Source organism: Cohnella sp. OV330, from assembly GCF_900112065.1.
In the GTDB taxonomy this organism is placed as follows: Bacteria; Bacillota; Bacilli; order Paenibacillales; family Paenibacillaceae; genus Cohnella.
On sequence record NZ_FOKE01000001.1, the window covers coordinates 1 to 112692 of the forward strand.

Below are 112692 nucleotides of genomic sequence, written 5' to 3' on the forward strand. Positions count from 1 at the left end.
TAACGCTCGATGTTCAGTTTTCAAGGAGCAATCTCGTCTTCGCTCTCGGCCTCTTGCTCGGCGGCCTCTCAGCGGCGACTTGAATAATATATCACAGCAGCCCAGATCAATGCAAGCATTTTTTTCAACCGCTCGGCATTTTCTTTTACGCTGCCGTTCGCCAAATCCTTCTGTCGAAGGCGGCGAGAACTAATTTATCACAGATGTACAGGCTCCGTCAACACCAAATGTCGATTTATTTCGAGCTTTGTTTTACGTCCACGGTATGGTCTGAATGCCTTCGTTAAGCGTCGCCATATGCAGTTGTCCTTTCCCCAGATCCACGTCCGTTACCGGACACCCTAACGATACGGACACGAGCGAAAATTGACTGCGGATCTTCGCCGCTCTGTATAGGCCCCGGTCCGTACAAAAGAACAGGCTATGTCCGAGCCTTACCGCGTTAAACGCGAAATTGCCGGGCATGCGGAACCGATTGAAGCCGCCTTTCAAGTCCCCAAGCGCGATCTCCCCGCTCTCGGCGATTCCAAGAAGCGCGCCATCCATTGCAGCCAGTCGGACAATCGCCGTCCTAAGCGGGAACTGTTCCCAGGCGCAGGTCAAACGATCGTACAGGGCGATTCCCCAGGGCAAGGCCAAAAAAATAAAGTGAGGCGTGGCGAACAAATCGTACACCGGATTTTCGGCAGAGGCGATATTTTTCCATCCCTTATCCGTACGGCACCACAGTCCTCGCTCCGTCGCCGCAAACCCGATGCCGCCGATTTCTTTGTACGCATAACAGACGAAGGGCAGACGCAAATCCGTCCAACGGCCGTTGCCTAGACTGTACAGCCCATGGTTCGTACAAGCGACAATTGAACTCCGCGAAGCCGCTTCGAGGCGGTTTACGTGCACTTTCGGCGGGATTCCTTCCATAAATGCTTCCCAACCTCCATCTCCGGACGATCTCCATAGACCGCGCCCGGCTGGTGAAATAAGAAGCTTGCGATCGTCAAGCGTTCGAACCGCGGACTGGTGAAACAGCAGATGCTCCATTCGGGATGGATTTTGGGACATCAATAATCGCTCCTCAGAATCGATAATGATAATCGTTATCAATAAAAACGATTATAGCTTTCCCTTCTTCATCACGCAAGCTGCGCGGTACACATTTCGTGAGCATTGAATGACGATCCAGTCGCCGCTATCGCTCCGCATTTTTCAATTTGAAAGGCTTGTTCGTTAAAAAGAGCCCTCCGAGGAGGACTCCGTTTCGTTTTCATGCGATTATTCGAAACCTGATGCGGTATAACGAAGGTCGAGTAAATGAAGGCCGTGTTCCTTGACGCCTCTCGTGATTTCCGCCACATACCCTCGATGCGCGAGCTTGCGGAGAAGTGGGGTCAGTTCAAGATGCAGATCCGAGAGCGCCGGGTGATCTTGTAGTTCAGACAGACTCCAAGGTTCCGGTCTGCTTTGCAAAATGCGCAGAAGCAGCGACGACGAGGTCTTCATTTTCGTCAATACGGCGAACTCGACGGCAAGGATCACGAGATTCACCCGTTGCTCCATCGTTTCCCAGCTTGAGGTCAATTCGTCGTACAACTTGAAAATGCCCGGATTTACGCGCCTTACTTGTTCCCACAAGCTCGGCTCGGGATGAAGCGTTTCTTCTATAATAGCGATATGGGCCCAATGATTCAGCGCCGCCAATATATTCGTATAGGCGTCCATCGCGTGTTGATCCTTTAAATTCTGCTTAGCCTGCAGGTATGCGCCCAAAAATCGCGAGTACTCGCTGATGAGACGCCGCTCGCGCAGTTGCTCGGGCCACCGGTCAAGCCTATCCCTCGTGGCGGCGAGATAGCCGTCCCTGTCCAGCAACACTTCGCCGTCGGTCAGCCATTGAAAAAACGGCTGCCAATGCTCGCCGGCCGCGATCCACGCATTCAACCGCTCGGGGGTCGACCTGCGCACCATGATCGTCATGTCGCTCCACTTCCAGTGCTCCTCCGAGGCCTTGCCTGCGATATGTCCGTTTTCGTACAGCGCAAGGATCAAACGATCCATCCCGCCGATCAAGGAAGGAGAGCCCTCGAAGTTCTTCACGAGCAAAAGCCCGCAGAGACGCTCGTCGGAGCCGAACAGTGCCGTATAAAATAGATTGGTGTCTTCGAGACGCTTCATGAAATTTCACCGCCGTAGTCAGGCTTTGAAGTGGCTTGCCTGCTATTTGTAGGCTATAATGAGATATCTCTATTCGTGGAATAGCTCGACAGTTTATTTTAATTCTACGCCGGGCGCAAGTTTCCTGCCGACAGGCGAATTAAGATCATGGGGGCAATTAGGCAATGAAAATGAAGGCCAGCAAAATTTCGACGATGCGCACTTGGGGGCTGCTGCTGGTGCTCGGCGGAATGGGACTCATGGTGCTCGGGACAAGCGGCATCATCCTGTTCGGGCAAGTCGGGAAGATCATCGCCGCGATCTTTATGGTCATCGGCATTCTCACTTGCGGGGCGAGCATGTTCATCTATTTCTGGGTCGGCATGTTATCGACCAGCGCGCCGGTCATCGAATGTCCCGAGTGCGGCAAGCGTACGAAAATGCTCGGTAAAACCGACCGGTGCATGTACTGCCACACGATCCTGACTTGGGATCCTTCCCAGGCGACGAACGTTTCGACCGCGAAGGAACACGAATCCTCCCCGTCGACGACGGTATAACAAAGGGCGCTTCGCCGCATCTCGCGGCAAGCGCCCTTTCTGTTGCAATTCATCGCGGGGGTTTACGGATAACTTTGCAACGCCTTATCCAGCACGCTCCAAATGCCATCCGACGCAAACGCGCGGTTCCAGGAAGCAACGCCGGCCAGCTTGTATTTTTTGACGAGCTGCACCCTCGCTTGAACCGAGGCTTCGTCTTCGAGCCAAATGCGCTGCAGTGCGCCGTTTTCTTTGAATTCGACGTAGTGCTGTCCCGTCTCTTCGGAAAGCGCGGGCGTCAGCTTGTTGTCTTCGATCAGCTGCTGCGCCGCGTCCATTCCGATGGCCTTGGACGACACCTCGACTTTCCCTTTATCGTCTGTCTTTTCGGTCCATAATCTCGTATAGAACGGAACGCCCAAGATCAACTGGCTTGGCGCCACGCCGTCTTCCTTCAAAATTTTCGTAATGGCGTTTTCCGTCCAAGGCAGCGAGGCGACGGAGCCGGACACCGGACTGGCAGCCCAATGCTCGTCGTAAGCCATCAGAATCAGATAGTCGACGGCACCGGCTAGGCGCCCCCGGTCGAGGTAAGCCGACCACATCTCGCTATTCGACTTCGGCGTCACGTCGATCGAAACGGATAGGCCCTGCTCGTGCATGAGCGGCGTTAGTTCGCGAACGAATTGAATCAGGTTGTCTTTATCTTTGGTATACACGTTTTCGAAATCAAGGTTAATGCCTTGCACCCTAAAGGTACGCGCGTAAGCGATCAATTGCTGAACCATCATGTTGCGGGAAGCGTACGAGGAGAGCGCTTCGTGCGTAAGATCGGGTTCGAACGAGTTGCCGAACATCGCCCATACCTGCATGCCTTTATTCCGCGCCCAAGCGGAATAGGCCGCATCGGCTTTGCTATGAATATTGCCCTTGCCGTCCGTTAGCGAAAACCAGCTCGGACTGACGACGTTGACGCCGTTCCAGTCTCCGATCTTCGCGGGATCCGGCTGAACGTTATAAATGGCGTCCCAAGTCAAATTGATCCGCTTGCCGGTCACCTTCCAAGGCACGTACGGCTCATCCTGCTCGGTAACGGCGCCCGAGGTCGTCTCTTCAACGCCGACCAGCGCGATGTCGCGCTTGCTCGCATAACCGATGAAGCCATCGGAAGATTGAACGCGGTACCAGCCCTCTTCTTCTCCCCACACGACGACGGTGGATCCGGCCTGCAGATCCTGCACGATCGGGTTCGACTTGCCCGCGCCGCTGCGCAATTTGGCGCCTTTGCCGCTCGCCGGTACTTCACCCTTCTGAATCGCGAGGCCTGGCTGGGTCAAGGTGACGATGCCCGTAGTCGCATCCGTCACTGCGGTCAAACCGAACAGCTGCTGAAGCGGCGCGGATGGCAGATACAGCGTTCCGTCCCCCGCCTTTTTGGCGCCAAAACTCATATTAAAAGGCTTAGCGTTGAGCGTCGCGCTCAGCTTGCCTGTCTTAAAATGAAGCACGCTCGTATCCGAGGTTAAAATAACGGACTCCGTCTCCGCCTCGTAACGCACGCCGTCTTCGATCAATTCTTTGGCGAGCGGAAGCGGGATCCATAATCCTTCTCCTTCGCCCAGCGCATAATCGCCGGTCCATTCTCCCTTGTTCATAATCGGATGCGCCTTAGCCATATAATCGGGCTTCTCGTGGTCCCGATTCGGCTGGGAGGACCACCATGCGAACGCAACCGCCGCGGCGGAAAGGCAAAACAATAGCAAGAGGCCTAAGATCGGCGCCATTTTTCTGCGCCGCTTGCCGCGTCCGCCTATCATCGTCGTCTGCAATCTCTCACTCTCCTATTTCTATTCTATAAAAGGACGAACGAAAAGCGTTAGAGGTTTCGACCAATATTTGCCCGCGATATAACAAACGCGCCGGATGCCCGGCGCGATCTATGCACGTATTCGTCAAGTAGATAAAGAAAATCAGGACATAAGTCCGCGGCAAGTGGGGCAAAGACCGTAAATCTCCATACGATGTCCTTGCACGAGGAATCCCGTACGCTCAGCCGCCGCGCGTTCGACCTCCACGACCGGATCGTGATCGAAATCGACCATCGCGCCGCATCCGGTGCAAATGGCATGATAATGATCGGACAGGTCCGCATCGAACCGGCTGGAATCGTCGCCATAGGTCAACTCCCGGATTAATCCGGCATCGACGAAAAGCTTCAGGTTGTTATAAACGGTAGCCACGCTCAAACTAGGATAAGCCGGGGACAACGACTTGAAAATATCGTCGGCCGTCGGATGCGAAGTAGACTCCATCAAGTACTTCAAAATCGCGTATCGCTGCGGCGTCATCCGGACGCCTCCGGATTTGAGCTGGTCCACGGCATGATAGATCCGGGTTTCCATGCTCCTCACAGCCTTTCCTTCGGGTTAAACTATATTTTAAGCGGTTTAAAAAGGCGCTGTCAATGGCAAAGGCCGCCACGAGGGTGACGGCCCTGCATCATCTTTAAGATTTACGACCTTGCTGGCCCCGATTTTCCCATAGCCAGAGCGCGGCGCCGGCCCCGATCAATACGATCGCGCCGATCATCGCCCCCGCCGAATGGAATAGCCAGCGAATGTTGGAGGACCCGAGCAGAATGGCCGCGCCTGCCGCCAGCAGCACGAGGCTGAGCGCGGGGAAGGCCCGCGAATCGCCTTCGGCGTGGGAAGCGGGACGCCCGTCCCAGCCGTACGGCGGCTGACGATAGAGGTAACCTCCCGAGGCGATCCGTTCGTTGACGGCCTCGGCGCTCTGCAGCGTATCGAAAATATTGTACAAGTAAATGATCGGCAAAAGCAGGCTGACGAGCACGACGGTCAGCACGTTCCCTTCCATCTCCTGGACGACGAAGACGACGCCGCAAATGTTGAGCGCGAGAAGCAGCATCATCATGACGCCTTTGCCCATGAGTCCTAAGTACATGTAGCCGGTCCCCGGGAAAATAAAAGCAAACAATCCCGCCAGGAACTTGCTCTTCTTTTGGCGCGTCGATGCCGCTGCGCTTTGCTCGTAGCCCGGCGGATACGGCAGGGTGCCCGGATCGGTCCAGACAGTCTCTCCGGAGGAACCCTGCGAGGCATTGGAGGGCTGTTCCTGCGGCTGCTGCCATTCATTGTTCTCGTTATTCATCATTCATCCCCCGACATCAATTTTGGCGCTACTCCGCGGACACGGTCCGAATGCCTTCAAGCCTGCGCAGTTGCTCCGCGAGCGAAACCGCCTGCAGCGGATCGCCGAGCCGGATCGTCAACCGGATCCGGATGCTGCCTTCTCCCCTGATCTCGATCGAGCCCTCGTCGAATTGAACCTTGATCAACTTGGCTTCCTTCGCTTCCAGCAGCAGACGAATCGGCTCCGTGAGCTCACGATCGGCTTGCGCCGCCACGGTGAAAACGAACTCTCGCGGATGGGCGACGTATCGCTTTTCGACGACGTTCAGCCCCCACAGCACCGCGAGCGCCAAAAAAACCGTAAACGATGCGCCCACGTAGAAGCCGGCTCCCACCGCAAGCCCGATCGCCATGACGACCCACAGGGACGCTGCCGTCGTTAAGCCTTTGATCGATTTTCCCGTGAATAAAATCGTGCCAGCGCCTAGAAAGCCGATGCCCGTGATCGCCTGGGCGGCCAGCCTGGCCGGATCCCGGTTCACGCCGTACTCCCCTGCGAATTCGGAGAAGCCGTAAATCGAGAGCAACATGATCAAACAGGAGCCCAAGCTGACGAGCGTATGCGTCCGTAAGCCTGCGGCATGGTTTTTGCGCTCGCGCTCGTAGCCGATCAAGGCGCCGAGCAGCGCGGACAGCAGAAGACGAAGCATCAGGTGCCAATCGTCGATTACCCATGGATTGTCCAAATTAGTATCACGCCTTATAAGTCACATTTTACTTGCTGATCGCGGGCACCGGCAACGGCTTCCCGTCGGGGAGAGATGCCCGACTTAGGTCTTGGGCGGCCGCTTCATGGTGATCATCGTAATATCCTCCCGAGGATGGAAGGTGTCGACTGCACCGAAGCCATGGCGCTCGTACAGCGCGATTGCGGGGATGTTGCGCGCCTCGGCCGTAACCTCCCATGCCGCGACCTCTTTCCATGCTTGCATCATATGCGAGATCAGCGCCCCTGCGATTCCTTGGCGCAAATGATCCGGGTGCACCATCATCCTGCTGATGACGCCGGAACCGTCCTTGGCAAACTCCGCGGCGATCGCGCCGATCAGCTCTCCGTCTTCGTCTCTGCAACCCCAGAACGTCTCCTCCGACGCTTGAAGGGAAGCGGTCGTATCGTGCAGGGGAGGAAGGTCCGGAACGCCGATCAGCTCGGCTTCGATCCGGTAAGCGGCGTGCTGAAGTCGCCAGAGATCGCCGGCATTGTCCGGGCTGGTCAGGTCCAGCCGCTCAATCGTTGGCATCGCGCCAGCTCCTCCTGAGGATTTTAAAAAAGGCGGCTTCCCACCAGTCGGGTATGCCGCCATTAGCCATTCTTATGAATTCTTCAAACGGTCCATGAGCAGTTTGTTGACGAGGCCCGGATTGGCCTTGCCCTTCGTCTCCTTCATGATCTGGCCGACGAGGAAGCCGATCGCCTTGTCCTTGCCACCGCGGAAATCTTCGACCGACTGCGGATTGGCCTCGACGATCCGGTCGACGATCGCCAAGATGGCGCCTTCGTCGCTGATCTGAACGAGCCCCTGCTCTTCAACGATTTGCTGCGGCAACTTGCCGGACTCCAGCATGGCCTTGAATACGGTCTTGGCGATCTTGGAGCTGATCGTGCCCTTGGCGATGAGCTGAATCATCTCGCCTAGCCCTTGGCCCGTGATGGGCACCTGCTGGATCTCCAGATTGTTCGCGTTCAAGTAACCGAGCAGATCGCCCATGATCCAGTTCGCCGACGCTTTGGCGTCGTCGGTATACTTCAGCGATTCCTCAAAGAAGTCGGCCAGCTTCATCGAGGACGTGATGACGCCGGCGTCGTAGGAAGGCAAGCCGTACCCCTGCGTATAGCGAGCCTGGCGCGCGTCCGGCAGCTCGGGAATTGAAGCGCGAACGCGATCCTTCCATTCCGCGTCGATCTGCACCCTTACGAGATCCGGATCAGGGAAATAACGGTAGTCGTGCGCTTCTTCCTTGGAGCGCATGCTGAACGTCTTGCCTTGCGATTCGTCCCAGCGGCGCGTCTCCTGTACGACCTTCCCGCCGCTGTCCAGCACGTCGGACTGGCGCATGACTTCGTACTCGAGGCCGCGCTGCACGCCGCGGAACGAATTCATGTTCTTCAGCTCGGTACGCGTGCCGAACTTCTCCTGGCCCCAAGGCCGGATGCTGACGTTGGCGTCGCAGCGCAGGCTGCCTTCTTCCATCTTGACGTCGGACACGTCGCAATATTGCATGATCGCCTTCAGCTTTTCCAAATAGGCCTTGGCCTCTTCGGGGGAGCGGATGTCCGGCTCGGACACGATCTCGACGAGTGGCGTGCCGACGCGGTTGAGGTCGACGAGCGAGCCGAGGCCGCCGTCCATATGCGTCAGCTTGCCCGCATCCTCCTCCAAGTGAAGTCGGGTGATGCCGATTCGCTTTGTCTGGCCGTTAACCTCGATGTCGATCCAGCCGTTAGAACCGATCGGCTCGTCGTACTGCGAGATCTGATAAGCCTTCGGCGAATCGGGATAAAAGTAGTTTTTTCGGTCGAACTTGCACCAGTCGGCGATCTCGCAGTTGATGGCCATGGCGGCCTTCATCGCGTATTCGACCGCCTGGCGGTTCAGAACGGGCAGCACGCCCGGATGGCCAAGGCACACGGGGCACGTATGGCTGTTGGGCGACGCCCCGAACGAGGTCTCGCAGCCGCAGAAGATCTTCGTCTTCGTGTGCAGCTCCACGTGCACTTCGAGGCCGACGACCGTCTCGTATGGGGATACGGTGGACATGAGTGGTAGTTCCTCCTATTAGAGCGCCGGGCGCAGCTTGTGGAATTCGGTCATGCCTTCGAAGGCATGGGCCGCGCGCAGCACGGTCGATTCGTCGAACGGCTTGCCGATAATCTGAAGTCCGACTGGCAGGCCGTCCGCCAGACCGCAGGGCACGCTGATCGCCGGCACGCCTGCAAGGCTCACCGGGATGGTGCAAATATCGTTCAGGTACATCGTGAGCGGATCGCCGACCTGCTCGCCGATGCGGAACGCCGTCGTAGGCGCCGTCGGTCCTACGATAAGGTCGAAGCGCTCGAACGCCTGGTCGAAATCGCGCTTGATGAGCGTACGGACCTGCTGCGCCTTTTTATAGTAAGCATCGTAATAGCCGGAGCTGAGCGCGTAAGTGCCCAGCATGATCCGCCGCTTGACTTCGGGGCCGAAGCCCTCGCTTCGGGACTTCTTGTAAAGGTCCAGAAGGTTGGCGGGATCTTCCGCTCGGACGCCGTATCGGACGCCGTCGAACCGCGCGAGGTTCGAGGATGCTTCGGACGAAGCCAGCAAATAATAAGTAGCGATCGCATAATCGGTATGCGGCAGGGACACTTCTTCCCATTCGGCGCCGAGGGATTCGAAAGTCTTGAGCGCCTCCATCACGCGCGCCTTGACCTGCGGATCGATGCCTTCGCCGAGGTATTCCTTGGCGACGCCGATACGCAGACCCTTGATGTCGCCGGTCAGCGCCGCCGTGTAATCGGGAATCTCGACGTTCGCCGACGTCGTGTCGCGCTTGTCGTGACCCGCGATCGTCTGCAGGACGTAAGCCGAATCCTCGACGTTCTTGGTTAGCGGGCCGATCTGGTCGAGGGACGACGCGAAGGCGACGAGGCCGTAACGCGAGACAAGACCGTAAGTCGGCTTCAAGCCCACGATGCCGCAATAAGCCGCGGGTAGGCGAATCGAGCCGCCGGTATCGGAGCCCAGGGAAAAATAAACTTGGCCGGCTGCGACGGACGCCGCCGAGCCGCCGCTTGAACCGCCGGGGACGCGCTCGGTGTCCCAAGGGTTGCGCGTCAACTGGAACGAAGAGTTCTCGTTAGAACCGCCCATGGCGAATTCGTCCATGTTCAGCTTGCCGATCGTGACGGACTGGGCAGCCTTCAGCTTCTCCACGACGGTCGCGTCGTAAATCGGGTCGTAGTTGGACAGAAATTGGCTCGCGCAAGTCGTGCGAAGACCTTCGGTGACGATGTTGTCTTTGATCCCTGCGGGCAAACCGTAAAGCAGCCCCCGCTCGGCCGCGCCCGATGCGTCCATGGCTTTGGCCTGGGCGAGCGCGCCTTCTTCGTTCAGCGTCAGAAAGGCGCCGATCTTCGCGTCCGTCTCGGAAATTCGGGCGACGGAAGCCTGAACGAGCTCCTGAACGGACAAGTCTCTATGATGAAGCCTGTCGTGCACTTCGGACAATCTCAGGTTAAACAGCGACAATGCAGCTTCCTCCTCGGAGTTGTTCTATTCCAGTACGGCCGGAACCTTGAATTGATCGTCTTCGGCTTCCGGCGCGTTGCGGAGCACCTTTTCGATCGGCAAGGAAGCCTTCGGCGCGTCTTCGCGCATGACGTTCGACATCGGCAGCACGTGGCTCGTCGGTTCGACGCCGGCCGTGTCGAGTCCGTTCAGCTTTTCGGCATATTTAAGGATGGCGTTCAATTGTCCCGTAAATTGCTCTTTTTCATCTTCGGTAAGCGTCAAGCGCGCCAAATTGGCGACGTGTTCGACGTCCTTCGCGGTGATGCTCATGGGCCGTTTCTCTCCTTTGCTTTCAGTACCCTTTCAATTCTCATTATTATATCGGACATGCCGGGGGAACTCAATGCGCGCAGGGCATTCCGAATTGTTTCATAAGGGCGATATTTGGGGAAATACTTAGATCGAATTGTCAGGGGTAGTCGGGTGTAAACGCCATTTATAAAAAATCAGGGAGGTTGTCTTGATGTTGACTCGTCAAGCCTTAGAACGGCAAGCGCCGCTGCGCGACAGCGGCTACGTCGAATTCAGAGCGGACAGGGACGCCGGCGCTGCCCGGACGTTGACGGAATTGCTCGGTCCTCCGGGGGAGGCCGGCTATTGGAGCATCCGGTACGATCACTACCAGCAGCTCCTGCAGATGCTTAACGCCGCCGACCGCAAGCTGACGGAAGCGGAGAAGCAATCGGTGGAATGCAGATTTTTCTTCGAAGAGCCGGCAGCGGCGGCGGAGCGGGATGAGAGCGACGGCTGGGTGCAAGCGGCGCGTCTGCTGACCGGATTCGGATCCCACCGCGTCGTCGATTATATCGCGAACCGTCGTTTTTCCAGTTATATGCAACCGATCGTGCAATTAAGCGGCACGCCCATCGGTTACGAAATGCTGCTGCGTCCGCTGCCCGAGCAGCCGCCGTTCCGGCCGTCAGAGCTGTTCGAGGCCGCTCGCGAGGCAGGCCTTCACTCCTTTCTGGACCGCGAGGCGAGGAACAGCGCCATCCGGGTCGCTTCGCGCCAACTGCCTGCCGGCGTCAAGAAGTTCATCAATTTTCTGCCGTCTTCGATCTACCGCCCGGACCAATGCCTTCAGCAGACCTTTGAACGTATTATCATGAGCGGCATGGATCCGGCCGACTTCGTGTTCGAGGTCGTGGAAACGGAACGCCTGGACGACGTGAAGCACCTGAATAAGGTGTTCGCGGCATATCGCAACATGGGCATCCGTCTTGCCATGGACGATCTGGGGGACGAATTCGCCACGGTCGAAGCGATGGAGCAGCTGCAGCCGGATTATATCAAGCTCGACCGCAAGTGGGTGACGGGCTGCGATGCCGACGCGGACAAGCAGCGCCGGATCGAAGACGTGCTCGAGCGGGCGTCCCGATTCCATGGCGTCGTGCTGGCCGAAGGCGTCGAGCGCGAGGAAGAATGGCGCTATCTGCGGGAAGCGGGCGTACCGCTCATGCAGGGATATCTGTTCGGCCGGCCCTCGCCCGTGCCGATGCCCGTCAGGTTCGAACGTACCGCTTCAACTGTCTCTGTCTGAATCGATCATCAAAGGAGCGATGTGAAAATGAACAAGATTTACACGGCGCAAGTGACCTCGAGAGGCGGCCGCGAAGGCTTCGTTAAATCGTCCGACGGCAAGCTGAACTTAAAGCTGTCCCAGCCGTCGGCTTCGGCCGACAGCGCGACGAACCCCGAGCAGCTGTTCGCAGCGGGTTATGCCGCCTGCTTTCACAGCGCGTTGAAGATGATCGCCAAAAACAAGGGCATCGAAACGGAAGGCTCGGAGGTAGCGGCCGAGGTGTCCTTATTCAAAGGGGATGCGGCGGATTTTAGATTGTCCGTCACGCTTAACGTGTCCGTCCCCGGACTCGATGCCGGCCAAACGCAGCAGCTGGCCGAAGAGGCGCATCAAGTATGTCCTTATTCCAGGGCGACTCGCGGCGATATCGACGTCGAGGTCAAAACGGCCGCTCCGCAACGCTAATCCCCGCCGGCAGACAATAATAAAAAAGCTTCCGAATCCGCTTCAAAGCGGTCCGGAAGCTTTTTTATAGAGGAACGTTTATATCCACGCCTTCAAGTTGACCAGCCGGATGAACTCCTCGCGGCTCTGCACCTCGCGCGGCGTCTCCTCCTCGGTCTCTTCCAGCTCGCCGTTCATGATGCGCTTGAACAGCTCCGCATTGTGCGTCGCCAGCGCGTAATCGATGAGCGCCTCGCGGCCGATCCGCTCCGCTTCGAGCTCGAGCAGCACTTCCTCCAGCTCGACGTCGGACGCGGGCACATAATATTGACGGTTCGCATTCGGAACCCGGATGATATAGTCGAAGGCGCTGTCGTTATTGCGGTCATAGGCGATGATATAGCCGTATTCGCCGACGGGCATATTCTGCTCGAAACGGTCGTTTACGATGATGATCTTCTCCCCCAGCTTCAGCATGCCGTTTCTCCCTCCCCTGATCAAGCGGACATAAATCGTAGCTGCTATCCTACTATCCTACTAGATAACGCGCCGATTGTCCAAGAGCAATAGACTTGTCAGGAGTGGAGAGGAAGACGGAATAGCCGCTCCGGCGACGCTGTCAGCGTTCGAAAGCCGTCGGCGGTAATGGCGTACGTGTTCTCGATACCCACGACGCCGCGTCCGGGGAACGTGAACTTGGGCTCGATCGCGAGCACGACGCCCGGCTCGAGCGGATCGGCAAAGCCGCGGGCGAGAACGGGCCATTCGTCGATCTCTAGACCGATGCCGTGGCCGAGGAATCGGACCTGATCCTCGCCGAAGCCCATGAAATGCGCGGCCAATCCTTCTTCGTCCGCCAACCGAAGCGCCTCCGCATACAGCGCTTCGGGGGACGCGCCGGGTCGCAGCAGGGACTCGACGTGCCTGAGGATTCGTACCGAGACGTCATATGCGCGCGATAGCTCCTCGTCCAGCTCGCCGATGACCGCCGTTCGGGTCTGGTCGATCGTATAGCCGTCGAGGCAGCAACCGATATCGAGCAGAATCGGCTCGCCGGCGCCGATGGGCCGCCGGCTCGCGCTCTGCGGCGCCGCCGGCGTCAACCCTCTGCCGCCGGCGGGTCCGTCGAAGTAAGAGGGCTCGGCAGCCGCATCTCCCGCAGCGACCATCCCCGTCATGATCTCTTGGTTGTAGCCGCGCATCCGCATAAGACCGATATGTCCGTGCCTGCGCATCTCGCTCTCGAGGATCGTCATGACCTCTAGCTCCGTCATGCCTTCGCGAATCCGGCCGAGCGCTACGTCGAGCGCGGCCGCGGCCGCTTGGGCCGCCGTCTCGATCAGCGCGATCTCGCCGGCCGACTTCACGGAGCGGACCCGCCTCATCATCGCTGAACCATCGCGCAGCTCCACATTCGGCGCCGCCTCCCGCAGCCGCAGAAAAGTTTGCGCCGGCAGCACGTCCAGGTCTGCGCCGACCGTCGGACGACGGCCGTCCGCGAACAGCTCCGGATAATCGCGGGCCAACGTGTCGCCGAACGAGCGAAACGAACCGAGCGGTACGGTCCTCGCCGCCGACTCCCGGATCGCCCGACTCAAGCTGCGGCGGACATAATAGGTCGGTTCGCCCTGCGCGGGAATAAACAAATAGCCGGTCTGCATCGAGCCCGACCAATAATACAATCCTACGTTCTGCGTAATCAAACAAGCTTGCAGGCCGCTTGCCGTCATCAGCCGTTGAAGACGGTGCCGTCTCTCCGCAAGCTCTTCCGCCGACCCAATCGCGTTCAAATCGAATGTCCCCTATCGTATGCGCTTTTCCTTAGTTTATCACATACGGGCACGCTAACGATCGGTTTGAAGGACTTGGCGGTATCGGATCGTTTCGCGATCCTGCAGCTCGGCATGATAAGATCGCGTTTCAAACGAATACCAGCTCGGCGGCGCCCTTCAAATCCCATTCGATCGGGTCGATGATCCCGAATACGCGCGGGCAAGCGATGTGAACGATCATAACGACGCCGGGCCGGCGTAGCGTAACCTCATAATTGTAAGCCGCATTGCGATACGTATAAGGAAAGGCGTAATGCTCGTTGATCACGGCGAATTCGACGATCTCGGGCGCCGTCTCCATCCACTCCCCCTCGAGGGGCGACAAATCGGCTGCGAGCCGCAAATTGGCTGCAAGATAGGCACGCGCAGTCGCTTCGGCTCGCGCGGAATCGATGGACACCGTGCCCGTTTCCAGCTTCAACTCGTCCAATTGCTGCGCTGCCGCATGCGCCGCTCGGTCGACGGCCCGCTTGCCTTCGTGCAAAGTACCCAGCGCCGTCTCCTCTTCGAGCTGCATCGCATGCAGCAGCCACCAGACGACGATCATCAGGAAGCTGAAAAGTAGCTTGTGCATGGGCGATAGCCTCCCTTCGCCTAGGGTACGTGTTCGCTCATCTTCATGCCCGCGGCCGCCATCCGGGCCGTGCTTGAAGGCGGATCTACGCCGATCAGCCTGTCGATGTCCATCAGACCGTCGTACGGATATCGGATCACGAGCCGCAGACCGTCGCCTCGTTGAAGCGGCGCCGTCGAGTCCGTACCCGGCATGCCGCTAGTCGTCGTCACCTCGTATTCGAGAATCTCTGGCCTGAATCCGTATTCGGACAATCGCGTCCTGGAATCGACGATCATCGCCGCATCGATGTATCCGTACCGTCCGCTCGCTCCGACCTCCAGCATATAATCGACCTCTTGCTGCAGCAGCGACTGACGAAGCACGACCACATGTTTGTAGACCGGAGAGAACATCAGCCAGCAGAACAATGTCGCGAACAGAACGAAGACAAGCAACTGCTTCATGGACTGATCCGGGCGATCGCGCCGGCCATTCCCGCGCCTGAATCGCGTATCTTAGCCTTGGTGCCCGTTTCCCCTCCAGCCACGTTATTATAGATGAGCGCGACGGTCAGGATGAGCATCACGGTCATCAGCAGCTGTCTCATGGCGAACTCCTCCTTGCCTCCGGACATGACTCCTTAAGGCTCCATCGATCCAAGCGTCGTATTAGCCGTCGTGCCGTGCGTCTCGATACGCGCTCTCGTCCCCGTCGTATCGTTCGCGACGATCCCGTTGAACATCAAGGCGACTACGATGAGCATCATGACGGTGATCAAAATATTCCGCATTATGAAGCACCTCCTTTCCATTCGGCCGGATTGCCGCGCAACGCTTTGTTTGCGCTAGGGCTTCAACACTTCGAACAGCTTCTGAGACTCCCGGACCCACGGGTACAGGAAGATTTGAAAGGTATAAAGAATCGGAAGCCCCGCCAGCACGAACAAAGCGTACGATGCCGTCTCCTTTCTCCCCGCCTTGGCGAGTTCGATGCTCGCCTTGTACTCGGCCAGCACGTCCCGGAGCATTCGGTATACTTCGTCGCTCTCGTGAAGGCGCATCGATCGCATCGTCTCGGCGAAGCTGTAACCCTCTGAGGTGCCCAGTCTCTCTTTGAAGCGAAGGAGCGCCTTGTCCGCGTCGTAGTACCATTCGTTCAGCAGCAGTTGAAAATCTCCGCGTATGATTCGGGTGTAAGGCATGCAGCGCATAAGCTTGCCGTGAAGGTGCATACGGGAGCCCATGTAATAAATCAACTGGTTCATGACGGCGATCAATTCTCTGCGAATCCGATCGCATCGATAACGCTTGAACGAATCCAGCAAAGCCTTGTCGATGGCGAGGATGAATGCCGGCACCGCGATCACGGGCAATACCTTCCAGAGCATGACATCGGAAAACATGCCGAGCGTCCCGAAAGTCACCGCTGCACCGCCTGTTATGACGCAAACGAATATCAGGCTTCTCCTCGATGCTAAATAGACAGCCGGCTCGAGTCTGATGCCGCATCCGGCGAGCAGCAGTCGCCTTTCCTGCAAGGCTGTGCTGTCAGTACCGCAGCCCGCCGCCCGTAGCCACCACTGCGGCGGTCCGCGCTTGCGCCAGTTGCCGAACGTGATCCGCCATCGCGGCTTTCGGTAAGTGACCGCGTGCAAAACGAATGCGACGCCGACGGCACCCGCTATAAATTGGACCAGCCATAATACGGTCGAGTACAGGGTCTGACTCATTCCCGCCAACCGGGTTCACCTCCCATGCCAGACCGGAAAGCAGCGCTTTTGACGCACTGCTGCGCCGCGCCTTCACATCTTTCGCCTGGACAAATACAATCCCATCAAAAACGATCCGAAAATGAGCACCAAAGCATTCAGCAGCATGCTCCGGCCCCCCGGATCCGATAAATAATACAAGGCGCTGGCTTCGGCGTTCAGCCTGAAATTGATGACCAAGAACAATCCGAGGAAGAAAAGAGGCGTAAAGTTAGCCAAACGGATCTCGAGCAGCCTGTGGCGCTCCGCGTGGTCGTCCATTCGCGCTTTGCGCATATCGTCGATGAGCTCCCGCAAATTGTCGGCGATGTTGTTGCCCTCGCTCAATGCAACCGCGAGCAAGCTGGAGAAATAATCCGCCCAAATATGACCGATAGACATCGAAAATCGCCGCAGGGTGCGTTCGTCATCGTGGTGGATATTCAGTTGGCGATAAAGCTCCTCGAATATCGCCTGCGTATCGCCAGGCAGCTGCCGCTCTTCGACCATCCGCTGCAGCGCGGTGCGAACGTGCCTGGAGCCGTTCACGAGGTAGCATTGATAAAAGAGCTCGGCCGCCGGCAGGAAATTAAGCCTGGCGGAAATCTGACGGTTGATCAGCGACATCCGCAGAAGACTGTACGGCAGCACGGCGAGCATCGCGCCCAGCAGCGCTGCCGAACGCAACGATTGGAAAACGATCGCGCCTCCCGCGATTCCCGCAAGCGCCAACCCGAAAGCCAGCTTCCAAAACGCGCTCGGCTTGATTCGCCATCCTGACGCAGAAAGAACGTCCGCCAAGTGCGTGAACATCGGCCGTAACCAGACGATGCTCGCTTGTTGGGCCGTCTCCTCCGTCTCGCTCCTGCCAAGCCGCCTTGAGCGGCTATGGCGATCCTCTGCCAAGGCCAACAACGCCTTGAGCGAAGCGAATAACAGCAAGAACAACAAGCAGCCAGCCGCTGCGAGACCCGCCGTCAGCATGAACGCGCCATTCGCTCGCCGCGAAGCCATACGCAGCTCTCGGGATCGAGCCTGCCGATCCGTTCCCAGGCGCGGTCGGATAACTCCGCCTTGAGCATCCAAGCATCCCGGCCTTCGTCGTATCGCGCCCAATCCCGAACCTCGACCGTATCGCCGCTGCAGACGTATTCCCCGATCCTGACCAGCTTCCGGCTGCCGCCGACCATCCGCATCTCGAACCCGATCTGCGTGACATGCTCCGCGATCCGGCGGGTTAATCGGACTGCATTCATGGCTCTTCCGTCAAGCATGCACATGTCCGTGATGGCGTCAGGCACGTCCTCCAGACTGTTCGCATGGACCGACGTGATGCTGCCTTCGTGTCCTCGCGTGCAAGCTCGCACATAGATGTTGGCATCCGCATCGCGAATCTCGGCGTGACAGATTCGCTGCGGCGACTGGCGCAGCGCCAGCTTGAACGCCTGCTGCGGGCCATGCTGCGGATCGTCCTCGTCCGCCTCGTATTCGATAACGTTTTTTTCGGGAAAATCCCGCTGCAGCCGCAGTTCGAACCTGCCCTCGATCGTCACGATCCGCTCCTCGTCGGGCATCGCCGCGATCAATGCCTTGATCAGATGGGTCTTGCCCGTATTCGTAGGACCGATCACGACCATGTTGAAACGGGACTTCACGATGCAGCGCAGCAGTTTGTACACGGACTCGTCGATCGAGCGATACTCAGGTCTGAGCAGCGTCTGCAGATCGAATCGCCTCACGGTGTAGAAACGAATCGTGAGCGAGGGCTGCGCCGTAAAACCGAAGCCGGTCATCGTCACCCGCGAGCCGTCCTGGAGCAGCACCTCCGCCCACCGCTTGCGCGGGCTGATCGAATCGTCATTGAACAGCACGAGATTCTGTTGAATCCGCTCCACCTGCGCGAGCGAGTTGAAGCTGAAGGCGGAACGGGTCGCCACGCCGTCTCTTACCTCGAAAATGCGCGTCCCCACGACCTGCACCTCCTCGAGTCCTTCACGGTCCTTAAGCACGAGTTCGAGCACGTTGAGGCCGATGACCTCCGCGAACAGCGCTTCGGCGAGCGAGCCGTAAGGCAGCGGTCCAAAGCTGGCATGCTGAAGGCGTTTTTTAATGATCCAATCGGACAAAATGGCCAGCAGTTCTTGCCGCTCCTGCGGAAACCCGATCACGGCCCGATTGAGCTTTTCCGCGTAACGTCTTCGGTCCTCGTCGCTGAAGCCTCGCGGCGCCGCCAGCATATGCCGGGCTTCCTCCGTCAAGGCGCCTAAGTCCTGCCCCCCGGAACCCAAGTCGCCCTCCTCCGAGGTGCCGTAGGGGACGAGGCCCTGCTTGTCCTCTTGAAGCCGCGCCGCATATGCCGCCGCGGAGAAGCGAGCCGACGCGTCTGGCGGTCGATCCTCGATCTGATCTTCGCCGGCTTGGCGATAAACAGCCGTCATCGGCCTCTGCTCCGATGCTGCAGCAGCCTCCGCAGCCAAGGCCGCTCGGTGCGCTTTAACCGCTCTTCCCAATTCAACTGCCGCAGCAGCGTACCCGCGACCGGATCGAAAGCGGAAGCGTGACGCTCGTCCGCCGCCAGCCATTCGTCCAGCCGCCCGCTGTCGAGCTGCAGGTGCACGCTCTCCGCGAGCTGCAGCTCGGACAGCGAAATGGCTCCCGTTTCTTTGCGAATTTCCTTCATCCCAAATCCCCCCGCGTGCCTGTATTTGCTCTGCATCAGCACTAGATGATAATTCGCAAGCGACAGCCCGAACTGCGAGCCTACCTGCCCCGTCCACCGGTTCACGTCTTCTTGGAAGTGCGTCAGGCTCCCGGTCGTCACTAGACAACGATGATCGGCCGCCCGCATGGCGCAAACCGTCGCGGCGTTGTCCCAGTAGGCGCTCACGTCCGCCACCGTCACGTCGAAAGCGTCTCGCGCGGCCGCGAGCAGCGTGTCCATCTGCTCCGGCTCGTAATACTCGGCCTGATCCCGCGCCAGATTCCCGAACAGCACGTGCAAGCCGTCAAGCCGCGAAGGCGCGAATGCATACTGTCTGAGCTTCGTACCCGTCATCGTGCCCGACTTCAGTTCCGGCCGCATGCTGCTGAGCGTGATCTCGGGCCTGTCGATGCCGAGATACAGATGCGTCTTGGCGCTCTTCAAGTTCAGGCACAGATAGCCGACGCGCTTGCCCGTCACAGAAGCGATCCGGTAAGCGGTCCCGAACGCAGCGAGCGAAGTCCCGATATTCGGCGTCGAGCCCGCGAACGCGATCAGCGATCCTCGTTGGCCGCTCATGAGCCCGCCGCCTCCCCCGACTCGAACGACGATGCGTCGAAGGCGACGATCAGCTTGGACTTCCCGTCCTTGCATGCGGTATCCAGCTCCAGCCACTGCGCTTCGGTCAAATTCAAGTTAACGGCGTCGATGTTGCCGTTCGCGTCCCGCCGGGAAGCATACATCCGTTCCTTGTCTCCTTCGGCCATGGACAGCAGATTCGAGCTCTTCGGATTGTCGATCTCTTGATTCGATGCCGTCTTGACCGCCGCCACGACGACCGGCTCCGCGAACAGCCTGCGCGACGCCCCGTCCTCCGCCGACAAGTATACGATCGCCCGGTCGCCTGCGCGAATGCCGCTGGAAACGGACTTCACATAGTCCCGCGGAACCTGAAAGGTCGCTTCCCCGACGCGCGGCAGAAGCCTGAACTTGTCCAGCTTCCATCTCAGCAGCGGCTCTCCGCCGCCGAGCGGGACGGAGGACTCCAATCCGTCCGCTTCGTCCATGTCGACGATCATCTCGCCGGTAACCGCGCCGCTAGGCAACCGGAGCTTCGTCAGCATCTCGCGGCCAAGCGAGGTGCCTGCGGGCACGAACTGCTTGGGCACGACGACCTCCGTCGTCTCCGTCAGCCTGATCTGCCTCATCTGCAGCAAATAAACGCCGTAGACGAGCAAACCGGATAATACGGCCGCGGAAACGCTGATCCGTATCTGTCTCCCTCTGTTCAAACGTCTCGTCCTCCCTTGACGGCGGCAAACAAAAAAACGCAGGCGCAAGAGAGACCGTGCTCTCTGTCGCCTGCGTTCTTCGCAGCCGTTGCTATACATATATCTTCGTACCGCCAATATAGCAGAGTACCGCGGGGCTTGTAAACCCCTTTTTTACCATTCTTCGACAATTTCCCGGGAAATCCATGCACGCCTTCGCTATGGCAGCGCCGGAACGTAAGGATTTTCCCGTTTTTCTTCTCCGATCGTCGTCTCGGGACCGTGGCCCGGCAAGACGAGCGTATCGTCCGGCAGCGCGTAGAGCTTGCTGCGAATGGACTTCGCGAGCGTATCCTGATGACCGCCGGGCAAATCGGTGCGTCCGACGGAGCGGCGGAACAAGGCGTCCCCGGCGAATAGCAGATCTCCGCATACGAAGCTCACGCTGCCCGGAGAATGACCTGGCGTATGGCGCACCTCGAACGTCTCTCCGATCAACTGCAGCTTCTGACCGTCTTCTAGGCTATGATCCGGCGGACCGCTTTTGACCGGGGCCGTCACGTCGCTCCAGCGGGCGGAGCCGTTTTTGGCCGGATCGGTCAACCAGTCCTTTTCCAGCGGATGAAGATAAACCGGGCAGCTCCACTTCGCACGGAGCTCGTCCACGCCGCCGATATGATCGAAATGCGCATGCGTGAGCAAAATCGCCTCGACTTGAAGACCCGCGACTTTGCGCAAAAGCGCCGGATCGGCGGTGCCCGGATCGATCACGATCGCCCGCGTCCGCGTCGCATCGACGACCACGTAGGCATTGGTCTGGAGCGGCCCGAGCGGGAAGGCTTGAAAAGTCAGCATCGCGGTGCTCCCTTAAACGCGCTCGAGCACGTCCTGCAGCTCCCAAAGGATGACAGGCGTGTACTCGGAGACATCGCCGTATTGCTTGACGATCTCCTTGCGCGCGACAGACAGATTGTCCTGGTAAGTAGATGCCTGATTGTCCGGATTCGCTTCCTTGAATGCGATCATGACGTCCTGGACATGCTGCGGACGCGGTCCCCATTTGCCCAGAAGAGCGCCGCCCGTGTCCATAACGAGGACGATCGGAATCGAGCGTCCGCCCAGCGTAAGGTGTTGGTCGATCAGATCGAAGTGCTGCTCGATGATCATGACCTCTGTGGGGATGCCGGCGGCTTCGAACGCGCGGAACACGACGGGCACGCTGCGAAGGGCGTCGCCGCACCAGTCCGCGGTGATGATCATGGCGCGAAGGTCGTCGCGATTGTTCAGCGATTCGAAAAACGCCTGGCTCTTCTCGTCAGGCCATGCGAAGCTGTCGTAATTGGCATTAAAGGCTTCCTTGTTCTTCTCCATCCCGTCCATAAAAGCGCGCGGCGAGATGCCCTGGTTAAACTTGTGTGCGAGCTGTTGGCTCATGCGATATCCCTCGTTTCGACAACGTAAATGAACTTGATCCTATTGTAGCAATCCCTGCGCCAAAAGGAAAACCATGCGAACGAAAAAAGCAAATCCGTTAAATGGATTTGCCCCGCTTGCGCAAAAAGATATAAACGAAGTAAACGATCAGTGCCGCGAGCGCGATAAGGATAATCGGGCGAACGTACGGCGCGGCCTTCTCGTCGATCTGCTCCCAGTTGTCTCCAAGAGACTTGCCCAGCCAGACGAACAAAATCGACCACGGGATGGACGCAAGCAGCGTCAAGCCGCTGAACAACGCCAGATTCATCCTGGCCATTCCGGCTGGGATGGAGATGACCTGTCGCATAACAGGCACAAACCGCGCGGTAAACACGATAATCGGTCCGTACTTCTGGAACCACTGCTCCGATTTGTCGACATGCTTGGGCTTCAAATGCAGAAATTTGCCGTAACGGTTCACGATCGGTCTGCCGCCGTAACGGCCGATTGCATACAGAATCCACTGCTGGATCAGCGCCCCGAGAACGCCGCACGCGACCGCGCCCCAGAAGTTGACGTCGCCCTTCCAGACCAGGTAGCCGCCGTAGCCGAGCACGATCTCGCTGGGTATGACCTCAATGGCGAGGCCGATAACGATGCCGAAATAACCGAGACTTTCAATCCAATGCAGCAACTGGTTAAGCCATTCGTGAATCATATCCATCCTATGTACCTGCTCTCTTCATCGTATTTGCGTCGTGGGACAAACGCGATATAAGTAGGGGCCGGAACCTTTTTTATTCTAGCATATCCGCACGCCCCGATTCTACTTGGCGAGGTTCCGATAGAAACATCGATGTCATGCGGGGACGGGCCCGCGCATACAAATGCAGTAGGACAAAGCCGAAGAGGAGCGAACGGATATGAGCAGAGTCATGTTTATCAGCAAAAGAAGGATTCAGTGGTACATCGCCGCCCTGGCGATCGTCGTGCTTGGCGCGGCCTACGCAGGTTGGCACCGGACGCAGGCGGCTTCCGCGCCTCCGCCGTCGGACGTGCAGGTCCGTTACATCGTGACGACCGAATTCACTTCGAAGACGGACAGCGGGCAAGAGCTCGAAGCGTATCGCTGGGATCCCGGCACGATTCCCGTCAAAAAAGGACAGCCCGTCGAGCTTCGCATCACGGGCGTGAACGGAGAGTCCCATCCCTTCACGATCGAAGGGCTCGGCGTCAAGGCTACCGTAACCAAAGGAAAAACGACGGTCGTCCGCTTTACGCCCAAGGAAGCCGGCACCTACGCCATCGTCTGCGAGACGCATAGCGATCCCAAGGACGGCGTCCCGATGGTCGGCTATCTCGTCGTTCAATAATCGTCGCCATTGACGGCCGCAAGGCCGGCAGTCCTCGTAACCCCGCGCTCCTCCACCGCATAGATTAACGCGGAGAGGAGCGCTTCTGCATGAAAAACGACTTGGGCAAGCACGCCGGCTCGCTGCCTACCGCCAGGGTCATCAGGCGCGCGTGCGGCAACGAATTATACCGGACCGTCAAGAGACTCAAGGCATACGTGCCCGACGCCAAATTGAAGGAAGCGGAGGAACTGTACGTCCGCCGCGTCATGCTGAATCTGCTGTGGATTCACGAACACCGCAGCGACCGCAAAAAGCTGGCGGACTGGTGGGAAGCCGAAGTATCCTCCGATATCGCGAGCCTGTGGGAGATCGACCAAGACCGTCTCGTCCGGGCATTCCGGGATGCGTTCGGCGGTTGACGCTCCGGCATGTCCCCCGATAAAAGCCCGGCAGCGCCGCGTCGAAAACGATGCGGATGCTGCCGGGCTTGTTTTTATTCGTCCTTGGAATCCAGCAATGCTCGCGCCTCGCTCTGCCAATCCGCATCCCCGTCCTGCAGCGCCTCGCGCAGCCAAGGCACCGCCTCTTCGCGGCGGCCGGCCAATATCGCGCATCTCGCGGCGTTGACCTTGGCGGCGACGAACAGCTCCGTGCCTGACCACGGATTGGACTTGCCTGCGTACTGGCGCGCGTAAAGCTCTTTATATCGTTCGAAAAATCCGACGCCCGCTAAACCCGCTTGCCTAGCGCCTTCGTTATCCCCTTCATCCTTCAGCTGCTGCGCGAGCTTGGCGAATCTGGCGATGACCGCATTTTGCGAATCGCGGTCGAATCGTGCGAGGCGCAGCGCCTCCTTCAGATGCGTCTCCGCCTCAGGCACCTCGCCGGAATCGGCGTACGCCATCCCGAGCGCGTAATGCACGGTCGGCGAATCCGGCTCGTAGCGAAGACCGTCCGACAGCCAATCGGCCCGTTCGTCCGCCGGCAGCAGCGTCGCAGCTTCAAGGCGCGGTCGGTTCCACGGCGGGTTGTCCCGCTGGGCTTCGCGGAACAGCGCGAGCTTCGCCGCGTCGCCTCTCGCGGTCTGCGCCGATTCGTAGGCGCCGGCCGCCGACATGTAGCGGATAGCCGGCGACGAGAAGGCGATCGCCATCGCAAGCAACAGCAGCGCAGGAATGGCCAGTCGAACGATTCGCTCTGTCTTTGAGACACTTCTAGCGCGCACGGAAGCCAGCGGGCGCGCCGGCGCAGGCTCGCGCGCCGGCAGCGACAGATGAAGCGCCAGCCAGAAGAGCAGCAACAGCCAAATATAAGCGTAGGACCAATCGAAATCGACGCCTGCGTGCAGCAGGATCACAGCGGCAGGTCCCCATACGAGCCTGGCGCCTTTGCGCCAAAGGATAACCGCGAAGCCGATCAGCATCGCAAGCAGCGCGGCGAACCCGAGCGCCCCCGTGTCGATGAGCACTTCCAGATAGCCGCTGTGCACCTCGTTACCGATATACGGTCCGCTCTGGTACAAGCCTACCTGCATGCGCCAAGTCTCTCCCCCCGCTCCGAAAAGCGGCCGGTCGGCGAACATGCGCAGCGCGTCCGCGTAATAAAGCGTGCGCGCGCCGGCGGTCTCCAGGTTGCCTTCCGCGCGTCCGCCCGAGCCTCCGCCGGAGGCAAGCAGCAGATAAGCGATCGTCGCGCAGACCGCAAATACAGCCGCTCCGCCCCACATAGTGGTGAGCTGCCGGCGCAGCCGTTCGAAGACGCCGGATGCCCGCGGCCCCTCGCGCTGCCGCAGCAGCAACGCCGCCAAAGCGAATGCCGCCGTCATCGCGGCGAGCATCCAGACGCCGCGGCCCGGCGCCGCGGCCTCCATCGCGCCGAAGGCGAACCTGGCGGCGACCGCCGCGCAAAGCGCGGCGAGTCCTGCGGCCGCGAGGCCGTAGCCCCGGCGTTCCCGGCGGTAGGCCGCCAGCAGCGACACGAGTCCCGCGGCGGCAAGCCCCAGCATGGCGCCTCTCGACTCGGTCAGCAGCAGCGCGGTCAGCGCCGGCACGAGCGAAACGGCAGCGAATGCGTTCGCAGCGCGCCCAGGCCTTCCAAGCTGCTGCCATAGGACGAGCGCGAAAAAAGCCGCAACGGCGCCGCAGGCGTTGGGGTATTGGAGGAAGCCGGCCAGACGCGCGCCTGTCATCGACAAAGCGGCATCCGACGAACGGTAGACGATGTCCGGATAATGGATCCACCCGAACCAGCCCGCAATCCCGCCCCATACGAAGTACAGGCCTGCGGCGTGCAACGCGGCATGGCCTGCCGCTCTTCCGCCGCGCCGCGCCGCGAATATCGCCGCAAGCGCGAGCCATGCGCCGTATGCGCACCATCGGAGCAGGCTGTCCGCCGTCCCCTTGACGGACGCCGGACCCGCCAGCCAGGCGCAGCCATAGGCGGCCGCAAGCCCCAGCGGCGCGAGCGCCCACCAGGGAAGCGCCCGTCCGGCGGCGATCGCAGCGAGAGCCGCGACGGCCGCGGCGACGAGCAGCGCCGCCTCGAAGCCGTACAAGTCCGCGTCGTAGAACAATCCTTGCCTGTATGCGGCCCAACATAAAACAAAAGCAAACAGCAAGTCGCCTGCAAGCGCGAACGACAGCCGCAATATACGTTTATAGATCATGGAAAATCCCTGCTTCGGTCAGCGTCATGTCTCTAGCGTAGCGGCTTTGCCGGCCGGCCGCAAGCACGGCTCTGCTCCGACTCCGTACTGCGGTGCTCCGCTCCGGCCTTCGCAAACACAAATAACCCTCTTCCGAATAACGGCTTGTGCCGTTTTCGAACAGGGCTTGGTCTGCGCAGCCGCAAAGCGCGGTTCGCAGATCGCGGTTCGCAGATCGCGGTGCGCTAGACCGCGGTTCAACGGCTGTTGCAGCTTGCACCGCACTCATCCTTCTGCCGCGGCCGATCCGGACCAACGCTCACGCTTCGAGCCTTCGCGGCTCCGGCATAGGCTTGGCTTCGCGCTTGCTGTCGTAGAGTCGCCGGTCCGCCGCGGCCGACAGCTCGGCCAGCGTCGTGCCGTCCTCCGGATAGAAGGCATATCCGCAGGATGCCGACATACGGTACCCGCAGTGTAGGGACAGCCCCTCCATGCGCTCGTCGATCGCGCGCTTCAGCGCCTCGGCTTCCTGCCGATCCGCGTAGGGACACAGCAGCAGGAATTCGTCGCCGCCCCAGCGGCAGACGATCTCGCCGCGGACCGCGGCGTCCTCCAGAGCGGCCGCGGCCATCGAGATCGCCCTGTCCCCCTCGGCATGTCCGAGCCCGTCGTTGATCAGCTTGAAGTCGTTCAGATCGATCAGCATTACCGCAAGGCGCTTGCGCCGCGCCTCCGCCTGCTTCAAGAGGCCGACGATACAGCGGTGCGCGAAGCTGCGGTTCCATAGCCCGGTCAAGCTGTCGCGGTCCGCGCGCCGCTTCAACCGGTCGTACTGTCTGCCAAACATGCCGAAGACCGGGAACAAGACGAGCGCGAAGCCGGCGGCCTCCCACAACGCGTAATTCCCGGCCGATGCCATATATCGCTGCGCCAATCCGGCCGCGCCGACGGCCGCGCTGACCAGCGCCGCAGCCGCCAGACCGGTCATAAGTCCGCGATTGTCCATTTTCCGACCGCTCCTCCCCATTCGCCTCATGGTACTACGAGACGACGACCCGATTGCGTCCTTCGTTCTTGGCCTTGTAGAGCGCCACGTCCGCCTTCGCGAACAAGGCCTGCAATTCCCCCGCGATGTCCGTCGGAATTGATCCGGCATCCGAAGCCGCTGCCGATTCGTCGCTCCCGTCGGTGACGATCCCCATGCTGATCGTGACGCGTATCGTGTCGCCTGCGGCCTGCACGCCGTTGTTCAGCACGGATTCCATAATGCGGTCTGCCGCAGCTTGCGCCTCGTCCCGATTCGTCTGCGGCAGGAACACGGTGAACTCTTCGCCGCCGTAGCGCGCCAGCAGATCGAGGCTTCTAAGCGTAGAGCGCACGGCCTCGGCCGTCTCGCGGAGCACCTGGTCGCCGACGAGGTGGCCGTACCGGTCGTTAATCTGCTTGAAGTGGTCGATATCGAACAGCAAAATAGAGAACGGAACGTTGCGCTGCTTGCAAAGAAAAGCTTCATGCTCGACGTAATGCTGGAAAAAGGTGCGATTGTAGCACCCGGTCAGGCCGTCCGTAATCGCAGCCTTCTCCAGCTTCTTGTTGGCCCGATAGAGCTCGTCCTGTATCGCGATCAGCTCCAGGTTCCGCTCGTGAAGCGCTTCGTTTTTCTCGTTCATCTCGTCGATCAGCTTGCGCTGCTCGGTGACGTCGTAGAAGGCGACGATCCGCCCCTGCAGGCTCTTGAACTGATCCAGCAGCGGCGAGATCTGCAGGGAGACCGATCTATAAGGTCCGTCCGTAAGCAGAAGCTCCGTGCGAATCCGATCTCCCGGATGATGCCGGTACCGGAACAGAAAATCGCTCACGTCGTTCGCGGGCTGTCCGGACAGCAAGATGCGCTCCAGATCGAAGGTCTCGCCCTTGACGGGATGCGCGAAGCCGACGGCGCTGCGGTTGAAATCCAATATTTTGCACGACTCGTCGATCACGATGATTCCCGTCTCCACCTGTTCGAATATCTTGTGTTTGGCGGTGTCGACCAGATCGAATACGCCGTACCGGTAGATCGCGATGACGAAGCAGATGTCCGACAAGACGATGCCGGTCGAGGTAAGCCCTTGAACCACGCCCAGCCAAGGCGACAGCACGACGTTGAACAGCAGGTCGAGCACCGCGAACACCGTGAGCACGAACATGCCGAGCAAGGACGTCGCCAGCTGCTTGCGCTCGTTGAGCGATCGCACCGTCCGGTGGGCGTTGAACATATGGAGAAGCGCGATAAAGAAATACGCGAATTGAACGAAAGTCATGATCCAAAAAAGCGGCCCGTATTCCCTGTCCCCGTACTGCCCGTCTTCCGGCTTCAGGAATTGGCCGAACGGATTGACGATCGCGGACGCAGCGCAGAGGAACGCAGGCATGAGAAACGCGACCATGCGGGGCGGCCTTCGCAAATAGTGCGTGCGCTTGGTCAAGAACAGTACGAACGCAAGCCATCCCGGCCCGAGCAAGCTAAGCGCGACGAAGGACACGGTCAAGTAGAAATGCTGATAGGCGGGGATGTCCGTGGAGCGCACGCCGACTTGTCCCAGCGGCCAAAGCATCATAATAAAATGGAATGCGAGATAAACCTTGTGCGTTCTGGAAATCGGATTAAGGGCAATGAAAAGGCCGAGCAGCACAAACAGACAAACGAACAACAGAAAGTCTGGCCGTATAAATTCCAATCGGCTCACCTTTTCATGGAAGGACTAACCCATTAACCCGGGGCAATTGATTTATTCTAACATAGGCAGGATTTTGCCGACAAGAAGAATGGCAAAGTTTGTAAAAACAAATCTTAAATTTATCTATTTTTTTACTTTAAATTCCATATTATTTTCCAGATAAGGCGAAATGGACAAGAAATCCCGGAACTTCTCGTAATCCTGCCACGTTTGCGCCGAGACCGGCGAACCGCTGCGGACGGCACGGATAAGCAAATTTTTGGGCGTATGCTCCAAATCGATGAATTCCAGCATTTGCACCTTATAGCCGGAAGCCTCTAGCAGTTGCGCCCGCACCGCGTCGGTGACGAGCGCGGAGAATCGTTCCTTCAAAATGCCGTGCCGCAGCAGCGGCTTCAGTACCGGCTGCTCGATCTGGCGCATTAGCTCGTGCTGGCAGCAAGGCACCGACAAGATGACCGACGCTTGCCAACCTATGGCCTTAATCAGCGCGGCGTCCGTCGCCGTATCGCAGGCATGCAGCGTCACGACCATATCCACCCGATCGGCATCCGCGTAATCCGCGATATCGCCTACCGCGAACCGCAAGCGATCCCAGCCCAGCCGGTCGGCCAGCTTGGCGCAGTCCTCGATGACGTCGGCTTTCAGGTCGAGCCCGATGATGCGCACGGGCAGACGCTCCCGGATCGCCAGCAAGTGATACAGCGCGAACGTCAAATAAGACTTGCCGCAGCCGAAGTCCACGATGGTCAGCTCCCGGCCGGTCGGCAAATGGGAAACGACGTCGGACACCATCTCCAAGAACCGGTTGATCTGACGGTACTTATCGTACTTCGCCTTAAGCACCTTTCCCTCGGGCGTCATGACGCCGAGCGCTTCCAGGAAAGGCACCGGCTCCCCTTCGGGAAGCACGTAAGTTTTGGTTCGGTTGTGCGAAGGCGCCGGCGCAGCGGCGCCTCCGTCTCCCGCAGCCTTGGCCGTCGGCGCGCCGCGGAGAACGGCGGCTTTGCCTTTTTTGCTGACGAGAATCTGGATGTCGTTCTCGGTCGTCTTAAGCAGCGCCTGACGGTACTCGGCTTCGACGAGCCGCAGGAGCTCGTCGGCGGCATCGGCGGGCGCCAGATTCTGATGGAGCGCCTTCGCGCCGGCGAACCGTTCGAATTGGTAGCGCAGCTCGCCCTTCAAGAGGACGGGGCGGACGGCAATCTTGCGCGTCTCTTCCGCCCTGCTGCGCGGCTGGCTGACGGTCGCCTGGATGAGCTTGCCCCCTTCGATCGCTCCCCTGACGAGGGTCTTTAATTCCTCCGTTGTCGTCTCCGCGCTCATGATGCCGTCTCCTTCGTCAGATTGTTCCATTGGCGGACGCCTTCGCGCAGTTCGTCTCGCGAAAGTCCGCCGCGCCCCAGCGCCTCGTCTGCCAACGCCTTCAGCCGTTCGTAGAAGGACAAGCCTTCGTCCGGGCCGGCGTCCCCGGCGTCGAAGAGTTCGTACAAGCTGTTTTCCGCGTCCGCATAGCGTCCGGCGTGCTCCTGCCACTCCCAAGCGGCGCGCAGCGTTTGCGCGGAGCCGTCCAACCGCGCCGGACCTTCGACAAGCCGCTCCATGCGCCGTTCAAGGTCGAGCCCTTCGACCGGGCCGTGCGTGCGCAAGACGTAGCCGATGAGGCGCAATGCCTTTTCCAATCGCTGCAAGCTCTCCGCTTCGCGGCCCATATCCGCCAGCACGTCCCCTTCTTCCTGCAAAAAAGCGCCGATCGCCCCGATCGCCTCGGCGTCCGGGCGGCCCCCGCCGCCGAACATCGCGATCAGGTCCGCATCCGACAGCCCCAGCGCCAATCTGGCCCGCATGCGCAGCTCTTTGCTCATGAACTCGTCGATCAGCAGCAGCGCTTCTTCGTGCTTGCCCTGCTGCTTGAGCCCCATCAGCGCGCCGAAGGCGACCGACATCTGATTGATCATTCGCATGAAGTAGTCGCGATCAAACATCGGCTACTCCCCGCTTCTCTCCGGCGGCTGCGACGAATGCCAGGATCGCCTCGGCGAAGGCCGCCGGCCGCTCCATCATGCCCATGTGCCCCGCGCCTTCGAGCAGACGGTGCGTCACGCCCGGGCCGGAGACCGGGAACCGCTTTTCAGGGCCGATCACGTTGTCCGACTCGCCCGCCAGCAGCAGGATCGGCGCTTCAAGCGTTTCGAGCACGCCACGCCGGTCCGGACGGTCCTTCATGCCGAGCGCGGCCCCGATGCCGCCTTCGGCGGACGTGCCGAATCCGATCGCCAGCGCACGATCGACCTGCGCTTGCAACGGCGTCAGGTTATCCGGCGAAAACAGCTTCGGCACGAGGTCGCGAATATGTCCCTGCATGCCCTCGCGGGAGATGCGCTCCGCCACCTTATCCCGATTCGCCTTGCCGTTGTCGTCGTCGGCGAAGGTCGTGGAATGCAGCAAGCCAAGTCCAAGCAACCGGTCCGAGGCGCGCTCGGCCAGCGCCAACGCCGTATAGCCGCCCATCGAATGGCCCAGCACGAACGCTTGCCCGATATTCAAGGCGTCGAGCAACTGCAAGGCGTCCTCCGCGAGCTGTTCCATCGTATACGTCCCTCCGGTCGCCGCGGTCCCCCCGTGGCCGCGCGCATCGGGAGCGACGACCCGCGCATGCGCAGAGAGCAAGGGCAGCACGTCGTCCCAGTACGCTCCGCTGCCGCAGTAGCCGTGGAGCAGCAGCAAGGGCGCGCCCTGTCCCTCGTCCAAATACGAGATTTCGAGACCGTTATTCAATGTCAGCCGGTTGCGAGCCATGCCAGCACATCCTTCCGCCGTTTTCTATTATTTTAACGAACTGTCGTCCTTCAACTCAAATGCCGTCTCATCCGCTTCGTCGCGCGCGTCAAATGCTTCCGACCGCACGGCGGCAAGCGCGGCGGCCCCTGCATCGGCGATCCGCTTCGCCATCTCCATCACGGCATACAGGGAGGTCGTCTGCAGCGTCATGTACGGCTTGGGTCCGAATTCGCCCACGACGGCCGCGATACTATAGTCGCCGACCGGCGGGAACGCGGCGCCCACCGACCGCGCCGGCTGAAGCGGCCCCTCGGCCAGCAGAAACTTTCCGACGTTCTCGGGACGGCCGAGGCAGGCGTCGATCGCGATCACGACGGCGTCCGCGGGCAGACCCGACGCTTCGCGTCCCAGCCTGTCCGCGTCGCAAGGCTCGCGCAGCGTCCCGATCACGCCGCCGACGCCGCGCTCTTCCAGCATCGTGCCGACCAGCGGGCCGAGGCAGTCGCCGGTGGAGCGGTCCGTGCCGATGCAGAGGAAGACGATCGGCTCGCCGCGATGCCGGCCGAACGCGCTTCGAAAAAAACGCTCGAGCTCCTGCGCGCCGGAAGCGGCAAAAAAGAAAGGAGAGGCCCCGGGGGCGCGGTTCGCGGTCATCGTCCTGCTCCTTTCGGAAATCGCTTGTTCTCGTTACAGCGTATCACGCGACGTTCGGTTATGCCAGCGCCGAGAAGGCTCCGCTGTGATACAATAGGATGAGCTTAAACCGAGAGAGGATGCTGCGCGATGGATCTGACCAAGCCGACACAAGAGAACGTAGAATATATGATCGAAGCGATCAAGACGAAGCTGCGGATGGCTTCTGGCGCCGCGATGCAGGCGTCGCATTTCAACGCCGAGCGTTACGAGGACCTCAAGGATATTTACGACATGGTCGCCTCCAAGGACCGGTTCAGCATCAGCGAGGTCGAGGCGCTCGTGTCGGAGTTGGGCAAGCTGCGGGGGTAAACTGCGCGAAACAGCCGGCGCTCCACAACAAAAACGCCTTCGTCGCCGTCAGGCAACGAAGGCGTTTTTGCGATGTCCGATGCGGCGTGCAGCCCTACTCGGCGCTGCCGGGCTCAAAGCCCGCGGCCGCCAGGAACCGGCCGAACGCCGCCCGGCCCGCGGCGTCCTGCTTGAACACGCCCGCGTCCCTGAGCACGGCGTGGAACTTGTCGCCCACGGCGGCCTGCAGCGCGGCCCGCGCGGCGTCCGGCGCCATCCCCGTGCCGTGCGCGGCGACCAGCTCCGCGATCCACTCCGCGTGCTTCGCGAGCGGATGCGATGCCGCATCCTCCTGACCGCCGCCAATCGCAGCGGGATCGTAGGCCGTCTCGCCCGTCAGCAGCTGCGCGATCTGCGACAGCTCTGCGTCGAGCCGGCCCGGCAGCACCGCGAGTCCCATCACTTCGATCAGGCCGATGTTTTCCTTCTTAATATGATGGAGCTCGCGGTGCGGATGGAAGATGCCGTCCGGGTGCTCGTCGCTCGTGCGATTGTTGCGCAGCACCAGGTCGAGCTCGTATTCGCCGCCCTCCGCGAGCCTCGCGATCGGCGTGATCGTGTTGTGCGGCACGTCGCCGCTCGCCGCGTACACGCCGGCGGCCGCGTCGCTGTAAGCCCGCCAATCGGCCAGCACCTCGGCCGCCACGCGCAGCAGCGCCGTCCGGTCGCGGCTTCGCAAGCGCAATGCCGACATCGGCCACTGCACGATGCCGCCGCGTACCCCGCGCTCCGCGCCGTGCGTCGCCCATTCCGCCACGCCCGCCTTTTCCATCGGAAAGACGTGCCTGCCGCCCTGGAAGTGGTCGTGATTCAGGATGGAACCGCCTACGATCGGCAAGTCCGCGTTCGAGCCGACGAAGTAGTGCGGGTACGCGTCCACGAAGTCCAGCAGCCGCTCGAAAGTCTCGGGCACGATGCGCATCGGCACGTGCTCGCCCCGAAGGATGATGCTGTGCTCGTTGTAGTACACGTAAGGCGAGTACTGGAAAAACCACCGTTCGCCCCGCAGCGTCAGCGGCAAAATCCGCAGGTTCTGCCTCGCCGGATGATCGGGCCTGCCCGCGTAGCCGACATTTTCGCGGCATAGCAGGCACTTCGGATAATCGACTTTGGTCTGCGGCAGACTGCGCAGCAGCGCGATCTCCCGCGGATCTTTTTCCGGCTTGGACAGGTTGACCGTGATCTCCAGCTCTCCGTCGTCCGTCGGATGGAGCCAGTATCCGTTTTTCGAGATCCGGTCCATCCGGATGTAGTTGGAGTCGATGTTCAGCCGGTAAAACCAGTCCGTCGCCGCGCGCGCGCCGTCCGCGGCCGACAGCAGGTCGAACGCAGCCGACGTCTCGGACGGACGGGGCATCAGCAGCCCCATGATCCGGGCGTCGAACAGATCGCGCTGCGTCGTCGTGTCGTCCGGGATCAGCCCGAGCGCGGCGGCCGCGTCCAGCAGCGGCTCCAGTACGGATACCGGACTTTCCAGCGTCTCCTCCGGCAACGGTCCGCCCGCAGGTCCCGCCAGCCCGAATAAGTCAAGCAGCCCGTTGTGCGCGAAGTCTTCGTCAAGCTCGCCGATCATGCCGCGCTCCAGCGCGAAGCGCACCAGCCTCCGGATCAGCGATCCGACCTCGTCCCTGCGCGCCTCCGTCATGCCGCTCGCGTCCGCGGCGGCTTCGCCCCTGTTGCTCATCTCGCGTCATCCCTTCGTCTGCTCTAAGCTTCCCTTGTTGCCTGGCACGGCGAAGCCGGGCAAGAAGCGCGCGCATCGCCCATCGCGCATCGTTCCTCGCCCGGCCGCCCGCGTCTTTACTTGCCGTATCCGTTCGGATGCGCCGAATGCCAGCCCCACGCGCTCTCTACGATCGGACGCAGGTCGCCGTACTTCGGCGTCCACCCGAGCTCCGCGCGCGCGCGCTCCGACGAGGCGATCAGCACCGCCGGATCGCCCGATCGGCGCGGCACCACCTTGGCCGGAATCGGGTGACCCGTGACCTCTCGCGACACGTCGATGACCTGCTTGACGGAAAAGCCCGTTCCGTTGCCCAGATTGTAGACGGCGCTCTCGCCGCCGTCGCGCAGACGGTTCAGGGCGCGGATATGAGCGTCCGCCAGGTCGCTGACGTGAATGTAGTCGCGGATGCAGGTGCCGTCTTCGGTCGGATAGTCGTCGCCGAACACCGAGATGAATTCGCGCTGGCCGAGCGCGACCTGCAGCACGAGCGGTAGCAGATGGGATTCGGGCGTGTGGTCCTCGCCGATCTTGCCGCTCTCGTGCGCGCCCGCCGCGTTGAAGTAGCGGAGCGACACGTTCTTGATGCCGTGCGCGACGTCGAACCAGGAGATCATCTTCTCCATGGCGAGCTTCGTCTCTCCGTACGCGTTGGTCGGCTTGGTGCGGTCGTACTCGTCGATCGGCACCTTCTCCGGCTCGCCGTACGTCGCCGCGGTCGAGGAGAATACGATGCGGGAGACGCCCGCCTTCTTCATCGCCTCCAGCAGCACGAGCGTGCCGTATACGTTGTTATGGTAGTATTTGCCCGGATTCGTCATGCTCTCGCCGACCAGCGAGTTGGCCGCGAAGTGGATGACGCCGTCGATCTCGTTTTCGGAAAAAATCCGGTCCAGCAGCGCCTCGTCGCGCAGATCGCCCTCGTACAGCTTGCCGCCGAGCAGCGCTTCCTTGTGCCCTTGGTACAGGTTGTCGAGCACGACGACCTCTTCGCCCTTGTCCAGCAGCGCCGCTACCGTATGGGAGCCGATATAGCCCGCTCCGCCCGTCACCAATACCGCCATTTTAATTCTCCTCCTTCACTTCGTGAACGCCGTCGCCGATGTCGCATACGTAAAAATCCGCCGTCAATCCCGTCGCCGCCTTATACTTCTCGCCGACCTCGGCGATGAATCGCTCCGACTGATCCTTGTGCACGAGCGAGATCGTGCAGCCGCCGAAGCCCGCGCCCGTCATGCGGGAGCCGAGTACGCCCGGCACCTCGCGCGCCGCGGCCACCATCGCGTCGAGCTCCGCGCCCGTCACCTCGTACAGATCGCGCAGCGAATCGTGCGAAGCGTTCATCAGCTGCCCGAAAGCGGCCAGATCGCCCTGGCGCAGCACCTCCACGGAGCGGCCGACGCGGTCGATCTCTTCGACGACGTGGCGCGCGCGCTTTCTGACGATCTCGTCCGCGATCAGATGCGCGGTCTCGTTGAACTGGGCGAGCGTGAGCTGCCCCAGCAGCGTCAGCTCTGGAAATGCCGTGCGCAGGTCGCCGACCGCTGCTTCGCACTGGGCGCGCCGCTCGTTGTACGCGGAATCCACGAGTCCGCGGCGCTTGTTCGTGTTGCCGATGACGAGCTTGTAGTCGCCCGACTCGAACGGGACGAGCTCGTACTTCAAGGTGTCGCAGTCGAGCAGGATCGCATGATCCTTGCGCCCGTTGGCGACCGCGAATTGGTCCATGATGCCGCACTTGACGCCGACGAACTCGTTTTCCGCATGCTGCGACCAGAGCGCGATCTCGACCGTGTCGGTCTTGCGGCCTTCGAGCGTCAGCAGCGCGAACGCCGTGACGACCTCGATCGAAGCGGACGAAGACAGCCCGGCTCCGTTCGGAATCTCGCCGTGATAGAGAATGTCATAGCCGCGCGACAGCGAGATGCCCCGCTGAGCCAGCTCCCAGACGACGCCCTTCGGATAGTTGGTCCAGTCGTCCTCCTCGGAGAAGGCCAGGTCGTCGGCAGGGACGAGCCGCGACTGCGGGAAGTTCGTCGATGCCAGGTGCAGCTGACGGTCCGCGCGCGGCCGGATCAGCAGCGTCGTGCCGAAGGTGAGCGCGGCCGGGAAGACGGCGCCGCCGTTGTAGTCGGTATGCTCGCCGATCAGGTTCACGCGACCCGGCGCAGCGAAGATGCGGATGTCGGACTCGCCCTCGCCGAGGCGGGTGATGAATTGCTCGCGAAGCGTCGGATAATGAGGCATGATGGGATTCCTCCTGAATTAGGGCTGCGATTTACTATTAGTATAACGCCCGAAGGCGCGAGGGGGAAATGGCTTGAAATGCGGTCTCTATGGAGAAATGTGACTTCGTGCGGTACAATCGCCAATAGATGCCCGACAAGGAGACAGATCCCGATGAACCGAGCCCCCGACTACCGCGTAGCCTCCAATCCCGCGCGCACGCTCCCCCAAGGGCTTGCCGCGCTGTTCGCAGGCGAGAGCCAGACCCGTCCGACGCATCGCGTCGGACCGAAGGTCGTCGACTACTATTTGCTGCACCATGTGATCTCCGGACAAGGCGTCTTCGAGACCGAAGGCCGCGTCCACGCGCTCGGTCCCGGCCACACGTTTCTGATCCGTCCCAAACGCCTGTTCAGCTACGCCTCGCACGCGGACGATCCCTGGCGGTACCGCTGGGTCGCCTTCGCCGGAGATCGGGCGGACTCGCTGCTGGCCGAAGCCGGCATCGGCGCGGAGCGCTGGATCGTCGATACCGGCGCCTCCCGGGCGCCCGCCGACCGATGCCGCGAGATTTACGATGCCTTCCGCGCGCGGAGCCCTTCGGCTTCGCTGGAAGCCGCGGGCCGGCTCCATCTGCTCCTCGCCTCTCTCATGATGGCAGACGCGGAGCGCGCGGAACAGCCGCCGTTGGCCGATACGCACGGCGAGGAGCTTGTTCGCCAGGTCATCGGCTATCTGTCCACCCAATACGCCGAGCCGGTATCGATCGAGGCGATGGCGGAGACGCTCGTCTACAACCGGGCCTATCTGTCCCGCTTGTTCAAGCGCCACACCGGCGTGACGCCGATCGCTTTTCTGACGCGCATCCGGATCGACCGCGGCAAGCGTCTTCTGCGTGAGCGGCCCGAGCTGACGGTGGAGCAGGTCGCCTCCTCCGTCGGGTTTCCGGACGCCTTGTATTTTTCCAAGCAGTTCAGGCGCGCGTTCGGCGCGACGCCGACGGGCTATCGGACGGACACCTTGCGTTCCTGACCCGAATTCGCGCCAAGCGCCCATCTACGTTAAAATGATGGCGTTTCCATCGATAATATCGATAATCGGCATGCAAATCGCTCGATAACCGCCGGTCTTGCGAGGATGATAAGATATTCCTCAACAAACGGCCGAGGGGGCGATTTAGTTGTTGATCCAGGACCACAGTGCTTATAAAATATGGGATAACGAGATCAAAGAATACGAGCGGCGATGGGCATTCGAACGTCATCCCCACGAGATTAAGCGTCCCCGCCCGCAGGCTTCGGCCCACTGGCTGGCGCTGATGCTGCTCGGCTCGCTTCGCTGGTACTGATCCGCCCTCAGACAGGTGGTGGCAAACGTGGACTTTATTTATATCCGGTCTTTCATTGAAGTAGCGCGCTGCCACAGCTTCACCAAGGCGGCCGAAAATTTGGGCTACGTCCAGTCCAGCGTCACGACGCATATTCAGAAGCTGGAGCAGGAATACGGCGTGATCCTGTTCGAACGGTTCGGCAGATCGATGAGGCTGACCTCCGCCGGCGAGCAGCTTCGCGATACGTTCGAGCAGATCCTGGCGCTGTACGAGAGCTCCAAGCATCTGATCTCCAGGCCCGCCAAGGGACATCTGGACATCGGCACGATCGAATCGCTCTTCTCCTACTTCCTGCCCCCGGTCTTCCATCAGTATCGCCGCGTCTATCCCGAGATCAACCTTCAGGTGCATCCGATCACGGAGACCCAGATCCTGCAGCTGATCAAGGCCGGCGAGATCGACCTGGGCATCGTCCTCGACCAACCGATCCAGGAAGAGGACATCGAGGCGATCAAGCTGCGCGAGGAAGAGCTGGTGCTGGTCGCGAGCCCGGGACACCGGCTGCAGCAAGCCGTCCAGATCTGCGCCGCCGACTTGAACGGCCAGTCTTATATCGCGACGGAGCACACGTGCACGTACCGCAACGCCTTCGAAAAGCTGCTGGGCAAGCACGGCGTCGCCTACGACGTGCACCATGAGTTCGGCAGCCTCGAGGCGATCAAGCAGTGTGTCTCCTACGGGCTCGGCATCGGGCTGCTGCCTCGGATCGCGGTCGTGCGGGAGCTTGCGGAGGGCACGCTGATCCGGCTCCCTTTTTCCCACCCGGACATTACCTTTTACACGCAGATCGTCATTCACCGCAAAAAATGGCGCGATCCCGCGATTCGCCATATGATCGAGCTGCTTCGCGAGGCGGCCGGGCGGGAAGGCGAGGACGCGATACCGGCAGCGCTATAGGACAAGCGAAAAAAAAACGGGACACGGTGGAGCGCTAACGCTCTGCGATGTCCCGTTTTTTGATATTCATCGATGCGATCATCTCCGGAGCGCGTAAGGCGCCCGGTCCTGCGGCTCGCGCGAATCCTCGTGGGTGGCTTCGAAGTTCAGCTTGTCCGCCACCAGGTAGAGCGGCCGCCGCTTCGACTCTTCGTAGATACGGCCGATATATTCGCCCAGTACGCCGAGCAGCGACAGCGTGATCCCGTGGAAAAACAAGCTGATCACGATGAGCGACGTCCATCCGGCGGTCGTCGTGTCGGTGAAGATGCGCTGGCAAATGACGACGATCAGGTAAATGAAACCCGCGGCCGACAGCAAGAAGCCGAGGATGCCCGCTATCTTGAGCGGCTTGGTCGAAAAGGAGGTGATCGCGTCGAGCGACAGCCGGACCATCTTGCGCAGCGGGTACTTGGTCTCGCCGGCGAAGCGCTCCTCCCGCGCGTACTCGAGCCCGATCTGACGATAGCCCGCCCAGGCGACCATGCCGCGGATGAAGCGGCTCCGCTCGCGCATGCCGCTCAGCGCGTCGCAGACTTTGCGGTCCATGAGCCTGAAGTCGCCGGTATCTACCGGGATGTTGACGGAGGTCATCGCCGCCAGCGTGCGATAGAACCACTTGGCGGTCGTTTTTTTGAACCACGTCTCGCCTTGCCTGGAGATGCGCTTGCCGTAGACGACGTCGTAGCCTTCGCGCCAAAGCGCCAGCATCTGCGGGATGAGCGCCGGCGGGTCCTGAAGGTCCGCGTCGATCAGGACGACGGCTCTGCCGGAAGCGTGGTCCATGCCCGCGGTCACGGCGATCTGGTGGCCGAAGTTGCGCGCGAAGTCGAGCAGCTTCACCCTCGCGTCCCGGGCGCAGATTCCCCGCACGATGGCGGCCGTTCTGTCCCTGCTGCCGTCGTTGACGAATACGAGCTCGAAGCTCTCCCCCGTCGCCTCCAGCACCTCGGTCAATTTCGCATAAGTGGTCTCAATGACCTCTTCCTCGTTATACATCGGGACGACGACGGACAGCGTCACCACAGCAGCCATGCGGCTTCCTCCTTCACGCGCCTGAGCGACGGCACGGCATGTCGATTAAAATCCCCAGCTCGGCAGCCATCGTATGCCGAAGTTCATCCACTCGCGGCTGATGGTCATGCCGGTCAGGACGGGATAGAACCAAATGAACAAGACGGCGGCGCCCGCCACGACGAGCACGGTGAACGTCCTGCCGTAGTACCAGCGCTGCTCCAGCCATCGAAGCATCCACACGATGGACAAGATCAGCAGCGGCACCATCGGGAAGTAGTGGTACAGGAACGTGATGCTGCGCGGCGAGACCATCCACGGGACGTAAAACGACAAATACATGACCGCGATCGTCAGCACCGCCTTGTCCCTGTTGCGCGCGCCCAGCCACCAGGAGAGCAGCATGGCCGCCAAACCGCCCCACCAGATCAACGGATTGCCGATGGCCGCGATGCTCTGCGCATCTCCCTTCGCCAGATCCTTGCCGCCGTAATACCAGACCGGACGCAGCATCACGGGCCACGTATACCATTTGGACGAGTACGGGTGCTTCTCTTTGACGCCTTTATGATAGTTGTAAATGTCTTTTTGGTAGCGCGGCAGATCCTTCAGCCCGTCGTCCGCCTTGGTCGCCTTTTCATAAGGTATGTACGAAGCCGCGTAAATCCCCGCAGGAACCGCCACGAACAGAATCACGCAAGACAGCAGCGTCAGCGTCAGCTTCTTGAAGTACGCGCTGCCGTATTCCCAGCGGGACTCGCGCCAGCGCCTGTACAGCGCCAGGAACAACAGGACGGCAAGGCCTGCGCCGCCGTACATGTAGTTCCACTTGACCGCAGCGGCGCAACCGAAAAAAATGCCGGACAGCGCCAGATAGCCGAAACTTCGGCCGAAGCCCCCGCTTTCCCATTTTTTCTCTCCGTACTTATACATAAACGTGTACATCAAAATCGTGAAGGTCACGCCGAATACGTCGACGTTGGCCATCCGCGAATGAACGAGATGGAAGCCCTCCAGCACGAGCAGCAAAGCCGCGATAAACGCGTAGCGCGTGCTCCGGAACATCGCCCTGGCGGCGGCGTAGAACACGGGCACCATCAGCGTGCCGCACACGGCCGCCATGAACCTCCACCCGTACGGCGTCATATCGAACAGGCGAATGCCGAACGTGAGCAGCCACTTGCCGAGCGGGGGATGCGTCCATTCGTAGGGCTGGATCTCATGGATGAATTCGTAGGCGGTGCGTCCGTGATAGATCTCGTCGAAATACATGCTGTTGCGATAGTCCGGCCGGTACGGCGCTTCGTCCTGCTCGTCGAATACCTGCTCGCCGCCGCCCGCCGAGGTCTCTCCCTTGGCGCCGGCCGGCTCGATATTCGCGATGGCGATCCGCGCCTTCGTATCCGCCTCGAAAAAGCCGGCCTCGTAAAGGCTGTACCCGGTGCGCTTGGCCGTAAATTTCATATACCGCGCGCTGACGGGCTTGTCCTCCGCCATCCAGGTGAACACCCGGCCCGTCTTGTGCTCGACCGTCAGATATGGCGACCAGTTCACGCCGTCGGCCGACGATTCGATTTGCGTCTCGCCGGCGGCTCCGGGTCCTTCGTACAGGCTGATGCGGCCGACCTGTCGCAGCTCTCCGAAGTCGGCTACGAAGCCTTCGCCCGATACGTCGGGCCGCCAGAAAGTCTGCGGCGCGTGCCGATCGCCCAGATCGTGGAGCGACAGCCATGCCGAGACGAGCATCAGGATCCCGATCAAAATAAAATCGATTCGGCCCCAAGGCCTCCTGTCCCGCTCCGATTCGCTGCGGCTCCAGCCGTACGAAGACAGGCTGCCGCCGTATTCTTGTGATTCCATGAACGTCCTCGCCCTCTTTGATCATCTGCTACCTATTGTAGTCTAAAGCACGCCTTGCGGAAAGTCCGCAATGATTCAGCGCCTACTCGCAGGGGTAAAAAAACTCAAGCAGGACGTTAACACTTATAACAAAATGGCTCAGCCATTACAAGGAGGAATTCACATGGCAGGAATGGTTAAAGGTGTTGTTATCGGCGGCGTAGTAGGCGCAGCGGCAGCGTTGCTGCTGGCTCCGAAGCCGGGACGCGAAACGCGCCAGGATCTGATGAACGCATATAGCAAGTCCATGGATAAATCGAAGGAGTGGGTTTCCACTGCCGGAACGAAAACCCAGGAGCTGGCCTCCAAAGTAGGCCAACAAGCTTCGGATGTGATCGGCCAGACCAAATCGGCATTGTCCAGCGCGAAGGACGGCATGAACGGCGCCAAGGACGACATCACCGGTTCCCTCCAGGAATCGACGAAGCCGAACTGAATAACCCCCAAAAGCCAACCCCGAGCCCGCTCGGGATTGGCTTTTGTCTGTGCGAATCCACGAAAAGGGGCGATCGAAATGAATGATTCCAAACAGCCTGACATTCGGGAGGCAGTCGCGGAAAGTGCCGTCGTAAAGCCGGATGCGACGACGGACCGCGCCAATGCCGATTACCGGCCTGACGAAGACAGCCGGCCCTCCGGTCCGATCGAGACCCGTTCCGTAGAGGAGGCGATGAACGGCTCGATGGTGCAGGACTTTGACGATCTGAAGCGTCTCGGCCGCGACATGGAGCGCGTCAAGACCGGGAGCGAACTAAGCGAGGAAGGCCTCGTCAGCGATCCGATCCAAGAGAAAGCCTGATGACCCGGCATGGGAAGGCAACCAACGACAAGCGCATTAAAAAAGGGCCTCGTCGGAGGCCCTCATTTATGTTGCAACCGGTTTCATCCTGTCTGCTGAATGCCGTGCTTGATGGCCTCGCGATTGAGAAGCGACTTCAGGTCGGATGCGTCGAGTTCCTGCTTGAGCAGCGATACGACTTCGATGGAAGGAACGCCGTCTCTGACGAATTCACCACCGGAGAGATGGTAGCCGAATTCCCTCGCAATGGTGTACGACTGGCAGAGTTGATCCGCCGCGTGTACGGCCTCTTGCTCGGATGCATATTCGGCTAACCGGTTGCCGTTGCCAAGTGGCGTTTTGCGGGATTGGATGCTAAGTGTATGGGCCTCGTCTTTTTGCCTGACCACGATGTCGCACTCGAAGCATTCGATTCGATATTTGACTGTCATCATGTCCACCGCCTTCGGCGAAGTGAATGGTGTAGCTTACCGATTATTACCCGGCGGCGGGAATGTAGAAACAGTCGATCGAATTGGAATTAATCGGAATCCCCGTCGTCGCCGGGTTCGGTAAGCCAGCCTTTCAGCTTCTCGATGGCGCGACGCTGGATGCGGGAGATGCTCATCTGCGACACCTGCAGCCGGTCGGCGGCGCTTCGCTGGGACAGCCCTTCTTCGTACAGGAGCAAGAGCACCTGCCGTTCCTCGGGCTTCAGCTTCATCATCGCTTCCTGCAGATCGATGCGGCGGTCGACGCCGGCAAAGTCGTCGGCGGTGGAGCCGATCAGTTCGCCGAGCGTGGCGGTGTTTTCTTCCTGCGATACCGGCGTATCCAGCGAGACGTAGTGATGCAGCTCGCGTCCGGCCAGCACCTCGAGCGTATCCTCGACGCTCATCTCCAGGAATTCGGCGATCTCTTCTACGCTCGGCGAGCGTTCGAGGCGTACGGTCATCTCGTCGATCGCTTGCTGCACGACGAGCCCCTTCTCCTTGATTCGCCGCGGCACTTGAATGTACCAAGACTTATCGCGGAGATAATTTTTCATCTGGCCTACGATGCTCTTCATGGCGTAAGGCTCGAACGGCATGCCCAGATCGGGGTCGAATTGCTTCAGCAGCCTGAACAACGTCATCCGGCCGACCTGGAACAAATCTTCTTGCAAGCTAAGATGGCTGCGCGACATTTTGTGCGCGGCCATGCGAACGAGCGGCTCGTAGTGCCGGATCAGCTCCTCGGCCAGCTCGTTGCGCAATGTTTTCTGGTACTCCAGCAGCTTCAAGATCGCGTCGTCGGGCAGACGGGCGCTCGATTGAAGACTCATACCGTTTCTTGCGCCAGCCGCCGTTTTGTTAGGATGACGCTCGTGCCTTGATTGCTTCGGATCTCCACTTCGTCCATCAACGCTTGCATCAAGTAAAGTCCCAATCCGCCCGACTGGATTTCATCGATGGACTTTCCATGCAAGGTGGACGTGGACCGATCGGTCACCGATTCGAAGCTGACGCCCGAGTCGCTCACCGCGATCTGGAGACGGTCTTCGTTTATGATGGTGAAGGATACCTCGATCTGGCCCGGTTGAGAATGGTCGTAGGCATGCAAAACGGCGTTGTTGCAAGCCTCCGAGACGGCAACCTTCATATCTTCGATTTCTTCGAACGAAAATTTCATCTTGGCGGCTATGCCGTACAAGGTCAAGCGGATAATGTCAACGAACTCGGCTTTGGCGGGTACCGTCAGCGTCACTGTCCCATCGTTTCTCATCGTTGTTTCGTCCTCGTTCCCTTCGGAATGTAATTGCTCGCTCGCGTTAAGCATTTGGAGAAGCGGCCAAAAACGGGGTGATTCCCGTCATGTCGAATAATTTTTGAATCGTCGAAGGCACTTCTTCTACTCCGAAAGGGGCGTTGCGAGCATGACGGGCCTTCACGATGCTGATCAGAATACCGATGCCGGTGCTGTCGATGTATTTGAGGTCCCGAAGATTAAGTACGAGCTTGCGGTCGGACAATTCCATCAGGGGCTCCATCACGGAGCGCATCTGCGATGCAACCTCGAGATCGAGTTCGCCCGCGATCCGCACGACGGTCAGGCCGTCCAGATTTTCTGTTTGAAAAGTCAATTTTTCGTTTTGCATACGAAACCCCTCTCCGTTATTCATAAATTTTATTACCCCTCGCCTTCGCCTATTGAAACAGCCTTATCCTGGGAAAAGCCCTTTGTTTGGGGCCGTTGGCGGTCGGGTAAAGAAGCATATCCCAACGCAGGATAACATTTCACGAAGGAGCTGAACAACATGAACAAGGATGTCGACATCGAAAGGCACGAGGTGCAGGAAAAGTCGGATTCCAGCATGGTTTGGTCGACCTTCATCAAGTATGCCGCATATTTGATCATTTTCTTCGGGGTACTGTATCTGGTGATCTACTACTTGCTGCCGCTCGTCTAACCGGCGCCCATTTCGGATATACTTGGACGAATCCCACTTGACGGAGGCGTTCCTTTGCACCCGCTATACTTCGGTTCCTTGCTCTGGCCTTCCGCCGGCGGCGAACCTGCCCGGTACCCGCCCCTCTCCGGCGAATCCGAGCGGTGCGACGTTTTGATCGTCGGCGGTGGCTTGACCGGCACGCTGGCCTGCGACATCTTGGCCGCGGCCGGCATGTCCGTCGTCCTCATCGACGAAGGAAGAATCGGCGAAGGCAGCTCTGCCGCCAGCACCGGTTTGCTACAATATTCCAATGATATCATGCTGACGGACCTCTTGTCCCAACTTGGCGACGATCGGGCCGTGCATTTTTATCGCGCGTGCAAAAATGCCTTAGAGCGTCTGTGCCTGCTCGCGGAGAGACTGCCTGCGGATGTGGCCTTCAAAAAGCGCAGCAGCCTTTACTTCGCCAGCTCCTCCGCCGACGTCCCTCAGCTCAAGGCGGAATACGAAACCCTTCGCGCGCACGGCTTCAGCGTCGACTGGCTGGACGAAGCCGGCATTCGCGCTTTTTTCCCGTTCGCCAAGCCTGCGGCGATCGTGACGAACGGCGACGGCGAGTTGAATCCGTACCGCTTTGCGGTCAGGCTCGCCGAACAAGCGTCGGAAAAAGGCGCGCGCATTTACGAACATACGGCCCTGAAGTCAGTCGAAGGACCGAAGGGCGATTTGCTGTGCCATACTTCCTGCGGCGCAATTAAGGCCTCGTTCGTCGTTTACGCAGTCGGCTATCAACCCGAGATCGCCGGCATAGCCCGGCTCGGCGTCAAGTTCGCCCGTACCTATGCCATCGCGACCCGAATCGTGCCTTCGCTTGCCGATTGGCACCAGAGGTGGCTGCTGTGGGAAACCGCAAGGCCTTATTTGTATGCCCGCACGACGCCTGACGGCCGCGTCGTGATCGGCGGCTTCGACGAGGATATTCGCCAGCCCGTCGCCTCGCAAAGCGAATTGAACAAGTATGCGGATCGGCTGCTCAAGGAAGCCCGGAAACTTTTTCCCGGTATGTCACTCGAACCGGAGTACGCCTGGAACGGAACGTTTTGCGAATCCAAGGACAATCTGCCTTGGATCGGGGAGGATCCGGAGCGTCCCGGCCGCTATATCGCGCTAGGGTATGGAGGCAACGGCGCCGTATACAGCATGCTCGCGAGCGATATTCTGCTGGACGCGTTCCAAGGCAAGACTGGTCCGCTGGACGATGTCGTCGGGCTTCGCAATCGAAGAACCGGTCTGCCGAAGTAGCGCAGACCGGTTCTTCTTGAGTTGCGGCGGACGTCAATGAATCACTTCGACCGCTCCCGCTTGGCTCAAAAGGCTGCCCGCCTGATCGTCGGGGCGCTCGCCGACGACCACGAGGTATCGCCCGCCGTTCACTTCCTCGGCAAGTCGATCCGCGTTGCCTTCCGGCAGGCCGAGATCCGACAGCACGTCATCCGTATGCGGTCCGTCGCCGTCCACGTCCAGCAATCCGCCGCCGCGCCCCGCCAAGCCTGCCGCCGCTAAGCCCGCCGGTACGACGCCGCCCACGTATCCGCCCGTTCCGCTAACCTGCGGCGTCGCCAGGAGACCGGCTGCCGGAAGCGGAAGCACGCCTTCATCGCCCCACGACCCGTCGCGGTCGCCATAGGTCCGATCCCTGGCTTCTTGGATACCGGTGATGCTCTCGACCTGGATCGAATCGCTGGCGGACAGCAGCGGGACGTTCTCCTCGCTCTTGACGATGACGCGCACGTCGTCGCGATGCGCGCCGTTGGCGCGAAGCAGCTCCACGGCGTCCAACACGCGTTGTTCGCTTTCAAAAATGCCGATCGTGACTCCCATGGCCATTCCCTCCTTATAGGCGGCAATCGAATCCATCGCCTTTTTGTAATTTTACCCGAGGGAGGGCGCTTTGAACCGTGTGCGCCGCTTCAGACGCTCGCGTCAGAGGGGCTTGCGATAGATTCGGTACTCGTCGTTCCAAGTCTCGTAGCGTCCGGCGAAGCTCGTGAAGGCGACGGACTCCTTGTTGCCGAGCACGAGAAAACCGCCGGGCGCCAAGCTCTCGTACAGCAGCGAGTGAACCCGTTCGCGGAGTCCGGTATCGAAGTAAATCATGACGTTGCGGCAAAAAATGATCTGAAACTCGTTAAACGAGCGATCCGTCACCAGATTGTGCTCGGCGAAGACGATCCGTTCGAGGTATTTGGCATGCAGCATCGCTTGCCCGTGATTCGTTTCGTATAAAGATTCGAAAGGCTCTTTTCCGCCGGACTGCTCGTAGTTATGCGCGTAAAGGCTCATCCGCTCCTGCGCGATCAAGCCCTGCCTGGCGCGTTGAAGGCTCGTCTCGCTGATGTCCGTCGCATAAATGCGGGCATGATTCAACATCCGGATCTCGTCCAGCAGAATCGCCATGGAGTAGGCTTCTTCGCCGGTCGCGCAGCCCGCATGCCAGGCGCGAATGAACGAAGCCTGCTTCAGGATCGGCATGACGCGCGACCTGAGAATCTGGAACAAGCCGGGATCCCTGAACATCTCCGTGACCGGAATGACCAGATCGGACAGCAGCCGTTCGAAAGCCTCGCGATCGTGAAGCACGAGATTTTGCAGCTTGGATATCGTATCGAGCTGTTCGATCGACGCGCGATGCCATATTCTGCGGCGCAGCGACGGATAAGCATAATTGCGAAAATCGTAGCCGTACCGCTTGAACAACGCCTCCAGGAGGCTTTCGATCTCGATTTTTTCCAAGCGCTCGTCATAGGGACTTATATCTAAAAAATCGGTCAATGTAACACCACGCTTTTTATGATTCGCCTTTCGTCGGCTTGCCAGCCGAGAAGGACATGTCCCTCAATATCGCTATGTAAAGATGCTACTAACGTTATATGGCCGTCTATCGCATCGCCTTTTTAACTTCTACCCGGACCAGGCAGCGATCGTCAGGCCGCCGGTCCAAAGATTCCTGGACGAGCAGGCTCTCGAGCGCTTCGTGGTCGCCCTCGGACTCCAGAATCGTGCCCGTAAGCTGCTCGATCCGCTGCTCCATGTCGCCCGGGAACAAATCGAGCAATCCGTCCGTGAACAGATGAAGCACGTCTCCCGTGCGGATGCTCGCCGTCTCCATCTGCACGTCCATCTGCTCGAACATGCCGATCGGCGGCGCCGTCGCGGAGAGCTGCTGCGTGCCGCCGTCTCCTCTCGTGATGAGGCCAGGCGGATGGCCGGCATTGACGTATTCGATGATCCCGTTCTCGAGATCGATCCAGGCGCAAATGCCGGTGCAGTAGTATTGCACCATCTCGTTCTCGTATTGAAGCTGCAGCAAGCGCCGGTTCAGCTCGTGGACGATGCGCTTCGGCGTCACCGTCGTGCGCATCGCTTCGTGCAGCACCGACGCGGTGAACATGCTGATCAGCGAGGAAGAGATCCCGTGTCCCATCGCATCCATGATGGCGATCAAATAATGGTTCGAATCGAGCGCATGCCAGGCATACAGATCTCCCGCCAGCCCTTCCGACGCGCGGAAGAACGCCTGCACGCTCAGATTTTCGCCGTCGACGTCGTTGGGCATGACGGCTTCCTGGACCTGCCTTGCCAGGCTCAGCTCCTCATGCAGCCTTCGATCCCGCTCTTTATGCCAGTCGAGCTCGGTCTTCAGGCGAAGGGCCGATCGAATCCGCGCCAGCAGCTCGATCTTGTTGATCGGCTTGGTCACGTAATCCGTCGCTCCGGCATCAAGCGCCTCCGCCAGCTTGCGGGAGTCGCCGATCGCGGTCACCATGATGACCGGGATATCGCGGAGACGTTCGTCCTTCTGAAGCAAGCCGCACGCCTCGATGCCGTCCATGCCGGGCATCATCAGGTCGAGCAGGATCAGATTAATCGCCGTGGGCGCCTGGGCGCCGCGATTGTCCGAGCGCAGTATATCGAACATCTCATCGGCCGAATAAGCGATCTGCACGTCCTCGTATCCCGACCGGTTCAGCATCTCCCGGACAACCATCACGTTCATCGGATTGTCGTCTACGACCAAAATGCTCATTGTTCAATTCTCCTCGCCTGTATCATACGTTAAAGTTATCGCAGCAAATGGCCGCTGTAAAGCAAAGCCGGCAAACGGGAATAAGGAATGAGCAGGCGAATGCCTCTCATTCCTTATTCCCGTCAACCAGCCTCCCTAATCTCGGAAAGCGAGCCGCGTAACCTGTGGATCAATGCTTCGCGAGAACGAGCACTTTGCCCCGGTCAAGCTCCGCTTCGTATTGCTCCGCCTCGGAGGCGTCGAATCCGAGCGACTTGATCTTCGACCTGAGCTCGTCGCCACGATCCCTGAACAGGTTCGCCACGGATTGGATCACGCCCTCTTCGGAAGCGCCGATCGTGTTGGCGTTCGCCACGTCCGCGATCCGGTCCGTGCGGCTCTCGCCGTGCGCCAGCACGTAAATTTCCTCTTCCCGGTAGCCTTGGCGGTGCAAATCCTTCACCGTATCAAACGCTTCGAGTCCGTTGTTTACCAGCTTGGCGTATGCTCTATCCATATCGATTCCTCCTTGTCGTTGTTCTTATTTTTGTCTTTCATCTTATCGACTAGACTATACCTTCAACTCAAAATCGTCAGTTGTGACTGTGTCCGTTATATACCCGATGCGAACCGGGTTGAAACGGTTCCGGGACGTACGCGGCGCTGTCGTACAGACGATGCTCCTCTTCCTGACGCTCGGCCGAGAGAACCGCTTTTTCCTCTTTGTTCTGCTGCTTGGCGCTTCGAATGGCCGATACGACGTTCATGCCGATCTTGAACCATTCGGTCCATGTCTTCTTGTGTTCGGGACCGGGCTCGAGCGCGGCTACCTGTTGCCTGACCGCACGGGACAAGGTCGACGAGATATCCCTTACGGCCCCCGTCGTCTCCTTCAGCGTCGTACCGGCATTGCGCGCGGCGTGGAAGAAGTCGTCCGTCGAACGAATCTTGTTCTTCACGTCCTCGGAGATGACCTTGACGTTGTTGGTCAAGTCCTCGACTTTCGTATGCAGCATCCCTACCGTCTGATTCGCTTCCTTGATCGTGCCTTGGACGGAGACCAGCGTCTCCCGTGCCGCCTTCAAGGTGACGATCAAGTATACGCAGAGGGCGGCGAAGCTGATCGCGACGACGACGACGCTCCAAGCCATCAATGCCTGGTTGCTCATGCGTATCACCTTCCTTTCTCGGGAATTTCGATTGTCTCTTGCATATCGTCAATTACCCTTGCCGCCGAGCGGCGAAACCAAGTTCCGGGTCTCTCCGGGCCGAAGCTTAAAGACCTCCCGCACGTAAAAACAAGAAGTTAATGTAGGATTAAATTGCCTCGATCCGAAGGTGATTCAGCCGGTTAGGGCAGTGGTAAGGATGCAGCAAGATCATACCGATGCTCGAAACTAGCGGGGGCTGGACAGGGCGATATGAAATCCGCGGACATTCGCGGCGCCCGTTCGGCAAGGCGGTGGAGTCGTTCCATTGAAAGAGCTCGGCCATCCCGACCCGCCACGATCCCGCAAGGTATGACCATCATTCCATACTTAGGAGGCGTTCTTATGTTATACTGGGCATTTATTTTCCTGCTCGTCGCCATCGTCGCTGCCATCTTCGGATTCGGCGGCATCGTCGGCGCAGCCGTCGGCGTAGCCAAGTTCCTCTTCTTCCTGTTCCTGATCCTGTTCGTCGTCTCGCTCATCTTCGGCCGTCGCCGGAATTTATAACGCGCAAACGCGCAGCGACTGGTAAATCGCTTCTTATATACTGCTTAAATGCGCATTTATATAAGAAGCGCTTGTACCTGAGAGCGGGCATGATCGCAAAAGGCAATCGGCTGCGGGACCATCCCGCAACGGTTGTCTTTTTGCTGCGTTCGCCCGACCGGATCGTTCGGATAAGAAAGGCGGAATGCATGATTTTCTGACAATTCCTGTTTCATCGGCCGTCGAAATGCGTTAAGTAAAGTACATGCCGCTTGTGCCGTATGGCGATGGCAATCCCCGTCACGGAGGTCGACACGCCCATGCAAGCATTGTTACTCGGCGCGAATCCGGCGGCAAGCCGCTTTGGAGCATGGACGACCCCAGTCGTCAATCGCCCTTGGATCGAGCATTTGGTCTCGCAGGGACGCGATCAAGGCGTCCTCGAACTCGTCGTCGCGGTCGGTCAGCAGGACGGGGCAGAACTGATGGAACTGCTTGGAGACGGATCCCGATTCGGCATACGCGTCGCTTATCTAACCGGTTGGGAGTCGTTCGGCACGGCGGGTACGATCAAGGTGGCCGAACCGCTGCTTCAGGACCGGTTCATCGTTTTGCATCCCGCTGCCGTTCACGCGTTTCGCCTCGACGAGGCGATGGCGTACCATGCCGATCGGGACGCGCTGGCGACGCTTTGCCTTACGCCGTGCGGATACGATTCGCCTTACGGATTCGCCAAGATCGGATCCGAAGGGGACGTCCTCTCGCTCGTCCCGGAGCCAAGCCCGCAGAATGCGCCGTCTAACCTTCTCAACTCGGGCGTATATATGATGAGTAAATCCGCGCTGTCGCACATCCCGGACGGACGTCACGTCTCATTGGAAAACGAAACATTTCCTCTCCTGATCGGCAATGGAAGCAAGATTTCCGGCTACATACCGGATACCTATTGCATGATGGCAACCTCGCCCGAGAGCTATGCCCAGATTCACTGGGACCTGCTTGACCGCAAGCTTCCGCTTTCGATCAGCGGTACGGAAATGAACGAACAAGGCATTTGGATCGGCAAAGGCGCGGTCATCGGAAAAGGCGTGCTGCTCGTGCCGCCCGTCGTGATCGGAGCGTACGCCAAGATCGGCGACAAAGCGATCGTCGGCCCGTATTCGGTCATCGGCTCCCATAGCACGATCGGCCAAGGCGCCAGAATCACCAGGACAATCGTCCCTGCCCGATCCGTCGTCGGCGATTCGTCGCGAATCAGCGAGCATGCTTTCGGCTCCGGCGTCCCAGTCGCCGAAGCTACTCTTTGAAGTTAGCAGATTAGCTACTACAAGCTGGAGGTGCGACATTTAATGAGTCCAAAAACATTTCAAATCGCCTATGTGAGCACCTACGTACCGAAGAAATGCGGCTTGGCCACGTATACGCACCATCTTCGGGAAGCGGTTCGAGTAGCCCACAACGGCATTTTTCCGGATCCGATCGTCGCCATGTGCAACGAAGACGAGCTGGAGCTTTATAATGAAAGCTTTCACTATCCCCTTCTTAAAAACGATAAAGAAGAATACCGCAAGATGGCGGATTATTTGAACCGAAGCGCCGTCGACATCATCTCCCTTCAGCACGAGTTCGGGATCTTCGGCGGAGAAGCCGGCTCCTACGCGCTCGAGCTGCTGAACAGGCTGAACAAACCGGTCGTCACGACCTTCCATACCGTATTCGAGGACCCGCAAGAACCCTATGCCGCCGTTCAAGCCGAAATCGCGAACCGAAGCGACCGCATTCACGTCATGAACCGCAAAGCGATCGGTTATCTGAACGACAACTTCGGCATCCCGCTGGAGAAGATCTCCTATATCCCGCACGGAACGCCCGTGCCGAGCAAAGCGGACCGGATCCGGACGCGCAGCGAATACGGCTGGGAGCAACGCAAGGTCGTCTTCCAATTCGGCCTGCTCAGCCGCAGCAAAGGCGTAGAGCTGATCCTGCGCTCTATGGCCGCTGCCGTCAAGGCCGTGCCCGATCTGCTGTACGTGTTGGCCGGACAGACGCATCCCGAAGTGCGCAAGCACGAGGGCGAAGCCTACCGGGAAGAGCTGAATGCCTTGATCGAGGAACTCGGCCTGCAGCATCATGTGCGCATGATCGACCGTTATATTCCGGAAGAAGAGCTCACGTCCCTGCTGCAAGCGTGCGATCTGTACGTCACGCCGTACCCCGGCATGCAGCAGATCACGAGCGGCACGCTGGCCTACGCGGTCGGGCTGGGTCGGCCGGTGCTTAGCACGCCTTACATTTATGCGAAGGATCTGCTTCAAGGCTGCGAGGAGCTCCTGCTTCCGTACGGCGACGTCGAGGCTTGGGGCGTGAAGCTGATCGAGCTCTTCTCTTATCCGGAGAAGCTCAAACTGTGCGAGAAGATGGTTGCCGATATCGGAAAAAGCATGCAATGGCCGGTCGTGGGCCAAGAATACCTGCAGCTGCTGGAACGGACCGCTGCGGAGAAGCGTTGGAGGATGGCCGATGTTATATAACCCGAAGGGGCGGAGCCATCCGCCCTCTTTTACCCATTTGCGGCGAATGACGGACGATACGGGACTGCTCGAGCATGCGCTCGGGCGAACGCCCCGCAGACGCGAAGGCTATACGACGGACGATAATGCGCGATCGCTCTGGGCTGTCACCGAATGGCTGCGGGACGTGCCCGGCGCGGAGGTAAGCGAAGCGGATCGGCTTCAGCTGCTCGAGCTGGCTTCCATTTATTTATCGTTCATGCTATGGCAGCAAAAAGAAGACGGCTGGTGGCACAACAACGTCGCCTACGATCGCTCTCCGGAGTCCGAATCGGTCTCGTACGACTGCCAGGGACGGTCGATCTGGGCTTGCGTCAGCGCTTGGGTGGGACTGCCCGACTCGCACAAGGACGCGGCGAAGGCGATGTTCGAATGCGCGATGCCTACGCTGGGACGACTCGGTTCGCTGCGGGGCAAGGCCTACGCGCTGTCGGCTTGCGCGCATGCGCTCGAGAGCGAGCGTCTCGGCGCGATCTCCTTCAAGCCGGGCTGGCGCGAGCAGCTCAAGACGCACGTGGTGCGTTTTCAAGACGAGCTGATCGAGACGTTCTTGCGCCACTCGGACGAGGAATGGCGCTGGTTCGAGCCGCAGATGAGCTACGGCAACGGCGTGCTCCCTTGGGCGCTGCTGCGATCCTACCGGGTGACCCATGCGCCCGAAGCGCTGGAGATCGGTCTCGACAGCCTCTCATCCCTGCAAGCGGCGATGACCGCGGAAGAAGGGTGGTTCCGCCCGGTCGGCAATGCCGGCTGGCGCACGCGCGCGCGCAGCAGCAAATGGGACCAGCAGCCGCTCGAGATCTTCAAGCTGGCGCTGGCGCTCGAGGAAGGCGCCGTCGCGCTGGAGGAAGCGGGCAAGCAGGGCGTCGCGCTGCTGCTTGCCTACGATCAAGGCGTGCCTCCGCAAGGCGGCGGCGCGGATGCCAGGTCGGCGGGCGGAGACCGAGGCGCCAGCGGATTCCGCGGCGCCAGCGCCATCCGTGCGCCGGAGGTGGGGATCGCGCTCGCCGTCCGCTCCGAGACGGAGGACGGTCAGGCCGAGGAGCGCGGCGAAGCCAAAACGGCAAGCGAAGCCGACGCGCATGCGATCGAGGTGGCCGACTACGCGGCGCAGCTGCGGGCCGCGCGCAATCGCTGCCTCCAGTGGTTTTTCGGCGACAACGATCTCGGCGCCATCATGGCCGACGAAAGCGACGGCAGCGGCTGCGACGGTCTCCAGGAAAACGGCCCCAACGTCAACTGCGGCGCCGAGTCCACCATCGCTTATCTGATGACTTCGGCCTTGTGCCGCTGAAGGCTTGTACACGTTTAGCGGATCCCCTGCCGGGAGGCGGGGGATTTTTAGTGATTGGCGGAGCGATTCGCCAACTGTTGATCTACGTGCATACTTGGGCAAGTTACTCCTCGCTCCCGCGCCAACTGTTGATCTACGTGCATACTTGGGCTGGTTACCCCTCGCTCCCACGCCAACTGTTGATCTACGTGCATACTTGGGATGGTTCCCCCTCGCTCCGCGCCAACTGTTGACCTACGTGCATACTTGAGCTGGTTACCCCTCGCTCCCGCGCCAACTGTTGATCTACGTGCATACTTGGGCAAGTTACCCCTCGCCCCCGCACCAACTGTTGACCTACGTGCATACTTGGGCTGGTTACCCCTCGCTCCCGCGCCAACTGTTGATCTACGTGCATACTTGGGCAAGTTACCCCTCGCCCCCGCGCCAACTGTTGATCTACGTGCATACTTGTGCTGGTTACCCCTCGCTCCCGCGCCAACTGTTGATCTACGTGCATACTTGGGCAAGTTACCCCTCGCCCCCGCGCCAACTGTTGATCTACGTGCATACTTGTGCTGGTTACCCCTCGCTCCCGCGCCAACTGTTGATCTACGTGCATACATGTGCTGGTTACCCCTCGCTCCCGCGCCAACTGTTGATCTACGTGCATACATGGGTCCTATTAAGTTTTCACTTTGCAAAAAATCGCATGAGCTTGCTGCCTTGAGACCATTTCAATTCGACCAGCCCCCTTTTTTCGAGCTGCAACAAGGTTTCTTTAATCGTCCGGTGACTAACATCTATGTCGTTGGATAGCTCACCAATCCTCACGCTTCCCGCGCGCTCCCGCGCATAATGCAAGATCGCCCGCTCGTATACGTTCAATCTCGGCCGATCCTTGGGAGCGATGAAGCCCCAGGATGACAGCGCGGCGAGCAGCGTCTGTTGGCAGCGTCTCGGCTTCTCGAGCATGTCGTCGCGCGAAAAGCGGAGCAGGTGCCAGCCGTCGATGAGCAAATGATTCTGCCTCTCCAGGTTATCGGCGTACTTCCACCGGCTCACGTCCCGCAAGTGCGTGCCGAAGGCATCCGCCTCCATCAGCAATCCTCGAGGACGCCGGATCGGATGGAGGAAGCCGTAGTCGCTGAAGCGCGTGCCGTCCTTCAGATCCGCGATCTCCATCTCGGGAATCAAGCCCGCGAGATCGCCTCTTACCTCCCACCAAACGTGCTGGGCCAGCAGCTTCTCGTTAAACCTGTCCAGCAGCAGTCTCCTTTTCCGCTCCCCCGCGCTCGCCTTGATCGCCTTTTCCATCATCTCGTCATAAGCGCGCTCGAATGCCGGATCCGTGCTCATGCTCATCTCTCCCCTCTGAAAATCAAAACAGGCCGCCCGCCGGATCTGCTCCGACGAACGGCCTGTGCTTCAGGACCATACGATCTATCGTTTGATTATAAAATACAATCTGCAGCGGAAAGAAGCAAGCGAATGTTTCATTCTCCAGCACGAAGCTTGGCCAGCGCAGCCTCGAAGTCCGCAGGCAACGGAGCCCGAACCGACAGCCGCTCGCCCGTCCAAGGATGCGGCCAGATCAGCCGCTCGCCATGCAGCGCCTGCCGTGAAATAACCGTCCGTTTGCCGCCATAGAGACCGTCGCCCGCCAGCGGATGTCCGATCGCGGCGAGATGCACGCGGATCTGATGGGTACGGCCGGTTTCCAGGCGCAAGCGCACGAGCGTGAAGCCTTCGAACCGTTGGACCGTCTCGTAATGCGTGACGGCAGGATCGCCGGTCTCGCTCACGCGTCGGCGCGTCGAATGGTGGCGATCCTGTCCGATCGGCAGGTTGATCGTGCCCCGATCCTGCGCGAGTTCCCCCTCCGCCAGCGCGAGATAGATGCGCTCGATCTCTTTTTCCCGCATCGCTTTGTCGTATTGATAATGGGCGAATTCGTTTTTGGCGTATAAAACGGGTCCCGTCGTCTCCTTGTCGATGCGATGGATGTGCCTGATGCGCACGTCCTGTCCCGACATCTCGTAGTAAGCGGCGACGCCGTGCGCCAGCGTTCCCCGTTGGCCGCGCTCGCTCGGATGAACCTCGTAGCCGGAAGGCTTGTTCACGACGAGCGTGAAGTCGTCCTCGTACAGCACGTTCAGCTCCATCCAGTCCGGCGGAAAGTCACGTGCTTCGCGCGGAAACAAGGCGAGCCTCAGCGAGGACCCTTGCTGTACGATGCCTTTGGTCTGCGCAAGCTTCGAAACGAGCTTCGGCGCCAGCGGCGTATGCTTCATGATCTGCTGAAGCGGCGCTGCGGCCAGCTCTCCCGGCAGACGAAGCTCCATCCACTCCGCCTTGCGGCGCCCGAGCTTGAGCAACGAATCGTCCATTCCGGCAAGGACGGACGCACGCGGCTCGGACCGACCGCGGCTCTTGTCGCTTCTGCCGCCAGCGCCGAAGCCGTCCGCAAGCGGATTGCCTTTCACGCGACTTCGAATACCGCCGCTTCCGCGTCCAGCGCCGGAAAAGCCTCGAGCCGCATCCGGTCTTGCCTGCTCGCGCCCGCCTCTGCCGCCGCCGTCGCGGCCGCCCCGGTCTGCTCCCGGCCGATCGGATCCATTTCTGCCTGTCCCGCTCCGGCTTTGCTCCGATGGACCCCTGCGGCCCCCCGCGCTACCGGCTCCCGGACCGCCCCGGCCGCGCTGCTGATTCCCGTCGCCGCCGAAGCGAGCGCCCTGCGACGTCCCCCGGCTTCCCTGCTGCTGTCCCTTTTGCTGCTTCGGCTTGCCTTGCCGATTGCGTCCGGCCCCGCTCATGATCTTCAACTCCGTACTCTCTTAGGTTCTTCTTCGCACAATATAAGTGAACGGCTTATGGATGTCAATTTCGCCGGCTTCCGGCCTCGTTCGCGCTCCTTCGTCGATTCCTATCAAACGCTGCAAAAGAGAGGTTTTGTCGGTTCCGGTCGGATCGGATTACAATTTGATTACAGACTGCGGTTTCGATGCTTACGGACAAATAGCGTCAATTTACACCCGTATTCAGGCCGGGACCTTCGTGTTATTTTGAAATCGGGGACATGCCCCGAACATCGCCAAGGAGGCAGAGCGCTATGAGTACGAATGAAGAGCAGCTGGACCAAGAGGTATTGGAAGCGCATACGGAAGAGCTTGGCGAGGAGGCTTCCGCGGAGGATACCGAGGCCGTCGCGTCCGCTGACGATTCGGACGAAGCAGAGGTCGAAGCGGCTCCCGCCGTCGAAGACGCCGTACTGACGGACGATTGGGCCGTCCAAGCAGATGCGCCTGCCGCATCGATCGAAATCGAAGAGGCGGCCGAATCGGACGCGGAAGACGCAGCCGAAGCCGTGGCGGAGGACGATGCCGAAGCCTCGGCGGAAGACGACGCAGCCGAAGAAGAAGAAGACGCGCTGGCGGATTGAAAATATTGAAATGCAGCGGGACCATGATGAAGGGTCCCGCTGCATTTTTAATGGCCGGCTCCGCGTCAGCGGCTGCGAACGGATGAGAGCAGCGCCCATCTGCGCTCGCGACGCTTCATGTAACGGGGAAGCGTTCGATAGACGCCCACGCAATCCCGATAGGCCTGCTTCGCAGCAGCGCGGTCCCCGAGCCTTTCGTAGATCTTCCCCAACAAGTAGTACGCCTCGCATGACGAAGCGTGCACGTCCTGAAACGCCCGCAAATAAGAAGCGGCCTTCTGGTCGTCCTTGCCTGCCCAGGCATCGCCGAGCAGCAAGTAAGGCAGTCCGAACTTGACGCGCGGATTGATCTCCAGCGCCTCGAGCATATGCTTTTCCCCGGCCTCCAAATGCCCCAGCGCCAGCTCGCACTGTCCCAGATCGCTCCAGTATTCGGCGGATTGCGCCATCCGGTCTTCCATGCCCGACAGCAAGCTCCGCGCTTCCTCGAACTTGCGCATCCCGATCAACTCGTGCGCGAGTTCCGACTTCGCAGGCGTGTCGTGCGGGTTCATCAGCAGCTGACGCCTCAGCTTGTTCGCGCGGCTGCGCCGCTTAAACGGCTTGAGCAGGCTCGGCGTAATGCCCAAAAACCGGCGGTCGAGCAAGTATAAAATGACGAGCATTACGATAAGAGCCAAAAACGGATTGCCGAGCAGCCAAGAAAGCAGAACAAAAACAAAGAAAATTTTCATCGAGCAACCTCCCGAGCGCCGTCGCATCAGACGGTAAGCCGGCGCATCCGCGCCTGTACCGATCATACCACATGCTGGGAAAATAATGGGAGTCTACGTTCTCGGGCGAACCCGGCTCGTCGCCTGCGCCTGCATGGGATCGTCGGGCCAGTAATGTTTGGGGTAGCGCCCTTTCAAATCCTTGCGAACCTCGAAGTAAGCCTCCCGCCAAAAGCTCGCCAGATCTCGCGTAACCTGAACCGGCCGCTGCGCCGGGGACAGCAAGTGCAGCGTGAGCGGCACCCGCCCTCCCGCGATCCGCGGAGAGGCCGGCCATCCGAACAGTTCCTGTAGCCTCGCGTGCAGCGCCGGCGCGGCAGGATCGCCGTAATCGACCGGCAAGCGGGAACCGCTGGGCACGGCGACATGGGTAGGCGCTTCTTCGTCGAGTCTCCGCCGCTGCTCCCAGGAGAACATCGCGGACAACGCCTCCGCCATGCTCAGCCGCTGCAGGTCTCCTCGCGTTCGCATGCCCGCGACGAAAGGTCCGAGCCAAGTCTCCAAACCGTCCAGCAGGGCTGCGTCGGACAGATCCGGCCAGCCTGCGGGATCGTGAAGTCCCAAAAATCTCGCGCGCTCCAGCCACTGGCGGGATGCCTTGGACCAAGGCAGAAGGTCGAGCCCCTCGAGCCGAATCCCGCTCAGCAGCGCCTCGCATACGGCGACCGGGTCCGGATCGGGAATCGGACCTTCGCGCAGCGTCAACGCGCCAAGGGAGACGGTCCGCCGCGCCCGGACGGCGCCCGCCCCCGGCTCCCAGGCGATCGCCCGGCGCTCTGCGATGAGATCGGCGAAATGCCGTTCGAGATCGTCTGCGCGCAGCGGCGCGGCCAGACGGATCCGCCCTTCGGTCCCCTGGTCGTCGAGCTCCGCCGCGACGATCCAGGGCTCGCCGGCAAGCGGCTGACCCTCGGGCACGTAGGCCCCTCTGCCGCCCGCCAGGGTGAATTTGCCGCCCCCGCGGAGCTTGCCGATTCGGTCGGGATAGGCGAAGGCCAGCAACAGGCCGCAATCGTACGCGGCCTGTTGCGCCGAACGGCTCGCGGTTCCCGCAACCGAGCCGGCACCCCTGACCGGGCCGGTTCCCGCGCCTGAACCGGCGCCCGCAGCCTCGCCGCCCGCCGTCTTGAGCTGCGCCTCGAACTGGCGCGCTTCCGCAAGCAGACGCTCCCGCCGGCCCGCTTCGATCCGTCCGTCCCCCGCCGCCAGCGCGGCAAGCCTCACCGATAGATCCGCGTCTCCGCCTTGCATCGGGTCCCTGTCCCCGAGCAATGCGGCGATCCGGCAGGCATCGGCCGCGAGGCCGAGCGGCTGCGCGCGCAGCATCATATGCGCAAGCCGCGGATGCGCGCCGAAGCGGGCCATGGCCGCGCCGTGCGGCGTCGGCGCGCCGTCCGCGCCGAGCGCGCCAAGCGCCGCGAGCAGCTCCCGCGCTTGCGCATAAGCCGCCTCGGGCGGCGCGTCCAGCCAATCCAGTTCCGCCGGATCGGAGACGCCCCACACGGCCAGCTCCAACGCGAGGGGCGCGAGATCGGCCTCGCGAATCTCCGGCGTCCCCGCCGGCGCCAGCTGCCGGTGCTCTTCTTCCGTCCACAGCCGGTAGCAGACGCCCGGCGCGACCCGGCCCGCCCGTCCGCGGCGCTGATCGGCGGACGACACGGGAATACGCGCCGTCTCGAGCCGCGACATGCCGGTCCGCGGCGAAAAACGAGGCGCCCGCATCAGTCCCCCGTCGATGACGATACGCACGCCTTCGACCGTCAGGCTCGACTCGGCCACGGGCGTCGCGAGCACGATCTTGCGGCCGCCATTCGCGGCCGGCGCGAGCGCGCGGTCCTGCTCCCCCGGCGGCATGCTGCCGTGGAGCGCCGCGATCTCGACGCCCGCGCCGCGAAGGCGCGCCGACAGCGCCGCCGCCGTGCGGCGGATCTCCGCGTAGCCCGGCAGGAAGACGAGCGCGTCGCCTTCGTGCCGCCCCAGCGCCAGCGCCGTCGTCTCCGCGGCCTGCCGCTCGACCGGCGCGTCGGACCGCCGATCGAGATATACGGTCTCGACCGGATACATGATGCCTGCGCTCTCGATGACGGGCGCCCCGCCGAGCAGTCCGGCGACCGGCCCCGGCTCGAGCGTAGCGGACATGACGAGCAGGCGCAGATCGTCGCGGAACAGGCTTTTCGCCTGCAGACAGAGCGCGAGCCCGAGATCGCCGTTCAGGTTCCGCTCATGGAACTCGTCGAAAATAACGAGTCCTACGTCCGCGAGCGACGGGTCCTGCTGCAGCATTCGCGTGAGCACGCCTTCGGTCACGACCTCCACGACCGTCTTCGGACCCGCCTTCGTATCCATTCGGACCCGGTACCCCACGCGCTCCCCCGCGCGCTCTCCGAGTCCTGCCGCCATGTATTCGGCCGCGCTCCGGGCGGCGATGCGCCGAGGCTCCAGCATGACGATCTTGCGACCCGCGAGCCACGGCTCCCCCATCAAAGCGATCGGCACCCGCGTCGTCTTGCCCGCGCCGGGCGCGGCGACCAGCACGGCGCCCCCCCGGTCCCGCAGCGCTGCCTTAATATCCGGGATCGTCCGGTCCACCGGCATCGCCGACATGCGAACGCCTCCTTTTTTCTCTTCTGTGTAACCAACAGTATAGCATGTCCGCCAGATGCAGAAGGAGCCGACTTCGCTTCTATGCAGCGCGTTTCGATCGGCTCCATCTTTTCCTCTTTTTACCATAACCGCAACTTCCCTTGTCCGACACTCGTCTAAAAAGTATCACGTTCAGGAAGGGGAGAACCGCCATGAAACTCCGAATCACGACTGCAGCGCTGCTCCTATCCGTGTCGTTAGCCGCCGCCGGCTGCACGAATCACGATAAAAACGCCGATCCGTCTTCATCCGCCTCCCTGGCGCCCGAAGCCACCCAGACGGCTTCCGGTTCCGCTCCGGCGACGGCAACCGCGACCCTGCCCGCCTCGCCTTCAGCCTCCGATGCCGCACCTACGGCATCCGGTTCCGCCTCGGCTTCCAGCCCTGCCGCCTCCGCCGGCGAAGCTGCCGACGCGCCCGGCTTTCTGATTAGCCTGCCTTCGGGCAGCGACTTCAAGCCGTTCATGCAGATCAGCGAACAAAACGCCAAGAAGGTCGACGCGGTGCTGGGCGGCGCGAATTGGGAAAAGAAGGAGAGCGTTTCTATGTCTACTTCTCCTTCTTACAAGCTGTCCGCTTTGTCCGGCGACCGGGAGACGAACGTCTATTACGTTTGGGCCGGAGACGCCGACGCCTACGAGCTCGTGAAGGAAAACGGCAGCGGCTATGTCAAGCTGTCCAAAAAGGACAGCGCCTCGCTCGCGAAGCTGCTGCCGCTGCCTGCCGCTTAAGCCGGAGCGCGGCCTCCGCAAAGGACCGAGCCGCCCACAAGGGCCGGCTCGGTCCTTTTTGCTTTGGGAAAAAGCGCCTATCCGCGGTACAATAAGAGAAATCGGAAGGAGGAATCGATATGCGCACGATCGTCAGCCTGTTCGGGTTCGATCCCGAGCAGGAACGGCGGATTCAAGCCGCGGCGCCCGGTTGCAACGTCATCTTCGGCAAGCCGGCGGACCTGGACCCCGGCCTGCTGGAGGAAGCGGAGGTGCTGTGCGGATGGTGGAAGGCGGCTTGGGAAAAGGGCGCCGGAAGCCCCGGCAAGCTGAAATGGGTGCAGACAGGCTCGGCCGGCGTCGACAACCTGCCCCTTAGCGAGCTCGAAGCGCGCCACGTCGTGCTGACGACCGCGAGCGGCGTGCATCCGGTGCCGATGACCGAGACGGCGTTCGCGATGCTGCTAGCCTTCACCCGCCAGTTGCATCATGCCGTACGCAACCAGACGGCGCGTAAATGGGCGCGTTCGGAAGGCTACGGCGAGATCCGCGGCCGGACGCTTGCCGTCATAGGCGCAGGCGAGATCGGCGCGGAGCTCGCGCGCATCGCGCAGGCGTTCGGAATGCGGACGCTTGGCGTTCGGCGCAGCGGCCGTCCCGCCCCGCATGTGGACGCCATGCATCCGCCGGAACGCTTGGACGGCGTGCTGGCCGAGAGCGACGTCGTCGTGAACGTCTTGCCGCATACCGCGGAGACCGTTCGCCTGTTCGACGCCGGACGGTTCGCGGCGATGAAGCCCTCCGCCCTCTTCATCAACATCGGCCGCGGCTCTGCGGTCGATACGAACGCATTGACCGAGGCGCTGCGCAGCGGTACGATCGCAGGAGCCGGACTCGACGTTTGCGACCCGGAACCGCTCCCTGCGGACCATCCGCTCTGGGAAATGGACAACGTCATTATTACGCCGCATATCGGTGGCGCGACGGATCGGTACAAAGCGCGCATGACGGATCTGTTCGTGGAAAATCTGCAAGCCTATTTATCTACGGGCACGCCGGCACGGAATATCGTTGATTACGCAAGAAGCTATTAACCTTCGCGCACGAAAAAACGCCCGCCTTTCCGCAATAGCGGATCGGCGGGCGTTTCAACGTCATTTTCAGCTCAGCGAGAAGTCGTCCAGATAGAACGTGCCGTTCAGGCCCGTGATATATAGATACACGCGAACCTTAGCGGTGCCTGCAGGAGCCGTATAGGCGCCGCCGTGCACATTGACGAAGCCGCTCGTCGTCGTGTTGTTGTAGGTGGCCGCCGTGCTCTCGGAGATCACGCTGCCGGAGCTGTTCAGGAATTGGACCTTGAAGTCCAGTCGCGTGCCCGCGTTGGACGTAATGTTCACGTAGCCGTCCATCGTGTAGGCGGTTCCCGCGGTCGCATTCACGTCCTGATAGATCGCGAACCACGGCGAAGTCGTGCCGTCCACGCGCAGCGAGGTGCTGCCGGAGCGCTTGACCGACGTGTCGCTGTAGCAGTAATAATCCTGCTCGCACGTCCAGGTCGCCGGCTTGCCGCTTCCGTTGCCGGTCTCGAAGCCGGGGTTCGCCAGCAGGTTGGTGCCGCCGCCCGAAGCCGCGTCGGTCGTCACGTTCAACGCGCCGCTCGCCGCCGAGACATTGCCTGCCGCGTCCTTCGCCTTCACCGTGAAGCTGTAAGCCGTGCTGGCCGTCAGCCCCGTAGCCGTGAACGTCGTCGCGCCCGTCGTGGAGCCGGCCAGCGTCGTGCCGCGATAAATATCGTAGCCCGTCACGCCCACGTTATCCGTAGACGCCGTCCAGGAGAGGCTTACGCTCGTCGACGTTTTGGACGGCGAAGTCAGTCCCGTCGGCGCGCTCGGCGCCGTCGTGTCGGCCGCCGCGTCGGTCGTCACGTTCAGCGCGCCGCTCGCCGCCGAGACATTGCCCGCCGCGTCCTTCGCCTTCACCGTGAAGCTGTAAGCCGTGCCGGCCGTCAGCCCCGTAGCCGTGAAAGTCGTCGCGCCCGTCGTGGAACCCGCCAGCGTCGTGCCCCGATAAATATCGTAGCCCGTCACGCCGACGTTATCTGTGGACGCCGTCCAGGAGAGGCTGACACTCGTCGAAGTTTTGGACGGCGAAGCCAGACCCGTCGGCGCGCTCGGCGCCGTCGTGTCCGCGCCCCCGCCCGAGCCGCCCGTCAGCGAGAAGTCGTCGAAGTACAACGTGCCGCGATGGTCGGTCATGTAAATATAGACGCGTGCCTTCGCGGTATTGGCAGGTGCGGCGTACGTGCCGTGCATGTTCGCGAAGCCGGTCGTCGTGGAGCCCGCCGCGTACGAGGCGACCGTATTGTCGGCCAGCACGGTGCCCCCGCTATTCAGGAACTGCACCTTGACGGTCGCCGCCGTCGTCGTGTTGGACGCGATGTTGATGTAGCCGTCGAACGTATAGGATGAGCCCGAGGTCGCGTTCACGTCCTGATAGACGCCGTGCCAAGGGCCGGTCGTGCTCGATTCCTTAAGCGAGGCGTTGCCGGTCCGCTTCACCGAGGTGTCGCGCGAGGCGTAAAAGCTTTGCTCGTACGTCCAGCTGGCCGGCTGGCCGCCGCCGTCCGATTCGAAGCCCGGATTCGCCAGCAAGTTCGCCGGGATCGGCGGCAGCGTCGTGACGCTCACCGCGGAGCTTGCCGCGGAAACGTTGCCCTTCGCGTCGCGCGCTTTCACCGTGTAAGAATAAGCGGTCGATGCCGAGAGGCCCGCGTCCGTAAACGTCGTGGACGTGCCGCTGGTCGAACCCGCGAGCGTACTGCCGCGATAGACGTCGTAGGCGGTCACGCCCACATTGTCCGTCGAAGCCGTCCAGGACAGCGTGACCGTGACGTCCGTCTTGGACGGCGAAGTCAGTCCCGTCGGCGCCGTCGGCGCCTGCGTGTCCGGCGCGGAGGTCGTCACGCTGAGCGCGCCGCTCGCCGCGGATACGTTGCCTGCCGCGTCCTTGGCCTTGACCGTGAAGCTATAGGCCGTGCTGGCCGTCAGGCCGGTTGCCGTGTAGGAAGTGGAGCCGGCGCCCGTCATCGAGCCGATCAGCGTGCCGCCGCGGTAGATGTCGTAGCCCGTTACGCCCACGTTGTCGGTGGAGGCGCTCCACGTCAAGTTGACCGTAGTCTCCGTTTTCGACGGCGAAGCCAGGTTCGCCGGGGCGCTCGGCGCCGTCGTGTCCGGCGTGGTGCTGCCTTGGCGAACGGCCTTCACCGCGATATCCCGCGTGAACGAAGGAAGGCTCAGCGTCACGGTGCCGCCCGATGCCGCAGCCGTCGTCGTAGAGACATTCGTCCCCGTCACCGTGTTGAAGTACGTGATGTCGTAGGTGCCGTTGTTCATGCCCGTCAGCGAAACGGACAGGCCGGTGACGGTGCGCGGGCTGCCGACCGTGTAGTTGGACTGGGTATCGTTCACCCAGAGCAACGCGCGGTCCGCGTTCTTGTAGCCGCCGGCCTTGGTCGAGTTGGCTTGCGCGCCGAGATCCGTGAACGGCATCCCGATCAAGTACTGCTCCTCCGGCTGCACGAAGTTTGCGAGCGCGGCGTGCAGCGCCTTGATGTTCGCTGGCACGTTGAAGCCGGCATTGCCCGCGAATTCCCACCAGAGGTTGCCGCCGGCCGCGCCGGCCCGGAAGATCGGGGCCCATAGGCCGTCATGTACATAGCGTTGCACCGAGGCGTCGTTCGGATCCTCGCCGCCGCCGCTGATGCCCGCTTCTCCGACGAATGCCGGCCGTCCGCCGAACGCCGAGTTGAAGTGTTTGAGTTCCGTTTCCCATTTGTCGATGACGTTCGAAGCGCTGTCGTATTGATGATAATTCGTCGCGTTCATCGTCGTCAGGTTTTCCCAGGTCGTCTGGCCGAATTCTTGGTGATCCTTCCAAGCGAAGCTGGTCGTCGTCGGATGGTTGTAGAAATCGAGGCTCTTCCAGTAGTTATCGACTGAAGCGTGCCAATTGGCGCGCGTCGTCGCGTCCGTGTCCACGCGATTGTCGGACTCGTTCCAATATTCCAGCATGCCGAGCGCGCGGCTGTAACCCCAACGGGCGAATACGTAGCGCAGCAGCTTTTTCTGGTAGGCGATCGCGGCCGGATTCGTCCAGAAGTCCGTGTTGTTCTCGCTCCAGGAGGACGGTCCGCCGTTAGCCGTGTTGTAGGCGTTTTGCGGCCAGTCGTAGTAGAAATCGCCGAAGCTGTTCATCGTCAGCATGACGTAAATGCCGTTGGCTGCGGCCGTGTCCATCAGCGTATCCAGCCGCGCCTGATTTTCAAGCTGGTATTTGCCCACGCCGTCGTAGGACATCGTGATGCCGTTCTGGGTCGTGACCGTCGGTCCCCATTCCGGCGCGTAGTTGCCCCACCAGACGCTGTACCAGACGCGCATGATATTCATTTTGGCGTCCTTGTACTGCGGCATGGCGGCCAGAATCTCGCTCGGCGCGCCCCATGCGTAGTTCGTGCCGATCAGCGTAAGCTGCTTGCCGTAGCTGTCGACGAATCGGCTGCCGCTGACGCCCATGAAGCCGCGGTTGGCGCCAGGTCCGCCCGCCGTGAACGTGTAGGTGGACGACGTGCCCGTGCCGCTGCCGTCCGTGACCTTCAAGTACACGCTGTAGCTTCCCGTCTGCCTCGGCGCGTAGCGCACCGCCCATTTCGGCGAAGAATTGGAGTTGTAAAATCCGGGCACGACCTCGGTCTGCCCGCCCGGCGTCGTGAAGTAGGCGCGCACGTCGACTTCGTCCGGGTTAAACGGATTGGCATAGGTCGAGCTCAGGTCGAACTTGATCTCCAGCTTGTCGTACTCGGCGGGCGCCGTCGTATTCAAGGTCACGTTGGAAAACGAAGTCGCCGCGGCAACTTGGCCCGGCGCGAGCGAGATGCCGCCCAAAGCCGCAGCCAAGGTTAAAAGCGCAATCAGGCAGACTTTCCAGGCTTTTGCGTAGTTCACTTGTCATGTTCCTCCTCTAACGTACGGATGAATGCCGTGCAAGCGTTGCCTGTCCGTTCGTGTACGCCGTCAAATCTGTAAGCGCTTCCTCCCTTCGCCGGCTGCGAATGTTTCCGACGGTCTTCTACCTGCTGCCGCGTTGGCGGCGCGCGATCCGTCTTGGCTCCATTTTTCACCCGCGGCCCGATTCGGGCAACCCGGCGAATCCCACTTTTCACCCCTCAAATCCGTCTTTCTTAGGCATAAAAGGCGGGCGGAGCGGAAAAAGGGCAGAAATAAGGAAAGAAATTCGTTCGGAAAAGGCTGGAAAGGGATGAAAAAAGCCGTTCCGGCGGGAACGGCGAAGTTGCGGATGCGACTTGTACGGGGGAATGACCTTTATGCGGGTTTGATGCCTTCCGCCGCAAGCATAACCATTTTAATCGAGATCGCCTCTGCGGCCACCCATCGTCTGTACTCGGATTCGGCTTGCTCCCACGCTTCCGGCGTGCCGTATCCGTCCCGCGCCATCTGAGGCCCCCGGCTGGCCGCCGTGTCCGCCCAGATGGACGCTCTTGCTTCGAAGCCCGGTTGTCCGCGATTCATCTCCTCGTGCTGAGGGAATACCCGAACGTCCCGCAGGCCGGCTTCGCTCATCAAAGCGGGCAGCCGGTCCGCGATCGCATTGTCCAAGCCCGCGTCCGCGCGCCACTTCATGTATGCCGCGTAAAACTTTTTAATGCTGTCCCGCGGCTCCGGAAACCATTCGATTTTCTCGTGGTTATAATCCGCGACCAGTACCGTGCCGCCCGGCCGGGCGGCCCCGGCTAAGCTCGCCATCGCCCGCTTCGGATCCGCCAGCCAGACGAGCAGCCGGGAAGCGGCGACGACGTCGAACGAGCCGTCCGGCGATAAATTGTAGGCGTCCGCTACGTCGAAGGTCAAGCCCGGCGTGCCTTCGTGCCTGGCGCGCGCCTCCGCGATCAATGCGCCGTTGCTGTCGACGCCGACCGCCGAGCCCTGCGGGCCGACAGCTTCGGCGATGCCTCGCGTGATCGCGCCCGTCCCGCAGCCGACGTCGAGAACTCGAAGGCCCGGCGTTATTCGCTGCGCGAGACGCGGAAATGAATCCGTTAGCGTGCGTGCGTTCAATACGTTTTTCAACTTGCCGTCCAGCTCGGTTTTGCGGCCGATCTCGGGTTTGTTGTCTTCCATGCGCTTTGCCGCCTTTCAGGATGTCGGTTTGATTTACAGCTTATCAAATCGGAGTTATTGGTAGAAATACATATCAGATATCAACTTCATAGACATTGGCTATAGATAGACAAGAAAATTATTTTCATATATAATTTGATTTACAAGTAATATATTTTCTTGAATGACAGGGAGGCGAGATCGCATGGGGATTTTGCAAGCGATCGAGGACCGGCTGGACACGCTGCATCCGAAGGAGCGCGAGCTGGCAGAGAAGCTGCTTGGACACCCGCAGGAAGCGGTGGGCATGACGATCTCCAAGCTCGCCGAATGGACGGGCGCGAGCTCGGCCACCGTATCCCGCTTCTGCCGGGCAATGCAGTTCCAGAGCTTCGCCGACTTCAAGATGAAGCTGGCGGCCGAGCTCGCGAGCCAGCCGGCGGCCGGCCAGTACCAGGATATCGTCGCGGGCAATCCGCTGGCGGACATCGTGTCGGCCATTACGGCGAACCATGTCCGGTCGCTGACCGATACGACCAACCTGCTCGACCTGCAGCAGCTGCGAGCGGCGATCTCGGCGCTTCACGGCGCCGGGCGGATCGACTTGTACGGCGTGGCGACTTCGGGGCTCGTCGCGGAGGACTTTTTCCACAAGCTGATCCGTATCGGCAAGGCGGCCGCCGTCTTCTCCGACCATCATATGCAGCTGACCTCCGCAGCCTCCCTGACCGATAGGGACGTCGCCGTCGGCATCTCGTACTCGGGAGAGACGCTCGAGATCATCGACGCGCTGCGCTATGCCGCGGAGCGAGGCGCCACGACCATCTCCATCACGCGCTTCGGGCAATCGACGCTGTCCTCGCACGCCTCGATTCGCCTTTTCACCTCTTCTTCGGAAGCAGGCATGCGGAGAGGCGACATGGCCTCCCGGATCGCGCAGCTTCATGTGGTAGACGTGCTGTTCACGGGTCTCGTGAGCGAGCATTTCGACGAGTATGTGCCGAGGCTGGAGCGATCGTTCCAGACCGTGCGCCAATATACAGGTAAAAGGGAGAGAAATCCGTCATGAATCTGTTGGTATTTGACGACAACGAAAAGCTGAACGAAGCGGGCGCGAATATTATCGTGAGCCTGGTGCAGACGAATCCGCGGGCCGTACTCGGCCTCGCGACCGGCGGGACGCCCGTCGGCATCTACGAGCAGGTCGTCCGTAACTACAAGCAAGGGCTCGTGAGCTTCCGCAACGCCGTCAGCTACAACCTCGACGAATACGTAGGCTTGCCGGAGGATCACCCGGAGAGCTACCACACCTACATGCGCCAGCACCTGTTCGACCATATCGACCTCCCTTCGGCCAATGCGCATCTGCCCAACGGCAACGCCGCGGATCCGGACGCCGAATGCGCGGCATACGACGAAATGATCGAGCGCTCGGGCCAAATCGACCTTCAACTGCTCGGCATCGGGCATAACGGACATATCGGCTTCAACGAACCGGATACCGATCTCGTTCGCGGCACGCACGTCGTGACGCTCGCCGAAGAGACGCTCAAAGCGAACGCCCGCTACTTCGATTCGATCGACGACGTGCCGAAGCGTGCGATTACGATGGGCATCGGCAGCATTCTGAAGGCCAAAACGATCCTGCTCGTCATCCGCGGCGCGGACAAGGCGGAGATCGCGAAGCGGGCGCTGACCGGTCCGATCACGACCGACGTGCCGGCTTCGCTGCTGCAGACGCATCCGCGTCTGACGGTGCTGCTCGACCGCGCCGCAGCGAGGCACTTGTCATGAGCGGCCTCGCAGGTCGGGCCGGCCGCGGCGGAACGCTGATCGCGAACGCCCGCATCGTCGCGCCGAACGGCGTCCTGGACGGCGGCTGGATTTGGCTGCGCGGCGCGGAGATCGCCGCGATCGGCGGGCCTTCCGATCCGCTGCCGGCTGCGGCGGCAGGCGCAGAGCGGGTCGACGGCGCCGGCGGCTGGGTACTCCCCGGCTTCGTCGACGTCCACGTGCACGGCGGCGCCGGGCATGACTTCATGGATGCCGACGAGTCGCTGGCGGGCATCGCCGCGATCGCGCGGTTCCATGCGCAGCACGGCACGACCGGGATGCTGGCGACCTCGCTCACCGCTTCGCGCGAGGAGCTGACGGCCATGATCGACCGGGCAAGCCGGTATATGGCCGGCGATATGCCGTACGCGCAGGTGCTGGGCGTCCATCTCGAAGGTCCGTTCGTCAGTCTCAAGTGGAAAGGCGCGCAAAATCCGGACTACATCGGCCCCCCGCAGCTCGAATGGCTGGACGAATGGGTCTCGCGTTATCCGGGCGTCCTCAAGCTGCAGACGCTGGCGCCCGAGCTGCCCGGCGCGCTCGATTATATCGAACGGCTGGCTGCGCACGGCATCGTGCCTTCGGCCGGACATACCGATGCGACGTATGATCAGATCGTCGCCGCCGCGGACCGCGGGCTTCGGCACGCCGTTCATACTTACAATGCGATGACGCCGCTGCACCATCGCAATCCCGGCACCGTCGGCGCGGTGCTCTCCGACGACCGGATCAGCGCCGAGGTCATCGCGGACGGCCATCACGTCCACCACGCCGCGATCAAGGTGCTTGCCCGCGCCAAAGGCAACGGAAAAGTCATTCTCGTCACCGACGCGATGGCGGCGGCAGGCATGCCGGACGGGGATGGCTACGAGCTCGGCGGCTTGCCCGTCGTCCTGACATGCGGCGTCGCCCGCCTGAAGGACGGCGGCAACCTCGCGGGCAGCACGCTCACGATGATCGGCGCGTTCCGCCACATGGTGCGCGAGGTCGGCATCGACATCCCGGCCGCCAGCGCCATGGCCAGCGGCAACGCCGCCCGCCAGCTCGGGCTCGGCGGCGTCACCGGCTCGCTCGAAGCCGGCAAGCGCGCGGACGTGCTCCTGCTGGACGAAGCGCTCGAGCTGCGCGGCGTCTGGGCGCGCGGACGGCTGCAAGATTGATTGATCATCGAATCCTCCGAATCCCGCTGTTGCGGGGCTCGGGGGATTTTGTTTGCTAATCAGTAAAAACACGCCCGACCTTCGTCCGTAATTTGATAATAATGAAGGCGTCGATCTCCGCTTCCTATTGAACGAAGCAGCCTTTTGTCATACAGCGAGCGCAGATGCTTTCTAGCAGAAGATTCTCCGATGCCAAGACTTTGACATGCGCTCGGCAGCGAAAAACGGTTCGAAACGTGAAGCGCAAACCGCAGGAGCTCCCGCTCGACAATTGGAAGCAAGTACAGTCTGCTGCTCTGCTGCGAAGTCGTTTGTTCGCCGATGATCTCGTACAAGGAACGTCTGCAGGCTTCGGTTTTTTTCTCCAGCTCGTCTCTACTGAACGGTACATAGATAAATCGCTTGGCAGCAAACGTGCGCAATCTGCTTTGTACAAAATCATGGCGTTCTCTTGTCATTAATTCCACGTGGGGCACGAATCCCTCGCACTCGTACACATGCCGCAGTGGTTTAAAAAAGGCATCCGCAGAAAGCTTCACGCCGTTTTGCGAAAGAACCTCATACTCCAGCTCAAGCCCCTCAAGCGTTTTCAGCACAGGCAACAGCAGCTTTGATAAAAGTATGCGAGTTCCGTAAAGATCTCTCTCGAGCATCTCCCGTCTCATGCCGCGCACCTCTCTGCGCTGGCTATCGATGAATTGTTCGATTTGCGCCTTGGCGTCCACAATCATTCCTCCTTGCCTCGATTCAAATAACTGAACGCAAAAACGCCGCCCGCTCCGAAGAGACGAACGGCGTGTGCTTCACGCTGCATACTAATATATATATTATTGTATGTCGATCTGGAGATGTTTGTCTAGTCAGCTTACTCAGCCGGCTTTGCAACGGTGCTTTCCTCACTTACAACAGCCTGGATTACGCATTCTACCTCTGCAGCCGCGTTTTCCTCGCTTACAGAAAAATGGTTTTACTGTAACCGTGCTTTTCTCGCTTAGAGCCACCTTCGCCGTTCGCTTGTTCGCTGCAACCGTGCTTTTCTCGCTTACAGCAAGTATTCTCTCAAGCACCTGTTTTTTTCGGTTCGCCGCCCTCCCGCCGCTCCGTCCTCCTGACCCCATAGGTCTCGACCCAACGGCCGATCCACCAAGTGGCGGCGACGAACAGCAGCGCGTACAGCGCTTGCTCCGGATGGCGGAGGAACTGGGCGGGATCGTGTCCGATGAAGGAGATCACGAATACCATGACGGCCTTGCCCAGCATGATCGCGACCAGGAAAGAACGGAACCGCATGCGGGCCAGCGCCGCGGCGATATTGATGACGACGAAGGGCCCCACCGGGAACAGGCTGAGCAAAAACACGTAGCTGAACGCGTTGCGGCGCACCCAGCGCATGCCCTTGCTCACCCGCGGGCGCTCCGCCCATCGCTGCCAATACGGTCGATCCGCGATCTTGCGGATGATGACGAACGTGACGAGGCAGCCCAGCACGATCCCGATCCAGGAATAGAGAAAGCCTAGCCATAGTCCGTATACCGCCGCATTCACGCCCACGATAAGAATGGTCGGCAGCGGCGGCACGAAAGACTTCAGGAAGGTGAGCAAAATGCCCGGCAGCGGGCCGTACGCGCGGTACTGGTCAAGCCATTGCAACAATTTCTGTTCATCTATGTGCCGCAGTTCGTTCAGGATATTCATGTCGCGTCCCGCCTTTAGATCCATCGGTCGATTCGTCAACGACAGCATAACCGATATCGGCGCGGAAATCCATGATGCCGGCAACCTTATGAATGGCGCAACGGCGCCTTTAACCGACGTCGGTCGGATCAGATACCTGGGTAGCGCCAGGATCTGATTCACGAGATCAGTTCGGTCGACTAGATCGCCGGGGATCAGATCGCCGGCATCACGTTGCCGCCGCTGACCGGCACGTAGGCGCCGGTGATGAAGCTCGCGAGGTCCGAAGCCAGAAACGCGACGACGTTGGCGATCTCCTGGTCGGTGCCGCGCCTTTTCAACGGAACCGTGCTCTCGTAGGACTCGCTGCGCTCCGTGCCGGCTTCCCGGTCGCGCTCGCTGATCGTCCAGCCCGGCGCGACCTGGTTAACGGTAATCTGGTGCTCGCCGACCTCTTTGGCCAGCACTCGGTACACGCCGTCCATCCCCCGCTTGCCCGCGACGTATGCGGACTGCGTGGGGAAGTTCTGCATCGCGCACTCGGTGTTGATACCGACCAGCCGGCCGCCGCGCTTGGCGATCATGTCGGGCACGAACGCCTTGGCCAGATGCACGCTCTGCAGCACGCAGGACTCGAACTGGCCGACATAGTCTTCGACCGCCTGTTCCAGCACGCTCGTCCATTGATACTGGATGACCGCGTTGGCGACGACGATATCGACGGCGCCCAGTCCGGCTTTTACCGTCTCCTTCATCGCCAGCACGTCGTCCAGCTTGGTCACGTCCGCCTGCACGGTCAGCGCGCGCACGCCCATCTCCTCGAGCTCCGACTTGAGTTCCTCCGCCTTGGCGGCGTTGCCCCGATAGTGAATCGCGACGTTTGCGCCGCAGCCCGCCAGCGTACGCGCCATTACGCGTCCGAGCTGTCCGGAAGCGCCGGTGATGAGGGCGGTTTTGCCCGACAGATTAATTTGCATCGCTTTGTCCCTCCTCGGCGCCATGTTCCCGGACGAAGTCGATCTCCAGGAACCGCGCGACTTCGGTCTCCCACCGCTCGGCGACGAACGCGACATGTGCAGGATGCGCATTGTAGCTGTCATAATCGGCTTGCGACGCGAATTCCATGGAGAAGCCGTATGTATAATCGTTTTTGGGACTGACTTGCTTCAACACCTCGAAGTTTCGTACGGCCGGAATGGAGGTAAGTATACGCCAACCGTCCTTCAGGAATCGATCCGCCTCCGCAGACCCCTTCCCATGCTTCAGATCGAAGATCACCTGATGACGGATCGCCGAATTATTAGGCTTGCTCACGGATATCCCCCTTTTCGCATTCACTTCATTAGTTACAAACAACAATCATTATTATAACAAAAACTGCATTTACCGAAACATCTCGCCAGTCATCCGAAATCCGCAACCCGCCCGGTCTTCAAATCGTCAAATAATGTGGAATTTCTTTCTTTACTCTTAGGGCGTTTGCCCTAAAATAGAAAGGGTTGCCTCGTTTTAATTTTAAATCATGCGGAGGATCATAATGAATATGCCTGAAAAAAAACGCGCCTGGGTGCGCAAAACGCTAAAATATGCGGGGATCGTCGTCGGCGCCCTCGTCGTCATCGTCGGCAGCTATGCCGGATACTTGGTTTATAAAGCGAATCATGCCATCAATCTCATGGCAGGCGACGAGCCCGCGCCCTCTCCTTCCCCGTCCGCTTCGGCGTCCGGCGCATCCGGCGAGCAGCAGATCGACGCGGATTACGCGAGCGACAGCACGCTGATCAAGAAGCCGGTCACCTTCCTGCTGGCCGGCATCGACCGCAGGGAAGGCAGCGGCGGCACGCTCAACACGGACGTCCTCATGCTCGGCAGCCTTAATCCGCAGACCAACTCGGCCAGCCTGATCTCCCTGCCGCGCGACCTTCAGCTTAAGCCGGAAGACCTAGGCACCCACAAGGCCAATTACTACTACGCCTACTTCTACAACAAAGACAAAGATACGGCGATGGAAAACACGAAGGAATTTTACAGCGACCTGTTCGACTTCCCGATCGATTATATGATCATGATCAACTTCGACGGGCTGCGCAAGCTGGTGGACGCGGTCGGCGGCGTCGACGTCGACGTCGATATGGATATGCGGTACGTGGACAACGCCGACGGCACGAACATCGATCTGAAAAAGGGTTATCAGCATCTGGACGGCGCCAAAGCGCTCGACTTCGTTAGGTACCGCAAGTCGAACCGCGGCACCGGGGAATCCTCGGACATCGCCCGCAACGCGCGCCAGCAGCAAGTGCTGAGCCAGCTTACCGACAAGCTCGCTTCGTTCCAGGGGATGCTGCAGTGGGGCAAGGTGCTCGACCTGCTCGGCAAAAACGTGCAGACCGACATTCCCGAATCGATCCTCCGCGACTATATTTACAACGTGAAGGAAATGAAACCGGACTCGCTGAACGTGCTGCCGCTCGAGAGCCGCTGGGAGAGCCCTTATATCATCGTCAAGGAAGACGATCTCGAGCAAGCGCTCGACGCCCTGCGCGCCGAAGCAGGCATTCACGAGCCGAGCGACCTGAAGCTGGCCGACGTCGTCGGACTCGATCCCTCCCCGGATCCGGACGACGCCAGATAACTAAGCCGCCTCGCGCTAGACTAACGACCGAACCAGACCATCACCAGCACCGCGTTCAGCACGAGCAGGGCAGGAATGCCCGCCGTGAAGGAGCGGTGCTTTGTCTTGTGGCGGAAAAAGCGCATGCCGAGCAGCATGCCGAGCGCGCCGCCGATCGTCGCGATCAGGAACAGCCGCTTCTCCGGCACGCGCCTCTCCTTGTGCATCGCCTTCGTCTTGTCGTAACCCATGATGATGAAAGCGATCAGGTTGACCGCCAGCAAGTAGTAAAAAACGATCATGTATGAATCCTCCCGGTCGGCTACTCTCTCAATGCGTCCCGCAGGCGGGTCGACATCGAGCCCGCGGTCGCGGCGGCCGCGGCTTTGCGCGCGCGGGCCAGATCATCCTTCAGCTTGGCGTTGTCCGCGCGCAGCGCCTCGAGCTCCGTCTCCGCGGGATCGGCGCCGAAAGGCTCGCCGTTCGCGTAATAGTCGGACGGCCGGTAGCTGCGGAAGGCTACCTCCGCCTCCGGCACGCCGCTGCCGCGAATATGCCTGTCCAGGCAGCGCGCGACCGCGTCGCGGACTTCCCGGCCGCGCTCGAACCAAGCGACTTCGACGAATGGATAGGACGGCGCGATCCGGCCTCCGGACACGCAGGTCGTGTGAACGACCTCCAGCATAAGATCGCTCGGCTCGCAGCCGATGATGGCGGACAGTTCGGTTTCCATCGAACCGCCGATGACTTGAACCTGTTCGACTGACAGGCCTCTAAAGTATAAGTGGGGCATCGTTAAGCAGCGCTCCTCGCTCTATCGTTCTCTCTATTATAGTCCGCGAAGGGCATGAAGAGCGAATCGGGAGCCAAGCGGATTCCTATTGCGAAGCGTGGAACGATGCGATACAATCGTGCTTAATCTTGATTAGCGGAGGTGTTCCCGAATGGGAATGTCAGGTTCGAAAAAAGCGAGGCAAAAAGCCGTGCGCGAAGGCAAGCTGAATCCCGAAGCGCTGCGGAGCGAGTGGATCCGCAAGCCGTATACCCAAGTCCAACCGAATAAGAAGGCCGATCAGCGCCGCTCCTTCTGCCGCAAGCCGGGCACAAGCGAGGGCGCTGATCCTTTTTTTACCGGCGCTTCTTGCGAGGCTTGTGGATTCTCGGCGCCGAGAGCTTGCGGCCGCCGGCCAGCCTGATCCAAGTCTCGTAGCGCGCGCCTTCCTCCTTCAGTTCGATCACCCTCGCCCCCCTTTTGAACCCCAGCCGGCCATAAGTATGATAGCCTGTCGATCTCCCGTAAGTCAGCCGGATGCCGTGCAGCGTCCCTTCGAAGTCGTTGATATGATCGTGCCCGCAGAACGTGCCGAGCACGCCGCCCGCCTCGGCAAGCGCCGCGAACATGCCCGAATTCAGCTTGGGGCAGGAAATATCCTCGAATCTGCGTCCGTTGCAAGGTCGCGTTCGCCATACTTCCTTGTACTCGGGCAGCGGAATATGGAAAAAGACGAGGGAGGGCAGCGAGGGAGCCCCCTTGGGCGGCAGCGCCGCGGCCTTCTCCCTGAACCAGTCGATCTGATCCTCGCGGATCCAATCGTAGCCGGGAATCCGGTCCAGCTCGGAATAGCTGCCGGAGTCCAGAAAATAGAGCGCTTGGCGCGCTTCGCCGTTCGATCCGCCGATCGTTAGCGCATAGTTGCCGACGCCGTGGACCGATTCAGGCCCGGCGCTCGCCAGGCATCCCCGCTGCCGGACCAGCGTCTCCATCAGCCGGCCGCGCGAGACGTCCCCTTCGCTGTCGTGATTGCCGAAGACGGCCGCCCACGGCGTCCCGCTCTCGGCCACCGCCGCTACGGCCTGCGCGGCGGACGCATACGGATCCCGGCAGCCCAGGCTGAAGACGATGTCGCCCGTAAAGACGACCAGGTCCGGCTTTTCTTCGCTTAGCACCCGTTCCATCAGCCGCCGTGTCCGAAGATCATCCGTCTCGCCGTTTTGCCAGTGCAGATCGGTGAATTGTACGATTTTGAACGTTCCGTCTTCGCGGAACCGAAGCTTGCTCTCCATATCCGGACCGCCTTCCGTTCGCCGATTGCAGGGCCTACCCCTTATATATTCCCCGCGCATAGGAAAACGACCTCCGCAGCCGACGGGCAGCCGCGGAGATCGTCCGTCAAATTCCGAAAACGAAAAGCTATGAATTACTGCTGGCTCGCTTCGATCGCTTGGCCGAGATCCGCCAAAATGTCGACGATCGACTCGGTGCCGATCGACAGGCGGATCAGGTTCGGGCTGACGCCGCTCGCGTTCTGTTGCTCTTCGGAGAGCTGCTGGTGCGTCGTGCTGGCCGGGTGGATGATCAGCGACTTGGAGTCGCCGACGTTCGCCAGATGGGACAAGAGCTTGACGCTCGAGATAACCTTTTTGCCCGCTTCGACGCCGCCCTTGATGCCGAACGTCAGGATCGCGCCTTGGCCCTTCGGCAGGTACTTCTTCGCCAGCTCGTACGACTCATGGCTCGGCAGGCCGGTGTAGCTGACCCACTCCACATGCGGATGGTTCTCGAGATAGCGGGCCACTTCAAGCGCATTGCTGCTGTGGCGCTCCATGCGCAGGTGCAGCGTCTCGAGGCCTTGCAGCAGCAGGAACGAGTTGAACGGCGAGATCGCGGCGCCCATGTCGCGCATCAGCTGCACGCGCGCTTTGATGATGTAGGCGATCGGACCGACCGCTTCGCTGTAGACGACGCCGTGATAGCTCGGGTCGGGCGTCGTAAGCCCGGGGAATTTGCCGCTGGCCGCCCAGTCGAACTTGCCGCCGTCGACGATGACGCCGCCGATCGAGGTGCCGTGGCCGCCGATGAACTTCGTGGCCGAGTGCACGACGACATCCGCGCCCCACTCGATCGGACGAAGCAGGTACGGGCTCGGGAACGTATTGTCCACGATGAGCGGAATGCCGTTCTCGTGCGCGATCTTGGCGACCGCTTCGATGTCGAGCACGTCGCCCTTCGGATTGCCGATCGTCTCGGCGTAAAGCGCCTTCGTCTTGTCGGTGATCGCCGCGCGGAAGCTCTCCGGATCGGAAGCGTCGACGAACTTGACGTTTACGCCCAGCTTCGGCAGGGTCGTGGAAAACAGATTATAAGTGCCGCCGTACAGCGTCGATGACGACACGATCTCGTCGCCGACGCCGGCGATGTTTAAGATCGAATAGGTGATAGCGGCCTGGCCGGACGCCGTCGCGAGCGCGGCTGCGCCGCCTTCGAGCGCCGCGATGCGGTTTTCGAACACGTCCGAGGTCGGGTTCATGAGCCGCGTATAGATGTTGCCGAACTCCTTCAGCGCGAACAGGTTCGCCGCGTGCTCCGCGTCGCGGAAGCCGTAGGAGGAAGTTTGATAGATCGGCACCGCGCGCGACAAAGTCGTCGGATCGATCTGTTGGCCGGCATGGACGGCCAGCGTTTCGGGTTGATATTGTTGCTCGGACATGAGTAAGGTCACGCTCCTCAGGAATTGGTAAGATTCGACAATCTATCAATTCGATTCCGATCGCCAAATTCCTGCAAGCGCCATTAAAATTCCAAGTATTTTTATTGGAATCCAATGCGATTAGACGCGCCGCCCCAGTCCGTGCCGTTCAGCCAATCCCGCTTCCGCGCTTTATCCAGGTCGTTGCGCAGTCCGAGCACCAACTGCTCCAGGTCGATGCGATCGTCGTATCGCTTTTGCAAAGCCGCGGATACGTACAGCTCGTTGAGCTGCGCGAGCGAGAAGCCTTGGGTACGTTCCGCCGCATGGACGGCCTGCTCTTCTCCGGCCAATTCGGGCAGCCCCTTGCGCCGCAGGTACGCCAGACGCAGCGCCTCGTCCGGCAGCTTGACCTCGTATGCGCGGTCGAACCGGCCGGCGCGATTGATCAGGGCGGGATCGATTTTTTGCGGATAATTGGTCGTCCCGATCAGGAATACGCCTTCCTTGGCCGTCGCCCCGTCCAGAATGTTCAGGAAAAACGACCGGCACGAATCGGGCATCGAATCGATGTCCTCGATGACCAGCACGGACGGCGCCTGCTTGACGGCGGCGGCGAAAACCTCGCGGATCGACTCGCTGTTCGTGTATTCGGTGATCTGCCAGTAAAAGACCGGCGACTCCACGCTGCCGGCAATCGACTTGACCAGCGTCGTCTTGCCGTTGCCCGGCTTGCCGTAGAGCAGGATGCCGCGTTTGTACGGAATCTGGTACTGCTCGAAAAACGTCCGGTCGCCGCCGAAAAACTCGTCGACGGAGCGGAAAATCTGCTGCTTGAGCGTGTCGTCCATCATGACGTCCTCGCGGGGAAGCGCCTGGGCGATCGGCTCGCGGCAATGCTGAAGACCTTCGCGCGTATCGGTGTACACATGCATCTTGCGCTCCTCCGAGCGTCGCAGCTGAATCGCCTGAAGACAGGCGCTGAGCTGTTCGTCGTCGGGCGCGAAGATCAAGTCCTCCGTCGCCAGCAGCCCTAAGTGGACGAGCATCGGCATCCGGACCAGGGCCACGCGGTATTCCGGATAGACGAACAGATTGTTGCGAACCGAAGGCCGCATCCGGTAGATCGTCTCGCCGAGCTTCGGCTCGAATGAGATCTGCCTGGATTCGACCAGATCAAATACGGATGCAAGGTGAACAAGCCCCGGAAAATCCGACTCGATATCCTCGGCCAATCCGTCCCATACGTCTCCCTGATCGGCCTGGTCGTAGCGCTTGAATTCGCAACCGAAGCGGTCCGAGAGCAAGCCGGCGATTCTCGCGACGGTCCTTGCGTAATCGAAGTAGCGCTCCGTTCCTTCCTGGGCGCGATAATCGTACGAAGCGACGAATGCCGGCGTCTGTACGGCGGTCGTTCCTCTCTGCATGCCAATCTCCTCCTTGGTTGTAGGGTGCGCGGAAAACGCCTGGCGTCGAATCGTAGCAAAAAACCGCAGGCTCCAGCCCGCGGTCGTTCAAGACGCGCATGATCGCGACTCCGATAACGAAGCGTGCGGGCTGTATGCGGCCTTGTCTGTATGCAATTGTTAAAAAGCGCGGCTACATGGGTCTTAGGGCTTCCGAAGGCTTGATTGCCGCCAGCTCTCTCATCTCGGCCAGCACGGCCCAAGGCTCTCCGTCTCCCAAATACGTTAACGAGAGCGGTCCTTCGTAGCCCGCCTGCCGCGCGAGTTGAACGCACTGCCTGAAGTCCATGGAATCCAGCCGGCCGCCCCCATCCTCCCGCGCTTTGGCGTGCACCGTCTCCGCATACGGCAGAATCTCCTCAAGCTGGCGATACTTGTCCTGCTTGAAATTGCCGAAGTCCGCCGTGAGCCCGACACTGCCGCCCGTATCTTCGAGCATGCGCAGCACCCGATCGGATCGGCTTAGCAAAGCGCCGAGATTTTCCGTGACGACCCGGACGCCGGCATGCCCCGCATAAGCCGACAGCAGCGAGAGCGACTCGGCAGCCCGGGCGAACGACGCATCGTCGTCGCCGTCGCCCGATCCGATGCGGACTCTGCGAAACCCCGCGGCGGCGGCGGCGGCGATCCAATCGCGGTACAACGCCATTTCCGCGTCGCGCCTGGCTGCATCGGCCGTGCCCGGATCGCCGAAGTCTAACAGCAGGGAGTTAAGCTCCACGCCGGCGAGCGCCGAGAGCCGTCTTAATTCGGCCAGGCCCTCGGCCGAGCGGTCCTTCAGATGCGGATAGGCGAGTTCGATACCGCCATATCCTTCGGCGCCGAGACGTGTGATTAGCTCAGGCAGCCCGAGCCGTTCGGGCTGCGCCTCGACGTTCGTCGCGAGCGCCGAAGCTTGCGCATCCCATTCTACGTACGTCAACGGGCCCATCCAATTTTCAAACGTCCAGCTATTGATATGATGCTTAATCTTGATCGCCCCCCGCCGAGCATGGTCAAACCGCATACCCTTAATTAAACGCGGAAAGCGCATTCCAAACCGATTCGGCGTAAAGCAGCGCTTTCACGGTCAGTTAGCCGACGGCCTGCCGACGGATGAATTGGCCATTGCCGCCCGGTTTCTCCCCGATTGCTTGGCCTCGTAAAGGGCCGCGTCCGCTAGCGCGATCAGACGCTGCTCGCCCGTGGCGCTGCCCGGTCCCTGGCATGCGATGCCTAGGCTGAGCGTCACGACTCCTGTGGGCGAGTGGATGTGCGGAATCGCGAGATCGAAGATCGCGGCGCGAATCCGTTCGGCCACGACCAGCGCCTCCTCGGCGTCGGCCCCGGGCAATATGACCCCGAACTCTTCGCCGCCGTAGCGGGCGGCCGTGTCGGAGCCGGCGCGCAGGCACGCCATCGCGACGGCCGCGACTTGGATCAGGCAATCGTCGCCGGCCTGGTGGCCGTACGCGTCGTTATACTTTTTGAAATAATCGATGTCGAACAGGATGAGCGACATCGTCGAGTCTTCCGAGACGGCCGTCGTCCATGCGGCGCGGAGCGCCTGATCGAAGCGCCGACGGTTCGCGATGCCCGTCAGGCCGTCTAGCAGGGACAGCTTCTGGAGCAGGCTGTTGGCTTCCATTAGCTTTTCCTCGGCGAGCTTGCGCTCGGTGATGTCGGTGGACACGCTCATGTATCCGATGACTTCGCCGTCTGAATCGAGCACGTGCGATACGATCACGTTCGCGGCGAAGGCGATGCCGTCCCGGCGCTTGATCGTCCATTCGTGTTCGTCCTCGCTGCCGTACATCATCCGCTGGACGAAATCTGAGAGCGCGTCGATATCGCGCGCTCCCGCCTGAGCAACGCCGGTCTTGTCCGCTGCAATAACGACGCCGGCCGCCGCTTGCGGCCGGAGTATCCCACGTCCGACGACGTCGTCGGCATCGTAGCCGAGCAGCTTTTCCGCCCCCTTGTTGAACAGCGTGACGCGTCCCGTCAGATCCGCCGCGACGATCGCCACGTCGGACGCGGATTGCAGAATCGATTGCTGCAGCATATGCAATTGCCTGTAGCGACGCTCGCTCGCGCGCAGCTCCAGCTGCAGCCGGTTGGCCGTCGAGAAATATGCCGTCAAACCGCTGACGATGATGCCGCCGATGGCCATGACGAGAAAAAAGGGAGGCAAAATATCCATGGCCTGCTCCCCGAGCAGGATAGCGAACGTAATCGCCGTGCAGAGCATGCAGAGCGCGATCGAGAACAACCAGAAGCGCCCGGGCCGCCGAGGCAGCCAGCGGCTCATGGCGCCGCCGCCCGCAGCCAATACGAGCGCAGAGGCGCACGCGATCAGCGAAGCGTCGTTGACGCCTCCGAACATCAGGATGCGGCCGAGCATGACGAACGCCGCCGTAATCAGCGCTGCGATCGGTCCGCCGAACGCCGCCGAGCAAACGATCATTAATTGTCTGAAATCGAGAAGCGCATGCGCGTCGAGGCGTACGCTGAAGTACATGAGCACGAGGGCAAACAAGCCGTAGGAGATCGCTCCGTAGACGACGATGCGCCGCGGCTTGTCGCCGTCGGCTTCGTGTTTGCCGTATAGGGCGTTAAAGAAAAACAGGAAAGCGGTCAGCAAAGCAAAGTTGGCGATCAGTGTATTAATCATGCGATGCCCCCGGTAAGAGTAACGGTGTAAGGGGCCATTCTACAATTTCCGGGGAAATATCAGTAAATCCGCAGAACGAACAATAGAATGGCGAAAAAGTGCGCGATCGAGCCGCCGAGCACGAATAGATGCCAAATGGCGTGATGATAGGGAAAGCCGCGCCATACGTAGAAGATCGCGCCGACCGTGTACAGCAGTCCGCCGCCGATCAGAAGCTGCATCCCCCCCGTCGACAAGGCCGCGGTCAACGGTCCCCACGCCAATACGATCATCCATCCCATCAGAATGTAGACCAACGTGGACAAGTACAGGAATTTTTTCGTAAAAAACGCTTTAAAAATAACGCCGCCGACCGCAAGCCCCCAGACGAGGCCGAACAGTGTCCAACCTAGCGGACTGCGGAGCACGGTCAACAAAATCGGGGTATAGGTGCCGGCGATAAACAAATAAATGCACGAATGGTCGAAGGTCTCGAACAGGTCCTTCAGTTTGCCCTCTTGGAGAGCGTGAACGAGCGTCGAAGCCGTATACAAGAGGAGCATCGTCGTACCATAGATCGCGAAGCTCGTCACGTGCCAAGCCGTCCCGTACAGGCTGGCGTACACGATCAGGATCGTCAGCGCCGAAACGCTGAGCACCGCGCCCAATCCGTGCGTAATGGCGTTGGCCACTTCTTCTCTGCGGGTGTACACATAGGTGTTCGCCATCTTCCAGGTCTCCTTCCGATTGCGGACTAGCTCCTTACATTTTAACATCGGGGCTTTGCAAAAGCGAAACCGGCCTCCCTTTCATAAGCGGGAAGCGCTTTAGAAAGAAGCAGGCGTCAGGCATCCAAGCCAAGGTTATCTGCAATCAACATATGCGGGGACCAGCCCAGAGGTGAGCGCCCGGTGCGGGCATTTCGATCGTTATCATGCGTGAGGAGCCGTCTTCAAGGGTACAAATGGGTAGCACGATCAAGAAATCGACTCATAGGAGGGAATGGGATTTGGAGACGCGTAAATTCGGCAAAACCGATATGAAGGTGTCCGTGCTCGGCTTCGGCAGCGCCGAGATCGGCATGGATAGCTCGAAGGCAACCGACCGCGAGGTCGGCGATCTCTTGAACGCGCTGCTGGACGAGGGCGTCAACGTACTGGACTCCGCATCGAGCTACAAGCGCAGCGAGAGCCTGATCGGCCAGCTCGTGTCGAGCAGGCGCAGCGAATACTACGTCTTCAGCAAGCTCGGCGAAGGCGAGAGCGTCGGCCTCCCCTATCCGGATTGGGACGTTCGCAACGTGCGGCCCAGCATCGAGCGTACGCTGCGGGATATGCGGACCGACTACGTCGATCTTATGATGATTCACAGCTGCTCGGAAGCCGTGCTTCGCCAAGGCGACTTGATCGAGGCGCTGCGCGACCTGAAGCGCGAAGGCCTGACGCGATATATCGGATACAGCGGCGACAGCACGGATGCGCTGTACGCGGTGAATACGGGCGTCTTCGACGCGCTCGAGACGTCGATCAACATCGCCGATCAGGAGGCGCTGCAGCTCACCGTGAGCGAGGCGGCCAAACGCGACATGGGCATCATCGCGAAGCGGCCGATCGCCAATGCGGTCTGGGTCCGGCAGGGGCTCGAGAATGCGCCGGATCCTTACGTAGAACGGCTGGAGAAGCTTAATTATCCGTTTCTGAAAAACGACTCCGACGCCATCGCGGAGAAGGCGCTTCGGTTCGTGCTCTCCGTCCCCTACGTCGACACCGCCATCGTAGGCACGACCAACCTGACGCATTTCCGGCAAAACATCGGCTATGCGGCCAAGAGCAAGCTCCCCGACCGCGAGATCCTCGACATCCGCAACCGCTGGCTGGAGATCCAGGAGCCGGCTTGGGCGGGGTTGAAGTAAAGTGCGACACACAGGAATACACAATTCCAACTTTGTCGCTGCGAGCTCCGCATTCTTAATGCGGGACTCGCGTTCAATATCGGGTTGCCCTCGTGCGGTCGCCCTTCTATAATGTAACTATCGAGACGAAGAACGTCCCGCCTGCATCCCTTCGGGGATTGCCGACGGGGCGTTTTTATTTTGGCCGGGAGGTTGGATTCGATGGGATTCGGGCAGGCGCACGAGGCCTTTATCTCGCAGCATCTGTCTGCGAGATCAGGTGAGCGTAGGGGCAGGCTAGAGCGAGGGCATCGGGAGGCGGAGAAGCTGTTTTGCAAAAACGTATGGTGGAAGCTGCATGGTCACTTTGACGGGCTGCATCCTGAGTACGAAGTAAGAGATTGGCGGGGCTTGTCGTACTTTTGCGATTTTGTATGGATCGGACCGGCCGTTAGGCTGGTCATCGAGATCAAGGGTTTCGGACCGCACGTGCGCGACATGGACCGGCAGAAATACTGCAACGAGCTCAATCGCGAGACTTATTTGACTGCCGTAGGTTATCATGTCGTTAGCTTCGCGTACGACGATGTGGCAGCGAGGCCGGAAATCTGCATCGCCCTGCTGCGACTGCTGCTAAGCCGCTTCCATACGCAAGCACAACCGCTCGATACAGGCAAGCTGATCGAGAGAGAAATTATCCGCATGTCCATCATGCTGGCGCGCCCGATTCGTCCCATCGACGTGATGACGCATCTGCGAATCGGTCATCGCGCCGCTAAAGCCGCGCTTGCCTCTCTCTGTCGCGCAGGCTTATTTACCGAATCGCGTGGAGCCGAGGGAAGCCGCATCGTTCGATATGAAGCCAACGAATCCGCCTGGAAATGGTTATGAAGCGCATTAAACACTGCCGTCCGTTCCATGCTCCAATGTTTGGGTTCAGTTAGAAGGTGTATCAGAGATGGGCTCGTTGTGGAGGCCGTCAATGCGTAACATTTAAGTGTTAAAAAGCAATTAATTCGAAGCATAATCGGAGATTTGATGAAATAAGTGTCCAAACGCAGTTAATTCTCGAAAAAGATATCGGAAATGAACAAAATTCGGAAATTAGTTGCTTTCTAACACTTATATTGAAAACTGTATGATCAGGCAGAAAATTAATTGCTTTTCGACAGTTATTTTCCGCAGATTCGCGGGCTTGCGGGGCTTGCGGGGCTTGCGGGGCTTGCGGGGCTTGCGGGGCTTGCGGGGCTTGCGGGGTTCGCGGGGTTCGCGGGGTGTTTGCCTCAACAAAAAAACGCCGGAGGCGTATCCTCCGGCGCTTGGCGTGCGATTACTATTAATAGAGGTGGCAGGCCACGTAGTGTCCTGGCTTGGCTTCTTTGAACTCGGGCATCGTCTTGGCGCAGACGTCCATCGCGTGCGGGCAGCGCGTGCGGAACGGGCAGCCGCTCGGCGGATTCAGCGGGCTCGGGATTTCGCCCTTCAGGATGATGCGCTCGCGCGACTTCTGCTGCTCGGGGTCGGGCAGCGGGATCGCGGACAGCAGGGACTGGGTGTAAGGGTGAAGCGGGTTTTCGTTGAGCTCGTCGGATTCGGCGACCTCGACCAGCTTGCCCAGGTACATGACGCCGATGCGGTCCGAGATGTGCTTGACCATCGCCAGGTCATGCGCGATGAACAAATAGGTCAGGTCGCGTTCGCGCTGGAGCTTTTTGAACAGGTTGACGACCTGCGCCTGCACCGATACGTCGAGCGCGGAGATCGGCTCGTCGGCCACGATGAACTTGGGCTCGATGGCGAGCGCGCGCGCGATGCCGATCCGCTGGCGCTGGCCGCCGGAAAATTCGTGCGGGAACCGGTTCGCATGCTCTTCGTTCAGGCCGACGGCGTCCAGCAGCTCGGCGACGCGTTCCGTGCGTTTGCGGCCGGACGCCAGCCCGTGAATCTCGAGGCCTTCGCCAATGATCTTGCCGACGGTCATCCGCGGATTGAGCGACGCGTACGGATCCTGGAACACCATTTGCATTTCCTTGGTAAACTTGATCCGCTCCGACTTCGTGAGCTTGCTCACGTCGCGGCCGTCGAACTTGATGCTGCCGGACGTCGGCTCGTACAGCTGCATAATCGTACGGCCGGCAGTCGACTTGCCGCAGCCGGACTCGCCGACCAGGCCGAACGTCTCGCCGCGCCGCACGTTGAAGTTCAGGCCGTCGACGGCCTTCAGCACGCGGCCGCCGGACAGATTAAAATGCTTGCGCAGATCCGTCAGTTCCAAAATAGGCGCATTAGACATTTGCGGCACCCCCTGTCTCGATCGGCCTTTCTACCTTGGGGGCGTCCGGATGATTCAGCCAGCATTTGGCCGTATGCGCCGGTCCGTCGATCTCGAATTGCGGCGGATCGTTCTCCATGCACACCTTCATGGCGTACGGACAGCGAGCCGCGAACGCGCAGCCTTTAGGTGGCGCGTACAGGTCGGGCGGCGTGCCCGGAATGGACGACAGCTCGCTCTTCTTGTCGCTGTCGAGACGAGGCACCGATTGGAGCAGTCCCCAGGTATAAGGATGACGAGGATTATAAAAGATATCGTGCAGGCTGCCCTGTTCGGCAACCTGTCCCGCGTACATGACGATAACGCGCTGCGCGAGCTCGGCCACGACGCCGAGATCGTGCGTGATCAAAATAATAGAAGTGCCGGTCTTCTCCTGCACGTCGCGCATGACGTCCATGATCTGCGCCTGGATCGTCACGTCGAGCGCCGTCGTCGGTTCGTCGGCGATCAGCAGCTTCGGATGGCAGGCCAACGCGATCGCGATCATGACGCGCTGACGCATGCCGCCGGACAACTCATGCGGATATTGATGAATGCGGCCTTCCGGATTGGACATGCCGACGAGCTTGAGCAGCTCGATCGCGCGGGCGAGCGCTGCTTTCTTCGACAGCTTCTCGTGCTTGCGGATGCCTTCGGCGATCTGCATGCCGACGGTCATCGTCGGGTTCAGCGACGTCATCGGGTCCTGGAAAATCATGCCCATCTCGGCGCCGCGAACCTTGCCCATCTGAGACTCGCTCAGCTTGGTAATATCGGTCTTGCCTTCGTATACGATCGAGCCTTCTTTAATATAGCTGGGAGGCGTCGGCGTCAGACGCATGATCGTCTGAGCCGTGACGGACTTGCCGCTGCCCGATTCTCCCACGATCGCGAGCACTTCGCCTTTATCTAATCTAAAGGAGACGCCGCGAACCGCTTGTACCTCGCCCGCATGCATCTTGAACGATACGCGCAGGTTGTTCACTTCCAATAGAGGCGTGCTCATCGGACTCTCCTCCTTATTTTCTCATCTTAGGATCGAGCGCGTCCCGCAGGCCGTCCCCGAGCAGATTGAAGCTGAGCAAAATCATGCTGAATACGATCGTCGGGAATACGAGCCGGTGCGGATGATAGCGCATGTATGCGGCGCCGTCGCTCAGCAGGTTGCCCAGCGATGCAAGCGGCGGCTTGATGCCGAGGCCAATGAAGCTCAGGAAGGCTTCGGCGAAGATCGCCGTCGGTACGACGAACGTAATCTGTACCACGATGACGCCGAGCGCGTTCGGGATCAGGTGCTTCAGGATGATGCGGAACGGCTTCGCGCCCAGCGCCCTGGCAGCCAGCACGAACTCCTGCTCCTTGAGCACGAGCATTTGCCCGCGCACGAGCCTGGCCATCGAGACCCAGCCGGTGATCGCATAAGCCAATATAATGGTCGATACGCCCGGCCCGAGCACCATCAATAGCAAGATGGAGAGCAGCAGGTACGGGATCGAGTAAATGACTTCAATGAAGCGCTGCATGATATTGTCGACCCTGCCGCCGAAGTAAGCGGAGATGCCGCCGTACAGAACGCCGATTACGAGGTCGAGCAACGCAGCCATAATGCCGATGAACAAGGAAATGCGGGCGCCCCACCAAACGCGCGTCCACAGATCGCGGCCGAAATCGTCCGTGCCGAAGTAGTGGGCGGCAGACGGTCGAAGATTGACGGCGCTCGGGTTCTGCGTCTCATAGTCGTACCCGCTGACGAGGGGAACGATTAGGGCGAGCAGCGTAACGACGACCATGACGACAAGCCCGACCATGGCCAGCTTGTTCTTCTTCAGACGCCTCCATGCGTCCTGCCAGTAACTGACGGAAGGGCGAAGAATCGCTTCTCTGTCGCCAGACTTGACCGCCGGTTCGAATTGGCTCTTTGCGATTTCCTCCACTTTTTATCTCCCCTTCCCTAACCGAATCCGCGGATCGACCAGGCCGTACGCGATATCCGTAATGAACATGACGAAGATCAATATAGCCGCGTAAAAAATCGCGAGGCCGGCGATCATCGTGTAGTCCGTCGTCAGAATCGACTGCACGAACTGATGGCCGAGTCCCGGCACGGAGAAGATCGTCTCGACGACGAGCGTACCCGTGACGACGTTGGCCGCGATCGGACCGAGAATGGTGACGACCGGCAATATGGCGTTGCGGATCATATGATTCCAGACGATTGCGTTGCCGCCGATCCCTTTGGACTTGGCGGTCTTGATATAATCCTGGCTGGCGACGTCGAGCATCGACGCGCGCATCATGCGGGCCAGAATCGCGATCGTGCCGAACGAGAGCGCGAGTGCCGGCAGCACGCGATGCTCCGGTCCGTTCCACAAGCCGGGAGGCAGCCAACCGAGTTTAACGCCGACAAAGTATGAGAGCAGCGGCCCGATGACGAACGAAGGCACGGAGATACCGATGATCGCGATAAGCATAGCGGTATAGTCTCCGGCCTTGTTGTGCCTCAGCGCCGCGAAAATGCCAAGTAAGAGGCCGATAATAACGGCAAAAATCAACGATTCGATACCGAGCTCGAGCGATGCCGGGAAGTTGTGCTTGATGATCTCGACGACTTCGCGCGTCGGATATTGGTAAGAGACGCCCAGGTCCCCTTGAACGACTTTGCCCATATACTTCAGGTATTGCTGCCAGACGGGTTTGTCCAGGCCATATTGCTCCCGCAAAATCTGCAGATTTTCGGGCGACAGCTTCGATGCGTTCTCGCCGAACGGATTGCCCGGCAGCAGCTTCATCAGAAAAAACGTGACGGTAACGACGACCCACAGCGTAATAACCATATAAACAAATCTGCGCAAGATAAACTTCAGCATGGAAAACCCTCCCTTCAATGGAATTTACAAGCGTCAAGCACATGAAGGAAGCCGTTCAAGAACGGCCTCCCTCATGGTTGGCGTTGACTGTACCAGGTGCGTTAGTCGTGAAGCAAGCTTGACGCTTGTCTTATCCTTCGAAGTGAGCCCACTTCAGTTCGAAATCGGGACCGTAAGGCGGCAGGATCAGATCCTTCAGCTTCGGATTGATGACGAACGGCGAGGAACGGAAGTACAGCGGCGTGACGGCAGCTTCGCTCAGCAGGATTTTCTCCGCTTGCGCCATTTCGTCTGCGCGCTTCGCGTTGTCGGTTTCGAGTTGAGCGGCTTTGATCAGCTTGTCGTACTCGGCGTTCGACCAGTCTTGCGTGTTGAACGAACCGCCGGTCAGGAACATGTCGAGCCAGGTCATCGGATCGTTGTAGTCCGCGCCCCACAGGGTGCTGACGATCTGGTAGTTCTTGGACAGCTCGCGATCCAGACGGTTCGCGTGCGGCAGCGGCTCGGTCGTTACGTCTACGCCCAGGTTCGTTTTCCATTGGGAAACGAGGTATTCGAGCATCTTCTTGCCGGTCTCCGTATCGTCGCCGATGATGGAGAGCTTAGGCAGCGTAGCGCCGGATTCCTTGAGGCCTTCTTCCAGCAGTTGCTTGGCCTTGGCTGCATCGAACGTTGCTTCGGTGTCGCCTACGACGGTGCGGAAGTCCTTGCCGTTGCCGTCTTGGTTGCCTGCCGGCACGAAGCCGGTCGAAGGCACGGAGCCGTTCTTCAGTACGAGGTTGGCTACGCCCGCACGGTCGATCGCCATCGTGAACGCCTGGCGAACCTTGACGTTCGCGAACGCGGGAACCTTCGTCGCTTGGAAATTCAGATAGCCCGTTACGAGCTCTTTCTTCATTTGCAAATCCGGCTTGCCGTCGTAAGCGAGCATTTGATCGCCCTTGACGTCGGCATAATCGGTGGCGCCCGTCTCGTACAGGTTCAGGCCGGTTGCCGTATCCTTGACGATGTTCAGCGTGACCTTCGACAGCTTCACGTTAGCGGCATCCCAATACTTGTCGTTCTTTTCAAGCACGAGCTGCTGCTCGTGGTCCCACTTCGTCAGCTTGAACGGACCGGCGCCAAGCACCTTGTCCGCATCCGCGCCGCTCTTGTCGCCTTGAGCGGAGACGAACTTCTCGTTCTGCGGGTAGAAGTTCAGGAACGCGAGCTGAGCCGTGAAGAAAGGAACAGGGTGGTCCAGCGTGATCTCCAGCGTCGTGTCGTCCTTCGCGACGACGCCGAGCTTGTCCTGCGCAGCCTTGACGGCAGCGTCGTCCTTGGCGGTCAGCACGTCGTTGCCGCCCTTGATCCAAGCGACCATGAACGCGTAAGTCGCTTTGGTCTTCGGATCCAGCGTGCGCTTGTAGGAATAGACGAAATCCTTCGCGGTCAGCGGATCGCCGTTCGCCCAAGTGAGGCCCGACTTCAGCTTGACCGTGTAGACCAAGCCGTCGGCGGAGACGGTCGGCATGCCGTCGGCGAGCGCCGGCTGCGGCTGCAAATCTTTATCCAAACGATACAGACCTTCGCTGATGGCGCCGAGGATCGTGAACGATGCGGCGCTCTCCGCGATCGATACGTCCAACGCCGGCGGATCCGCACGGTAGTTCATCACGAGTTCGGTCTTGGAGGAGCTGGCTGGCGCGCTCGCGCTTGCGGACGAGCTAGCGCCGGAGCTAGCGCTTGCGCTGCTGCCTGCGTTGTTGTTGTTGTTGCCGCAAGCAACCAACGAAGCGCCGAGCAGCGTCAACGTAAGAATACCTGACACAATCTTCCTTGTCTTCATGTACTGGCCTCCCCAGATTTTTGATCGAGCAATTTTCGCATATACTTTTTCCAGTTTTCTAGCGGATGCTCTCTCTCCTAGGCGATTATAAAGCAAGATTATTAATAAATCTATGATTATTTGCACATTTTTTAATCAAACGTTGAAATAATTTTTACACGATTTAGCGTATAAAAGCGGCTATTCTTTAACGCGTTTTCCCTTTACCGATGGAAAGTGATAAATGAAAGCGAATTCTTTTGTGATTTATCCACAATCCTCCGTCCACAAGCCTATTACATGTCATCGGCATGTCAGTTACCATATATTGTACGTAACTGGAAATTACATTTGGTCACTTTGCGTATGTTTGGCGATCAAATCCATCTTCAGCTTCCAAGCTTTTTCGCTTAAATTGACCCGATATAGCTCCGGATTAAGCTTCCGTAAGTACTGCGGCCAAAATTGAGCGATCTGTTCGTCATGGTAATCGCGAATTTCGTCGAGCGAAGGCAGCGGCCCAGCCCGTTCGCCATCGACGATCACCGGCTTCAGCAGCGGTACGGCTTCGTAACGGTCGATATATTTGTGAATATAGGGATGCACCGGGTCGAACAGCTTGATCCGGCGGCCTTCGCGAATGTCTTCTTCGTCTTTGAGGGCGATGTAATCGCCCTCCGCCTTCCCCGTGTCGCGGCCAATGATCCGGTATACGTCCTTCAGGCCGGGCGTCGTCACCTTCTCGGGATTGGCCGAGATTTTGATCACGGGCTCGTAGTAGCCGTCCCTGGAGATGGCGACCATCTTGTACACGCCGCCAAGCGAAGGCTGGTCGGCGGCCGTGATCAGCTTCGTGCCGACGCCCCAGACGTCGATCCGCGCGCGCTGGCTTTTCAAGTTGTCGATAATGTGCTCGTCCAGATCGTTGGAAGCGGTAATCTTGACGTACGCGAGCCCCGCGTCGTCCAGCATTTCCCTCGCCCGCTGCGAAAGGTACGCCAAGTCGCCGCTGTCCAGCCGGATGCCGACCATCCGCTTGCCGGCGGCCTCGAGCATCCGGCCGATCCGGATCGCGTTCGGCACGCCGCTGCGAAGCGTATCGTACGTATCCACGAGCAGCGTCACTTGATCCGGGAGCGCCTCGGCGTATTTGCGGAATGCCTCCTCCTCCGAGCCGAACGCCTGAACCCAAGCATGCGCGTGGGTGCCCTTGGACGGGATGCCGAACAGCATGCCGGCCCGCATGTTCGACGTCGCATGGAAGCCCGCGAGATAGGCCGCGCGCGCACCCCATACGGCGGCGTCCGCTTCCTGCGCCCGTCGGGTGCCGAATTCCAGGAGCAGGTCATTCGGCGCGACCTGCCGGATTCGCGAAGCCTTCGTCGCGATAAGCGTCTGATAATTAAGGAAGTTCAGCATCGCCGTCTCGATCAGATGCGCTTCGAAGAGGCGCGCTTCGACGCGGACCAGCGGTTCGTTCGGAAAGGCCAGCGTCCCCTCCGCCATCGCATGCAGGCTGCCCGTGAAGCGGAAGGAGCGGAGCGCTTCGAGGAAGCCGGGCGCATAATTCTCCTCTTGCTGCCGAAGGTATTCGATCTCCCGTTCTCCGAACCAGAGCGCTTCGATGTACCTGACGATGCGCTCGAGGCCGGCGCAGACGGCATAGCCGTTGCCGAACGGCAGCTTGCGGAAATAAATTTCGAACACGGCCCGCTCGTTAAGCGTCCCTTGTACCCAATGGGCATACATCATATTAATCTGGTACTTGTCCGTATGAAGCGTGAGACCGCCCTCGTCCATCGTTCATCCTCCTTCGGGGAAGGTTCGGGCGCGGCGGTCCGGCTCACGCGGGCCGCCGCGCCGATCTTCCTGTATTATGCGTGCTCGCCTGGACGTTCATTCCCATGGAAAACTTGGATGCGAAAAGCGACGCGGCGGAACGCAAAGAGCCGGGCGAAGCCGCCCGGCAAAACCATTCAAAAACCGCGATTGCCCGCCATCCGGGGCGACCAGCGCACTCGGCTGTCCGCCGCTTAGCCGGTTTACGTACCAAAGCCGTTCTTTGCGCGCCAGCAGGGTCCGATCCCTATCCATCCCGGTCGCTCCTTTGGCATGACAACTTCAGACGCATGTCCGCCATGCGCGGACGATTGTCTAGATCATACCCCGACAGAAGCGATACGAATCTCAGGAAGCCGGCGGGCCGAGCGCGAACCGCTCGATCTCGTCCAATCCGCTGCGATCCCTGGCGCTGTAAAATACGATCGGTCCGGCAAAGCGTCCGGCAAGCTCGCGCCGCAGCGGCTCCCGCTCCTCGGGCAGCAGCCCGTCGGCGAAGCTGCGGACGAGCATCGTCCGCTCCGCGAGTCCTGCCCGCGCGATGCCGGCCAGCAGCCGGTCGTCCGCGGCATGCAGCTTATCCTTGAACACGAGCAACAAACGATCGAACGACCGATACGGAAACAGACGAAAAAACGTCTCCGCCGGATGCGCGGCCGTACCATAGCCGGGCGAATCGACGAAGACGGCTTCTCCGCACGCAGGAATCAGCGCGGCATTCGGGTCATGCGCCCAAGAGGTCGCGTCCGTGCGCTGACCGACGACGGGCCTCGGCACGCAACCCCGGTCCGTCAGCAGATCGAGCAGCGCCGATTTGCCCGCGCCAGGCTGCCCGAGGATCGCGATCTTGCGACGGCGCGGAATGACGGCGAGCTCCGAAGCGAGCCGCTTTAGATTGCGCTCCAGCACCGTCGGCTCCGCGCCCGCGCCGCCTCCCGCGCGCCTGGCCTTCGCGCTCACGGCTGGCGCTCGATTCCGAGCTCCCGCTCCAGGATGCGCTCCGCCAGCTCGTGGCAGTCGTTCAGATACGACTTGCCGGCGGCGAGCGTCATGCCGAAGCCCGCGGCGGCCGCGATCGCCTGGCCGACGATCGGCACGAAGCGGCCGACGGCCGTGGACGCGCTTTTGCCCGCGAACTTCTTCAGGAGCAGCATAATGCCCTCCTTCGTGCCGTAATCGAGCACCCGCTTGCCGAGCGGCAGGAGCGAGGGGATTAGCTTGTTCACCTTCTCATCCGTGAGCCCGTAAGAGGCCCGGATCTCGGCGAACATCTTGTACATGATGGACATGTCGACCCCGACGTTCACGCCGGGCACCGGATTGAGACCGTTGGCGGCGGCAAGCCCCGCGTACTTGTATACGGACTTCTCGCAAGCTTCCTTCTTCGCCTCGAGATGCGCGAGGCTGAACGCCTTCGCCGAACGCGCGTACTTTTCTTGCAGCGCGGGCTCGAGCGCCGCCTTGATCCCGTCCACCAGTTCGCTTAAGCCCTCGCGGGTCCGGCAACTGACGAAGTACACCTGCTGCGGCTCTCCGATCTGGCGCGCCACGTCGGCTGCGATCTCTGCCTGCAGCTCCTCCGCCGTGCGGCCGTCCTCCCACAGATCGTCCAGCTTGTTGCGGACGAACAGGCAGATCCGCCCCTTCTCCCGCAGCTCCCTGAAGAAGGCGGTGTCGGCCTCGTGGAATTTGCCCGCGAACACGCACAGGAACAGGTCCAGCTCCTCCGGCCGGAACCGGTCCATCCATTCATTGGGCGGGAACCGGGAGGTTCCGTACCCCGGCAGGTCCACGAGCAGCAGCTCCTCGTGCGCGATGACCTGGGCCTCGACCGTCGTGTCGGTCGTCACGCCCGTGCGCGCGACCGGCTGTCCGACGATCTGATTGATGAGCGACGATTTGCCCGAGCCCGGCTGCCCGAACAGGGCGATCCGGAGCTTGGCGTTCTGCTCGTCTTCGATATCCTGCTTCAGCCTTGCCGCGTCCTCTCTAAGTCCCATCGCAGCTCCCCCTCGCCATTTGCGCCTAACGAATGTTTTTCCCGTAGAAAATCTCGTCCATCTCGATCTTCAGCCGCTCCGCGATCTCCTGCTGCTCGGCCTCGCTCAGCTTGTCCTTGGTGTAGCCGAACAGGTAGTTGTTGAGATCGAACTCGCGCAGCTTGCACTTCGTGTGGAAGATATGCTCTTGGTATACATTGACATCTATCATATCATACGCTTCGATCACGCCATCGGGAATGTAATTCTGGATCGAATTGATATCGTGGTCGATGAACAGCTTGTGGCCGTTGATGTCCCGCGTGAACCCGCGCACCCGGTAATCGATCGTCATAATGTCGGTGTCGAACGAGTGGATGAGATAATTCAGCGCCTTGAGCGGAGAGATCTCGCCGCAAGTCGAGACGTCGATGTCCGCGCGAAACGTGCTTAAGCCCTCGCTCGGATGATATTCCGGGTACGTGTGCACGGTAATGTGGCTCTTGTCGAGCTGCAACGCGACATTGGCCGGCATCGGGCCGGGCGACTCCTCGTACGATTCCGTCGGCACCTCCACGATCGGTCCCTCCGAGACGAGCAGCGTCACGCTCGCCCCCTGCGGCACATAGTCCTGCTTCGCCGTGTTCAGCACGTGGGCGCCTATGATCTCCGCCACCGCGTTCAGAATCTTGGTCAGCCGATCGGAGTTGTACTGCTCGTCGATGTAGGCGATGTACGCCTCCCGTTCTTCCTTGGTCTTGGTGTAGCAGATGTCGTACATATTGAAGCTCAGCGTCTTCGTCAGGTTGTTGAACCCGTGAAGCGTGATGCGCTGCTCGTCGGTAAGCGCCATATCGTCGGTCCCCTCGCTTCTGTTCGGATCGTCTCCTTATTATGGCTGAGGCCGGGAGCCTCAATCCTCTTATGTATTACCCCGAATGCGGCAAACCGGAGCATGCGTGCGGGAAAGGATGCGGTTCGTACCGTGCAGGCTGCACAAAAAAGACCCGAGAACGGCGGGCCTTCGAGGCGGTTCGGGGCTATTCGGCGGGCTGGTGCTGCGGCTTGGACTCCACGATCTGCACGGAGCGCGCGAGCTCCTGCAAAACGTCCGATTGCATTTGGGTGTTCATATAGAGCGCCTTGATATAGGCTTGGCCGGCTTGCGTCGACGTGTACTGCGGCTTGAGATGGTTCAAGGTGAGGACGATGATGTCCGTCGTGCACTTCTCGCAGCTGCACTTCAACGGATAGTTGGGCAGAATATGCTCCTCGAAGAAACTCACGACGATCGGTTCCATCGCGTTGAATACAGATGAAGCTCTCGCAAATTCCATCGCGTGTCAAACTCCCTGTTGCCGTATTATTTCATTCAGCATATCACAGCGCCAAGCCCGCCGTCATTAGACCTAAGTGCCAATGTTTGTTGTCCCTGATCCCGTTAAGGCTGCCCTGCGATTGGGTAATGGAGACCAAGCTACAAAAAAGGAGTGCTGCCCTATGTCCGAATATAGAGATTATGCCGCAGAGCTGCCGCAGTTCGATCCGGGTACGCCGGAGATCACGCCTCCGACCTCTCCCGAGATCTCGCCGGTCGTGCCGAATCCCGAGATCGTGCAAAATCCGACGCCCGAGGTCAAGCCTGACGCCGTGCCGCCGGACGTCAAGCCGGACGCGGTGCCCCCGGAAGCGCCGCCAGAGCAGCCGAAGTGACTAGACGGCAGATCAAATAGCAGATGCGATGCCGGAACCGCACATTTATTGTGCGGTTCTTGCACATGCGCGCTGGCCCGTGGGGCCCTACGCGCGGCGCGGGGCGGAACCGCACATTTTTTGTGCGGTTCTTGCATGTACGCGCTGGCCCGTGGGGCCCTACGCGCGGCGCGGGGCGGAACCGCACATTTTTTGTGCGGTTCTTGCATGTGCGCACTGGTCCGTGGGGCCTAACGCGCGGAGCGATGCCGGAACCGCACATTTTTGTGCGGTTCCGGCGCGGGCGCGGTGGAGGCCGTCGCGCGCTTGGCGGCCGGTCGCGGGTTCGCCGTATTTACTGACCGCCTCACAACTCCCCTGCACCCATCCCCCCCATCGTGCAAAAATACATGATAGCGAGCCGACAAACCGGTTTTGGCGTATCTATCGCGCAAATCTGCATGATACATGCTCGAATAAGGCCCTCGTCGCATAACTCCGCCCCTGAATGATGCACATTTGCGCGATAGCTCCGAACGACAAACGACGGCGCCTCTCCATCCTGCACTATTGCAGGATACGGGTTTTCGTTGCCGGCCAGCGTGCAATTAGAGTTCTCGCAGGAACCCCCCGTTGTACGACTTCCGAATCGGCGTTGCGCGCAAACCCGAACCCCAATCCAAAGTCTCCACGATCGCGAAGTTTACAACCCAAAAACTTTGTGATTATTTTCACTATACCTATTGCATTCCGTTCGAAGGTGGCGTATATTGGATTCAACAAGACATTGTGATTTAAATCACAACCTAGTCGGGCGAAGATTTGTATCCTGTAGATATAGATCTTCGCCCCCCTTCCAATAAAGTATGTGAATTTAATCACAATATACGAATCCGAGGAGGACTTCCTTATGAAAATCGTCGTTATCGGCTGCACTCACGCCGGCACTGCCGCCACCATCCAAATGGCTAAACGTTACCCCGACGCTAAAATTACCGTGTATGAGCGCAATGATAATATCTCGTTCCTGTCGTGCGGCATCGCGCTCCATGTGGGCGGCGTCGTGCGCAACGCGGAGGAATTGTTCTACGCCCACCCCGACACGCTCGCCGAACTCGGCGTGAACACCCGGATGCGCCATGACGTGCTCGCCGTCGACACGGTATATAAGACGGTCACCGTCCGCAATCTCGAAACCGAAGAGGTACTCGTCGACAACTACGACAAGCTCGTCGTTACGACAGGCTCGTGGCCGATCGTCCCGCAGATGCCGGGCATGGATCTCGAGCGGGTGCTGCTCTGCAAAAACTACGCGCACGCCCAGACGATTATCGAAAAAGCCGCCACCGCCAAGCGGATCACCGTCGTCGGCGCGGGATATATCGGCGTCGAACTGGTCGAAGCGTTCCATCAGCTGGGCAAAAGCGTGACGCTCATCGACAATACCCCGCGCGTCATGTTCAAGTATCTCGACCAAGCGTTTACCGACATCGTCGAAACCGACATGAAGGAACGCGGCGTGCGGCTCGCGCTCGGTCAGACGGTGACCGCGCTCGAGGGCGAGGACGGCAAGGTCGCCCGCGTCGTGACGACCGAAGGCGCGTACGATTCGGACCTCGTCATCCTCTGCATCGGGTTCCGTCCGAACACGGAGCTGCTCAATGGCCAGGTCATGATGCTTCCGAACGGCGCGATCGTCGTCGACGAGTACATGCGAACGAGCTGCCCGGACGTGTACGCCGCCGGCGACAGCTGCGCGATCCGCTACAATCCGACGGGCAAGGCCGCCTATATCCCGCTGGCGACCAACGCCGTCCGCATGGGGACGCTCGTCGCGATGAACATCGTGGAACCGCGCGTGAAGTACATGGGTACGCAAGGAACGTCGGGCATCCGGATGTTCGACCTGAATATCGCGTCGACCGGCATGACCGAGCAAGCCGCGATCGACGCGGGCTTGAAGGTGCGGACGACGACGGTCAGCGACAACTACCGTCCCGAGTTCATGCCGACTTACGAACGGGCGCTGGTCAAGCTCGTCTTTGAAGCGGACGGCGGACGCCTCCTCGGCGCGCAGGTGCTGTCGAAAGCGGACCTCACGCAGTTGGCCAACACGCTGTCGGTGTGCATCCAGAACCGGATGACCGTGGAAGAGCTCGGCTTCGTCGACTTCTTCTTCCAGCCGCACTACAACAAACCTTGGAATCTGCTGAACCAGGCAGGCCTGCAGGCAGCGGCAGAACTGGAGGCAACCAAAGCCGAATCGTTGAAGGCTAAGGCTTAAAGGCGTTGCGGACGCTGGCATGAAATATTGCAAAACACCCTGAAGGCCGCCGCTCTCTATCCGGAGCGGAAGACCTTCAGGGTGTTTTTCGGTTGCTCGCAGCTTAGTCTCCGACGGCGCCGCAGCACTTCTTGAACTTCTTGCCGCTGCCGCACGGGCATGGATCGTTGCGGCCGATCTTGCGGCCGGTCTGAATCGAGATGACGTCCGCGTGGTGCGATCGCTGCGGCATCGCCAGCACGTTGGACGGCACGCCGCCGCCGACGCTCATGTTGAGCTCGTCCGGGCGATGTCCCTTCAGCACCCATTGCCTCGTGCCGTTGTTCAACCGGGCGAGCAGCGCGCCGACCTCTTCGACCGTTTGCGCGTCTTCGATCGAAAACTCGAATTGCAAAATTTCAAACGCCGCGCTCATCGATTTGCCGTTTTTGAACGTATCCGCGCAGATCTCCGCGATCATGTCCGCTTCCTGCTTGTCCACCGCGTACTCGCGGGCTAAATACCCTGCCAGTTCCTGGTGCGCTTTGGTCCGCTCGACGTATTCAGGTTCGCCCGCCTTAAGCAGCTCGGTCTTGGTAAACTCGCGGTACGGCAGATCCCCCCGCGCCTGTTGAATGCGCAGCAGTTCCTGCGGTTCTTCGACGTCGAGGTTCGCATATAGACCATCCTCGTCGACATCGTACATGGCTCGGAAGTCGAGCGCGTCGACCAGCACCTCGAACATGTCGGGGCCGTCCTCGGGCGTCTCTCCAGCCAGCGCGATCAAGCGCGATTCGAGTTCGGTCTCCTCCAAGACGCCGTAATAGTACAGCATCCCCTGGGTGAGCTTGATATGATCCGTATTGCGCTTCACTTGCGCCGGCGTGCCGGACAGCCCCTCCAGCTTGGCGAACCGCTCGACCAGCTCGGTCGGCATGACCAGCGACTTCTTGCCTTTCACCTCGCCGGGAAACGCGATACCGCGTTCGGCCAAATAATAAGCGACCGGGCCGGACTCGGGCGGATCCGCCATCAGACCGTTACTTTTTACCAGTCTGCGAATCAGCGCCCACCGTTCTTCGTCCCACAGTTCCGTCGATTCTGCGGCAGAGTCGGCCAACACGGGCACAAGCCCGCCGACAAGCGCGTCTTTGTCCTTTTCGTTCTCCCAATCGTATATCTTCAACAGTCTCGCCATTCTTTGCAGCGATTCGCGAGTCTGCGGCATCAATGCATCCTTCAGTGCGAGCGGCCAAGCCAAAGCCGGCCATTCGCCGTCAAGCTTCATATGATCTGCCATAATCATCCTACTTCCGTTTTAATAAAAACAAGCCCGATCGCCAATCGCCCCGGGCTTCCGCGCCCAACCGTGCGAAGAACGCTTTAGACGCCAGTACGTTTCTTCTGGTTGTTCGGCTTCTTTTTGATTTGGCTGCGCATCTGCTTCACGTCGGTCGAAAAGCCGCTCTGCTGTCCGCCGCCTTGCGCCGCAGCCTGCTTCTTCTGGGCCAGGCGCTGCTTCATCGCTTCCGCCAGGCTGATCTTTTTCTGCTCCGGCTTGTCCGCGGACGCGGACGAATTCGAATCGCTGGATTGTGTCATACTCATCGCACCCCATTGTTAGTCGCGATTTGTCGCGCTGCAAGCTTTTTTCATTATAACGCGGGTACGCAAAAAGAGCCACGCCCCCTTACAGGACGCGGCTCCGTCGACCCATCGTCAGCCCCCGGAGCGGTGGCGTCGAGTCGTTCGAATTGAATTTAGATTCGTTCGCTTGGCGGCAGCGGTCCGTCCTCGGACAGGATACGCGGCAGCTCCCGGTCGATCGCCTGATTGCGGATCGCGCTGTCCGCGACGTTATCCTCGGCGGACGAGCTGGCAACGACGTCGTCGACCAGCCCGTTGTCGTGGCCGATCAGCAGCAGAAAACGCCCCTTGTCCACTTCCGGCGCATACTCCATCGCGTCGCCGTTCGTGAGCCCGATCTCCTCGAGACGGCCGGACAGCTCGCTGTCTCCGCCCGCCTTGATGATCCGCTTGACCTTGCCGAGCAGCGAGTCCGAGCCTGCCCCCGCGCCTTCCACCTCGACCAGATCCGCCGCTTGTCCCAGGTTGCCGAGGCTCCACGACTCTTCGCGGTCCGCGACGACCGTCAGATCGTGGTCGGAATGCCCCCTGATTTTCAAAGACTGAATCGCGTCGATGACATCCTTGCTCGTGTCGAATACGCCGTATACGGTCATGGACATATGGGATACCTCCGTTTGCTGTCATGTGATATTCAACTTTACCCCTCGCGCTCCCGGATTAATCCATGCTGGATTTGTCATCCTAAAGGGTACTTAATAATGATTCGCCAGAAATCCAATACGCCGAAGGAGGGTATGCGAGCATGCGGGCGGTAACCTTTCAGGGAAGCAAAGACATCCAGGTCAAAGAGGTCGAAGATCCGAAGCTGAAGCATAAGGACGACATCATCGTGCGCATCACGTCCACGGCGATCTGCGGCTCCGATCTGCATATTTATTTGGGCGGCATGCCTGCGCATAAGGGCGCGGTCATCGGCCACGAGCCGATGGGCATCGTCGAGGAGGTCGGACCCGAAGTAACCCGCGTCAAAAAAGGCGACCGTGTCGTCATTCCCTTTAACGTGTCATGCGGCAAATGTTATTTTTGCGAACACGATATGGAGAGCCAGTGCGACAATTCGAATCCCCACCCGCCGCTTAAGGAGATCGACTCCGGCGGCTACCTTGGCTATACCGAGCGCTACGGCAACTACCCTGGCGGCCAGGCCGAATACCTGCACGTCCCCTACGGCAACTTCATGCCCCTCGTCATCCCGCAGTCGTGCGAGCTGCCGGACGAGGCGCTGCTATTTCTGTCGGACGTTCTGCCTACGGCCTACTGGAGCGTCGAGAATGCCGGCGTGAAGCCCGGAGACACCGTGACCGTGCTCGGGTGCGGACCCGTCGGGCTGATGGTCCAGAAGTTCGCCGCCATGAAGGGCGCGATGCGAATCATCGCGGTCGACAACGTTCCTTACCGGCTCGAGCACGCGCGCAAGATGAACAACGTCGAAACGATCAATTTCGACGAGCAGGACGAAGTCGCCCTCCACATCCGCGAGATCACCCGCGGCGGCACGGACGTCGTCATCGACTGCGTCGGTATGGACGGCAAGAAAAACGCGCTCGAGAAAATCGGCCAGAAGCTGAAGCTGCAAGGCGGCACGCTCAGCGCGATCGATATCGCGATGGACGCGGTCCGCAAGTTCGGTACGATCCAGCTGACAGGCGTGTACGGCGCGCTGTACAACATGTTTCCGCTGGGCCACATGTTCGAGCGCAACCTAACGGTAAAAATGGGACAGGCGCCGGCCATCCACTACATGCCGAAGCTGTTCGACATGATCGTGAACGGGGAGTTCGACCCGACCGAGATCGTGACGCACCACGTCCCGCTCGACCAGGCGAGCGACGCGTACAAGATTTTCAACGACAAGGAAGACGGCTGCATCAAAGTCGTGCTGAAGCCTTAAGCCTTGCGGGAAAGGAAAGCCCTTCGCTCGCGGCCGAGCGGAGGGCTGTTTGGCGTTGCGGCAGGTTGTTCGGCGCCTATGGCAGGTTGTTGGGCGTTGCGGCAGGTTGTTCGGCGTCGCATGGGCTTCACTATGGCGGCACGACAGGCTTTGCTATAATGGACGGAATAGATTGGTGGCCGGAGAACCGCTGGAGTGCGGCTAGAGAGCGATTGATGGCCGGCGGCGGACCGTGCGTCCGCTATTTGGTCCGATTTACGCTTTGCGGAGCGGTTAACGGACCGAGCGGCCGTTATTCGAGCCAAAAGTGCCGTTTATCGTCTCTCATCCGGCAGATAACGGCTCCTGTGTCCGCTGCGGTAAGCAGGAACGGGAATTACGCGCAAATAGCGTATTCTGTGTCCGTCTCTCCCCTCTCCACCCATTATCCGACCGCAAAAGGAGCGTCCGTTCACGCATGTCGATCACCAATCAACGCGAGGCCGAGGATCTCATCTACCGCTCCTATCTGCGCGCGGCTCCCCATTTGGTAGTCGCAGGCGACGAGCAGGTCCGCATGCCGCAGTTGACCCGCCGCCTGCTCGATCTGCTGGGCGCTCCGGATCTCGGAAGGCGATTTGTGCTCGTGACCGGCAGCAAAGGGAAGGGCTCGACCTCGCGTCTCGTCTCCTCCCTGCTTAGTCATCTGGGCTATAAGGTCGGCCTGTTCACCTCTCCTCATCTGGTCGACTACCGGGAGCGAATCCGCATCGACGGGCGTTCGATCGGGGAAGCGGACTTCGTGCGGCTGGCGCGCCGGATCGAGCCCGAATGGGCGAAGATCGAACGCGGACTCGGGCCCTCGGAATACCAAGGTCCGGTCGGCGTGTCGCTGGCGATCGCGGTCAGCTGGTTTGCGGAGCAGGGCACCGACATCAACGTCGTCGAATGCGGGCGGGGCGGGCGTTACGACGACGCAAACGTGCTCGCGAACGAGTGGGCGATCGTCACGGCGATCATGGAGGAGCATGTCCGCGAGCTCGGCCCGGGCATCGGCGATATCGTGCGGCATAAGCTGGGGATCGTGAAGTCGGCGGGCACGCGGTTATACGTCGGGGCGCAGCGCGCGGACGCGCTTGCCGCAATCGAGGAGGAGTTGGGCGAGGGAGATGCGGCCAAAAAACATGAACGTTGGACGATCGATGAAGCGAATGAAGATGAGCGCGCGGCGAGTGGATATATGCGTGCGGCGATCGATGAAGCGAATGAAGATGAGCGCGCGGCGGGTGGATATGAGCGGCGTCCGGCGTTTGAGTCGGTGAACGGATATGAGGATGCGTCCAGCCTTAGCGAGCGCGTGTCCTTCGCGGGCGCGGCGTTCGCCGCCGAGCATGTCGCGATGTCCGCGCGGGGAACGACGTTCGACGTCCGCACCAGGCGGGCGCGCTATCGCGGTCTAACGCTGCCGCTGCTCGGCGCGTTCCAAGCCGACAACGCCGCGGTCGCGGTCCAAGCCTGCGAGGATATCGCGGGCGCGGCGCTGGATCCGGCGACCGTCGCCGCCTGCTTCGCCGGCCTGCAGTGGCCGGGCCGCTGCGAGATCGTGAGCCGCGAGCCGCTCACGATCGTGGACGGCGCGATCCACCGCGACTCGGCCGTTTACCTGGCGAGCGTAGTGCGCTCACTTGGGCTCGGCGCGGACGCCCGGATCGCCGCCGTCGTCGGCGTACCGAAGGACAAGGACTACGCCGGCGTCATCGAGACGCTCGCCGCCGTAGCGAGCCGCATCCTCGTAACGCGGCCGGACGTGAGCCATCTCGCGTTTCCGGAAGACGCGCTGGATGTGGCTAAGCGGTATTGCCCGGGCGCCAGCGAATCGTACCCGCTGCTCGCGGATGCGCTGGAGGCGCTACGTGCCGGCCCCCTTCCCGACTGCACGCTCATCGTCGGCACGCAGACGCTGATCGGCAACGCCAAGCGGCTGTACGGGCAGGGGCTTGAGGATATCGGGCGATAAGATTACCCTGCATATTCCCGCCCCCTCGAAGCCATGCTAATCCACGGCTTACAATCCAAGTCCGGGAGGCATCGCCCACATGAACAACATCAACCTGTCCAGCCAAATCAACCAATGCGAGCACCTGATCCAGCAGCTCGTGAACCAAACGCAGCAAGCGAGCCAAATGTATCAGCAACTGCAGCAGCAGGAGCAGCAAAACGCTTCGCGCCTGGAAGAGCTGGCTCAACGCGAGCACAAGGCCGCCCAGATCATCCAGCAAGCGCTGCATGGGCACCAAACGGCGATCCAGCAATTGCAGCAAGTCGGACAAATCTGCCGTCAGCTGGAGCAAACGGTCAACATGCAACTGTCGCAGCAAGCGATTCAATCACAGCCGTCCCACGCGCAATTCGGCGGATTCAATTCGTTCCCGCAACAGCAGCAACAGCATTTCTCGCCGATGGGCGGCATGAACAGAAGCTTCCAATAAGACCGAACGCGCAAGCGGACGGAATTGAAAAAGGTCGCCTGTCCGCCGGTATGTCCACCGGTCGGCAGGCGGCCTTTTTGCATAAACGCGGTCGACGGCATGCAGCGTTCAGCGGCGCTCGAACCGCAAAGCGATCGCGTCCCTGTATAGCGCCGACAGCTCCGCTTCGGTCTCGGGATGCTGCCTGTAGTGGTCGCCGAGCATGACCTTGTGATTGATCTCGATGACGAGCGGTCCGTGCAGCGCGGTATCGAGGATGTCGACGGAGCAGAAGACCATGTCCAGCGCAGCGGCAGCCCGCACGGCAAGCGGCGACAGCCGCTCTCGCACCGCAATCGGAACCTCGACGGATCGCGCGCCTTCCGCGAGGTTGTGCTTCCAGGATCCGCTTCGCCGCTTACCCACCCAGACGCGGGCTTCCCCGGCCAATACGACGATCCGGTATTCGAGCTCCGCCTCCCGATAAGGCGAGATCGCCGCGTGCCTTTCAAGCGCAAAGACGGCGCGAAGCGCCTCCCCGAGCTCTTCCGGGCTGCGGACGCGGTACACGTGCCGGCCCTGCGCGCCGTCGTCGGGCTTCACGACCGCGTCGCCGCCGAACAGCGCGAGCGCGGCTTCGGCTCGCGCGAAGGCAGCGGCGTTCCCGCCGCCGAACCGGTAGCCCGGATGCGGCAGGAAGATATGCTCGACGCAGGGCTCGCCCGCCGCCCGCAGCGCGTCCGAGGCGGCGGACTTGCTCAGCGCGAGCGCCGACGCGGAGCTCGGATTAAGGCCGAGCTCCGCGTCGGTCATCAGGAAGCTCGCCTCGCCCTTTCGCGCGCGGTACGTCAGATCCGGCGTGATCGTCTCGAAAGAGACGCCGTCCGCCTCGCCGGCTTGCTGGATCAACTTCAGATAGGGCCGGGTCGTACCGCCTGCCGACTCCGCTGTCCCTGGCCCCTTCGCCCCTTCGCGACGCTCGCTCGCCACTCCCTTTTCACGTCCTCCGGTCGCCGACTCTTTTTCCAACCGATCCAGCCATTCATGTCCTTGCGGGAACTGAGCCCGCAGCGCGTCTCGCAGCCATGCGCGCTCCCCCTCGTTCAGGCTTGGGAGCATCGTGTCCAGATCCTTCCGATCCTTGTCGCGGAGCGAGACGCTCCCTCCCTTGTACAGCAGTTGAATCTCGGGTCTAAGGTAAGGGATCCCGCCTTCCGATCGCAAAAACAGCTCGGCCGCCGGCCTGCGAACGGACCGCTCCCTTCGATACGTCCACCAGCCGTCCGCGACGTCGATCAGCATAAGCTGAAACGCCCATGGCGAATGCGAATCGCGCCTCGCCCAAATGTCGGTCTCTTCCGTCAGCCGATCCGCCGCGCCGAGCCGGGTCAGCCGCCCCTTTTCCGCCAAATAAAGCTCCCAATCCGCGGCCAGCCGCGCATAGACCGAACCGTAATCCGCAAGCGGCAGCAGCACGTCGATATCGTCATGCGGCCGGCTCTGCCTGCCGAGGTGCAGGTCCAGCGCCCATCCGCCCGCGATGCCCCACGCCCCCTGCCAGTTCTCGAACAACCGATCGATCTCCTCCACGCCAAGCGGCGCCCATATGTACGCTGCGTCTGTCATATCCGTTTCACCCGTTCGTCCGTGATTCTTCTATTGTAATGGAAGCCGCGCGCGTTGCGTAGACGGTCTTCAGCCGGAAATCGCCAGGCTTCGCCCGCTTATTCAGCCAACTTTCAGTCTCGTTTAAATGGCGTTTAAGGTTGACGGCGCATAATGGGTTTTATCATCGATCAAGCCTACAGGCTTTTATAAAAGAGGAGGGCGTATATGGCCCAGCAAAAGTGGATGAAATGGATCGTCGGGCTTTCGGGCGTCGCTTTATTTACAGGATTCGTCGGATTGATATCGGCCAACGGCGAGACCGTCTCGGACACGACGGCCGGTCAAGCGGGCAGCCAATCGGGCAGTTCCATCGCGCAAGGCGACGATCAGGTGACCGACCAATGGCAGAGCCAAACGAACGATGGTCAAACGAACGATGGCCAGACGGGCGGGTTCGGACGCCGCGGCGGAGGCAGATTCGGGGACATGGGCTCGGGCAGCAACGGCAGCAGCGGTACGCAAAGCCAGATTCCGTCGGATAGCCAAGGCAGCATGCGGACCCACGCATCATAACGCACATTTCAAACGCGAGGAGGCGGCGAAAATCGATAACGACAGCTTTAGTGCCATGAATACGACGATCGCCATGCAGGGTCTGCCGGCTCGCTGGCGCGCGCAAGCTAGAAATTGGTTCGCGTTCGCCGAAGCGCAGCTGAGCCGTTTCCTGCCGGACAGCGAGCTGTCGAGGCTGAACCGCGCGGCGGGCAAAACGTTCCTGGCGACGCCGCTGCTCTATCAGGTGCTCGCCGAGGCGGATCGCTATCATCGCGAGACCGGCGGGCTGTTCAATCCATACTTAGGCAGGCTAATGGAGCGGCTCGGGTATAACGAGAGCTTCGAGCGGCTGAGCCCCGCCGAAGCGGAGGAAAGCACGGCGAGCATCGCTGCCGGCACAGAAGCGGACGCGATCGGCGGCAGAATGCCGGATTCGAAAGATCTCGGGAGCAGGATGCCGCATGCGAAAGAATTCGCCGGCAGGATGCCGGATTCGAAGGCCGGGTTCTCGGCCGCAGCGTTGGACCCTGGCAGCCGCGCGATCCGGCTGCGGCCGGATGTTGCAGTGGATCTCGGCGGCATCGCCAAGGGCTGGACGGCCCGGCATTTAGCGAAGCTGGCCCGGCAGGACGGCGTCCGGATCGGGGCGGTCGGCGCCGGAGGCGACCTGATCCTCTGGGGCTGTCCGCCCGACGGCTGGCGAATCAGCGTCGCGGACCCTTGGCGCCCCGAGCGGGATGCGACCGGCTTGACGCTTCGCAGAGGCGCCGGCATCGCGACGAGCAGCGCGGTCAAGCGCCGCTGGCAGGACCAGGGCGGCAGCATGCGCCATCATATCGTCGATCCGCGTACCGGGCTGTCGGCGCGTACCGACCTGGCGCAGGTGACCGTGCTCGCGCCCGATGCGGTCATGGCCGAAGTCTACGCCAAATGCGCGTTGCTGCTCGGCGCCGAACAAGGCCCGGCATGGCTTGAACGGGCGAACCCCCGCTGCGCGATGATCGGCGTTCGGAACGACGGCGCGCTCGTCTACGGCGGCGATCTGGATACGTATGTCATGGAGGAGCGTGCCAGCTATGAACGGATTGGCTGATTGGCTGACCGTGTGGACGACGACCCGCGCGGCCGGCATTACCTGTTACCTGCTGTTGTTCGTATCGACTGGCGCCGGCATTTTGACGAGCCTCAAGCTGTTCGGGCCGAAAACCCGCGCCGGCGCGCTCTTTCTTCACCAGTCGGCCGGCTGGTTCGGCTTCTTGTTCGGCGCCCTGCACGGATCGGTGCTGATGTTCGACAAGTACGTCGGATACAGCCCGCTGGAGCTGCTCGTCCCTTTTGCAGCGCGCACCCATCCTTACTTGATGGGGATCGGCACGCTGAGCTTCTATATCACGCTCGTCCTGATCGCTTCGTCGGACATGATGAAGCGGCTCGGCAAAAAAAACTGGCGCGCCATCCACTTTCTCGCGTTCCCCGGCTTCTTCATGGGCCTGGTCCATGGGCTGCTCCTCGGCACCGATTCGAGCCAGCCCTGGATGAAATGGACGTATATCGCAACCGCCGGACTCATCGTCGCGCTCACCATTTTCCGCATCGCCGTACCGAGCCCGGCAGGCGTTCCGAAGGCCAGGGCGAAGGCGGCTGCTTGACGCTAGGTTTGGTGCCAGGTTTGGTGCCAGATTAGGTACGGGGTTGACGCCAATACAAAACAGGCATGATCGCCCCGCCAGGGGGATATCATGCCTGTTTTTGTGGCGTTTAGCCGACTCGCACCACGAGCGCGTTGCTGAGCAATCGCCCCGGCTTCGTCAAGTAGTTGCCGCCCATCCACAACCCGCTCGAAGCGCCGCCATCCAGGTTCATCGCCTGCCAGGCGCCGGCCTGCTTCATGATCTCCGCCAGCTGCGGAATCGTAGCGCCGCTCGTCGTGAGCAGGATTAGCCGATGGTCGCGGGTGATTCCAAGCGCGCTGCGGGCGCCGCCGTTCGTCAGGATCTTCGGATCCTTGAAGCCTTCGCCGGCGACATCGAGCGCGATTTTCCCGTTCGCGACGAGCCGAGGTCCGGCTTGCACAGCCCCCTCCACGCGGCCTTGATTAAAACGATCCATAAACGAGAGGCCGGGGACGATCTCTGCCAGCTGATCGGCGTTATACAGAAACGTCGCCCGCTTGTCTCCGGGGCTGTTCTTCTTCAACTTGCCGCCCCCGGCGATGTAGCCGTACGGCGCTTTGTAGTCGCTGTCGGTATAGGCGTCGAAAAAAGTGCCGTTGATCGCGACCCTCGCCTTCGCCCGCTTCGCCATGCTGCCCAGTTCCTCGACCTTGCCGATCTTGTCCCCGGCGAGCACCGTGTCGAGGCGGACGGCCGGATGCAGCAGCGCGACGGTAACGACCTGTGCGGCGAAGGTTTTGCCGCCGATCTTAAATCGCTTCGACGCTTGCTCCACCGGCTTCGTGTCCGCGGGATGCGTTCCTCTCGCGACAGGCAGCCTCAAGGTCTCGCCGGCCGGCGCCTGCAGCTGCGCCGCTTCGACGTCCCGCTCCCATTGCACCGACCATCCGAATGCCGAGGCCAGCGCGGACGACGGGACGTATAGGCTCCCGCCCTTATTGATCGGCGCAGCTTTAAGCGTCACGGGGGCCCCGTTCAGCATCGCGGCTGCGCTGCCGGACGACATGGCGAGCGTCGCATTTTCGCCTAGCGATAGCGTCACGATGCGGCCGCCCTCGCTCGATACCAGCCGCCCGCCCGCGAATCCATCCAGCGAACGGAGCGCGATATAGGATCTTCCTTGCGCGTCCACGTAGATCAAGCCTTTGGCAGGCACCGTCGCCGCTGAGGCCGTCTGGACGCCCGCGCCCGCCGACGGCAAGACGAATGCGAGCGCCGCGAAGGCGATAATCAACCACAACCACCGTTTTTTCATTTGTGTATGTCTCTCCTCTGTCCCAATCTCTTCTCTTTATCGGCAGCGGGCGGTCAACATCAAAGAAGGGAGCCGCTTCCCCGCGGGAAAATATCCGGTCAAGTAAATGGTCGGTTTAATCCCGGATGAGATTTTTACGCAATGGGAGCGGCGGTTGTGCATGGTTTTGTTTCTGGTTGAGACTTCTTTCGCGTAGGGGCCGGCGGAATGGCGAGGGTTGTTTCTAGCTGAGACTTTTTGGTCGATGGAAGTTGCGGTTGGACGCGGTTTGTTGCTAGTGGAGACTTTTTAGTCGATGGAAGTTGAGATTGGACACGGTTTGTTTCCGGTTGAGCCTTCTTGGGCGAAAGGATAGCCGCTACGGAACATGGCAAAAAGGAATGTCCCGCATCGACCATGGGTCGCGCAAGACATTCCTTCGAAAGGTATCGTGCAAAAGTGCGCGATAGGCAACCCGGCAATCTATTGGGCCACGTCTATCGCGCAAATTTGCATGATACAAGTCAGCAATCAGGTATTTCCGGTAAGAATCGGCGCTGCATCGTGCAGATTTACAGGATAGTCCCTCGCGCAAGTCACCGCGACCGCCGTATCACGCACATTTGCAGGATACGTGCGGCTGGGGCGATTGGAGCAAGCAAGCGGCACTGTCATGCATGCCGCTCCTATTCGCGCGCTCCTGCTATTGGCTCCGCCATTAAGAGCGGCGCGTATCCGTCGGCTGCGCCTTCAACGAAAAGGGCCGCGGCCCCTGGTAGGGCCGGCCTGCCGGCTGCTGGCGCCCGGTACCGGCCTGCGCCTGGCCCGCGCGCCCTTGCGGGGCTGCGCCGCCGCGACCGCCTTGGCCCGCCGACGCTTGGCCGCGTGCGGCGCCGCTGCCCGGCCGGCTCTCGCCGCGCGGCGCGTCGGACCGGCCGCCGCGTCCCGCCTCCGGCCGTGCACCGCGGCCGCTCTCCTGCCTGCCGCCGGCTGCGCCTTGGCGACCCGCTTCCTGCCTGCCGCCGGCTGCGCCCTGGCGACCCGCTTCCTGGCCGCCTCCGCTGCCGCCGCGTCCGGCCTCGGCCCGTCCGCCTTGGCCGGCGCCCTGACGGCCGCCGCCTTGACGTCCGCGTCCGCCGCCGCGCTGCTGGTCGGCCTCGTCCTTCGGTTCGGCCGGCGCGGAGCCCAACGGGTACGGATGTCCCTTGATCTCCGGAATCTTCTTGCCGATGAGCTTCTGGATATCCCGCAGGTACGGGAGCTCCTCATCCTCGCAGAGCGAGATCGCGATGCCGCTCAGGCCCGCGCGGCCGGTACGGCCGATACGGTGCACGTACGTCTCCGGCTCGTTCGGCAGATTGAAGTTGATGACGTACGGCAGCTCGTCGATGTCGATGCCGCGCGCCGCGATATCGGTCGCGACCAGGATACGCGTGGTGCCGTTCTTGAAGCCGGCGAGCGCGCTCTGCCGGGCGTTCTGCGACTTGTTGCCGTGAATGGCTGCTGCGGAGACGCCCGACTTGGCCAGATGGCGGACGACGCGGTCGGCGCCATGCTTGGTGCGGGTGAACACGAGCGCAGACGTGATTTTCTTGTCGCGCAACAGGTCGAGCAACAGCGTCTGCTTGTTCGCCTTGTCCACCAGATAGACGCATTGCTCGATCCGCTCGGCCGTTGAGGATACGGGCGTCACCTCGACCTTGGCAGGGTTGACGAGGATCGTCTGCACCATCTTGGTGATCTCCGTCGGCATCGTCGCTGAGAACAGCAGCGTCTGCCGCTTCTGCGGCACCTTCGCGATGATGCGCTTCACGTCGTGCACGAAGCCCATGTCGAGCATCCGGTCGGCTTCGTCGAGCACGAGGATCTGCACGTGGGACAGATCGATGAAGCCCTGATTCATCAGATCGATCAACCGGCCCGGCGTGGCGATGACGATATCCGTGCCGCGCGCGAGCAACTCCTCTTGCGGCTTCTGGGACACTCCGCCGAAGATGACGATGCTGCGGATGTCGACGTGCCGTCCGTATGCGCGTACGTTGTCGTAAATCTGGATCGCCAGCTCCCGGGTCGGCGTCAGCACTAGGGATCGGATCGGCCGGCGCTTGCCCGGCGGCTTTTGCTGTTCGCTCAGCAGCTGGAGCATCGGCAGCGAGAACGCGGCCGTCTTGCCCGTGCCCGTCTGCGCGCAG

114 protein-coding genes (1 of these 114 only partly in view) are annotated in these 112692 nt (G+C 60.6%); 34 read left to right on the forward strand and 80 right to left on the reverse strand.

Annotated features, from left to right (window positions below):
* Window positions 1-252: 252 nt before the first annotated feature.
* Together BM235_RS00005 and BM235_RS00010 are read right to left on the reverse strand one after the other, a co-directional pair.
* The gene (locus BM235_RS00005) at window positions 253-918 is read right to left on the reverse strand and encodes a hypothetical protein (protein WP_090108492.1); all 666 of its coding nucleotides are present in this window, start codon (window positions 916-918) and stop codon (window positions 253-255) included.
* A 351-nt stretch (window positions 919-1269) separates the two neighbouring features.
* Entirely contained in the window at window positions 1270-2169 is a 900-nt protein-coding gene (locus BM235_RS00010; RefSeq protein WP_090108493.1) for a nucleotidyltransferase-like protein, read from the reverse strand.
* A 164-nt stretch (window positions 2170-2333) separates the two neighbouring features.
* On the opposite strand from BM235_RS00010, the gene BM235_RS00015 reads away from it, so the two are divergent.
* Complete coding sequence (locus BM235_RS00015) at window positions 2334-2708, forward strand: DUF2614 family zinc ribbon-containing protein (RefSeq protein WP_090108494.1); 375 nt, start codon at window positions 2334-2336, stop codon at window positions 2706-2708.
* A gap of 62 nt (window positions 2709-2770) precedes the next feature.
* Here BM235_RS00015 and BM235_RS00020 read toward each other — a convergent pair whose 3' ends face one another.
* From BM235_RS00020 to gatC, 8 genes are all read right to left on the reverse strand, one after another.
* Complete coding sequence (locus tag BM235_RS00020; protein ID WP_090108495.1) at window positions 2771-4516, reverse strand: glycosyl hydrolase family 18 protein; 1746 nt, start codon at window positions 4514-4516, stop codon at window positions 2771-2773.
* 141 nt (window positions 4517-4657) lie between these two features.
* A complete protein-coding gene (locus tag BM235_RS00025) occupies window positions 4658-5089 on the reverse strand; it encodes a Fur family transcriptional regulator (RefSeq protein ID WP_090108496.1) in 432 nt (143 codons plus the stop codon).
* 103 nt (window positions 5090-5192) lie between these two features.
* On the reverse strand, window positions 5193-5858 hold the full coding sequence (locus BM235_RS00030; protein ID WP_090108497.1) for a hypothetical protein: 666 nt from the start codon (window positions 5856-5858) through the stop codon (window positions 5193-5195).
* A 28-nt stretch (window positions 5859-5886) separates the two neighbouring features.
* Complete coding sequence (locus tag BM235_RS00035; RefSeq protein WP_090108498.1) at window positions 5887-6585, reverse strand: MgtC/SapB family protein; 699 nt, start codon at window positions 6583-6585, stop codon at window positions 5887-5889.
* Between the two features lie 84 nt (window positions 6586-6669).
* The gene (locus tag BM235_RS00040) at window positions 6670-7140 is read right to left on the reverse strand and encodes a GNAT family N-acetyltransferase (RefSeq protein ID WP_158543619.1); all 471 of its coding nucleotides are present in this window, start codon (window positions 7138-7140) and stop codon (window positions 6670-6672) included.
* Window positions 7141-7212: 72 nt separating this feature from the next.
* Window positions 7213-8658: an Asp-tRNA(Asn)/Glu-tRNA(Gln) amidotransferase subunit GatB gene (gene gatB, locus BM235_RS00045; protein ID WP_090108500.1), complete on the reverse strand. Its 1446-nt coding sequence runs from the start codon at window positions 8656-8658 to the stop codon at window positions 7213-7215.
* A gap of 18 nt (window positions 8659-8676) precedes the next feature.
* On the reverse strand, window positions 8677-10128 hold the full coding sequence (gene gatA, locus BM235_RS00050; RefSeq protein WP_090108501.1) for an Asp-tRNA(Asn)/Glu-tRNA(Gln) amidotransferase subunit GatA: 1452 nt from the start codon (window positions 10126-10128) through the stop codon (window positions 8677-8679).
* A 24-nt stretch (window positions 10129-10152) separates the two neighbouring features.
* Window positions 10153-10440, reverse strand: coding sequence for an Asp-tRNA(Asn)/Glu-tRNA(Gln) amidotransferase subunit GatC (gatC, locus tag BM235_RS00055; protein WP_090108502.1), 288 nt, complete (start codon window positions 10438-10440; stop codon window positions 10153-10155).
* Window positions 10441-10633: 193 nt separating this feature from the next.
* Between gatC and BM235_RS00060 the strand changes: the two genes are divergently transcribed.
* Complete coding sequence (locus tag BM235_RS00060; protein WP_090108503.1) at window positions 10634-11710, forward strand: EAL domain-containing protein; 1077 nt, start codon at window positions 10634-10636, stop codon at window positions 11708-11710.
* A gap of 27 nt (window positions 11711-11737) precedes the next feature.
* Complete coding sequence (locus BM235_RS00065) at window positions 11738-12157, forward strand: organic hydroperoxide resistance protein (RefSeq protein ID WP_090108504.1); 420 nt, start codon at window positions 11738-11740, stop codon at window positions 12155-12157.
* 78 nt (window positions 12158-12235) lie between these two features.
* Here BM235_RS00065 and BM235_RS00070 read toward each other — a convergent pair whose 3' ends face one another.
* From BM235_RS00070 to BM235_RS00125, 14 genes are all read right to left on the reverse strand, one after another.
* Window positions 12236-12613 carry an ATPase gene (locus BM235_RS00070; RefSeq protein WP_090108505.1) on the reverse strand — a complete coding sequence of 126 codons (378 nt, stop codon included), beginning with the start codon at window positions 12611-12613 and terminating at the stop codon, window positions 12236-12238.
* 98 nt (window positions 12614-12711) lie between these two features.
* Window positions 12712-13926, reverse strand: a complete 1215-nt coding sequence (locus tag BM235_RS00075; protein ID WP_255373993.1) for a M24 family metallopeptidase — start codon at window positions 13924-13926, stop codon at window positions 12712-12714.
* A gap of 130 nt (window positions 13927-14056) precedes the next feature.
* On the reverse strand, window positions 14057-14542 hold the full coding sequence (locus tag BM235_RS00080; RefSeq protein WP_090108506.1) for a hypothetical protein: 486 nt from the start codon (window positions 14540-14542) through the stop codon (window positions 14057-14059).
* A gap of 20 nt (window positions 14543-14562) precedes the next feature.
* Window positions 14563-14988 carry a hypothetical protein gene (locus BM235_RS00085; RefSeq protein WP_090108507.1) on the reverse strand — a complete coding sequence of 142 codons (426 nt, stop codon included), beginning with the start codon at window positions 14986-14988 and terminating at the stop codon, window positions 14563-14565.
* Window positions 14985-15131, reverse strand: a complete 147-nt coding sequence (locus BM235_RS31855; RefSeq protein ID WP_158543620.1) for a hypothetical protein — start codon at window positions 15129-15131, stop codon at window positions 14985-14987. Before BM235_RS31855 ends, BM235_RS00085 begins: the two co-directional genes overlap by 4 nt.
* 33 nt (window positions 15132-15164) lie before the next feature.
* Window positions 15165-15314 (reverse strand): hypothetical protein, encoded by a 150-nt coding sequence (locus BM235_RS31860; protein ID WP_177244168.1) that lies wholly within the window; start codon window positions 15312-15314, stop codon window positions 15165-15167.
* A gap of 54 nt (window positions 15315-15368) precedes the next feature.
* The gene (locus BM235_RS00090; protein ID WP_090108508.1) at window positions 15369-16262 is read right to left on the reverse strand and encodes a hypothetical protein; all 894 of its coding nucleotides are present in this window, start codon (window positions 16260-16262) and stop codon (window positions 15369-15371) included.
* Between the two features lie 63 nt (window positions 16263-16325).
* The gene (locus tag BM235_RS00095; RefSeq protein WP_255373994.1) at window positions 16326-17285 is read right to left on the reverse strand and encodes a hypothetical protein; all 960 of its coding nucleotides are present in this window, start codon (window positions 17283-17285) and stop codon (window positions 16326-16328) included.
* Window positions 17249-18709 carry a CpaF/VirB11 family protein gene (locus tag BM235_RS00100; RefSeq protein ID WP_090108509.1) on the reverse strand — a complete coding sequence of 487 codons (1461 nt, stop codon included), beginning with the start codon at window positions 18707-18709 and terminating at the stop codon, window positions 17249-17251. Before BM235_RS00100 ends, BM235_RS00095 begins: the two co-directional genes overlap by 37 nt.
* Window positions 18706-19551 (reverse strand): P-loop NTPase family protein, encoded by an 846-nt coding sequence (locus BM235_RS00105; protein WP_090108510.1) that lies wholly within the window; start codon window positions 19549-19551, stop codon window positions 18706-18708. Before BM235_RS00105 ends, BM235_RS00100 begins: the two co-directional genes overlap by 4 nt.
* The gene (locus BM235_RS00110) at window positions 19548-20264 is read right to left on the reverse strand and encodes a CpaB family protein (RefSeq protein WP_090108511.1); all 717 of its coding nucleotides are present in this window, start codon (window positions 20262-20264) and stop codon (window positions 19548-19550) included. The genes BM235_RS00105 and BM235_RS00110 overlap by 4 nt, the downstream gene beginning before the upstream one ends.
* A 198-nt stretch (window positions 20265-20462) precedes the next feature.
* Window positions 20463-21098: an MBL fold metallo-hydrolase gene (locus tag BM235_RS00115; RefSeq protein ID WP_090108512.1), complete on the reverse strand. Its 636-nt coding sequence runs from the start codon at window positions 21096-21098 to the stop codon at window positions 20463-20465.
* 12 nt (window positions 21099-21110) lie between these two features.
* Window positions 21111-21677 carry a thioredoxin family protein gene (locus BM235_RS00120; protein WP_090108513.1) on the reverse strand — a complete coding sequence of 189 codons (567 nt, stop codon included), beginning with the start codon at window positions 21675-21677 and terminating at the stop codon, window positions 21111-21113.
* A gap of 97 nt (window positions 21678-21774) precedes the next feature.
* Window positions 21775-22383 carry an undecaprenyl phosphate transporter UptA gene (locus BM235_RS00125; RefSeq protein ID WP_090108514.1) on the reverse strand — a complete coding sequence of 203 codons (609 nt, stop codon included), beginning with the start codon at window positions 22381-22383 and terminating at the stop codon, window positions 21775-21777.
* 199 nt (window positions 22384-22582) lie between these two features.
* Here BM235_RS00125 and BM235_RS00130 point away from each other — a divergent pair, with 199 nt between their 5' ends.
* Both BM235_RS00130 and BM235_RS00135 read left to right on the forward strand, forming a co-directional pair.
* Window positions 22583-23032 carry a cupredoxin domain-containing protein gene (locus tag BM235_RS00130; protein ID WP_090108515.1) on the forward strand — a complete coding sequence of 150 codons (450 nt, stop codon included), beginning with the start codon at window positions 22583-22585 and terminating at the stop codon, window positions 23030-23032.
* An 89-nt stretch (window positions 23033-23121) separates the two neighbouring features.
* Window positions 23122-23433, forward strand: coding sequence for a dehydrogenase (locus BM235_RS00135; protein ID WP_090108516.1), 312 nt, complete (start codon window positions 23122-23124; stop codon window positions 23431-23433).
* 74 nt (window positions 23434-23507) lie between these two features.
* On the opposite strand, the gene BM235_RS00140 is transcribed toward BM235_RS00135, so the two are convergent.
* From BM235_RS00140 to yyaC, 7 genes are all read right to left on the reverse strand, one after another.
* Window positions 23508-25679: an O-antigen ligase family protein gene (locus BM235_RS00140; RefSeq protein ID WP_090108517.1), complete on the reverse strand. Its 2172-nt coding sequence runs from the start codon at window positions 25677-25679 to the stop codon at window positions 23508-23510.
* Between the two features lie 298 nt (window positions 25680-25977).
* Window positions 25978-26664 (reverse strand): GGDEF domain-containing protein, encoded by a 687-nt coding sequence (locus BM235_RS00145; protein ID WP_158543621.1) that lies wholly within the window; start codon window positions 26662-26664, stop codon window positions 25978-25980.
* A 34-nt stretch (window positions 26665-26698) separates the two neighbouring features.
* Window positions 26699-28387 carry a histidine kinase N-terminal 7TM domain-containing diguanylate cyclase gene (locus BM235_RS00150; protein ID WP_090108519.1) on the reverse strand — a complete coding sequence of 563 codons (1689 nt, stop codon included), beginning with the start codon at window positions 28385-28387 and terminating at the stop codon, window positions 26699-26701.
* 114 nt (window positions 28388-28501) lie between these two features.
* The gene (locus BM235_RS00155; protein WP_255373995.1) at window positions 28502-29734 is read right to left on the reverse strand and encodes a class I SAM-dependent methyltransferase; all 1233 of its coding nucleotides are present in this window, start codon (window positions 29732-29734) and stop codon (window positions 28502-28504) included.
* Entirely contained in the window at window positions 29701-30363 is a 663-nt protein-coding gene (locus BM235_RS00160; protein WP_090108521.1) for a DUF6483 family protein, read from the reverse strand. The genes BM235_RS00155 and BM235_RS00160 overlap by 34 nt, the downstream gene beginning before the upstream one ends.
* Window positions 30356-31177, reverse strand: a complete 822-nt coding sequence (locus tag BM235_RS00165; RefSeq protein ID WP_090108522.1) for an alpha/beta fold hydrolase — start codon at window positions 31175-31177, stop codon at window positions 30356-30358. Before BM235_RS00165 ends, BM235_RS00160 begins: the two co-directional genes overlap by 8 nt.
* A 27-nt stretch (window positions 31178-31204) precedes the next feature.
* Window positions 31205-31813, reverse strand: coding sequence for a spore protease YyaC (gene yyaC / locus BM235_RS00170; protein ID WP_090108523.1), 609 nt, complete (start codon window positions 31811-31813; stop codon window positions 31205-31207).
* A gap of 129 nt (window positions 31814-31942) precedes the next feature.
* Between yyaC and BM235_RS00175 the strand changes: the two genes are divergently transcribed.
* Window positions 31943-32164, forward strand: coding sequence for a DUF1128 domain-containing protein (locus BM235_RS00175; protein WP_090108524.1), 222 nt, complete (start codon window positions 31943-31945; stop codon window positions 32162-32164).
* A 94-nt stretch (window positions 32165-32258) separates the two neighbouring features.
* Here BM235_RS00175 and BM235_RS00180 read toward each other — a convergent pair whose 3' ends face one another.
* From BM235_RS00180 to BM235_RS00190, 3 genes are all read right to left on the reverse strand, one after another.
* A complete protein-coding gene (locus tag BM235_RS00180) occupies window positions 32259-33848 on the reverse strand; it encodes a UDP-glucose--hexose-1-phosphate uridylyltransferase (RefSeq protein ID WP_090109506.1) in 1590 nt (529 codons plus the stop codon).
* Between the two features lie 155 nt (window positions 33849-34003).
* Entirely contained in the window at window positions 34004-34990 is a 987-nt protein-coding gene (gene galE / locus BM235_RS00185; protein ID WP_090108525.1) for a UDP-glucose 4-epimerase GalE, read from the reverse strand.
* Window position 34991: 1 nt separating this feature from the next.
* A complete protein-coding gene (locus BM235_RS00190) occupies window positions 34992-36173 on the reverse strand; it encodes a galactokinase (RefSeq protein ID WP_090108526.1) in 1182 nt (393 codons plus the stop codon).
* A 153-nt stretch (window positions 36174-36326) separates the two neighbouring features.
* On the opposite strand from BM235_RS00190, the gene BM235_RS00195 reads away from it, so the two are divergent.
* The 3 genes from BM235_RS00195 to BM235_RS00200 all read left to right on the forward strand — a co-directional run bounded on the left by BM235_RS00195 (window position 36327) and on the right by BM235_RS00200 (window position 38439).
* Window positions 36327-37184, forward strand: coding sequence for an AraC family transcriptional regulator (locus tag BM235_RS00195; RefSeq protein WP_090108527.1), 858 nt, complete (start codon window positions 36327-36329; stop codon window positions 37182-37184).
* Window positions 37185-37332: 148 nt separating this feature from the next.
* Window positions 37333-37500: a hypothetical protein gene (locus BM235_RS31865; protein ID WP_158543623.1), complete on the forward strand. Its 168-nt coding sequence runs from the start codon at window positions 37333-37335 to the stop codon at window positions 37498-37500.
* Window positions 37501-37527: 27 nt separating this feature from the next.
* Complete coding sequence (locus BM235_RS00200) at window positions 37528-38439, forward strand: LysR family transcriptional regulator (RefSeq protein ID WP_158543624.1); 912 nt, start codon at window positions 37528-37530, stop codon at window positions 38437-38439.
* A 78-nt stretch (window positions 38440-38517) separates the two neighbouring features.
* Here BM235_RS00200 and BM235_RS00205 read toward each other — a convergent pair whose 3' ends face one another.
* Both BM235_RS00205 and BM235_RS00210 read right to left on the reverse strand, forming a co-directional pair.
* Window positions 38518-39513, reverse strand: coding sequence for a glycosyltransferase family 2 protein (locus BM235_RS00205; RefSeq protein ID WP_090108529.1), 996 nt, complete (start codon window positions 39511-39513; stop codon window positions 38518-38520).
* Window positions 39514-39558: 45 nt separating this feature from the next.
* The gene (locus tag BM235_RS00210; protein WP_090108530.1) at window positions 39559-41352 is read right to left on the reverse strand and encodes a glycosyltransferase family 39 protein; all 1794 of its coding nucleotides are present in this window, start codon (window positions 41350-41352) and stop codon (window positions 39559-39561) included.
* 163 nt (window positions 41353-41515) lie between these two features.
* On the opposite strand from BM235_RS00210, the gene BM235_RS00215 reads away from it, so the two are divergent.
* Entirely contained in the window at window positions 41516-41827 is a 312-nt protein-coding gene (locus BM235_RS00215) for a YtxH domain-containing protein (RefSeq protein ID WP_158543625.1), read from the forward strand.
* A gap of 78 nt (window positions 41828-41905) precedes the next feature.
* Window positions 41906-42190: a hypothetical protein gene (locus BM235_RS00220; protein WP_090108531.1), complete on the forward strand. Its 285-nt coding sequence runs from the start codon at window positions 41906-41908 to the stop codon at window positions 42188-42190.
* A gap of 83 nt (window positions 42191-42273) precedes the next feature.
* Here the strand turns inward: BM235_RS00220 and BM235_RS00225 are convergent, their stop codons facing one another.
* The 4 genes from BM235_RS00225 to BM235_RS00240 form a co-directional block, all read right to left on the reverse strand.
* On the reverse strand, window positions 42274-42624 hold the full coding sequence (locus BM235_RS00225) for a hypothetical protein (protein WP_090108532.1): 351 nt from the start codon (window positions 42622-42624) through the stop codon (window positions 42274-42276).
* Between the two features lie 86 nt (window positions 42625-42710).
* The gene (locus BM235_RS00230) at window positions 42711-43493 is read right to left on the reverse strand and encodes a sigma-70 family RNA polymerase sigma factor (protein WP_090108533.1); all 783 of its coding nucleotides are present in this window, start codon (window positions 43491-43493) and stop codon (window positions 42711-42713) included.
* Window positions 43490-43933: an anti-sigma B factor RsbW gene (gene rsbW, locus BM235_RS00235; RefSeq protein ID WP_090108534.1), complete on the reverse strand. Its 444-nt coding sequence runs from the start codon at window positions 43931-43933 to the stop codon at window positions 43490-43492. The genes BM235_RS00230 and rsbW overlap by 4 nt, the downstream gene beginning before the upstream one ends.
* Before the next feature lie 46 nt (window positions 43934-43979).
* Window positions 43980-44306: an STAS domain-containing protein gene (locus tag BM235_RS00240; protein WP_090108535.1), complete on the reverse strand. Its 327-nt coding sequence runs from the start codon at window positions 44304-44306 to the stop codon at window positions 43980-43982.
* Between the two features lie 159 nt (window positions 44307-44465).
* Here BM235_RS00240 and BM235_RS31870 point away from each other — a divergent pair, with 159 nt between their 5' ends.
* Complete coding sequence (locus BM235_RS31870; protein WP_177244169.1) at window positions 44466-44618, forward strand: hypothetical protein; 153 nt, start codon at window positions 44466-44468, stop codon at window positions 44616-44618.
* A 54-nt stretch (window positions 44619-44672) separates the two neighbouring features.
* Window positions 44673-45902: an NAD(P)/FAD-dependent oxidoreductase gene (locus tag BM235_RS00245; RefSeq protein WP_158543627.1), complete on the forward strand. Its 1230-nt coding sequence runs from the start codon at window positions 44673-44675 to the stop codon at window positions 45900-45902.
* Between the two features lie 33 nt (window positions 45903-45935).
* Here the strand turns inward: BM235_RS00245 and BM235_RS00250 are convergent, their stop codons facing one another.
* From BM235_RS00250 to BM235_RS00270, 5 genes are all read right to left on the reverse strand, one after another.
* A complete protein-coding gene (locus BM235_RS00250; RefSeq protein ID WP_090108537.1) occupies window positions 45936-46481 on the reverse strand; it encodes a hypothetical protein in 546 nt (181 codons plus the stop codon).
* Window positions 46482-46583: 102 nt separating this feature from the next.
* Window positions 46584-47393, reverse strand: coding sequence for a CheR family methyltransferase (locus BM235_RS00255; protein ID WP_255373996.1), 810 nt, complete (start codon window positions 47391-47393; stop codon window positions 46584-46586).
* Window positions 47394-47538: 145 nt separating this feature from the next.
* Window positions 47539-48687, reverse strand: coding sequence for a PP2C family protein-serine/threonine phosphatase (locus BM235_RS00260; protein ID WP_090108539.1), 1149 nt, complete (start codon window positions 48685-48687; stop codon window positions 47539-47541).
* A gap of 169 nt (window positions 48688-48856) precedes the next feature.
* Window positions 48857-49183, reverse strand: coding sequence for a YflT domain-containing protein (locus BM235_RS00265; RefSeq protein ID WP_090108540.1), 327 nt, complete (start codon window positions 49181-49183; stop codon window positions 48857-48859).
* A 76-nt stretch (window positions 49184-49259) separates the two neighbouring features.
* Window positions 49260-49835: a DUF948 domain-containing protein gene (locus BM235_RS00270; RefSeq protein WP_090108541.1), complete on the reverse strand. Its 576-nt coding sequence runs from the start codon at window positions 49833-49835 to the stop codon at window positions 49260-49262.
* 384 nt (window positions 49836-50219) lie between these two features.
* Between BM235_RS00270 and BM235_RS00275 the strand changes: the two genes are divergently transcribed.
* From BM235_RS00275 to BM235_RS00290, 4 genes are all read left to right on the forward strand, one after another.
* Complete coding sequence (locus tag BM235_RS00275) at window positions 50220-50384, forward strand: DUF1328 domain-containing protein (RefSeq protein WP_090108542.1); 165 nt, start codon at window positions 50220-50222, stop codon at window positions 50382-50384.
* 299 nt (window positions 50385-50683) lie between these two features.
* Window positions 50684-51670, forward strand: coding sequence for a sugar phosphate nucleotidyltransferase (locus tag BM235_RS00280; RefSeq protein ID WP_158543628.1), 987 nt, complete (start codon window positions 50684-50686; stop codon window positions 51668-51670).
* Window positions 51671-51712: 42 nt separating this feature from the next.
* Window positions 51713-52894, forward strand: a complete 1182-nt coding sequence (locus BM235_RS00285) for a glycosyltransferase family 4 protein (RefSeq protein ID WP_090108544.1) — start codon at window positions 51713-51715, stop codon at window positions 52892-52894.
* Window positions 52884-54227 (forward strand): hypothetical protein, encoded by a 1344-nt coding sequence (locus tag BM235_RS00290; protein ID WP_090108545.1) that lies wholly within the window; start codon window positions 52884-52886, stop codon window positions 54225-54227. The genes BM235_RS00285 and BM235_RS00290 overlap by 11 nt, the downstream gene beginning before the upstream one ends.
* 672 nt (window positions 54228-54899) lie before the next feature.
* Here the strand turns inward: BM235_RS00290 and BM235_RS00295 are convergent.
* The 3 genes from BM235_RS00295 to BM235_RS31875 form a co-directional block, all read right to left on the reverse strand.
* Entirely contained in the window at window positions 54900-55565 is a 666-nt protein-coding gene (locus BM235_RS00295; protein WP_090108546.1) for a hypothetical protein, read from the reverse strand.
* A gap of 137 nt (window positions 55566-55702) precedes the next feature.
* Window positions 55703-56692: an RluA family pseudouridine synthase gene (locus tag BM235_RS00300; RefSeq protein WP_255373997.1), complete on the reverse strand. Its 990-nt coding sequence runs from the start codon at window positions 56690-56692 to the stop codon at window positions 55703-55705.
* The gene (locus BM235_RS31875; protein ID WP_158543629.1) at window positions 56689-56826 is read right to left on the reverse strand and encodes a hypothetical protein; all 138 of its coding nucleotides are present in this window, start codon (window positions 56824-56826) and stop codon (window positions 56689-56691) included. Before BM235_RS31875 ends, BM235_RS00300 begins: the two co-directional genes overlap by 4 nt.
* Window positions 56827-57318: 492 nt before the next feature.
* On the opposite strand from BM235_RS31875, the gene BM235_RS00305 reads away from it, so the two are divergent.
* The gene (locus BM235_RS00305; protein WP_090108547.1) at window positions 57319-57648 is read left to right on the forward strand and encodes a hypothetical protein; all 330 of its coding nucleotides are present in this window, start codon (window positions 57319-57321) and stop codon (window positions 57646-57648) included.
* Window positions 57649-57713: 65 nt separating this feature from the next.
* On the opposite strand, the gene BM235_RS00310 is transcribed toward BM235_RS00305, so the two are convergent.
* Window positions 57714-58382, reverse strand: coding sequence for a tetratricopeptide repeat protein (locus tag BM235_RS00310; protein ID WP_090108548.1), 669 nt, complete (start codon window positions 58380-58382; stop codon window positions 57714-57716).
* A gap of 93 nt (window positions 58383-58475) precedes the next feature.
* A complete protein-coding gene (gene hrpB, locus BM235_RS00315; protein ID WP_090108549.1) occupies window positions 58476-61025 on the reverse strand; it encodes an ATP-dependent helicase HrpB in 2550 nt (849 codons plus the stop codon).
* A gap of 191 nt (window positions 61026-61216) precedes the next feature.
* On the opposite strand from hrpB, the gene BM235_RS00320 reads away from it, so the two are divergent.
* Together BM235_RS00320 and BM235_RS00325 are read left to right on the forward strand one after the other, a co-directional pair.
* Window positions 61217-61795: a hypothetical protein gene (locus BM235_RS00320; protein ID WP_090108550.1), complete on the forward strand. Its 579-nt coding sequence runs from the start codon at window positions 61217-61219 to the stop codon at window positions 61793-61795.
* 119 nt (window positions 61796-61914) lie between these two features.
* On the forward strand, window positions 61915-62868 hold the full coding sequence (locus BM235_RS00325; protein ID WP_090108551.1) for a D-2-hydroxyacid dehydrogenase: 954 nt from the start codon (window positions 61915-61917) through the stop codon (window positions 62866-62868).
* Between the two features lie 66 nt (window positions 62869-62934).
* Here the strand turns inward: BM235_RS00325 and BM235_RS32415 are convergent, their stop codons facing one another.
* Window positions 62935-66777, reverse strand: a complete 3843-nt coding sequence (locus tag BM235_RS32415) for a fibronectin type III domain-containing protein (protein ID WP_110468794.1) — start codon at window positions 66775-66777, stop codon at window positions 62935-62937.
* Between the two features lie 378 nt (window positions 66778-67155).
* Window positions 67156-67971 (reverse strand): methyltransferase domain-containing protein, encoded by an 816-nt coding sequence (locus BM235_RS00345; RefSeq protein WP_090108552.1) that lies wholly within the window; start codon window positions 67969-67971, stop codon window positions 67156-67158.
* 184 nt (window positions 67972-68155) lie between these two features.
* On the opposite strand from BM235_RS00345, the gene BM235_RS00350 reads away from it, so the two are divergent.
* From BM235_RS00350 to nagA, 3 genes are read left to right on the forward strand one after another with little or no spacing between them, the layout of a single operon-like run.
* Window positions 68156-69019 carry a MurR/RpiR family transcriptional regulator gene (locus BM235_RS00350; protein WP_090108553.1) on the forward strand — a complete coding sequence of 288 codons (864 nt, stop codon included), beginning with the start codon at window positions 68156-68158 and terminating at the stop codon, window positions 69017-69019.
* The gene (gene nagB / locus BM235_RS00355) at window positions 69016-69744 is read left to right on the forward strand and encodes a glucosamine-6-phosphate deaminase (RefSeq protein ID WP_090108554.1); all 729 of its coding nucleotides are present in this window, start codon (window positions 69016-69018) and stop codon (window positions 69742-69744) included. Before BM235_RS00350 ends, nagB begins: the two co-directional genes overlap by 4 nt.
* On the forward strand, window positions 69741-70943 hold the full coding sequence (nagA, locus tag BM235_RS00360) for an N-acetylglucosamine-6-phosphate deacetylase (RefSeq protein WP_090108555.1): 1203 nt from the start codon (window positions 69741-69743) through the stop codon (window positions 70941-70943). Before nagB ends, nagA begins: the two co-directional genes overlap by 4 nt.
* A gap of 59 nt (window positions 70944-71002) precedes the next feature.
* Here nagA and BM235_RS00365 read toward each other — a convergent pair whose 3' ends face one another.
* The 4 genes from BM235_RS00365 to BM235_RS00380 form a co-directional block, all read right to left on the reverse strand.
* Entirely contained in the window at window positions 71003-71668 is a 666-nt protein-coding gene (locus BM235_RS00365; RefSeq protein ID WP_143106605.1) for a hypothetical protein, read from the reverse strand.
* A gap of 334 nt (window positions 71669-72002) precedes the next feature.
* Window positions 72003-72638, reverse strand: a complete 636-nt coding sequence (locus BM235_RS00370; RefSeq protein WP_090108557.1) for a TVP38/TMEM64 family protein — start codon at window positions 72636-72638, stop codon at window positions 72003-72005.
* A gap of 194 nt (window positions 72639-72832) precedes the next feature.
* Window positions 72833-73594 (reverse strand): SDR family NAD(P)-dependent oxidoreductase, encoded by a 762-nt coding sequence (locus tag BM235_RS00375; RefSeq protein WP_090108558.1) that lies wholly within the window; start codon window positions 73592-73594, stop codon window positions 72833-72835.
* Window positions 73584-73931: a Dabb family protein gene (locus tag BM235_RS00380; RefSeq protein ID WP_090108559.1), complete on the reverse strand. Its 348-nt coding sequence runs from the start codon at window positions 73929-73931 to the stop codon at window positions 73584-73586. Before BM235_RS00380 ends, BM235_RS00375 begins: the two co-directional genes overlap by 11 nt.
* 229 nt (window positions 73932-74160) lie before the next feature.
* On the opposite strand from BM235_RS00380, the gene BM235_RS00385 reads away from it, so the two are divergent.
* Window positions 74161-75249 (forward strand): LCP family protein, encoded by a 1089-nt coding sequence (locus tag BM235_RS00385; protein WP_090109514.1) that lies wholly within the window; start codon window positions 74161-74163, stop codon window positions 75247-75249.
* A 20-nt stretch (window positions 75250-75269) separates the two neighbouring features.
* On the opposite strand, the gene BM235_RS00390 is transcribed toward BM235_RS00385, so the two are convergent.
* The 8 genes from BM235_RS00390 to BM235_RS00430 all read right to left on the reverse strand — a co-directional run bounded on the left by BM235_RS00390 (window position 75270) and on the right by BM235_RS00430 (window position 83521).
* Window positions 75270-75530 (reverse strand): DUF1294 domain-containing protein, encoded by a 261-nt coding sequence (locus tag BM235_RS00390; RefSeq protein WP_090108560.1) that lies wholly within the window; start codon window positions 75528-75530, stop codon window positions 75270-75272.
* Window positions 75531-75550: 20 nt separating this feature from the next.
* Window positions 75551-76021 carry a DUF1904 family protein gene (locus tag BM235_RS00395; protein WP_090108561.1) on the reverse strand — a complete coding sequence of 157 codons (471 nt, stop codon included), beginning with the start codon at window positions 76019-76021 and terminating at the stop codon, window positions 75551-75553.
* Window positions 76022-76356: 335 nt separating this feature from the next.
* Window positions 76357-77292, reverse strand: coding sequence for a metallophosphoesterase family protein (locus BM235_RS00405; RefSeq protein ID WP_090108563.1), 936 nt, complete (start codon window positions 77290-77292; stop codon window positions 76357-76359).
* A 134-nt stretch (window positions 77293-77426) separates the two neighbouring features.
* Complete coding sequence (locus BM235_RS00410) at window positions 77427-78716, reverse strand: homocysteine synthase (protein WP_090108564.1); 1290 nt, start codon at window positions 78714-78716, stop codon at window positions 77427-77429.
* Window positions 78717-78817: 101 nt separating this feature from the next.
* Window positions 78818-80122, reverse strand: a complete 1305-nt coding sequence (locus BM235_RS00415; RefSeq protein ID WP_090108565.1) for an AAA family ATPase — start codon at window positions 80120-80122, stop codon at window positions 78818-78820.
* Window positions 80123-80294: 172 nt separating this feature from the next.
* The gene (locus tag BM235_RS00420) at window positions 80295-81083 is read right to left on the reverse strand and encodes a sugar phosphate isomerase/epimerase family protein (protein ID WP_158543630.1); all 789 of its coding nucleotides are present in this window, start codon (window positions 81081-81083) and stop codon (window positions 80295-80297) included.
* A gap of 147 nt (window positions 81084-81230) precedes the next feature.
* Entirely contained in the window at window positions 81231-82814 is a 1584-nt protein-coding gene (locus tag BM235_RS00425) for a diguanylate cyclase (RefSeq protein ID WP_090108567.1), read from the reverse strand.
* Between the two features lie 59 nt (window positions 82815-82873).
* Entirely contained in the window at window positions 82874-83521 is a 648-nt protein-coding gene (locus BM235_RS00430) for a PAQR family membrane homeostasis protein TrhA (protein WP_090108568.1), read from the reverse strand.
* A gap of 281 nt (window positions 83522-83802) precedes the next feature.
* Here BM235_RS00430 and BM235_RS00435 point away from each other — a divergent pair, with 281 nt between their 5' ends.
* Complete coding sequence (locus tag BM235_RS00435) at window positions 83803-84705, forward strand: aldo/keto reductase (RefSeq protein ID WP_090108569.1); 903 nt, start codon at window positions 83803-83805, stop codon at window positions 84703-84705.
* A gap of 201 nt (window positions 84706-84906) precedes the next feature.
* Window positions 84907-85575, forward strand: coding sequence for a DUF559 domain-containing protein (locus BM235_RS00440; protein WP_090108570.1), 669 nt, complete (start codon window positions 84907-84909; stop codon window positions 85573-85575).
* A gap of 445 nt (window positions 85576-86020) precedes the next feature.
* Here the strand turns inward: BM235_RS00440 and BM235_RS00445 are convergent, their stop codons facing one another.
* The 10 genes from BM235_RS00445 to BM235_RS00490 form a co-directional block, all read right to left on the reverse strand.
* Window positions 86021-86977 (reverse strand): ABC transporter ATP-binding protein, encoded by a 957-nt coding sequence (locus BM235_RS00445; protein ID WP_090108571.1) that lies wholly within the window; start codon window positions 86975-86977, stop codon window positions 86021-86023.
* A complete protein-coding gene (locus BM235_RS00450) occupies window positions 86970-88001 on the reverse strand; it encodes an ABC transporter ATP-binding protein (protein WP_090108572.1) in 1032 nt (343 codons plus the stop codon). The genes BM235_RS00445 and BM235_RS00450 overlap by 8 nt, the downstream gene beginning before the upstream one ends.
* A 13-nt stretch (window positions 88002-88014) precedes the next feature.
* Entirely contained in the window at window positions 88015-88929 is a 915-nt protein-coding gene (locus BM235_RS00455) for an ABC transporter permease (RefSeq protein ID WP_090108573.1), read from the reverse strand.
* 3 nt (window positions 88930-88932) lie between these two features.
* The gene (locus tag BM235_RS00460; protein ID WP_090108574.1) at window positions 88933-89862 is read right to left on the reverse strand and encodes an ABC transporter permease; all 930 of its coding nucleotides are present in this window, start codon (window positions 89860-89862) and stop codon (window positions 88933-88935) included.
* A gap of 130 nt (window positions 89863-89992) precedes the next feature.
* Window positions 89993-91690, reverse strand: a complete 1698-nt coding sequence (locus BM235_RS00465) for a peptide ABC transporter substrate-binding protein (RefSeq protein ID WP_090108575.1) — start codon at window positions 91688-91690, stop codon at window positions 89993-89995.
* Window positions 91691-92014: 324 nt separating this feature from the next.
* Complete coding sequence (locus tag BM235_RS00470) at window positions 92015-93469, reverse strand: nicotinate phosphoribosyltransferase (protein WP_090108576.1); 1455 nt, start codon at window positions 93467-93469, stop codon at window positions 92015-92017.
* Window positions 93470-93856: 387 nt separating this feature from the next.
* On the reverse strand, window positions 93857-94468 hold the full coding sequence (locus BM235_RS00475; RefSeq protein ID WP_090108577.1) for a GTPase domain-containing protein: 612 nt from the start codon (window positions 94466-94468) through the stop codon (window positions 93857-93859).
* Window positions 94465-95508 carry a GTPase family protein gene (locus BM235_RS00480; RefSeq protein ID WP_090108578.1) on the reverse strand — a complete coding sequence of 348 codons (1044 nt, stop codon included), beginning with the start codon at window positions 95506-95508 and terminating at the stop codon, window positions 94465-94467. The genes BM235_RS00475 and BM235_RS00480 overlap by 4 nt, the downstream gene beginning before the upstream one ends.
* Window positions 95509-95533: 25 nt before the next feature.
* Window positions 95534-96340, reverse strand: coding sequence for an adenosylmethionine decarboxylase (speD, locus tag BM235_RS00485; protein ID WP_090108579.1), 807 nt, complete (start codon window positions 96338-96340; stop codon window positions 95534-95536).
* Between the two features lie 187 nt (window positions 96341-96527).
* Complete coding sequence (locus BM235_RS00490; protein ID WP_090108580.1) at window positions 96528-96824, reverse strand: late competence development ComFB family protein; 297 nt, start codon at window positions 96822-96824, stop codon at window positions 96528-96530.
* Window positions 96825-96987: 163 nt separating this feature from the next.
* Here BM235_RS00490 and BM235_RS00495 point away from each other — a divergent pair, with 163 nt between their 5' ends.
* Together BM235_RS00495 and BM235_RS00500 are read left to right on the forward strand one after the other, a co-directional pair.
* Complete coding sequence (locus BM235_RS00495; protein ID WP_090108581.1) at window positions 96988-97200, forward strand: hypothetical protein; 213 nt, start codon at window positions 96988-96990, stop codon at window positions 97198-97200.
* 889 nt (window positions 97201-98089) lie between these two features.
* A complete protein-coding gene (locus BM235_RS00500; RefSeq protein WP_090108582.1) occupies window positions 98090-99463 on the forward strand; it encodes an FAD-dependent oxidoreductase in 1374 nt (457 codons plus the stop codon).
* Window positions 99464-99566: 103 nt separating this feature from the next.
* Here BM235_RS00500 and BM235_RS00505 read toward each other — a convergent pair whose 3' ends face one another.
* The 3 genes from BM235_RS00505 to BM235_RS00515 all read right to left on the reverse strand — a co-directional run bounded on the left by BM235_RS00505 (window position 99567) and on the right by BM235_RS00515 (window position 101691).
* Window positions 99567-100742, reverse strand: a complete 1176-nt coding sequence (locus BM235_RS00505) for a YecA family protein (protein WP_158543631.1) — start codon at window positions 100740-100742, stop codon at window positions 99567-99569.
* An 83-nt stretch (window positions 100743-100825) separates the two neighbouring features.
* Window positions 100826-101044: a hypothetical protein gene (locus tag BM235_RS00510; RefSeq protein ID WP_090108584.1), complete on the reverse strand. Its 219-nt coding sequence runs from the start codon at window positions 101042-101044 to the stop codon at window positions 100826-100828.
* Window positions 101045-101202: 158 nt separating this feature from the next.
* A complete protein-coding gene (locus BM235_RS00515) occupies window positions 101203-101691 on the reverse strand; it encodes a general stress protein (protein ID WP_090108585.1) in 489 nt (162 codons plus the stop codon).
* Between the two features lie 143 nt (window positions 101692-101834).
* Here BM235_RS00515 and BM235_RS00520 point away from each other — a divergent pair, with 143 nt between their 5' ends.
* The 3 genes from BM235_RS00520 (at window position 101835) to BM235_RS32420 (ending at window position 105451) form a co-directional block, all read left to right on the forward strand.
* Window positions 101835-102983, forward strand: coding sequence for a zinc-dependent alcohol dehydrogenase (locus BM235_RS00520; protein ID WP_090108586.1), 1149 nt, complete (start codon window positions 101835-101837; stop codon window positions 102981-102983).
* Window positions 102984-103440: 457 nt separating this feature from the next.
* The gene (locus BM235_RS00525; RefSeq protein ID WP_090108587.1) at window positions 103441-104979 is read left to right on the forward strand and encodes a bifunctional folylpolyglutamate synthase/dihydrofolate synthase; all 1539 of its coding nucleotides are present in this window, start codon (window positions 103441-103443) and stop codon (window positions 104977-104979) included.
* 79 nt (window positions 104980-105058) lie between these two features.
* Complete coding sequence (locus tag BM235_RS32420) at window positions 105059-105451, forward strand: hypothetical protein (RefSeq protein ID WP_255373998.1); 393 nt, start codon at window positions 105059-105061, stop codon at window positions 105449-105451.
* Window positions 105452-105559: 108 nt separating this feature from the next.
* On the opposite strand, the gene BM235_RS00535 is transcribed toward BM235_RS32420, so the two are convergent.
* Entirely contained in the window at window positions 105560-107056 is a 1497-nt protein-coding gene (locus BM235_RS00535; protein ID WP_090108588.1) for an ATP-grasp domain-containing protein, read from the reverse strand.
* A gap of 207 nt (window positions 107057-107263) precedes the next feature.
* On the opposite strand from BM235_RS00535, the gene BM235_RS31880 reads away from it, so the two are divergent.
* Genes BM235_RS31880 through BM235_RS00545 form a run of 3 tightly spaced genes read left to right on the forward strand, consistent with a single transcriptional unit; the run spans window position 107264 to window position 109242 of the window.
* Window positions 107264-107611, forward strand: a complete 348-nt coding sequence (locus BM235_RS31880) for a hypothetical protein (RefSeq protein WP_158543632.1) — start codon at window positions 107264-107266, stop codon at window positions 107609-107611.
* A 55-nt stretch (window positions 107612-107666) separates the two neighbouring features.
* Entirely contained in the window at window positions 107667-108686 is a 1020-nt protein-coding gene (locus BM235_RS00540; protein WP_158543633.1) for an FAD:protein FMN transferase, read from the forward strand.
* On the forward strand, window positions 108670-109242 hold the full coding sequence (locus tag BM235_RS00545; protein ID WP_090108590.1) for a ferric reductase-like transmembrane domain-containing protein: 573 nt from the start codon (window positions 108670-108672) through the stop codon (window positions 109240-109242). Before BM235_RS00540 ends, BM235_RS00545 begins: the two co-directional genes overlap by 17 nt.
* Window positions 109243-109351: 109 nt before the next feature.
* Here the strand turns inward: BM235_RS00545 and BM235_RS00550 are convergent, their stop codons facing one another.
* On the reverse strand, window positions 109352-110521 hold the full coding sequence (locus BM235_RS00550) for a phosphodiester glycosidase family protein (protein WP_090108591.1): 1170 nt from the start codon (window positions 110519-110521) through the stop codon (window positions 109352-109354).
* A 697-nt stretch (window positions 110522-111218) separates the two neighbouring features.
* Window positions 111219-112692: the 3' portion of a DEAD/DEAH box helicase gene (locus BM235_RS00555; protein ID WP_090108592.1), read on the reverse strand. Its footprint extends 128 nt past the window's final position; the window shows 1474 of its 1602 coding nt (coding positions 129-1602); its start codon lies off the right edge, out of view — the gene reads right to left on this strand; the stop codon is at window positions 111219-111221.

Excerpts from the sequence above, each read along its gene's own strand:
- BM235_RS00410 (WP_090108564.1), bottom strand. The coding sequence starts at position 78,716 with ATGTCCGAGCAACAATATCAACCCGAAACGCTGGCCGTCCATGCCGGC.
- BM235_RS00030 (WP_090108497.1), bottom strand. The coding sequence starts at position 5,858 with ATGAATAACGAGAACAATGAATGGCAGCAGCCGCAGGAACAGCCCTCC.
- BM235_RS00160 (WP_090108521.1), bottom strand. The coding sequence starts at position 30,363 with ATGTTTGATCGCGACTACTTCATGCGAATGATCAATCAGATGTCGGTC.
- BM235_RS00180 (WP_090109506.1), bottom strand. The coding sequence starts at position 33,848 with ATGACGGAGGCGCGCAGGGACGAGGTCGGATCGCTGATCCGGAGGCTG.
- nagB (WP_090108554.1), top strand. The coding sequence starts at position 69,016 with ATGAATCTGTTGGTATTTGACGACAACGAAAAGCTGAACGAAGCGGGC.
- BM235_RS00550 (WP_090108591.1), bottom strand. The coding sequence starts at position 110,521 with ATGAAAAAACGGTGGTTGTGGTTGATTATCGCCTTCGCGGCGCTCGCA.
- yyaC (WP_090108523.1), bottom strand. The coding sequence starts at position 31,813 with ATGACCGCGAACCGCGCCCCCGGGGCCTCTCCTTTCTTTTTTGCCGCT.
- BM235_RS00120 (WP_090108513.1), bottom strand. The coding sequence starts at position 21,677 with ATGAGCCAACAGCTCGCACACAAGTTTAACCAGGGCATCTCGCCGCGC.
- BM235_RS00430 (WP_090108568.1), bottom strand. The coding sequence starts at position 83,521 with ATGGCGAACACCTATGTGTACACCCGCAGAGAAGAAGTGGCCAACGCC.
- BM235_RS00025 (WP_090108496.1), bottom strand. The coding sequence starts at position 5,089 with ATGGAAACCCGGATCTATCATGCCGTGGACCAGCTCAAATCCGGAGGC.
- BM235_RS00005 (WP_090108492.1), bottom strand. The coding sequence starts at position 918 with ATGGAAGGAATCCCGCCGAAAGTGCACGTAAACCGCCTCGAAGCGGCT.
- BM235_RS00390 (WP_090108560.1), bottom strand. The coding sequence starts at position 75,530 with ATGATCGTTTTTTACTACTTGCTGGCGGTCAACCTGATCGCTTTCATC.
- galE (WP_090108525.1), bottom strand. The coding sequence starts at position 34,990 with ATGGCGGTATTGGTGACGGGCGGAGCGGGCTATATCGGCTCCCATACG.
- BM235_RS00220 (WP_090108531.1), top strand. The coding sequence starts at position 41,906 with ATGAATGATTCCAAACAGCCTGACATTCGGGAGGCAGTCGCGGAAAGT.
- BM235_RS00105 (WP_090108510.1), bottom strand. The coding sequence starts at position 19,551 with ATGAGCGGCCAACGAGGATCGCTGATCGCGTTCGCGGGCTCGACGCCG.
- BM235_RS00175 (WP_090108524.1), top strand. The coding sequence starts at position 31,943 with ATGGATCTGACCAAGCCGACACAAGAGAACGTAGAATATATGATCGAA.
- BM235_RS00525 (WP_090108587.1), top strand. The coding sequence starts at position 103,441 with ATGTCGATCACCAATCAACGCGAGGCCGAGGATCTCATCTACCGCTCC.
- BM235_RS00165 (WP_090108522.1), bottom strand. The coding sequence starts at position 31,177 with ATGGCTCGCAACCGGCTGACATTGAATAACGGTCTCGAAATCTCGTAT.
- BM235_RS00155 (WP_255373995.1), bottom strand. The coding sequence starts at position 29,734 with ATGGAACAATCTGACGAAGGAGACGGCATCATGAGCGCGGAGACGACA.
- BM235_RS00145 (WP_158543621.1), bottom strand. The coding sequence starts at position 26,664 with ATGGACAATCGCGGACTTATGACCGGTCTGGCGGCTGCGGCGCTGGTC.
- gatB (WP_090108500.1), bottom strand. The coding sequence starts at position 8,658 with ATGTCCACCGTATCCCCATACGAGACGGTCGTCGGCCTCGAAGTGCAC.
- rsbW (WP_090108534.1), bottom strand. The coding sequence starts at position 43,933 with ATGAGAAACGATGGGACAGTGACGCTGACGGTACCCGCCAAAGCCGAG.
- BM235_RS00545 (WP_090108590.1), top strand. The coding sequence starts at position 108,670 with ATGAACGGATTGGCTGATTGGCTGACCGTGTGGACGACGACCCGCGCG.
- BM235_RS00480 (WP_090108578.1), bottom strand. The coding sequence starts at position 95,508 with ATGGGACTTAGAGAGGACGCGGCAAGGCTGAAGCAGGATATCGAAGAC.
- BM235_RS00070 (WP_090108505.1), bottom strand. The coding sequence starts at position 12,613 with ATGCTGAAGCTGGGGGAGAAGATCATCATCGTAAACGACCGTTTCGAG.
- BM235_RS00320 (WP_090108550.1), top strand. The coding sequence starts at position 61,217 with ATGAAACTCCGAATCACGACTGCAGCGCTGCTCCTATCCGTGTCGTTA.
- BM235_RS00230 (WP_090108533.1), bottom strand. The coding sequence starts at position 43,493 with ATGAGTCTTCAATCGAGCGCCCGTCTGCCCGACGACGCGATCTTGAAG.
- BM235_RS00225 (WP_090108532.1), bottom strand. The coding sequence starts at position 42,624 with ATGATGACAGTCAAATATCGAATCGAATGCTTCGAGTGCGACATCGTG.
- BM235_RS00440 (WP_090108570.1), top strand. The coding sequence starts at position 84,907 with ATGGGATTCGGGCAGGCGCACGAGGCCTTTATCTCGCAGCATCTGTCT.
- BM235_RS00040 (WP_158543619.1), bottom strand. The coding sequence starts at position 7,140 with ATGCCAACGATTGAGCGGCTGGACCTGACCAGCCCGGACAATGCCGGC.
- BM235_RS00100 (WP_090108509.1), bottom strand. The coding sequence starts at position 18,709 with ATGACGGCTGTTTATCGCCAAGCCGGCGAAGATCAGATCGAGGATCGA.
- BM235_RS00465 (WP_090108575.1), bottom strand. The coding sequence starts at position 91,690 with ATGAAGACAAGGAAGATTGTGTCAGGTATTCTTACGTTGACGCTGCTC.
- BM235_RS00505 (WP_158543631.1), bottom strand. The coding sequence starts at position 100,742 with ATGGCAGATCATATGAAGCTTGACGGCGAATGGCCGGCTTTGGCTTGG.
- BM235_RS00395 (WP_090108561.1), bottom strand. The coding sequence starts at position 76,021 with ATGCCCCACTTATACTTTAGAGGCCTGTCAGTCGAACAGGTTCAAGTC.
- BM235_RS00065 (WP_090108504.1), top strand. The coding sequence starts at position 11,738 with ATGAACAAGATTTACACGGCGCAAGTGACCTCGAGAGGCGGCCGCGAA.
- BM235_RS00130 (WP_090108515.1), top strand. The coding sequence starts at position 22,583 with ATGAGCAGAGTCATGTTTATCAGCAAAAGAAGGATTCAGTGGTACATC.
- BM235_RS00140 (WP_090108517.1), bottom strand. The coding sequence starts at position 25,679 with ATGATCTATAAACGTATATTGCGGCTGTCGTTCGCGCTTGCAGGCGAC.
- BM235_RS00425 (WP_090108567.1), bottom strand. The coding sequence starts at position 82,814 with ATGATTAATACACTGATCGCCAACTTTGCTTTGCTGACCGCTTTCCTG.
- BM235_RS00250 (WP_090108537.1), bottom strand. The coding sequence starts at position 46,481 with ATGGGAGTCACGATCGGCATTTTTGAAAGCGAACAACGCGTGTTGGAC.
- BM235_RS00405 (WP_090108563.1), bottom strand. The coding sequence starts at position 77,292 with ATGGAGAGCAAGCTTCGGTTCCGCGAAGACGGAACGTTCAAAATCGTA.
- BM235_RS00270 (WP_090108541.1), bottom strand. The coding sequence starts at position 49,835 with ATGAGCAACCAGGCATTGATGGCTTGGAGCGTCGTCGTCGTCGCGATC.
- BM235_RS00495 (WP_090108581.1), top strand. The coding sequence starts at position 96,988 with ATGTCCGAATATAGAGATTATGCCGCAGAGCTGCCGCAGTTCGATCCG.
- BM235_RS00060 (WP_090108503.1), top strand. The coding sequence starts at position 10,634 with ATGTTGACTCGTCAAGCCTTAGAACGGCAAGCGCCGCTGCGCGACAGC.
- BM235_RS00510 (WP_090108584.1), bottom strand. The coding sequence starts at position 101,044 with ATGACACAATCCAGCGATTCGAATTCGTCCGCGTCCGCGGACAAGCCG.
- BM235_RS00500 (WP_090108582.1), top strand. The coding sequence starts at position 98,090 with ATGAAAATCGTCGTTATCGGCTGCACTCACGCCGGCACTGCCGCCACC.
- BM235_RS00520 (WP_090108586.1), top strand. The coding sequence starts at position 101,835 with ATGCGGGCGGTAACCTTTCAGGGAAGCAAAGACATCCAGGTCAAAGAG.
- BM235_RS00325 (WP_090108551.1), top strand. The coding sequence starts at position 61,915 with ATGCGCACGATCGTCAGCCTGTTCGGGTTCGATCCCGAGCAGGAACGG.
- BM235_RS00295 (WP_090108546.1), bottom strand. The coding sequence starts at position 55,565 with ATGAGCACGGATCCGGCATTCGAGCGCGCTTATGACGAGATGATGGAA.
- BM235_RS00515 (WP_090108585.1), bottom strand. The coding sequence starts at position 101,691 with ATGTCCATGACCGTATACGGCGTATTCGACACGAGCAAGGATGTCATC.
- BM235_RS00280 (WP_158543628.1), top strand. The coding sequence starts at position 50,684 with ATGCAAGCATTGTTACTCGGCGCGAATCCGGCGGCAAGCCGCTTTGGA.
- BM235_RS00375 (WP_090108558.1), bottom strand. The coding sequence starts at position 73,594 with ATGCAAATTAATCTGTCGGGCAAAACCGCCCTCATCACCGGCGCTTCC.
- BM235_RS00010 (WP_090108493.1), bottom strand. The coding sequence starts at position 2,169 with ATGAAGCGTCTCGAAGACACCAATCTATTTTATACGGCACTGTTCGGC.
- BM235_RS00240 (WP_090108535.1), bottom strand. The coding sequence starts at position 44,306 with ATGCAAAACGAAAAATTGACTTTTCAAACAGAAAATCTGGACGGCCTG.
- BM235_RS00285 (WP_090108544.1), top strand. The coding sequence starts at position 51,713 with ATGAGTCCAAAAACATTTCAAATCGCCTATGTGAGCACCTACGTACCG.
- BM235_RS00095 (WP_255373994.1), bottom strand. The coding sequence starts at position 17,285 with ATGGCTTCGCGGCGAGCGAATGGCGCGTTCATGCTGACGGCGGGTCTC.
- BM235_RS00260 (WP_090108539.1), bottom strand. The coding sequence starts at position 48,687 with ATGAGCATTTTGGTCGTAGACGACAATCCGATGAACGTGATGGTTGTC.
- nagA (WP_090108555.1), top strand. The coding sequence starts at position 69,741 with ATGAGCGGCCTCGCAGGTCGGGCCGGCCGCGGCGGAACGCTGATCGCG.
- BM235_RS00290 (WP_090108545.1), top strand. The coding sequence starts at position 52,884 with ATGTTATATAACCCGAAGGGGCGGAGCCATCCGCCCTCTTTTACCCAT.
- BM235_RS00445 (WP_090108571.1), bottom strand. The coding sequence starts at position 86,977 with ATGTCTAATGCGCCTATTTTGGAACTGACGGATCTGCGCAAGCATTTT.
- BM235_RS00115 (WP_090108512.1), bottom strand. The coding sequence starts at position 21,098 with ATGCTGACTTTTCAAGCCTTCCCGCTCGGGCCGCTCCAGACCAATGCC.
- BM235_RS00265 (WP_090108540.1), bottom strand. The coding sequence starts at position 49,183 with ATGGATAGAGCATACGCCAAGCTGGTAAACAACGGACTCGAAGCGTTT.
- BM235_RS00370 (WP_090108557.1), bottom strand. The coding sequence starts at position 72,638 with ATGAATATCCTGAACGAACTGCGGCACATAGATGAACAGAAATTGTTG.
- BM235_RS00450 (WP_090108572.1), bottom strand. The coding sequence starts at position 88,001 with ATGAGCACGCCTCTATTGGAAGTGAACAACCTGCGCGTATCGTTCAAG.
- BM235_RS00460 (WP_090108574.1), bottom strand. The coding sequence starts at position 89,862 with ATGCTGAAGTTTATCTTGCGCAGATTTGTTTATATGGTTATTACGCTG.
- BM235_RS00535 (WP_090108588.1), bottom strand. The coding sequence starts at position 107,056 with ATGACAGACGCAGCGTACATATGGGCGCCGCTTGGCGTGGAGGAGATC.
- BM235_RS00085 (WP_090108507.1), bottom strand. The coding sequence starts at position 14,988 with ATGAAGCAGTTGCTTGTCTTCGTTCTGTTCGCGACATTGTTCTGCTGG.
- gatC (WP_090108502.1), bottom strand. The coding sequence starts at position 10,440 with ATGAGCATCACCGCGAAGGACGTCGAACACGTCGCCAATTTGGCGCGC.
- BM235_RS00345 (WP_090108552.1), bottom strand. The coding sequence starts at position 67,971 with ATGGAAGACAACAAACCCGAGATCGGCCGCAAAACCGAGCTGGACGGC.
- BM235_RS31875 (WP_158543629.1), bottom strand. The coding sequence starts at position 56,826 with ATGGATCCGATCGGCCGGGAGCAGACCGGGGCGGCCGCGACGGCGGCG.
- BM235_RS31870 (WP_177244169.1), top strand. The coding sequence starts at position 44,466 with ATGAACAAGGATGTCGACATCGAAAGGCACGAGGTGCAGGAAAAGTCG.
- BM235_RS00470 (WP_090108576.1), bottom strand. The coding sequence starts at position 93,469 with ATGGACGAGGGCGGTCTCACGCTTCATACGGACAAGTACCAGATTAAT.
- BM235_RS00125 (WP_090108514.1), bottom strand. The coding sequence starts at position 22,383 with ATGGATATGATTCACGAATGGCTTAACCAGTTGCTGCATTGGATTGAA.
- BM235_RS00490 (WP_090108580.1), bottom strand. The coding sequence starts at position 96,824 with ATGGAATTTGCGAGAGCTTCATCTGTATTCAACGCGATGGAACCGATC.
- BM235_RS00015 (WP_090108494.1), top strand. The coding sequence starts at position 2,334 with ATGAAAATGAAGGCCAGCAAAATTTCGACGATGCGCACTTGGGGGCTG.
- BM235_RS00415 (WP_090108565.1), bottom strand. The coding sequence starts at position 80,122 with ATGCAGAGAGGAACGACCGCCGTACAGACGCCGGCATTCGTCGCTTCG.
- BM235_RS00275 (WP_090108542.1), top strand. The coding sequence starts at position 50,220 with ATGTTATACTGGGCATTTATTTTCCTGCTCGTCGCCATCGTCGCTGCC.
- BM235_RS00305 (WP_090108547.1), top strand. The coding sequence starts at position 57,319 with ATGAGTACGAATGAAGAGCAGCTGGACCAAGAGGTATTGGAAGCGCAT.
- BM235_RS00195 (WP_090108527.1), top strand. The coding sequence starts at position 36,327 with ATGAACCGAGCCCCCGACTACCGCGTAGCCTCCAATCCCGCGCGCACG.
- BM235_RS00205 (WP_090108529.1), bottom strand. The coding sequence starts at position 39,513 with ATGGCTGCTGTGGTGACGCTGTCCGTCGTCGTCCCGATGTATAACGAG.
- BM235_RS31860 (WP_177244168.1), bottom strand. The coding sequence starts at position 15,314 with ATGCGGAATATTTTGATCACCGTCATGATGCTCATCGTAGTCGCCTTG.
- BM235_RS00210 (WP_090108530.1), bottom strand. The coding sequence starts at position 41,352 with ATGGAATCACAAGAATACGGCGGCAGCCTGTCTTCGTACGGCTGGAGC.
- BM235_RS00540 (WP_158543633.1), top strand. The coding sequence starts at position 107,667 with ATGAATACGACGATCGCCATGCAGGGTCTGCCGGCTCGCTGGCGCGCG.
- BM235_RS00385 (WP_090109514.1), top strand. The coding sequence starts at position 74,161 with ATGCCTGAAAAAAAACGCGCCTGGGTGCGCAAAACGCTAAAATATGCG.
- BM235_RS00135 (WP_090108516.1), top strand. The coding sequence starts at position 23,122 with ATGAAAAACGACTTGGGCAAGCACGCCGGCTCGCTGCCTACCGCCAGG.
- BM235_RS00350 (WP_090108553.1), top strand. The coding sequence starts at position 68,156 with ATGGGGATTTTGCAAGCGATCGAGGACCGGCTGGACACGCTGCATCCG.
- BM235_RS00190 (WP_090108526.1), bottom strand. The coding sequence starts at position 36,173 with ATGCCTCATTATCCGACGCTTCGCGAGCAATTCATCACCCGCCTCGGC.
- BM235_RS00080 (WP_090108506.1), bottom strand. The coding sequence starts at position 14,542 with ATGCACAAGCTACTTTTCAGCTTCCTGATGATCGTCGTCTGGTGGCTG.
- hrpB (WP_090108549.1), bottom strand. The coding sequence starts at position 61,025 with ATGTCGGCGATGCCGGTGGACCGGACGATCCCGGATATTAAGGCAGCG.
- speD (WP_090108579.1), bottom strand. The coding sequence starts at position 96,340 with ATGGCGCTTACCGACGAGCAGCGCATCACGCTTCACGGGTTCAACAAC.
- BM235_RS00215 (WP_158543625.1), top strand. The coding sequence starts at position 41,516 with ATGGCAGGAATGGTTAAAGGTGTTGTTATCGGCGGCGTAGTAGGCGCA.
- BM235_RS31880 (WP_158543632.1), top strand. The coding sequence starts at position 107,264 with ATGGCCCAGCAAAAGTGGATGAAATGGATCGTCGGGCTTTCGGGCGTC.
- BM235_RS32420 (WP_255373998.1), top strand. The coding sequence starts at position 105,059 with ATGAACAACATCAACCTGTCCAGCCAAATCAACCAATGCGAGCACCTG.
- BM235_RS31855 (WP_158543620.1), bottom strand. The coding sequence starts at position 15,131 with ATGAGACAGCTGCTGATGACCGTGATGCTCATCCTGACCGTCGCGCTC.
- BM235_RS00310 (WP_090108548.1), bottom strand. The coding sequence starts at position 58,382 with ATGAAAATTTTCTTTGTTTTTGTTCTGCTTTCTTGGCTGCTCGGCAAT.